The 115,343-nt window shown below is 44.3% G+C and carries 97 protein-coding genes, 4 tRNA genes and 1 pseudogene (2 of these 102 cut by a window edge); 59 read left to right on the forward strand and 43 right to left on the reverse strand.

From position 1 onward, the window contains the following. Both uvrB and V7R55_RS04625 read left to right on the forward strand, forming a co-directional pair. On the forward strand, window positions 1-897 hold the 3' end of the coding sequence (uvrB, locus tag V7R55_RS04620; protein WP_334057731.1) for an excinuclease ABC subunit UvrB. 1,119 nt of this gene lie to the left of the window's left edge; only the last 897 of its 2,016 coding nucleotides appear in the window; the start codon falls outside the window, past its left edge; it ends in the stop codon at window positions 895-897. 339 nt (window positions 898-1,236) lie between these two features. Next, on the forward strand, window positions 1,237-2,163 hold the full coding sequence (locus V7R55_RS04625) for a LysR family transcriptional regulator (protein WP_334057733.1): 927 nt from the start codon (window positions 1,237-1,239) through the stop codon (window positions 2,161-2,163). 108 nt (window positions 2,164-2,271) lie between these two features. Here the strand turns inward: V7R55_RS04625 and queC are convergent, their stop codons facing one another. Next, entirely contained in the window at window positions 2,272-2,928 is a 657-nt protein-coding gene (gene queC / locus V7R55_RS04630; RefSeq protein ID WP_334057735.1) for a 7-cyano-7-deazaguanine synthase QueC, read from the reverse strand. Window positions 2,929-3,022: 94 nt separating this feature from the next. Between queC and queE the strand changes: the two genes are divergently transcribed. Continuing rightward, a complete protein-coding gene (queE, locus tag V7R55_RS04635; RefSeq protein ID WP_334057984.1) occupies window positions 3,023-3,697 on the forward strand; it encodes a 7-carboxy-7-deazaguanine synthase QueE in 675 nt (224 codons plus the stop codon). Between the two features lie 100 nt (window positions 3,698-3,797). Continuing rightward, entirely contained in the window at window positions 3,798-4,682 is an 885-nt protein-coding gene (locus V7R55_RS04640) for an amino acid ABC transporter substrate-binding protein (RefSeq protein ID WP_334057737.1), read from the forward strand. Window positions 4,683-4,740: 58 nt separating this feature from the next. Here V7R55_RS04640 and asnB read toward each other — a convergent pair whose 3' ends face one another. Both asnB and V7R55_RS04650 read right to left on the reverse strand, forming a co-directional pair. Continuing rightward, the gene (asnB, locus tag V7R55_RS04645) at window positions 4,741-6,411 is read right to left on the reverse strand and encodes an asparagine synthase B (protein ID WP_334057739.1); all 1,671 of its coding nucleotides are present in this window, start codon (window positions 6,409-6,411) and stop codon (window positions 4,741-4,743) included. Window positions 6,412-6,798: 387 nt separating this feature from the next. Continuing rightward, window positions 6,799-8,466: a M28 family metallopeptidase gene (locus V7R55_RS04650; protein ID WP_334057740.1), complete on the reverse strand. Its 1,668-nt coding sequence runs from the start codon at window positions 8,464-8,466 to the stop codon at window positions 6,799-6,801. A gap of 70 nt (window positions 8,467-8,536) precedes the next feature. Between V7R55_RS04650 and V7R55_RS04655 the strand changes: the two genes are divergently transcribed. Beyond that, entirely contained in the window at window positions 8,537-9,490 is a 954-nt protein-coding gene (locus V7R55_RS04655; RefSeq protein WP_334057741.1) for a DUF3025 domain-containing protein, read from the forward strand. A 79-nt stretch (window positions 9,491-9,569) separates the two neighbouring features. Here the strand turns inward: V7R55_RS04655 and V7R55_RS04660 are convergent, their stop codons facing one another. The 17 genes from V7R55_RS04660 to V7R55_RS04740 form a co-directional block, all read right to left on the reverse strand. Then, window positions 9,570-10,274 carry a YIP1 family protein gene (locus V7R55_RS04660; protein ID WP_334057744.1) on the reverse strand — a complete coding sequence of 235 codons (705 nt, stop codon included), beginning with the start codon at window positions 10,272-10,274 and terminating at the stop codon, window positions 9,570-9,572. Window positions 10,275-10,563: 289 nt separating this feature from the next. Further along, on the reverse strand, window positions 10,564-12,288 hold the full coding sequence (locus V7R55_RS04665; RefSeq protein ID WP_334057746.1) for an SLC13 family permease: 1,725 nt from the start codon (window positions 12,286-12,288) through the stop codon (window positions 10,564-10,566). 16 nt (window positions 12,289-12,304) lie between these two features. Beyond that, window positions 12,305-13,720 carry a sulfate adenylyltransferase subunit CysN gene (cysN, locus tag V7R55_RS04670; protein WP_334057748.1) on the reverse strand — a complete coding sequence of 472 codons (1,416 nt, stop codon included), beginning with the start codon at window positions 13,718-13,720 and terminating at the stop codon, window positions 12,305-12,307. 1 nt (window position 13,721) lies between these two features. Next, a complete protein-coding gene (gene cysQ / locus V7R55_RS04675; protein WP_334057750.1) occupies window positions 13,722-14,513 on the reverse strand; it encodes a 3'(2'),5'-bisphosphate nucleotidase CysQ in 792 nt (263 codons plus the stop codon). After that, window positions 14,513-15,109: an adenylyl-sulfate kinase gene (gene cysC, locus V7R55_RS04680; protein WP_334057752.1), complete on the reverse strand. Its 597-nt coding sequence runs from the start codon at window positions 15,107-15,109 to the stop codon at window positions 14,513-14,515. Before cysC ends, cysQ begins: the two co-directional genes overlap by 1 nt. Next, window positions 15,109-16,023: a sulfate adenylyltransferase subunit CysD gene (gene cysD / locus V7R55_RS04685; RefSeq protein WP_179982784.1), complete on the reverse strand. Its 915-nt coding sequence runs from the start codon at window positions 16,021-16,023 to the stop codon at window positions 15,109-15,111. Before cysD ends, cysC begins: the two co-directional genes overlap by 1 nt. A gap of 253 nt (window positions 16,024-16,276) precedes the next feature. Next, on the reverse strand, window positions 16,277-17,782 hold the full coding sequence (gene putP / locus V7R55_RS04690) for a sodium/proline symporter PutP (RefSeq protein WP_269916087.1): 1,506 nt from the start codon (window positions 17,780-17,782) through the stop codon (window positions 16,277-16,279). A gap of 117 nt (window positions 17,783-17,899) precedes the next feature. Next, the gene (locus tag V7R55_RS04695; protein ID WP_334057756.1) at window positions 17,900-19,861 is read right to left on the reverse strand and encodes a GGDEF domain-containing protein; all 1,962 of its coding nucleotides are present in this window, start codon (window positions 19,859-19,861) and stop codon (window positions 17,900-17,902) included. A 195-nt stretch (window positions 19,862-20,056) separates the two neighbouring features. Then, on the reverse strand, window positions 20,057-20,761 hold the full coding sequence (locus V7R55_RS04700; protein WP_334057757.1) for a DUF3379 family protein: 705 nt from the start codon (window positions 20,759-20,761) through the stop codon (window positions 20,057-20,059). Continuing rightward, the gene (locus V7R55_RS04705; RefSeq protein WP_334057759.1) at window positions 20,754-21,311 is read right to left on the reverse strand and encodes a sigma-70 family RNA polymerase sigma factor; all 558 of its coding nucleotides are present in this window, start codon (window positions 21,309-21,311) and stop codon (window positions 20,754-20,756) included. The genes V7R55_RS04700 and V7R55_RS04705 overlap by 8 nt, the downstream gene beginning before the upstream one ends. A 116-nt stretch (window positions 21,312-21,427) precedes the next feature. Next, on the reverse strand, window positions 21,428-23,281 hold the full coding sequence (locus V7R55_RS04710) for a DUF885 domain-containing protein (protein WP_334057761.1): 1,854 nt from the start codon (window positions 23,279-23,281) through the stop codon (window positions 21,428-21,430). A 206-nt stretch (window positions 23,282-23,487) separates the two neighbouring features. Beyond that, window positions 23,488-25,281: a BatD family protein gene (locus V7R55_RS04715; RefSeq protein ID WP_334057763.1), complete on the reverse strand. Its 1,794-nt coding sequence runs from the start codon at window positions 25,279-25,281 to the stop codon at window positions 23,488-23,490. Continuing rightward, entirely contained in the window at window positions 25,282-27,324 is a 2,043-nt protein-coding gene (locus V7R55_RS04720) for a vWA domain-containing protein (RefSeq protein WP_334057765.1), read from the reverse strand. Further along, window positions 27,324-28,400, reverse strand: coding sequence for a vWA domain-containing protein (locus V7R55_RS04725; protein WP_334057767.1), 1,077 nt, complete (start codon window positions 28,398-28,400; stop codon window positions 27,324-27,326). Before V7R55_RS04725 ends, V7R55_RS04720 begins: the two co-directional genes overlap by 1 nt. Then, the gene (locus V7R55_RS04730) at window positions 28,393-29,025 is read right to left on the reverse strand and encodes a DUF4381 domain-containing protein (protein WP_334057769.1); all 633 of its coding nucleotides are present in this window, start codon (window positions 29,023-29,025) and stop codon (window positions 28,393-28,395) included. The genes V7R55_RS04725 and V7R55_RS04730 overlap by 8 nt, the downstream gene beginning before the upstream one ends. Beyond that, window positions 29,025-29,999: a DUF58 domain-containing protein gene (locus V7R55_RS04735; RefSeq protein ID WP_334057771.1), complete on the reverse strand. Its 975-nt coding sequence runs from the start codon at window positions 29,997-29,999 to the stop codon at window positions 29,025-29,027. Before V7R55_RS04735 ends, V7R55_RS04730 begins: the two co-directional genes overlap by 1 nt. Window positions 30,000-30,002: 3 nt before the next feature. Then, window positions 30,003-30,959: an AAA family ATPase gene (locus V7R55_RS04740; RefSeq protein ID WP_334057772.1), complete on the reverse strand. Its 957-nt coding sequence runs from the start codon at window positions 30,957-30,959 to the stop codon at window positions 30,003-30,005. A gap of 454 nt (window positions 30,960-31,413) precedes the next feature. On the opposite strand from V7R55_RS04740, the gene fadI reads away from it, so the two are divergent. From fadI to V7R55_RS04755, 3 genes are all read left to right on the forward strand, one after another. Continuing rightward, window positions 31,414-32,724 (forward strand): acetyl-CoA C-acyltransferase FadI, encoded by a 1,311-nt coding sequence (fadI, locus tag V7R55_RS04745; protein WP_334057774.1) that lies wholly within the window; start codon window positions 31,414-31,416, stop codon window positions 32,722-32,724. Between the two features lie 19 nt (window positions 32,725-32,743). After that, window positions 32,744-34,885 carry a fatty acid oxidation complex subunit alpha FadJ gene (gene fadJ / locus V7R55_RS04750; protein ID WP_334057985.1) on the forward strand — a complete coding sequence of 714 codons (2,142 nt, stop codon included), beginning with the start codon at window positions 32,744-32,746 and terminating at the stop codon, window positions 34,883-34,885. 207 nt (window positions 34,886-35,092) lie between these two features. Beyond that, window positions 35,093-35,290 carry a hypothetical protein gene (locus tag V7R55_RS04755; RefSeq protein ID WP_334057775.1) on the forward strand — a complete coding sequence of 66 codons (198 nt, stop codon included), beginning with the start codon at window positions 35,093-35,095 and terminating at the stop codon, window positions 35,288-35,290. 98 nt (window positions 35,291-35,388) lie between these two features. Here V7R55_RS04755 and V7R55_RS04760 read toward each other — a convergent pair whose 3' ends face one another. From V7R55_RS04760 to V7R55_RS04770, 3 genes are all read right to left on the reverse strand, one after another. After that, on the reverse strand, window positions 35,389-35,559 hold the full coding sequence (locus V7R55_RS04760; protein ID WP_334057777.1) for a hypothetical protein: 171 nt from the start codon (window positions 35,557-35,559) through the stop codon (window positions 35,389-35,391). Between the two features lie 319 nt (window positions 35,560-35,878). Beyond that, window positions 35,879-40,435, reverse strand: coding sequence for an EAL domain-containing protein (locus tag V7R55_RS04765; protein WP_334057778.1), 4,557 nt, complete (start codon window positions 40,433-40,435; stop codon window positions 35,879-35,881). A gap of 386 nt (window positions 40,436-40,821) precedes the next feature. After that, window positions 40,822-43,569 (reverse strand): insulinase family protein, encoded by a 2,748-nt coding sequence (locus V7R55_RS04770; RefSeq protein ID WP_334057780.1) that lies wholly within the window; start codon window positions 43,567-43,569, stop codon window positions 40,822-40,824. A gap of 171 nt (window positions 43,570-43,740) precedes the next feature. Between V7R55_RS04770 and sixA the strand changes: the two genes are divergently transcribed. Further along, window positions 43,741-44,256 carry a phosphohistidine phosphatase SixA gene (gene sixA / locus V7R55_RS04775; RefSeq protein ID WP_334057783.1) on the forward strand — a complete coding sequence of 172 codons (516 nt, stop codon included), beginning with the start codon at window positions 43,741-43,743 and terminating at the stop codon, window positions 44,254-44,256. Window positions 44,257-44,377: 121 nt separating this feature from the next. Further along, window positions 44,378-44,572 carry a hypothetical protein gene (locus V7R55_RS04780; RefSeq protein ID WP_014997798.1) on the forward strand — a complete coding sequence of 65 codons (195 nt, stop codon included), beginning with the start codon at window positions 44,378-44,380 and terminating at the stop codon, window positions 44,570-44,572. A 36-nt stretch (window positions 44,573-44,608) separates the two neighbouring features. Here the strand turns inward: V7R55_RS04780 and V7R55_RS04785 are convergent, their stop codons facing one another. Both V7R55_RS04785 and V7R55_RS04790 read right to left on the reverse strand, forming a co-directional pair. Continuing rightward, window positions 44,609-45,904, reverse strand: a complete 1,296-nt coding sequence (locus tag V7R55_RS04785; RefSeq protein WP_334057785.1) for an HlyC/CorC family transporter — start codon at window positions 45,902-45,904, stop codon at window positions 44,609-44,611. 163 nt (window positions 45,905-46,067) lie between these two features. Next, window positions 46,068-46,859 carry a cytochrome C assembly family protein gene (locus V7R55_RS04790; RefSeq protein ID WP_334057787.1) on the reverse strand — a complete coding sequence of 264 codons (792 nt, stop codon included), beginning with the start codon at window positions 46,857-46,859 and terminating at the stop codon, window positions 46,068-46,070. Between the two features lie 309 nt (window positions 46,860-47,168). Between V7R55_RS04790 and ffh the strand changes: the two genes are divergently transcribed. Further along, a complete protein-coding gene (gene ffh / locus V7R55_RS04795) occupies window positions 47,169-48,617 on the forward strand; it encodes a signal recognition particle protein (RefSeq protein ID WP_334057789.1) in 1,449 nt (482 codons plus the stop codon). Between the two features lie 184 nt (window positions 48,618-48,801). Continuing rightward, window positions 48,802-50,877: pseudogene (locus V7R55_RS04800) on the forward strand (hypothetical protein). A gap of 199 nt (window positions 50,878-51,076) precedes the next feature. Here V7R55_RS04800 and V7R55_RS04805 read toward each other — a convergent pair. Next, the gene (locus V7R55_RS04805; RefSeq protein ID WP_334057791.1) at window positions 51,077-52,096 is read right to left on the reverse strand and encodes a heparin lyase I family protein; all 1,020 of its coding nucleotides are present in this window, start codon (window positions 52,094-52,096) and stop codon (window positions 51,077-51,079) included. Window positions 52,097-52,445: 349 nt separating this feature from the next. Here V7R55_RS04805 and V7R55_RS04810 point away from each other — a divergent pair, with 349 nt between their 5' ends. The 5 genes from V7R55_RS04810 (at window position 52,446) to V7R55_RS04830 (ending at window position 60,158) form a co-directional block, all read left to right on the forward strand. Continuing rightward, window positions 52,446-56,168, forward strand: coding sequence for an ATP-binding protein (locus V7R55_RS04810; protein WP_334057793.1), 3,723 nt, complete (start codon window positions 52,446-52,448; stop codon window positions 56,166-56,168). Then, window positions 56,165-56,800: a condensin complex protein MksE gene (locus V7R55_RS04815; protein ID WP_334057795.1), complete on the forward strand. Its 636-nt coding sequence runs from the start codon at window positions 56,165-56,167 to the stop codon at window positions 56,798-56,800. Before V7R55_RS04810 ends, V7R55_RS04815 begins: the two co-directional genes overlap by 4 nt. Next, on the forward strand, window positions 56,797-58,014 hold the full coding sequence (locus tag V7R55_RS04820) for a phosphoenolpyruvate carboxylase (protein ID WP_334057797.1): 1,218 nt from the start codon (window positions 56,797-56,799) through the stop codon (window positions 58,012-58,014). The genes V7R55_RS04815 and V7R55_RS04820 overlap by 4 nt, the downstream gene beginning before the upstream one ends. A gap of 460 nt (window positions 58,015-58,474) precedes the next feature. Continuing rightward, a complete protein-coding gene (locus tag V7R55_RS04825) occupies window positions 58,475-58,867 on the forward strand; it encodes a TerB family tellurite resistance protein (RefSeq protein WP_118489827.1) in 393 nt (130 codons plus the stop codon). 34 nt (window positions 58,868-58,901) lie between these two features. Further along, a complete protein-coding gene (locus V7R55_RS04830) occupies window positions 58,902-60,158 on the forward strand; it encodes an alpha/beta hydrolase (protein ID WP_334057799.1) in 1,257 nt (418 codons plus the stop codon). Window positions 60,159-60,363: 205 nt separating this feature from the next. Here V7R55_RS04830 and V7R55_RS04835 read toward each other — a convergent pair whose 3' ends face one another. The 3 genes from V7R55_RS04835 to V7R55_RS04845 form a co-directional block, all read right to left on the reverse strand. Continuing rightward, on the reverse strand, window positions 60,364-63,480 hold the full coding sequence (locus V7R55_RS04835; RefSeq protein WP_334057801.1) for an efflux RND transporter permease subunit: 3,117 nt from the start codon (window positions 63,478-63,480) through the stop codon (window positions 60,364-60,366). Further along, window positions 63,473-64,531 (reverse strand): efflux RND transporter periplasmic adaptor subunit, encoded by a 1,059-nt coding sequence (locus V7R55_RS04840; RefSeq protein WP_334057802.1) that lies wholly within the window; start codon window positions 64,529-64,531, stop codon window positions 63,473-63,475. The genes V7R55_RS04835 and V7R55_RS04840 overlap by 8 nt, the downstream gene beginning before the upstream one ends. 144 nt (window positions 64,532-64,675) lie before the next feature. Beyond that, on the reverse strand, window positions 64,676-66,490 hold the full coding sequence (locus tag V7R55_RS04845; protein ID WP_334057803.1) for an ABC transporter transmembrane domain-containing protein: 1,815 nt from the start codon (window positions 66,488-66,490) through the stop codon (window positions 64,676-64,678). Window positions 66,491-67,003: 513 nt separating this feature from the next. Here V7R55_RS04845 and rpsP point away from each other — a divergent pair. The 5 genes from rpsP (at window position 67,004) to V7R55_RS04870 (ending at window position 69,696) form a co-directional block, all read left to right on the forward strand. Then, the gene (gene rpsP / locus V7R55_RS04850; RefSeq protein ID WP_014948832.1) at window positions 67,004-67,255 is read left to right on the forward strand and encodes a 30S ribosomal protein S16; all 252 of its coding nucleotides are present in this window, start codon (window positions 67,004-67,006) and stop codon (window positions 67,253-67,255) included. A 23-nt stretch (window positions 67,256-67,278) separates the two neighbouring features. Continuing rightward, window positions 67,279-67,800 (forward strand): ribosome maturation factor RimM, encoded by a 522-nt coding sequence (gene rimM, locus V7R55_RS04855; RefSeq protein ID WP_039233395.1) that lies wholly within the window; start codon window positions 67,279-67,281, stop codon window positions 67,798-67,800. Then, entirely contained in the window at window positions 67,801-68,562 is a 762-nt protein-coding gene (trmD, locus tag V7R55_RS04860) for a tRNA (guanosine(37)-N1)-methyltransferase TrmD (RefSeq protein ID WP_334057805.1), read from the forward strand. It abuts the gene before it with no gap. Between the two features lie 18 nt (window positions 68,563-68,580). Then, window positions 68,581-68,940: a 50S ribosomal protein L19 gene (rplS, locus tag V7R55_RS04865; RefSeq protein ID WP_131095569.1), complete on the forward strand. Its 360-nt coding sequence runs from the start codon at window positions 68,581-68,583 to the stop codon at window positions 68,938-68,940. A gap of 129 nt (window positions 68,941-69,069) precedes the next feature. Continuing rightward, window positions 69,070-69,696: a trimeric intracellular cation channel family protein gene (locus V7R55_RS04870; protein ID WP_334057807.1), complete on the forward strand. Its 627-nt coding sequence runs from the start codon at window positions 69,070-69,072 to the stop codon at window positions 69,694-69,696. Window positions 69,697-69,805: 109 nt separating this feature from the next. On the opposite strand, the gene V7R55_RS04875 is transcribed toward V7R55_RS04870, so the two are convergent. After that, window positions 69,806-70,522 (reverse strand): enoyl-CoA hydratase/isomerase family protein, encoded by a 717-nt coding sequence (locus V7R55_RS04875; protein WP_334057809.1) that lies wholly within the window; start codon window positions 70,520-70,522, stop codon window positions 69,806-69,808. Between the two features lie 475 nt (window positions 70,523-70,997). Between V7R55_RS04875 and V7R55_RS04880 the strand changes: the two genes are divergently transcribed. After that, a complete protein-coding gene (locus V7R55_RS04880; protein WP_334057811.1) occupies window positions 70,998-72,086 on the forward strand; it encodes a 3-deoxy-7-phosphoheptulonate synthase in 1,089 nt (362 codons plus the stop codon). Window positions 72,087-72,161: 75 nt separating this feature from the next. Further along, window positions 72,162-73,316, forward strand: coding sequence for a bifunctional chorismate mutase/prephenate dehydrogenase (gene tyrA / locus V7R55_RS04885; RefSeq protein ID WP_334057813.1), 1,155 nt, complete (start codon window positions 72,162-72,164; stop codon window positions 73,314-73,316). A gap of 49 nt (window positions 73,317-73,365) precedes the next feature. On the opposite strand, the gene pheA is transcribed toward tyrA, so the two are convergent. The 3 genes from pheA to yciH all read right to left on the reverse strand — a co-directional run bounded on the left by pheA (window position 73,366) and on the right by yciH (window position 76,049). Further along, window positions 73,366-74,547, reverse strand: a complete 1,182-nt coding sequence (pheA, locus tag V7R55_RS04890; protein WP_334057815.1) for a prephenate dehydratase — start codon at window positions 74,545-74,547, stop codon at window positions 73,366-73,368. A 307-nt stretch (window positions 74,548-74,854) separates the two neighbouring features. Further along, window positions 74,855-75,655 (reverse strand): response regulator, encoded by an 801-nt coding sequence (locus tag V7R55_RS04895; RefSeq protein WP_334057816.1) that lies wholly within the window; start codon window positions 75,653-75,655, stop codon window positions 74,855-74,857. A 61-nt stretch (window positions 75,656-75,716) separates the two neighbouring features. Then, a complete protein-coding gene (yciH, locus tag V7R55_RS04900; protein WP_334057818.1) occupies window positions 75,717-76,049 on the reverse strand; it encodes a stress response translation initiation inhibitor YciH in 333 nt (110 codons plus the stop codon). Between the two features lie 171 nt (window positions 76,050-76,220). Between yciH and V7R55_RS04905 the strand changes: the two genes are divergently transcribed. From V7R55_RS04905 to V7R55_RS04940, 8 genes are all read left to right on the forward strand, one after another. Beyond that, window positions 76,221-76,526: an STAS domain-containing protein gene (locus V7R55_RS04905; RefSeq protein ID WP_334057819.1), complete on the forward strand. Its 306-nt coding sequence runs from the start codon at window positions 76,221-76,223 to the stop codon at window positions 76,524-76,526. 17 nt (window positions 76,527-76,543) lie between these two features. Then, a complete protein-coding gene (locus V7R55_RS04910; RefSeq protein WP_334057821.1) occupies window positions 76,544-78,220 on the forward strand; it encodes a fused response regulator/phosphatase in 1,677 nt (558 codons plus the stop codon). A 156-nt stretch (window positions 78,221-78,376) separates the two neighbouring features. Beyond that, window positions 78,377-78,820, forward strand: a complete 444-nt coding sequence (locus tag V7R55_RS04915) for a tellurite resistance TerB family protein (RefSeq protein WP_334057823.1) — start codon at window positions 78,377-78,379, stop codon at window positions 78,818-78,820. Between the two features lie 163 nt (window positions 78,821-78,983). Next, a complete protein-coding gene (locus tag V7R55_RS04920) occupies window positions 78,984-81,053 on the forward strand; it encodes a putative bifunctional diguanylate cyclase/phosphodiesterase (protein ID WP_334057825.1) in 2,070 nt (689 codons plus the stop codon). 295 nt (window positions 81,054-81,348) lie between these two features. Then, on the forward strand, window positions 81,349-81,630 hold the full coding sequence (locus V7R55_RS04925) for a calcium-binding protein (RefSeq protein ID WP_334057827.1): 282 nt from the start codon (window positions 81,349-81,351) through the stop codon (window positions 81,628-81,630). A gap of 62 nt (window positions 81,631-81,692) precedes the next feature. Further along, window positions 81,693-83,090, forward strand: a complete 1,398-nt coding sequence (locus V7R55_RS04930; protein WP_334057828.1) for a sensor histidine kinase — start codon at window positions 81,693-81,695, stop codon at window positions 83,088-83,090. A gap of 1 nt (window position 83,091) precedes the next feature. Continuing rightward, complete coding sequence (locus V7R55_RS04935) at window positions 83,092-83,676, forward strand: hypothetical protein (RefSeq protein ID WP_334057829.1); 585 nt, start codon at window positions 83,092-83,094, stop codon at window positions 83,674-83,676. Then, window positions 83,673-85,013 (forward strand): sigma 54-interacting transcriptional regulator, encoded by a 1,341-nt coding sequence (locus V7R55_RS04940; protein ID WP_334057831.1) that lies wholly within the window; start codon window positions 83,673-83,675, stop codon window positions 85,011-85,013. The genes V7R55_RS04935 and V7R55_RS04940 overlap by 4 nt, the downstream gene beginning before the upstream one ends. Window positions 85,014-85,099: 86 nt before the next feature. Here the strand turns inward: V7R55_RS04940 and V7R55_RS04945 are convergent, their stop codons facing one another. Both V7R55_RS04945 and V7R55_RS04950 read right to left on the reverse strand, forming a co-directional pair. Continuing rightward, entirely contained in the window at window positions 85,100-85,585 is a 486-nt protein-coding gene (locus V7R55_RS04945; protein WP_334057832.1) for a GAF domain-containing protein, read from the reverse strand. A 99-nt stretch (window positions 85,586-85,684) separates the two neighbouring features. Continuing rightward, complete coding sequence (locus V7R55_RS04950) at window positions 85,685-86,536, reverse strand: DUF72 domain-containing protein (RefSeq protein ID WP_334057834.1); 852 nt, start codon at window positions 86,534-86,536, stop codon at window positions 85,685-85,687. A 247-nt stretch (window positions 86,537-86,783) separates the two neighbouring features. Between V7R55_RS04950 and aspS the strand changes: the two genes are divergently transcribed. The 17 genes from aspS to V7R55_RS05035 all read left to right on the forward strand — a co-directional run bounded on the left by aspS (window position 86,784) and on the right by V7R55_RS05035 (window position 99,067). Beyond that, a complete protein-coding gene (aspS, locus tag V7R55_RS04955; RefSeq protein ID WP_334057836.1) occupies window positions 86,784-88,544 on the forward strand; it encodes an aspartate--tRNA ligase in 1,761 nt (586 codons plus the stop codon). A gap of 3 nt (window positions 88,545-88,547) precedes the next feature. Continuing rightward, window positions 88,548-88,988, forward strand: a complete 441-nt coding sequence (gene nudB, locus V7R55_RS04960; RefSeq protein ID WP_334057837.1) for a dihydroneopterin triphosphate diphosphatase — start codon at window positions 88,548-88,550, stop codon at window positions 88,986-88,988. Further along, window positions 88,988-89,506 (forward strand): crossover junction endodeoxyribonuclease RuvC, encoded by a 519-nt coding sequence (ruvC, locus tag V7R55_RS04965; protein WP_061485246.1) that lies wholly within the window; start codon window positions 88,988-88,990, stop codon window positions 89,504-89,506. The genes nudB and ruvC overlap by 1 nt, the downstream gene beginning before the upstream one ends. A gap of 36 nt (window positions 89,507-89,542) precedes the next feature. Beyond that, window positions 89,543-90,163 carry a Holliday junction branch migration protein RuvA gene (ruvA, locus tag V7R55_RS04970; protein ID WP_014978754.1) on the forward strand — a complete coding sequence of 207 codons (621 nt, stop codon included), beginning with the start codon at window positions 89,543-89,545 and terminating at the stop codon, window positions 90,161-90,163. A 68-nt stretch (window positions 90,164-90,231) separates the two neighbouring features. Next, complete coding sequence (ruvB, locus tag V7R55_RS04975) at window positions 90,232-91,236, forward strand: Holliday junction branch migration DNA helicase RuvB (protein WP_334057838.1); 1,005 nt, start codon at window positions 90,232-90,234, stop codon at window positions 91,234-91,236. Between the two features lie 559 nt (window positions 91,237-91,795). After that, the gene (gene ybgC, locus V7R55_RS04980) at window positions 91,796-92,194 is read left to right on the forward strand and encodes a tol-pal system-associated acyl-CoA thioesterase (protein WP_334057840.1); all 399 of its coding nucleotides are present in this window, start codon (window positions 91,796-91,798) and stop codon (window positions 92,192-92,194) included. Further along, window positions 92,184-92,873: a protein TolQ gene (tolQ, locus tag V7R55_RS04985; RefSeq protein WP_025254600.1), complete on the forward strand. Its 690-nt coding sequence runs from the start codon at window positions 92,184-92,186 to the stop codon at window positions 92,871-92,873. The genes ybgC and tolQ overlap by 11 nt, the downstream gene beginning before the upstream one ends. A gap of 29 nt (window positions 92,874-92,902) precedes the next feature. Continuing rightward, window positions 92,903-93,322, forward strand: a complete 420-nt coding sequence (tolR, locus tag V7R55_RS04990; protein ID WP_025254601.1) for a protein TolR — start codon at window positions 92,903-92,905, stop codon at window positions 93,320-93,322. Window positions 93,323-93,431: 109 nt separating this feature from the next. Continuing rightward, entirely contained in the window at window positions 93,432-94,211 is a 780-nt protein-coding gene (tolA, locus tag V7R55_RS04995) for a cell envelope integrity protein TolA (protein ID WP_438823575.1), read from the forward strand. Window positions 94,212-94,215: 4 nt separating this feature from the next. Then, a complete protein-coding gene (gene tolB, locus V7R55_RS05000) occupies window positions 94,216-95,571 on the forward strand; it encodes a Tol-Pal system beta propeller repeat protein TolB (RefSeq protein ID WP_334057846.1) in 1,356 nt (451 codons plus the stop codon). 40 nt (window positions 95,572-95,611) lie between these two features. Beyond that, window positions 95,612-96,178 carry a peptidoglycan-associated lipoprotein Pal gene (gene pal / locus V7R55_RS05005; protein ID WP_334057848.1) on the forward strand — a complete coding sequence of 189 codons (567 nt, stop codon included), beginning with the start codon at window positions 95,612-95,614 and terminating at the stop codon, window positions 96,176-96,178. Continuing rightward, on the forward strand, window positions 96,178-96,972 hold the full coding sequence (gene ybgF / locus V7R55_RS05010) for a tol-pal system protein YbgF (RefSeq protein ID WP_334057850.1): 795 nt from the start codon (window positions 96,178-96,180) through the stop codon (window positions 96,970-96,972). The genes pal and ybgF overlap by 1 nt, the downstream gene beginning before the upstream one ends. Window positions 96,973-97,264: 292 nt before the next feature. Then, window positions 97,265-97,340: transfer RNA gene (locus tag V7R55_RS05015), tRNA-Lys, on the forward strand. A 24-nt stretch (window positions 97,341-97,364) separates the two neighbouring features. After that, window positions 97,365-97,440, forward strand: a tRNA-Lys gene (locus V7R55_RS05020). A gap of 38 nt (window positions 97,441-97,478) precedes the next feature. Further along, window positions 97,479-97,554: transfer RNA gene (locus V7R55_RS05025), tRNA-Lys, on the forward strand. A gap of 244 nt (window positions 97,555-97,798) precedes the next feature. Beyond that, window positions 97,799-98,854, forward strand: coding sequence for a quinolinate synthase NadA (nadA, locus tag V7R55_RS05030; protein ID WP_014948872.1), 1,056 nt, complete (start codon window positions 97,799-97,801; stop codon window positions 98,852-98,854). 122 nt (window positions 98,855-98,976) lie between these two features. Then, a tRNA-Ser gene (locus V7R55_RS05035) sits at window positions 98,977-99,067 on the forward strand. A gap of 186 nt (window positions 99,068-99,253) precedes the next feature. Here V7R55_RS05035 and V7R55_RS05040 read toward each other — a convergent pair. Continuing rightward, complete coding sequence (locus tag V7R55_RS05040) at window positions 99,254-99,688, reverse strand: hypothetical protein (protein ID WP_334057852.1); 435 nt, start codon at window positions 99,686-99,688, stop codon at window positions 99,254-99,256. A 192-nt stretch (window positions 99,689-99,880) separates the two neighbouring features. Between V7R55_RS05040 and V7R55_RS05045 the strand changes: the two genes are divergently transcribed. After that, the gene (locus tag V7R55_RS05045) at window positions 99,881-100,288 is read left to right on the forward strand and encodes an HAD family hydrolase (protein ID WP_334057854.1); all 408 of its coding nucleotides are present in this window, start codon (window positions 99,881-99,883) and stop codon (window positions 100,286-100,288) included. A gap of 5 nt (window positions 100,289-100,293) precedes the next feature. Beyond that, window positions 100,294-100,560 carry an HAD family hydrolase gene (locus tag V7R55_RS05050; protein ID WP_334057987.1) on the forward strand — a complete coding sequence of 89 codons (267 nt, stop codon included), beginning with the start codon at window positions 100,294-100,296 and terminating at the stop codon, window positions 100,558-100,560. Between the two features lie 65 nt (window positions 100,561-100,625). On the opposite strand, the gene V7R55_RS05055 is transcribed toward V7R55_RS05050, so the two are convergent. After that, window positions 100,626-101,792, reverse strand: coding sequence for a patatin-like phospholipase family protein (locus tag V7R55_RS05055; protein WP_334057855.1), 1,167 nt, complete (start codon window positions 101,790-101,792; stop codon window positions 100,626-100,628). A 220-nt stretch (window positions 101,793-102,012) separates the two neighbouring features. Between V7R55_RS05055 and V7R55_RS05060 the strand changes: the two genes are divergently transcribed. Both V7R55_RS05060 and V7R55_RS05065 read left to right on the forward strand, forming a co-directional pair. Beyond that, window positions 102,013-103,029 carry a 2-dehydropantoate 2-reductase gene (locus V7R55_RS05060; protein WP_334057857.1) on the forward strand — a complete coding sequence of 339 codons (1,017 nt, stop codon included), beginning with the start codon at window positions 102,013-102,015 and terminating at the stop codon, window positions 103,027-103,029. Between the two features lie 126 nt (window positions 103,030-103,155). Further along, window positions 103,156-104,382, forward strand: coding sequence for an OprO/OprP family phosphate-selective porin (locus tag V7R55_RS05065; RefSeq protein WP_334057859.1), 1,227 nt, complete (start codon window positions 103,156-103,158; stop codon window positions 104,380-104,382). A gap of 4 nt (window positions 104,383-104,386) precedes the next feature. Here V7R55_RS05065 and V7R55_RS05070 read toward each other — a convergent pair whose 3' ends face one another. Further along, the gene (locus V7R55_RS05070; protein WP_334057861.1) at window positions 104,387-106,912 is read right to left on the reverse strand and encodes an ATP-binding protein; all 2,526 of its coding nucleotides are present in this window, start codon (window positions 106,910-106,912) and stop codon (window positions 104,387-104,389) included. 124 nt (window positions 106,913-107,036) lie between these two features. Between V7R55_RS05070 and V7R55_RS05075 the strand changes: the two genes are divergently transcribed. Further along, the gene (locus V7R55_RS05075; RefSeq protein ID WP_334057863.1) at window positions 107,037-107,396 is read left to right on the forward strand and encodes a VOC family protein; all 360 of its coding nucleotides are present in this window, start codon (window positions 107,037-107,039) and stop codon (window positions 107,394-107,396) included. 118 nt (window positions 107,397-107,514) lie between these two features. Here the strand turns inward: V7R55_RS05075 and asd are convergent, their stop codons facing one another. Then, window positions 107,515-108,639, reverse strand: a complete 1,125-nt coding sequence (gene asd, locus V7R55_RS05080) for an aspartate-semialdehyde dehydrogenase (RefSeq protein WP_334057865.1) — start codon at window positions 108,637-108,639, stop codon at window positions 107,515-107,517. A 415-nt stretch (window positions 108,640-109,054) separates the two neighbouring features. Between asd and V7R55_RS05085 the strand changes: the two genes are divergently transcribed. Genes V7R55_RS05085 through V7R55_RS05100 form a run of 4 tightly spaced genes read left to right on the forward strand, consistent with a single transcriptional unit; the run spans window position 109,055 to window position 110,360 of the window. Then, the gene (locus tag V7R55_RS05085; RefSeq protein ID WP_334057867.1) at window positions 109,055-109,177 is read left to right on the forward strand and encodes an SDR family NAD(P)-dependent oxidoreductase; all 123 of its coding nucleotides are present in this window, start codon (window positions 109,055-109,057) and stop codon (window positions 109,175-109,177) included. Between the two features lie 13 nt (window positions 109,178-109,190). Further along, entirely contained in the window at window positions 109,191-109,493 is a 303-nt protein-coding gene (locus V7R55_RS05090) for a hypothetical protein (RefSeq protein WP_334057869.1), read from the forward strand. 11 nt (window positions 109,494-109,504) lie between these two features. Beyond that, window positions 109,505-109,699, forward strand: coding sequence for a hypothetical protein (locus tag V7R55_RS05095; RefSeq protein ID WP_334057871.1), 195 nt, complete (start codon window positions 109,505-109,507; stop codon window positions 109,697-109,699). Window positions 109,700-109,748: 49 nt separating this feature from the next. Beyond that, on the forward strand, window positions 109,749-110,360 hold the full coding sequence (locus V7R55_RS05100) for a cytochrome b (protein WP_334057872.1): 612 nt from the start codon (window positions 109,749-109,751) through the stop codon (window positions 110,358-110,360). 12 nt (window positions 110,361-110,372) lie between these two features. On the opposite strand, the gene V7R55_RS05105 is transcribed toward V7R55_RS05100, so the two are convergent. The 4 genes from V7R55_RS05105 to V7R55_RS05120 form a co-directional block, all read right to left on the reverse strand. Further along, on the reverse strand, window positions 110,373-111,905 hold the full coding sequence (locus tag V7R55_RS05105; RefSeq protein ID WP_334057874.1) for a sensor domain-containing diguanylate cyclase: 1,533 nt from the start codon (window positions 111,903-111,905) through the stop codon (window positions 110,373-110,375). A gap of 49 nt (window positions 111,906-111,954) precedes the next feature. Next, on the reverse strand, window positions 111,955-112,398 hold the full coding sequence (locus tag V7R55_RS05110) for a hypothetical protein (protein WP_334057875.1): 444 nt from the start codon (window positions 112,396-112,398) through the stop codon (window positions 111,955-111,957). A 10-nt stretch (window positions 112,399-112,408) separates the two neighbouring features. Beyond that, window positions 112,409-113,653, reverse strand: coding sequence for a hypothetical protein (locus V7R55_RS05115; RefSeq protein WP_334057877.1), 1,245 nt, complete (start codon window positions 113,651-113,653; stop codon window positions 112,409-112,411). A gap of 167 nt (window positions 113,654-113,820) precedes the next feature. Beyond that, complete coding sequence (locus V7R55_RS05120; protein WP_334057879.1) at window positions 113,821-114,735, reverse strand: LysR family transcriptional regulator; 915 nt, start codon at window positions 114,733-114,735, stop codon at window positions 113,821-113,823. A gap of 339 nt (window positions 114,736-115,074) precedes the next feature. Between V7R55_RS05120 and V7R55_RS05125 the strand changes: the two genes are divergently transcribed. Next, window positions 115,075-115,343, forward strand: the 5' portion of a protein-coding gene (locus V7R55_RS05125; RefSeq protein ID WP_334057881.1) for a M48 metallopeptidase family protein. 229 nt of this gene lie beyond the right edge of the window; 269 of the gene's 498 nt are visible here — the first part of the coding sequence; the start codon lies at window positions 115,075-115,077; its stop codon lies beyond the right edge, outside the window.

Raw genomic sequence — 115,343 nt, forward strand, 5'->3', positions numbered from 1 at the left:
AATCGCCCGCTAAAATTTGAAGAATTTGAGCAAATTTGCCCTCAAACTATTTATGTTTCCGCTACGCCGGGCGACTACGAACTTAAGAAAACCGACGGCGAGATTGTTGAGCAGGTTGTGCGCCCAACGGGCCTATTAGATCCAGTTATTGAGGTACGCCCTGTAGCAACTCAAGTTGATGATGTACTCTCTGAAATTCAAAAGCGTGTAGAGCTCGACGAACGTGTGCTTATTACTACGCTTACAAAGCGTATGGCCGAAGATTTAAGCGAGTATTTAAATGAGCATGGCGTAAAGGTGCGCTATTTACATTCTGATATTGATACTGTTGAGCGTATTGAAATTATTCGCGACCTACGGTTAGGTAAATTTGATGTACTAGTAGGTATAAACTTGCTGCGTGAAGGCTTAGATATGCCTGAAGTGTCACTGGTCGCTATTTTAGATGCAGATAAAGAAGGCTTCTTGCGCGCAGAGCGTTCGCTTATTCAAACTATCGGTCGTGCTGCTCGTCACGTGAACGGTAAAGCCATCCTATATGGTGACAGCATAACCAAATCTATGAAAAAAGCGATAGACGAAACGGATCGTCGTCGCGAAAAACAAATGGCGCATAACGAGGCCAACGGTATTACACCAATGCGACTCAATAAGCCTATTACCGATATCATGGACTTAGGTGATAGTGCACATCCTGCTTCTGGTAAAGTAAGACTGCGCAAAGTTGAAGAGAAGAAGAAGCAACAGAAAACAGCAAGTGCGACTGAGTTGATGGATCAAATTACTGAGTTGGAAAAACAGATGTTTGAATACGCTCGAGAACTCGAGTTCGAAAAAGCGGCTTCACTTCGTGACGATATTGAGTCACTGAGAAAACAAGTGGTAGCGCTTTCTTAGGCATTTTTCATAACCAAGGTCCCCCCAATGCTTATTGGGGGGGCTTCTAGTCGCCCAACCACGTCTTTATTCAGTTTTACCTATATTCTACATTGCGTCTGCTATACCCTCTATTTCGTATTATTTTAAATAACACATCACTCCTTTGTTTTTATTTTCACTTATGTTCTTTTTACTTATGTAAAAATATTCGCTTAGATAGCTGTTTACGTAATAGGAAAGTTGGTTTTTTATTAGCAAATGAGACGAAAAGTAGCAAAATGTCGTTGTAATAGCGCCACTAGTTACATATAGTTCTAATTAGAGTATCGATAACTATACCTATAAACAGGTGCTAACATGCTTAATCGTCTTCAGGAGTCAGATATCAAGCTACTGCGTGTGTTTTATGCTGTAGCGAGCTGCAACGGATTTACTGCGGCAGAACCCGTGTTGCGTATGCAACGACCAAATATCAGTGCCGCCATTAAAAAGCTGGAAGAGCGTTTAGATTTAGTGCTATGCCATCGTGGTCGTGGTGGTTTTCAAATGACAAAAGAAGGTGAGGTGGTTTTTCAAGAAACCAAGCGCATCTTCAATGCCTTCGATAACTTTGTTTTTAATTTAAAATCGCTACACGATGATTATTCTGGCCATATCACCCTCGTGTTAATGGCAGGTCTGCCGCTATCAATGCACTTGGCCGTTAGTAAAGCGGTTAAAAGCACGATGAAAAAGTTTGACGATATTCATGTGAATATCCAAACTCGTTTATACAACGAAGTAGAACATGTAGCGTTATCGGGGGAGTGTCACCTTGTGGTTTCGACCTATGACATGGTAAAGCCAGAATCTGTCACTTTTCACCCGGTGGGGATTGAAACTGAAGGGCGCTTGTACTGCGCGCCAACTCATCCTTTGGCGAAGTATCGCGATACTGAATTGCCTGATAATGTGAAAATTGGTGACTATCCTGCGATTGGTATCGCTGGCCTGTCGTCGGCTAACTATATTGAAGATGAAACCAGACTATCCATCCAAACCTTTTCTGATTCTTTTGATGCTGCCATGTCCGCAATTATGACGGGCGAATATATCGGTTTATTACCCGATTACATGGCGAAAGAGCAGGGGGCGGCGTTAGGACTTGTGCCTATTGCACAAGGGAGTCTTTTTAACTTTAGCCACGAGCTATTCGTCATGAATGGTAAAAACACGCGGTTAAACCCGGTATTACGCCACTGCATTAAAGAGTTGAGTTATTTTATTTCTGAAAGCCAGAAGTAGTTTCATCAATACAGCTAATATAAAAACACCTCTTGTTCTAAAGCGTTCATAAATACGCGGGGAACAAGAGGTTTTTTTATTGAGTCTGTTTATTTGTATGAGCAGTACTTATTCGTACTCTAGTGGGTCGGTAGCGTTGTTTTCCTTAAAAGCTTCTAAACGCTCTTCACATGCACCGCATTTCCCGCAGGCTTTTTCTCTGCCGTTGTAGCACGTCCATGTTTGCCCGTAATCCAAACCCATCGACAACCCGTCAGTCAAAATAGCTGTTTTGCTGTCGTCGATATAGGGCGTCATTATGGTAACAGGGGTGTAGTTCGCAATACCGCATACGTCATTCATTTTATGTACGAATTCTGGGCGACAGTCGGGGTAAATGGCATGGTCGCCTGAGTGTGCGCCATAGTAGACTTCATTGGCGTCCAAGCTCACAGCGTAACCAACCGCCAATGACAGCAATATCATGTTGCGGTTAGGGACTACCGTTTGCTTCATACTTGGCTCTTCATAGTGACCCTCAGGCACATCGATATCTGACGTTAGGGCAGAGCCACCAATAAGTGTATTAATAGCGCTAATATCGACAATTTTGTGGGGCACATTAAGCGATTTACACACGTTCGCTGCATAATCGAGCTCTTTCTTATGGCGCTGACCGTAGTTAAAGCTTAATGCGTGGACTTTTTTACCTGCCTTTAGTGCTTTGTGCAGTACAGTGAAAGAGTCCATGCCTCCTGAATAGATAACAACAACGTTTTCTGACATAGTTTTTGAAGATTTAAGAAATTATCCCCGAATTTTATGTGATCCTTGGTAAAATCCCAACATACAATCGTTAAAGGGTGTCAAATTGTCTGTAATGTCCACATTAAACATCAATGAGATGTTTGAAACTATCCAGGGTGAAGGAGCACACACAGGTATTCCTTCTATTTTTGTTCGGCTGCAGGGCTGTCCTGTAGGCTGCCCATGGTGTGATACCAAACATACGTGGGAAATTAAACCTGATTTGAGTGTCTCGCCACAGGCGGTGATAAGCAAAGGTGAAGAGTCAGAAAGCTATTTCATCTCAAGCGAAGACGCCCTACTAGCCGAATTTAGTAAACAAGGATACGTGGCAAAGCACGTGGTTATTACCGGTGGTGAGCCTTGTATGTATGATTTACGCCCGTTGACTAATTTGCTACACGACAATGGATACACTACGCAAATTGAGACCAGCGGCACGTTTGAAGTGCTTTGCGATGAGCGTACTTACGTAACCGTTTCACCTAAAATAAACATGAAAGGTGGATACGATGTTTTGGTCAGTGCTTTAGAAAGAGCTAATGAAATAAAGCATCCTATTGCTATGCAAAAGCATATTGACGAACTCGACGCGCTGTTGAGCAATGTATCATCGCTAGAAGGAAAACAGGTTTGTTTACAACCAATTAGCCAGCAGAAGAGAGCAACTGAACTGGCTGTTCGTACTTGTATTGAGCGCAACTGGCGGCTATCTTTACAAACACATAAATACATTGGCATTGAGTAAATGTTAAATATGCATTGGCTTCTCGAAAGAACAAAACGCGATAATAAGTACTCAACTCATTTTTTAACTCACTCTTTAATTCAACGTGGGCATAAAGAAAATGCACAGCTTCAACTTGCTTAAAAAAGCCGTTACTGCAGCTATTGCTTTATGTCTTTGGGCTATTGTACCAACGGCTGATGGCGCTACATGGACGATCACCTATCCCAGGCCTATCGATGAATCCGACGCACGTGCACAATATCCTATTGCATTATTGAAACTAGCACTCGATAAAACGGGGGTAAACTATGAACTTCGTCCCTCAGACCGAATATTAATGACGGGTAAGGCAATGCGCCAGCTTCGAGAAAACAGAGAAGTGAACGTCGTGTGGAGCATGACCGATAGCCAGCGTGAAAAAGAACTGACTCCCATTCGAATACCTATCGCCAAAGGACTTATAGGTTTTCGCGTCTTCGTTATAAATAAAGAGAGGAAGTCAAAATTTGATGATGTATTATCGCTGAACGATATGCGTAAACTTGTTCCTATTCAGGGAGAAGAGTGGCCAGATACCAAAATTTTGCAAGCCAACGGCTTTAATGTTTTTACCGTACCTGAGTTTCGCGAAGGGTATGACATGATTAAACAGGGAAAAGGAGACTTTTTTCCTCGTTCCGTGATGGAAGTAGGTGCTGAGCTTGAAGAGGAGGGCCGTCGCACTAGACTCTATCTAGAGCCTTCAATGGCGCTTTATTATCCCACTGCCATGTACTACTTCGTTAATGGCAATAACAAAATACTAGAAAACCTCATTCAGACGGGCTTAAATAGAGCCATAGAAGACGGCTCATTTGACGCGCTTTTTGAGTCTACTTACGCGCCTATTTTAGAATCTTTAGACGTTAATAAGCGCAAAATTTTTACTTTAGAAAATCCATTGCTCCCCATTGAAACGCCTCTTACTAATTCTGCACTTTGGTATAAAGTAGAACAGCAATAAAAAACGCAGCCTAAGCTGCGTTTTCTACATTTTCCATATTGCTGTTTCGTTGCGTCTATTAAGACTCACCAGCGTGAACATCTTTCATTGAGCGACCAGAGGGGTCGGCATTGTTCTTAAAGCTCTCATCCCATTCAAGAGCTTCTGCAGTACTACAGGCAATTGACTTGCCGCCTGGTACGCAGCGCGCAGCACTTTCTTGAGGGAAGTAGCTCTCGAAAATAGTACGGTAGTAATAGCCTTCTTTGGTGTCAGGCGTATTCACTGGGAAGCGGAACTCCGCAGTAGCCAGCTGTTGGTCGGTTACTTCGTTTTCAACAAAGTCGCGAATTGAGTCAATCCACGAATAACCTACACCGTCACCAAATTGCTCTTTTTGACGCCACAATACTTCCGCAGGCAGTGTTTCGCCATTATCAAATGCTTTACGAAGGATCCACTTTTCCATTTTTCCATCAAGACACATTTTGTCTTGTGGGTTTAGGCGCATGGCTACGTCAATAAAGTTCTTATCTAAGAAAGGAACACGTGCTTCAACACCCCATGCTGACGTCGCTTTGTTGGCACGAGCACAATCAAACATGTGAAGTCGATCTAGCTTACGTACCGTTTCTTCGTGGAATTCTTTGGCATTTGGCGCCTTGTGGAAATACAGATAGCCACCAAAAATTTCATCAGAGCCTTCACCGGAAAGTACCATCTTTATACCCATTGCTTTAATTTTGCGGGTCATAAGGTACATTGGGGTAGCAGCGCGGATAGTGGTTGTATCGTAGGTCTCTAGGTGGAAGATAACATCACGGATGGCATCTAAACCTTCTTGGATAGTGAAGTGGATTTCATGGTGCACAGTACCAATCATATCTGCAACTTTCTTTGCGGCCTTAAGGTCAGGAGCACCTTCAAGACCTACGGCGAAACTGTGTAGGCGTGGCCACCAGGCGTCGGTCTTATCTTCATCTTCAACACGTTTAGCTACGTACTGTGCAGCAACGGCAGAAACCAGTGATGAGTCTAGACCACCAGACAGCAGCACTGCGTAAGGCACGTCAGACATCATGTGTGACTTCACTGCTTTTTCAAACGCTACACGAAGCTCGTCTAAATCGCTAGCGTTGTCTTTTACGTTATCGTATTCCATCCAATCGCGTTTGTAGTACTTAGTGACTTTTCCTTCTTTGCTCCACAGGTAGTGGCCCGGGGGGAATTCACTAATTGTCTTACATACGCCGGCTAGTGCTTTCATTTCTGACGAAACATAGAAGTTACCGTGTTCGTCGTAACCCGTATATAGAGGAATAATACCAATATGGTCACGGGCAATCAGGTAGGCATCTTGCTCTTCATCGTAAAGAATAAACGCGAACATGCCTTCTAGGTCATCAATAAAATCGATACCTTTTTGCTGAAAAAGCGGGAGAATAACTTCACAATCTGAGCGGGTTTTAAATGGATACGGCTCATCTAAGTCAGCGGCTAGCTGCTTGTGGTTGTATATCTCGCCGTTAACAGCAAGAATTTGCTTATCGTTTTGGCTGATAAGAGGCTGTGCCCCTGTATCTACGTCGACAATCGCCAGTCTTTCGTGACAAAGAATGGTATTGTCATTATTCCAGATACCCGACCAGTCAGGGCCACGGTGGCGCAAAAGTTTTGATAAATCGAGGGCTTGGGTTCTGAGTTCAGACACATCGGTTTTGATATCAAGGATACCGAAAATACCACACATATAACGGATTCTCTCTGTTCACTTGTTGAAAAAAATAATAGAAGTTTTTTCTGTCGGTACTCGCGTACGAGTGGGCGAAGGATTGTTTTTATTCTTTTTTCGCGTGCCTTGAATGTGCCAGTCTGACAGGAAATTGCAAGTACATTATGATGAGAAAATGGAAATACTTATTCCTTTTATCTCAAAATAGCCGTTTATTTACATTTTTATCCTATTTCGAGTGAATAATTATGTTGTGAGTGAGTTTGCTGAGTAATCAAAAATAGCAGTTCGAAGCCGCTTGAATCAGTATTCTGGAAGTGAGAAATAAGAAAGGGCCTATAAAAAGGCCCTTTTAATTTCACTGCATAACTACGCATTTTTAACGCTTAAAAGTCAGCGCAGATATTAATTTTTACGCTGAAACTCACTTGCTTCATTCCATTTAGGCCAAGCGTCAGCATTTGCAACGCCTACGCCCACGTCAAACAGCATTTGCGTGTCCTGTACTATACCGCTTAGATCCCAGTCATCGCGATATTGGTCGCACACTTGATGGTAGCAGCCTGTTACAATAACGTTCATACGTTTTCTATACTTAGCCGTTTCTTCATCTGCTGGCTCATTGCCGCCCTCTGCATATAGTGCCGGTACACCTTGTTTAGCGAAGCTGAAGTGGTCAGAACGGTAGTAGTAACCTGCTTCAGGTCGGTCTTCTTGGGTAAGTGTTCGGCCTTGTTTAGCCGCAGCTGCTTCAAGGTAGTCTTCCATTTCTGATTTACCCATTCCAACAACAGCCACATTTTTGGTTTTGCCCAATACGTTCATTGCATCCATATTGATGTTTGCAACGGTATTCTCAATTGGAATAACAGGGTTACTGGCATAAAATTTACTGCCCAATAAGCCTTGCTCTTCAGCCGTAACCACCAAAAATGACACTGAACGTTTAGGTGCAGGCGAAAGTTCTGAATAAGCGCTAGCCATGGCAAGCATAGCAGCAGTACCTGTGGCGTTGTCGTGGGCGCCATTATAGATTTGGTCGCCTTCTTCGCTTTTGTCTTTACCTAAATGATCCCAATGGGCTGTGTAGATAATATGCTCATCAGGAAACTCGGTACCCGGTAACGTGGCGATTACGTTGTTGCTTTCTGACTTTTCGAAAGTGTTCTTCACGGTAACCGATGCTTTGATATCCATCGCTTTGCTATATGGACCCTGCATGGCGTTAGCTTTTTCGGCATCAAAATCAAGGCCGGCATCAGCAAACACTTTTTTCGCAGCATCTAACGTAAGCCAACCTTCAACAGCAACGCGGCTCGCGCCTTTATCGGCACTAACTAAACCGTACTGCGGACCACTCCAGCTGTTTGCAACAACAGACCAGCCATAAGACGCTGGCGCGGTTTCGTGAACGATAATGGCACCCGCCGCCCCTTGTCGACTCGCCTCTTCGTATTTGTAACTCCAACGGCCATAATAGGTCATGGTAGTACCTTGAAACTTACCGCTTTCTGGGTTTTCAAAACCAGGGTCGTTGATTAGCATAACCACGGTTTTGCCCTTAACATCCAACCCTTCGTAATCGTTCCAGTCGTATTCTGGTGCATTAACGCCGTAACCAACGAACACCAGTTCGGAATCTTCAAGAGATACCGAGCTTTGCTCACGCTTCGAAGAGGCAACCATTTGCTCTTTGTAGGCAAAGGTATTGTCGCCAATGGTCATGGTCATATCTGGATCAGCGGTAATTTCCATAAGCGCAACTTTTTGAAGGAAGCTATCGCCATTACCCGGCTTAAGACCTGCTTTAGTAAATTCACTGACCAGGTAATCAATGGTTTTCTTTTCACCTTCAGTCGTTGGTAAACGACCTTCAAACTCATCGGAAGACAAGACTTTTAACGGCTCGCGGATATCAGCATCAGAAATGCTGTTATAAACACTGTCGAAGTTAGAAGCCACAGGCATAGTTTTCTGCGCTGTCTCGTTTGTCGTGGTGCTGTCGTTGTTAGGTGTGCAAGCACTTACGCCTAAAAGGGTAGGTACAAGCAATGGCAAAAACATTTTTTTCATTGTTAGTCTCTGTTTGCTCTACAATACGCAACCAGTATAGAGAAAACCCCAAAGCGAACCAATAGTTGATATGCAATCAAACTCAATCCCCTTCTGTAAAGACTACTTACTAAAACACGCCAGTAAACCGGTTACGGCGCTTCTTGAAGAGGTTGGCTTGCTTAGTAACGACGAATTTCCTACACCTGAACAGCTAAATGAATTAACGACTCGATATTATGATCATTGGCAAGGGCCACAGTTTAAAGGACAAAGCCAGTTCTCACATGATGACCAGCGGTATTACGAGACCATCATTAGTGAAGACGGTGTAGTTCCTACCCGAGAGCATAGCTGGCACGACTTGTTTAATGCACTTATCTGGCTGCAGTTTCCAAAAACAAAATCTTTGTTAAACGCGCTACATATTAGTGATATCAATACGCACGGTGTAAACCCCAGAACGGCGCGCCGCAATCGCATTACTCACTTCGATGAGTGTGGTGTAGTGATTGCCATTGAAGCACCCGAGAATACTGATTCAAATAAGCCTAAGCGAACAGCAACACTTGCTAACTCATATAGCAAAGCAACAGGTAAGGCCATGCAAGGTGCGCCAAATGGCAGTGACACTCTTGAAACGTTTTTAGCGGAATTAGCGTCCCATCAGTGGGAGCGTGTTTTTGTTGAAAAACGAGCGCTGTGGCATACACAGGTCAGCCCTTTTATTTTCGGGCACGCAAATTTAGAAATGATGCTAAATCCATTTGTCGGTTTGACGGGCAAGTGGTTAGCAGTGTCTGTACCTCAAGGCTTTAGCCGACTTGATAAATGGCAGCAGCGCTTGGTGCTAGACGATGCGATGACAGCACGCATCAAAACGTTAAATTATTTTGAGAGTACACCGCTTTTAAAGCCATTGCCTTTGCTTGGTGTACCACTGTGGCACGGTCAACAAGATGAAGCGTTTTATCAGAATAAAGACTATTTTAGACCGCTACGTGAGAGAAGTAAGCCGACAATTCAGCTACCTTTGTGGTCTTAAAGAGCTTGGCGCTGCTCCAGTTTTATCGGAGCAGCGCCAATAAATAGCCAAATTAAACGCGGCTATTAATTGTATTTTTTTAGAATAGCGCTAAAGCAATCAGCCAAATGCCGTAAATAACCACATAAGGTGCGCTTGCAATGAGTGCAGCCTTCTTAAGAGGAAAAGACGTCCACTGGGAGATGCCTACTGTGGCTAAATAAATTCCCCAAAAAAGCTCTAATCTTAAAGCTTGTCCGAAAGCATACCAAGGTGAGTCCATAGGAATACTTGCAATAAAGCCTAAGGATGCTGGTGATAAGATTGATGGTGCCACCTGGTGGTCGCCTGCAAATAACAGCAGTGCCACACCCACTAAACCAGTCAGAACGTAAGGCATTGAAAGCCACCATGCAAAACCATACCAATCTGTGAAACCAAAAACATGGCTATCGTCTGAACGGGTCATCAAGTTTACGTACACGGCATAAACAGCGTTAACAATGATAGGAACAAAAAAAGCGCCGATAATAGAAGACCAAAGTAGCGCATCTCTTGTGAAGAAAGACTTCATCTGCTCTTCTTCAGCCGGGCTCATATCGCCTTGTGAAGCGATGTTCATTTCTGCAAACCACTCAATGTCGACAAAGTTCACATAAAGATATTGTGATACTAGTGTAATAGCCATAACCAAGATAAACGGCATCCAGCTCCAGTTGTTGTGCTCGCCAACCGCTTTGAATACGCCATTCGGTTTAAAAAAGATATCATTACACGCTTGAAAAGGATTCGTCACAGTGTGCATCCCTTGCTCCTCTTTCTTAGTTTTTATTTGCTACTTAGGTTTTGTGTAAAACAATGCTGTAAATTATTGTTCGTTTACACGTAGATAAGTATAAAGAGTACTGGCGGGTACAGGTTATGTACAGCACAAGATTCTGATAAAGAGACATTTTTTGTAAGGGGAAATTAATAAGGGTAGTGTTATCTATGTGGGCTGGTATAAAGTGCAGTGCGCAGATTCGGTTAGAGAGCAGTAAAAAGGGAAGCATAGCTTCCCATTTGTTCTTTATGCTGACAAGACCTTATACAGCCTATAGATAAGTTATATTCAGCAGTGTAAGCACTATTGTGCTGTACATCACAGATATAGGTAGACCTATCTTTATAAAATGCGCAAATTTGTAGTTAGCAGCGTTGTAAACCAAGAGGTTGGTTTGGTAGCCAAATGGCGATATAAAGCTTGCGCTCGCGGCAAATGCTACAGCTAAAGCGAATGGCATTAGCGGAGCTCCAATAATTTGCACTAGCCCATAAGCAAAAGGAAACATTAAAGCCGCAGCTGCATTGTTGGTAACGAACTCAGTTAAAAGTAAGGTTAGCAAGTAGATAACCACGAGCGCCACAAACCAATCAGTGCCCGCCAAAAGAGGCATGAGCGCTTCGGTTGTAGTGGTAATGACCCCAGAGTTTTCGAGCGCAGTGGCTAAACTTAGCGCACCGACTATTACAACAATCAAGTTTAGCGGGAGGTTTCGCTTCATTTCGCCGTTTGACGTAACCCTAACCCCGATAAGAACAGCAGCTAAGAACAGTAAACCAATAGCCAATGAAATGACATTAGTCGCGGCTAATAACACTGTCGTAAGGAAACCACCAAGGGTGATCCACTCTTGCTTATTGGTTAATGGGCGGGCAATTTTTTGCTCTGACAGAATGAAAAAGTTTTTATTTAAATTTTGACGAGTCGCAAAGTCTGGGCCCGTAGCTAAAAGCAAGAAGTCACCCGCCTGAAGCTTTATTTCGCCTAACTTCCCTGATAGTTGCTCTCCATCGCGGCGAATAGCGACGACAGCGGCATCGAACAGCGCTCTGAAACCAAGGTTCTTAATGGTTTGCCCAATTATTTGAGCGCGGTTGGCTACTACAACTTCCGTTAAGCTTTCACGCAAAACACCATCGGTTTCTGCGAACATGCTTAATCCTTTTATATGGCTTAAGTTATCCAGTTTTTGGACATTACCAGAGAAGATCAGCTTGTCGTTTTCCACAATAACTAAGTCAGGACCAACAGGTGAGATGAGGTTGCCGTCACGCACTACCTCTACCAAAAAAAGCTCAGGCAGGTTACGTAAGTGATTTTGCTCAACGGTTTTTCCGATTAGCTCTGAACCTGCTTCGACTTCTGCTTCAACCATATACTCATGATAGTTATTGTTCTTGTTGCCAATATTAGGTAGCAAAGGTAATAACATGAACATGAGAAGGCCACAGCTTAGCCCAGCAATAGAGCCATACAGAGTAAAGTCGAAGAAATTGAAGCCTGGGTGCCCATGCTCTTGTAGAAAGCTATCTACAATAAGGTTAGTTGAGGTACCGATTAAAGTCACCGTACCACCGAGTATTGCAGCATACGAAAGGGGGATCAGTAATCGGGATGCTGGGTGATATTGGTTTTGCTTAATTGGACCAATAAGGCTTGCCACAATTGCTGTATTGTTGAGTAGCGCTGAAGAAACAAAAGTAAGTGAGAACAGTCGCCAGTAAGAATGCGTAAAGTTAGCACTAACAAGTTTTCTACCGAGGCGTTTTATTAACGCGGTTTTATCAATAGCACTGCTCACTAAAAGCAACAAAACAAGGGTGATTAGGCCCTTGTTTGTTAAGTTTAGCAAGATGTCATCAAGAGATAACTGCTGGGTAACCAGTAAAGCTAACACTGCACCAGAAAACACAGTGGAAGGGCGCTGACTGGTAAAAATCAGCGCGCATATCGTACCGACAAAAATTGCCAGTACGACGAACTGGGTCACATCCATATTGCTCCAGTCCTGCTTATAGTTTACTGATATCCACTGAGTTCCAATGCGGGAAGTGCTTGCGAACTAATGCATTGAATTCAAGTTCAAACTCAGAGAAGTTAGGCGAAGTATGTTGTGCATCACCGGCAATTTCATCGATGATCATACCTGCACCTACTGTACCATTGGTTAAACGGTCGATAACAATGAATGAACCTGTAGGGCGGTTGCGCTTGTACGGGTCACAAGCAACAGGCTGAGTAAACTTAACGTCAACCACACCAATTTCGTTAAGATTTAGGTGCATGGCATCTGTTTCTTCTAGCGTGTTCACATCAATTTGATTATCGATGTGAGCAACTACTCCTGGCGTTGACTTAGTCGCGAACTTAAACAAGTATTGCTTGTTTGGCATTAACGGCTCTTCAGACATCCACACTAAATGTGTTTTAAACTGGGTGTTAAGTAGTGGCAAGTTGTCTGATTTAACAATCATGTCGCCACGAGAGATATCAATTTCATCTTCAAGGGTTAGCGTAACCGCTTGAGGTACATAAGCGCGTTCTTGATCGCCTTCAAATGTAACCACTTGCTTAACTTTTGACTTCTTACCTGACGGAAGCGCAGTCACTTCATCACCTGGCGCAACCTGACCTGATACTACCGTACCGGCAAAGCCTCGAAAATCTAGGTTAGGGCGATTAACATATTGTACTGGGAAGCGGAAATCTTCCTGATTGTCGTCTTCACCAATTTCAATGTTTTCTAACATTTCCATAAGTGGTGTGCCGTCAAACCAAGGTGTTTTTTCACTGACACCTACAACGTTATCACCTTCAAGCGCAGAGATAGGAACAAACTGAATATCAGGAATATCTAGCTGTTCAGCAAACTTCAGGTAATCTTCCTGAATTTGCTTGTACACTTCTTCTGAATAGTCCATTAAGTCCATCTTGTTGATAGCAACAATAACGTGCTTAATGCCTAGTAGAGACACTAGGAAAGAGTGACGTTTGGTTTGTACTTTCACGCCACCACGTGCATCAACAAGGATAATAGCAAGGTCGCACGTTGACGCGCCCGTTACCATGTTGCGAGTGTACTGCTCGTGCCCTGGAGTATCAGCGATAATAAATTTACGCTTGTCGGTAGAGAAGTAGCGGTAAGCTACATCAATGGTAATACCTTGTTCACGCTCAGACTGAAGACCGTCTACAAGAAGGGCAAGGTCAACTTTCTCTCCCGTAGTACCTACTTTTTTGCTGTCTTTTGTAATGGCAGCAAGCTGGTCTTCATAAATCATTTTTGAATCGTGAAGTAAGCGACCAATAAGAGTACTCTTACCGTCGTCTACGCTACCGCAGGTAAGGAAACGTAGCATGTCTTTCTTTTCGTGTTGCTCAAGGTAAGACAGAACGTCCTGTCTTAATAATTCGTTTTCGTTGTTCATGTTATGCGCTCACAAGGAAAAAGGGGTTTAACACAGACTCTTTTTGGTTATAGGTAAGAGCGTCGGCGTTGTCATCTAGTGGATTTTCAGGGTCTAGAACAGTTACATTTGCCCCAGCAGCCAGTGCAACTGCATGTGCAGCGCCTGTATCCCATTCAGATGTTGGGCCCAAACGAGGGTAAAGATGAGCTTCGCCCTCTGCCACTAAGCAAAGTTTTAGTGAACTGCCCATCGCCACAAGCTCGGTTTCACCTTCAAGCTGTGCCAATAAATTTTGAATTTCAGGACTTTGGTGAGAACGACTGCCCACCACTTTCCACACTTCTGCACCATCGTGCTTACGCGCAGAAATGGCAGTGAATTCACCATCTACTTCGGTCCATGCACCTTCACCCACAATACCAACATAGCTCTTGTTGAGCGCAGGCGCGTAAACCACACCCATAGTCGGTTTGCCATTTTCGATAAGTGCAATGTTTACTGTAAATTCACCGTTTTTCTTAATAAACTCTTTGGTGCCGTCTAGCGGATCAACCAGCCAGTATGACGACCATGTTTTACGTTCATCCCACGAAATATCAGCTGACTCTTCAGAGAGAATAGGCAGGTCAGATTCCGCTTCAAGGGCCTTTACAATAACGTTATGGGCCGCAAGGTCAGCTTCGGTTAGCGGGCTGGTGTCTTGCTTCTCATAAATAGCGAAATCTTTTTCGTAAATCGCCATAATTTTGTCGCCAGCTTCTTTGGCAATAGTTAGCACTTTTTGTGCAAGTGTATTTAAAGGCTGTGTCATTACACCAATCCCTTTTCTTGTAGCAAAGCATATAAACGCTCAGCGGTCTGCTCTGCCGGTTCATCCTGATAGGTTAAGTGTACTTCCGGTGACTCAGGTGCTTCATAGGCTGAATCGATACCTGTAAAGTCCTTGATTTCGCCACTGCGGGCTTTCTTATACAAGCCTTTGGGGTCGCGCTTTTCACACACTTCAAGTGGCGTATCAACAAACACTTCCACAAATTCACCGTCTGCCATTAGGCTACGGCAGTAATCGCGGTCTGCTTTAAACGGAGAGATGAAAGCGGTAAGTACAAGGGTACCAGCGTCAATAAACAGTTTAGCGACTTCGCTAATGCGACGAATGTTTTCAACGCGGTCTTTATCGCTAAAACCTAAGTCGCCGCACAGACCGTGGCGCACGTTGTCGCCGTCAAGCAGATAGGTGTGCCTGTTCTGTTCGTGAAGCTTTTTCTCAAGCAGGTTTGCTAATGTCGATTTACCAGAACCGCTTAAACCAGTAAGCCAGAATACGCGAGGCGTTTGGCCTAGCTTCTCAGAGCGGGTAGTTTTGTTGACTTCGTGTTTATGCCAAACAACGTTGTCTGTGGCCATTAGAAGTACCCTTCCATTTTCTTCTTCTCCATAGAGCCTGCGCTGTCGTGGTCAATAACGCGGCCTTGACGCTCAGACGTCTTGGTCAGCAGCATTTCCTGAATAACTTCAGGTAAGGTAGCGGCTTCTGACTCTACCGCACCAGTCAATGGGTAGCAGCCTAGGGTACGGAAGCGCACCGAGCGCATCTCTGGTACTTCACCTTCTTCAAGCGGCATGCGGTCGTCATCAACCATAATGAGTACGCCGTCACGCTCTACCACAGGGCGTGGCTTAGAAAGGTATAGTTGTGGAATATCAATGTTTTCTAGGTAGATGTATTGCCAGATATCTAGCTCGGTCCAGTTAGACATTGGGAAAACGCGGATGCTTTCGCCTTTGTTAACTTGTGAGTTATAGATATTCCAAAGTTCTGGACGCTGGTTTTTAGGATCCCAGCGGTGGTTACTGTCGCGGAAAGAGTAAACGCGCTCTTTAGCGCGAGATTTTTCTTCATCGCGTCGTGCACCGCCAAACGCAGCGTCAAACTTGTATTTGTTCAAAGCTTGCTTAAGCGCTTGGGTTTTCATGATGTCAGTGTGTTTTGATGAGCCATGGCTAAATGGACCAACGCCAGCTTCAACACCTTCTTCATTAATGTGAACAAGCAAATCAAAACCGTGTTTCTCTGCTTGCTCGTCGCGGAATTTGATCATTTCGCCAAACTTCCACGTGGTGTCTACGTGTAGAAGTGGAAAAGGAATTTTGCCTGGCGCGAACGCTTTACGGGCAAGGTGAAGCAGCACTGAAGAGTCTTTTCCTACAGAGTAAAGCATTACTGGGTTTTCAAACTCAGCAGCTACCTCACGAAAAATTTGAATACTCTCGGCTTCGAGTTGTTTCAAATGCGTTACAGACGGGATACTAGCAGTCATTTTGAAGTCCGAATTTATGTTATATATAAAAAAGTTATATGCGGGTTATTTTTCTGCATAGAACGATAACATATTTAATTTCAAAAGTAGTATGCGATTTTGCTATTTAAAATAGCAATCTTATTCCATTAAATAAAACTGTCATGCAATTGAAGCATAAGGCCCTATTTTGAGGGGCTAGAAAAAGATAAAGGCCCTGCTTAGAAAACTAAACAGGGCCTTACATTTACTTTTATCGACGATTTATTTTTTATTACTTTTCATTCAGCTTAGTCTGGAATGCATCGAATGTGTCTAGTACGCCTTCTCTTGGTGTACCTGATTTACTTAAAATCATTATGGTTAAGCTCGATAAAATGAACCCAGGTACAATCTCGTACATCCAGGCACCTAGCTTTTGGCCTCCGATTTCTATCGGAAGATAAATCCACAGTAGTACAGTCACAGCACCAACTATCATGCCTCCCAATGCTGCGCGGCGGGTCATTTCTCGTTTAAATAAGCTAAACAGTACTAGCGGTCCAAATGCTGCGCCAAAGCCAGCCCATGCATTACTTACTAAGGTCAATATAGTGCTGTCTCTATCATAAGCCAGGTAAATAGCCACTAGCGCAACAGCAACAACGCTTACGCGCCCCGCTATTACTAACTCACCATCTGACGCATCTCGGCGAAGGAAGGCTTGGTAAAAGTCGCTGGTAAGTGAACTAGACGTAACGAGTAGCTGAGACGAAATGGTACTCATGATAGCAGCTAGGATCGCAGCTAATAAGAAGCCCCCAATAAGCGGGTGGAATAAAATCTGAGAGAGGTAGATAAATACCGTTTCCGGGTCAATGTCATTGCCGTTACCGGTGATATAAGCCAACCCAAATAAACCCGTCATTAGCGCGCCGATGATAGAAACAATCATCCAGCTCATGCCGATGTTTCTAGCAGTGGGAATATCTTTTACCGAACGGATAGCCATGAAACGAACGATAATATGTGGCTGGCCAAAGTAGCCTAAACCCCATGACATTAATGAAACAATACCAATTACGCTTAGTGCTTCATTAGTTGAGGCATCCATAAATGCATCAAATAGCGCAGGGTTAATGGTATCTAGCGCGTCAATTGAAGCCCCAATGCCGCCTAGTTCGCTGATGACCACAGCAGGAACCATTATAAGTGATACGAACATTATGCAGCCTTGAACGAAATCGGTCATGCTTACTGCCATAAATCCACCAACGAGGGTGTAGGCAACGACGACACCAGCAGTAACGTATAACCCCGTTTCGTAGGTCAATCCAAAGGATGTTTCAAAGAGCTTTCCACCGGCGACAACACCAGAAGACGTATAAAGTGTAAAGAAAACAACAATAACAACTGAGGCGATAACTCTTAGTAGACGAGAATTATCGGCGAAACGGTTTTCAAAATAGTCGGGCAGGGTAATGGAGTTATTCGCCACTTCTGTATAAACGCGAAGGCGCGGAGCGACCAACATATAGTTTGCGAGTGCACCTAGAACTAACCCAACGGCAATCCAGCCTGCAGATAAACCCGACACATACATAGCACCCGGCAAACCCATGAGCATCCAGCCACTCATGTCCGATGCGCCTGCTGATAGTGCGGTTACTGCGGGGCCTAATTGACGACCGCCAAGCATATAGCCTTCTACGTTGGTGTCTGTTTGCCGATAAGCGAAAAGGCCTATTCCCAACATTACAACGAAATACAAACCCAACGAGATTATCGTGCCAGTAGCCATATAAATTCCCTATGTTTTTTATCTCATGCTAACACCTATGACGCAGAGTCTCTACGTCAGTCAGTGACCTTGCTTGTTTTCTATACGACTAAAGGTGAATAAAGTTTGGCAAAATCTCTAATACGCGAAAGATTCTACTCGCGCGCGGCCAGACCTTTTGGCTTTATAAAGGAGTTCGTCACAGGCTTTGATAATGGTATCCAAGTTAGTTTCTCCGTTAACATTTAACAGACCGGAAGAAAAGCTAACTGAAAACTTCTCATTGGTATGAGCCCAGTGTTTTTGGTGGGAAAGCGCAATATTTAACTCATCGAGTATGCGCTTGGCCGATTGTTCATCTGAGTCAGAGAAGTAGATCAAAAATTCTTCACCACCGTATCGGCAAAGCTTATCTGATTTTCTAATTCTATTTTGGATTATTCGGGTGAGCGTAGTTAACACTTCGTCGCCTACTGTGTGACCGTATCTATCGTTAATTTTTTTAAAGTTATCAACATCAAGCAGGGCTATGCACGAGGTATTATTGCCTTTGAGCGACTTCTTTAGGCTATTCAACATTGCGCGACGGGTGAGGGCTCCGGTAAGTGAGTCTCGTTCTGCGAGTAAATCACTTTGTCGCTTTGAAATCCAAAGCCACAAAGCGAGTATAAGAAGAATAGTAACAATGAGCGCAAAAATGGTGGTTTTCATTGCCTCTTTATCGGTGGATAGCCCTTCTTTCTCGTCGCGCAGAGCGTTAATTTCTTTTTGTCGATAATGAGCTAGCTCGATGTCCTTAGCGATACTGTTTGAAAAATTAGACGAAGAAAACTGAAATTGCTCTGTGTTCTTCTCGAAGAGAAGTTGGTTGTATGCTTTTGAATGCTCATAGGCTTTTTCGTAATTGCCTGCAGCGTCATAGATTCGGGCAAGTTCGAGTTCTTTTCGTAGCAGGTGCTTGGCTCTAAATTCGGTAGATGGCAGGGTATCTAACATTACATTCTTGTATTGTTTGATAGCTTGCGAAAGCTGTTTTTGGTCATCTTCAGCAATCGCTTTGTAGGACCTATATTGATAGAGAAGTTCTTCCGCTCTAATTGCAGTTTCAGTTGGGTCTATCGCGTCTATCTTTTCTATAATAGTTTGTATCTCATTTTGACGTGTTTTCTTAAAACCGATAAGGAGTAAACGCAACCTTTGATAGAGGGTTAAGTAAGTCTCATGTTTCTCATTTCTACTTTTCACAAACCCTATGGCTTTATCCGAAAGATAAAGAGCCTCTTCGTTATTTCCTAGAAGTAGCAGTGCATCGACCGCGGTATAATATGCCCATGTTACGTACTCATCATTTTGGGGTCTTTCTTCTATGACTTTCATTGAGTGAATATAGGCTCTACTTGGTACCGATAACTCAGTAAAAGCGATGCGAAGCCATTGATGTGCAGTAGAGCTATCTAATGCATTTTCTAAAGTAAGCCTAGAAGAGCGTGTGGGCAAGTGGGGGAGTGCGTACTCTAGTTCATTGATTGCCTGAATGGGGTTGGCTAGCGTTAGTTCCATTGACAGCCATATGCTAGCTATCGCAGTTGCGGTTTTGCTCCCCGTTTCCAGAACTTCGCGTTTTAAGTTTCTCAGCGAAGGTACAGTAACATTGATTCGCAGTGAGGAACTGTCAAAATCGTTAACTGCTCTGGCATAGACATAATATGCCCTAGCAGCAGCGTACAAATCTGGATTTAGTGATTTTAGTTCGTCCCAGTGGCTCTCCAATAACGGTGACTTAACGTATATTGGCACGCGAGGGCCATCCGTTTCGTTAGCTGTTCCTGTGGCCAGTAAGTGCCTAAAGATTATGCCTTCACTACTATTATCAGTTTGAATTTTTAAATTTTCGATTTTAGCTTTTATCTGGTCATTGTCGATATCAGTTTGATTGTTCCAGTTATAAATAGTGACTGCTGCTAACCGACTATACGCATCTAACTTTTTAAGCCTTAACTTCTCAGAACTGTTGTCTAACTGCGCATGAAGTGAGTGACTGAAGAAAATGATGGAAAGTAGACAAAACTTCACCCTTGTAAAACGACACCAAGCGGCCATTGAATTTGCTACCTCTATACTGCGGATAAGCTGAATTATTTGCTGATAATTAAAACGATTGTTTTAATTCTAAAGTATAAGTTTTATTGCGCATGTTTTCACCTTAAATTTAGGCAAAAAAAATCGGCCACAGTGGGCCGACGAAGGGAAGTGCGTAAATTCAGCACTTTTTTTGGAACGGGGTACAGGCTTTTTTTAAGCCGAAAATTGAATCCTTTCAGAGACGGCTTTTTTCATTTCACTCAGGTCGGCATCCTTGTCGCCAACAATCATGACGTTGGCGTGTCTCATTTTTATGCTTTCGCCGTGGTACTGGTCGTCGGAAAATTCACTAGGTACAGTGACATCACCGCGCTCAGGAACAACAAATACCGACATTTTTCCTTGTGGCGTATCAACGATAAGGTGCAGGCTTCTCACTGTACTTAAGTGACAATAGTTCACCACTTCAACGCCATCGAGCATCTCATTGAAGCTTCCGCCAAAGCTTGCTAGCTTTGCATTGACCATATTCAAATCAGCTGGAAGTAGCGAATGCGCAGTTTCCATCTCGGCATACTGCATATGCGCAAGCGCTTGACCACCAATACTAAGCGGTTGGTGGTACCACATGGTAAGTCCAATACCTATAGTAAAAGCAACGGATGCGGCCATCGCTAAATACCAACGACTTCTGCGCTTATAGCGATTGAATTCGTCCGTCGACTGTTGCCAAATGAGCTTACTCGCTAGATCTTCTGGTACATCGACCTTTAAGGCTTGCTTCAACTGCTTATCTAACTGCTTTTGTTCATTCCAGAAACTGCGTTTGCTTTCATCCGCTTTTGCCGCTTCTACAACATCACTGTCAGTCGTTTCCGGATCGGCGTAGATTCGACGCCTAAATTCTAACTCATCCATTTACACGACCTCTCTTTTCACTTTGTTTCTCTAATGCCTCTTTCAGCTGGTTTCTCGCTCTGAATAAACGCGTCATTACCGTATTTTTATTAAGACCTAGTTGATTGGCAATCTCTTCACCACTAAACCCGAAAATCAATTGAAGGATTAAGGGTTCGCGGTATTCCACACTCAACCCACCTAGCAGCCGCTGAAGCTCCCTGTCTTTAAGGTCTCCGTCGGCATGCTGGGTATCGTCTTGAATATGGCAATCGTCAATATCCACCGTGTCGAATTGCTTGCGCTCAAACCTTCGGGCATTCTCACGGCGAAGAATGGTAATCAACCATGACTTTGCCGCCTTTTCATCGTTTAAGGCGTCTAACGATCGCCAAGCACGCAAAAACGTTTCCTGTACAACATCTTCAGCAATGCTCTGGTCTTTAATAAGCCAGAATGCATAGCGGTAAATGTCGGCGTGGAATGCCTTTACCAGTGCTTCATATCTTTGGTGTTTTGCTTTCATATTCGATAAGACCTGACCACTATCAGATTTATTTCGCCCAAACATAAAAAAGTCCAAAAACTTAAAGAATTTTCACTATGGCATAAAAAACGCGCCATTTCGTTATCCGAAAGGCGCGTTTTTATCTTAATTAGAGTGATCAGAGCACCTATTAAGGAATGCTAAACACCTTTTTGAGTGGCAATCCATGCGTTAATATTTTCTTCTAATATAGAAAGCGGTACCGGACCATATTTAAGCACCTCGTCATGAAACCCTTTCCAATCAAATTTATCACCAAGTTCAGTTTGAGCATGCGCTCTTAGTTCCATAATTTTGAGTTTGCCAATCATATAGGCTGTGGCTTGCCCTGGCATGGCAATATAGCGTTCAATGGCTTTTTGCGCGTCATATTCTGGGTTTGGCGTATTTTCAATGAGATAATCTACGGCCTCTTCACGAGTCCACTTCTTCGCGTGAATACCCGTATCAACAACAAGTCTGCAAGCGCGCCAAAGTTCCATAGCTAGGCGACCGAAATCAGAATACGGATCTTCATAAAAGCCCATATCCTTTGCGAGTTCTTCGGTATAAAGGCCCCAGCCTTCCGTGTATGCGGTAAAGCTCAAGAACTTCTGAAACTGAGGCACTCCCTCTAATTCTTGTGCAATAGCGCGCTGCATGTGGTGACCTGGGATGCCTTCGTGATATGCAAGCGCCTCTAGCTGATAGGTCGGCATCGCTTTCATATCATAGAGGTTTGCATAGTAAATGCCTGGGCGGCTGCCGTCTTGCGCTGGGCTTTGATAAAACGCTTTGCCCGCAGACTGTTCTCGGAATGCTTCGACGCGTTTAACAATCATTGGCGCTTCTGGAAGAATACCAAAGTACTCAGGAATAGCTGCTCGCATGTCGTCTATGGCGGTTTTCGCCATATCGAGATATTGCTGTCTGCCCTCATCCGTTGAAGGCAGATAGAATTGCTCGTCTTCACGCATAAAAACAAAAAACTCTTGAAGTGTACCCTCAAATTTTACCTGTTTCATAATGTCACGCATGGCATTGTGTATGCGCTCTACATTATCTAGACCAATTTGATGGACTTCTTCAGCAGTTAGGTCAGTAGTAGTAAACCAGTTAAGGCGATTTTGATACCACTTGTCCCCGTTAGGTAAACGCCATACACCATCGCCTTCAGGTGTTACTTCACGCTGGTGAGCGAGTTCTTCAATAAACTTCTCGTAGGATGGCATGACTGAAGTAACTAAGGCAGCTTTTGCCTCGCCTAATAGCGTAGTTTTTTCAGCCTCCGGAATATCTAGGTTGTTTACCTTGTTTTGAAAATCTTCCCATATAGTTGAAGGTGTCTCGCTAGAATCAAACGGCGCGCCGGTAATCACGTTCTTTGACGCATCAATCATTTGATCATAAGCCCATGCAGGCGGGAATACGCCAGCTTTTTCACGAACTTTCATCTGTTCGATAACTTGGTCAAAGTAGGTACGTACATTGTCTAAACGACCAATGTATGCTTGTGCATCTTCTATACTTTTTACGCTGTGAATATTAATAAGAAAGCTTGGCACTTGGGTATGCGCAGCGCGGAACTGATGTACAATGTAACGGTGATGTCGAAATTCGTCGTTAGACAAATCGCGTTCAATGCCGAGCTTGTAAAGGCGCAAACTTAACTTTTCTTGCTCGCCTAACTTGCTAATATCGAAACTATTAAGCTTTTCCAAACGGTTTTTGGCAATAGCTACTCGGGCATCCGCCTCTTCATCACTTATGTCATCCCACTTATCGTAATCCCACTTTTTCCCTAGGTAACTTTGGAATAGGGGAGAGCGCTTAAGGTCTTCTTCAAAAGTACGTTCAAAAAAAGCAGTTAAACGCTCGGACTCAGATTGTCCAGCAGGCTTTTCTGTTTGAATCGGCTCTGGCGCTGTTTGCGCGGTTTCACTTGCTGGAGAGCAAGCAGTTAGTGTGGTTACTGCCAACGCAATTGGCGTTAGCTTTAATAGTGTTTTCTTCATTATATTCCCCGTCGCGTTTAATTGATTATTTTTATGGACTAAAAGCGGTTAGGATATATAACGCCTCTAAAAAGGCGTTATATATCCTAGATTCTAGCTAATTATTAACTGCAGACAATGCGTTCAAAACCCATGCATCTGCCATTTAGCAAGAAACAAAGACTTTGATTACGCAAATTTTCGTGTATTAGCAAATGAAATGCGTTTTATGAAGCAGGATACAAGTTAGATAGCGTGGCGCTATTCTTTGCACCTGTTTGCTTCCATTCGCTGCGAGCCTGCTTTATTTCATCGATAAGTTTCTCTAATGTTGTAGAAACTTGTTCAGATTGACGACTTGTATCCGCTTTATTGGCTGAGAAGCGCAGTGCATAAATCTCATTTAAAGCGGAGTTAATTCCTTCAAACTGTGAAAGCTGTCCTTTTCCAGCAGTTAGTACGCTGATCCACTGCTTGAGAGTAGGTGTTAAATAGCTAGTGTCTTTGGCTTTTATTACTGCCATAAGCTTTTGATATTGGGCTTTTTCATCAAGCTCAGCTTTAACCGTAAAGCGCTGTTTAGTGCTGTTAGTAAGCCCAGCCAGCTGGGCCTGTTTGAGCTTTTTATAGGTGAATAGCCATCCGATAAGCGCAATCAGAAAGAGTGCAAATAATACACTGTTCATAACCCAGTCGGGCTGTGTTTTTTCGCTAATACTAGCGTTATCGACAGTGCTATCAGACGGTTTACCATCTTGACCAGAATCGACGTCGGGCTTAACCGCTTCTGACGTTAAACCACTTTGAGTATCGCCTACGGTCGCATTGCTTGTAGGTAGCGCGTTGCTTGGATTACTGCTGCCAGTTGCCGGTTCTACCGTAATTGAGCGAGCTGGAATTGTGGCATACTCAGTCTTCTGAGTGAGCGTATTAAACCAAGGAATTGTAACTTCAGGTAGAACAAAGTCGCCAGGCTGTGTTGGAATTATTGCCAAAGACGTTTGACGCTGTGAGATTAAGCTCTGGTCTTTTTCAACAGTCGTTGTATTTGATTGGTCTGGATATAGCTTAAAGTTCGGCGGATAAAACTCAGGGATATCAGGAAGCTGCTCTTCTACTACGCCCAGCGCTGTGAGTGTAACAATACGCGTTACCGGTTCGCCTGCAACAAAGTTATCTCCTTGCGGCCATTCTTCATCAACGCGTACCATTTCAGAAGGCAACCAAGGATAGTCAATTCCCTGAGGTATAGGCTTGATGTTTACTGTAATATCAGGACCAACACGATTAATCTGCTGGGTACGATTAAAGAAGCCAAAACGCTGGTTTGTGTTAGCCGCCATAACTTCACCCGCAAAGATAGGGCCCCTTAGCGTAAACTCACCTGAAGCTTGAGGGACAACAGCAAATTGACGCTCAATAATCTGATATCGTCTGCCGTTTACTATATCGGTATACTGCTTATCTTCACCTAGCTGGGTGATTTCCGCATTTTGCATTTCTGGTGCTTGCAGGCTGCCCCGCTCAATATTGCTAGAGAGAAAAAGCTTAACGGTATACAGCAGTTGTTGATTTAAATAGGCCTCGTTCAAGTCGATATCTGTAGTAACAAAATAGTCGCGGGCCACGTTGCTTTGTTCTTGAACAGGAATAACTTTTACTTGAATAGGCTTGGTTGATTTCCCTTCGATGGTTAACGAAGGAATAGTGAACGTACCTTCTTTTCGAGGGAATAATGTAGTGGTCCAAACCGTGGTGCGCTTGGTGTCGAAATTGACGATAGACGTTTGGCTACTTACCGAAGTCCTGCCTACGACAAAGTCTTTTAATAGGGGAGAACTGTCAAATGCATCTCTGTCGGCGCTTCCATCGGCAGTAATAGTTAAACGAATAGCTTCATCAAGCATAACCGGATTTCGGTCAATGGTTGCTTCCACTGAATTTACATCGGCATAGGCAGCCGCGCTAATGAGTAGCGTTAGTAAAAAAATTATTCCTGTAGATTGTAATAAGGCTCTCATCTACCAATCACTCCGATTCGATGGCATACGTTGACGCTGACGTTTTTGTGCTTCTAATTGCATTTTTCGTTTTAATAAGAATGCCGGGTCGTCTGGCACGCGACGCATTAAACCTTCCATTCGCTGTAGTTCTTCTTTTTCAGCATCGGTAAGCTCCGATTCTTGACCTTGCATTGCTTGAGCTTCACGCTGTGCTTCTTGCTCGTCTTTTTGCGCTTGCTCACTATTTTGCTGCGTATTATCATGCTGTTCTGACTCTGCGTTTTGTTGCTGTGAGTCTGATGGTTCGTTCTCACCGTTCATTTCTGACTGGTCAGGCTGTTGAGAATTATCCCCACTATTTTGTTGTTCATCATTGGAAGGCTGCTGGTTTTGGTCAGACTGTTGGCTCTCTGCATCATCTTGTTGGCCATTTTGATCATTTGAACCATCTTGGTTGTTTTGATCCTCTGACTGCTGCTGGTTGTTATCAGCGCTATTTTGACCATTATCTTGGGCGTCATTTTGTTCGCCATCGTTACCATTTTCGCTCTGATTTTGCTCTTGCTGTTGTTGCTGCTGTTTCAGTAAATCCTCAACAATTTTTTTATTGATTTTCGCGTCTTCAAAATCAGGTGCTTCGTTTAAAGCATGCTCGTATTTCTTTATCGCTTCTTCAAGCTTTCCTAGTTTGGCCAGCGCATTTCCTTGATTGTACAGACTTTCAGTACCAGGAATATTCTTGTAAGCGTTAAGAGCGCCCTCATAGTCACCTGACTTAAATAGGGATGATGCTTTCCATGCTTCGCTGTTAAACTGGCCAACCGCGTCTTTGTATTTACCTCTTTGGTATTTATTCAAAGCTTCCTGGTTATCATTCATAAATGGCTTTTGCCACCATGCAAGCGGTTCAGTTTTATTTGCCGTTGCTGGCGTAGACTCTTCCACCATTGTCGTGCTTGGAATAGAGTGAGCGCCTTGAGGTGTACCAGCACTTTGTGCGGCATGGGCGTTTTTAACTATTGAAGGGCTTAACAGTCCAACTAATACGATGAATATTAAACCGCGTTTAAATGCGAAGGCCGCAAGTGGCAAAAGTAGCAGCAGTAAGTAAGGGCCGACTTCTTTCCACTGGTCTCCCTGCAAATTGCTCTCTTCCTCATCCTCTTCACTGTTACCTTTATCTAGCAGCGATACCGCGGCGAGAGCATCAATATCATTGTCGTCAGAAGTAAACGATTCAAAGCGACCACCACTTGATTTTACTACGCCTTTAACTGCGCCTTCATTTAGCTTTGGTATAACGATGCTACCGGTGAAGTCTTTCAGTAGTTCACCGCTTTGCTGTCGAATGGGCGCGCCTTCACTGGTTCCGACAGTAAGTGCATTTACCGTAAAAGGAATAGATGCTACATATTCTTGAAGTTCTTGCTGTTGCTCCAATTCTATACCGTCAGTAATCCAGTAGATCATGCCTGAGTTATAACCCGCATTGGTTAGCAGTTCAGCTGCACTTTCAATACCCAACAGCGGGTCGCTTCCGGGCACGGGCATTATCTCGGGTGAAAGACTGGGTATTAGCGTTGTAATATTCCCAGCATCTTCAGTGAGTGGACTGATTACAAACGCATCGCCAGCATAAGCAACCAAGCCCATTTCGCCCTCGCCGATGGCGTTGACTAAGTCTATGGCTTTGTATTTAGCCCTAGTCAGTCTATCTGGCGTCATATCGGTTGCACGCATCGAGAGCGACATATCGACTACGATAACGTGCCCCATTTTTAGCTGATAAACCGGCTGGGGCAGGCGCTCCCACGTTGGGCCAGCGAGTGCTATAACACTTAGAATCCAAACAAAAGCCAGCAACCACATAGGCGGCTTTGCACCTATTTCACTCTTTCCAATCACCATGTATTGGTAAAGGTGAGAAGGGATCACCGATTGCCAGCCAGATTGCTTAGCCGTGGTTTTTCTAATTGCAACCACAAGCAACATCAGGGGTATAAGTGCAAGAAACCATTCGTGGCGTAAAAAGTGAAAGTGATTTAAGAAGTCGAAATCCATTATTTCGTCTCCCTATTTGTTTGAGCTGCTTGTGCTGCATTAGCTGAGTTTAGCTGTTGCGTTGATATGTCATTTCGCTTTTGTGCGAACAAACGATATGAAGATACAAGAATCGTCGATAATGCCCACAGCGCCGACAATAAAAGTGCAGCTGCTAGGGGATAGTAAAACAGCGCGCTCAGCGGGCGCATTTTGCGGGTCTCGCCTTCGATAGGTTCAAGCGCATCAAGCTGTTGATAAATCGCCTGAAGTTCTTGGGCATTTCTGGCCCTAAAATATTGACCGCCGGTGGCGGTGGCAATATCCGTTAACATGCCTTCATCAAGTTCTTGCGATGGGTTTATCTGTCGGCTACCAAAAAAGCTTTGGATCAGCATTTTGTCTGCGCCCACGCCAATAGTGTATACCTTTACACCTTTGCTTATAGCCAATTCCTTGGCTTGCTCAGGCGTAATATTTCCTGCGGTGTTTTGTCCGTCGGTAAGAAGAATTAACACATTATTAGATTCATCCCGTTCGTCAAAACGCTTCACTGCTAGACCTATGGCGTCACCTATAGCCGTTTGTTCGCCAACTAATCCAATTACAGCTTCACTGAGAAGCGTTGAAACGGTGTCTCTGTCATAGGTAAGCGGCGCTTGAACGTAAGCGGTATCGGCAAATAAAATTAACCCAATCCTGTCGCCCACGCGGCGCTGAATAAAGTCATACACGACCGACTTAGTCATGGTCAAACGATTGACTTGTCTACCATTTAGCTGCATGTCATCTATCTTCATACTGCCAGATAAATCTACCGCTAACATCATTTCACGGCCTTCATTAGGTATGCTTACAGGTTCTCCTAACCATTGAGGGCGTGCGGCAGATGTTACCAGTAGCAACCATATCAAGCTACTTGCTACTAGCGGTATTTTTGTCTGTTTTAATTGGGTTTGTTCCGATACATCGCCAGGTCGCAAGCTGGGAACCCGCAGCGCGGCCATGGGCATGTCTTGTGTTTTTTTAGAAAGCAGGCGTACCAAAATAGGTAAAGGGAGCGTAAAGAAAACCCACCACCAAGCAAAGTTAAGCATGATGCGGCTCCTTTTCGTTTTCAGGGGGAAGGCCGTTCACCGCCTGCTTATTTTTCGGAAGCTTCGCTTTTAAAAGCCAATTTTTTACCGCCCCTTTGCAGGTTTCAAAGTCACTTGGGTTCGGGGAGGCTTGATAAACATTGTTTACTAGTTTTGCTAAACCGCCTTCAAGTTCTTTATCGCTGCTTTTTAAAGACGATGTTAAGAACGCTTGCCATTGTTTACCATATAGCCCTGCGACTTGCTGAGTAGAGTAATAGCTCATGGCGGTGCGTTTCAGTACAGAGTTTAATCTTACAGGCCAATTGCTTTGTTGTGCTGAAACTGATTCGAGTAATGCTAATGCTTGCTTACGAGGCTTGTTATGCCGTATGTGAGCAGAAATAGCTTTGTAGAGGCCAAATAACACCAATAAAACCACGGCGATAAGTGCCCACCACCCCCAATCTAACGGCCAAACACTAACCTCATTAGGTACGTGTATATCGCGCAGCTGGGCGAGGGGGGCTTGCTGCTGAGGCGCTGACGGCATTTGATTTGCTGGTGGCACCGATTGAGCCGTTGATTGGGCATAACTAGATAAGAAATTTGATAAAAAGTTGGTTGAAAGGTTATTGCTTTGCATTAATTAAGCTCCAACCGTTGTTCTTGTTGCATACTCTGAAGCTGTTCATCTAACGGAAGACCAGCGTTCACACTGAATCTAGCGATGTTATTTTTACGTAATGTATCGTAAATTGCGCTGTTTTGTTCATTTCGCCATTTTTGATATTGCTGCTGTTCGGTATTGTCACCTAGAACCCAGCGCTGTTGATTTTGACCGTCTGAAACGCCAACAGTTTGTAGTGAACTAGTTTGTGGCAACGCATGTTCGATGGGGTCATGAATCACAATAGCTCTCACTTCACAATGGCGGGTTAAATGACTTAAATGCTGAACAGCCTGGCTGTTTAAATGCTGAAAATCTGATACCAGGTAAACTAAGCTTCCTGGCCTAGCTAAACGCCTTGCACGGGCACAAGCATCAGCGAAAGCTTGTTCGTCTTTTGCTTTATTAGCCTTTAACTGCGTGCTTTGTTCATGTAGTGCCATAAGTTCATGGCAAACGTGGAGTACGGCTTTCTTGCGAGTAAGGGGTTTAATTTCTTTGTGCTGTTGCTGATTAAATACCAAGGCGCCAACCTTATCGCCGCGAGCGGCTGCAGACCAGCTAATCAGTGAAGATACATGTGCGGCCTGAACTGCTTTGGTAAGCAGTTGCGTACCAAAAGCCATTGAAGGCAGATAGTCACAAAAAAGAAAAACCGGGCGCTCCCGCTCTTCCCGATATACTTTGGTGTGGGTTTTACCTGTACGCGCAGTCACACGCCAATCAATAGCACGAATATCGTCACCGGGTTGGTAATGACGGGCTTCGTCAAACTCCATGCCTCGGCCTTTGTGCTTGGTTAAATAACTCCCAGCAAGTTTGGCTTGCGGCATTCGTTTTGGGGCCAAGCTAAAAAGCTTGGCCAACTGCTGGTAGCGAAGTAACTCCGCGCTTGATAGCGAGATACCGTCACATTGCAGCTTTTTCAGCTGCGCTTGCACATTCACCATAGCTTAAGGAACTGCGACAGTAGCAACAATTTTATCAAGTACATCGTTAATCGTTATACCTTCTGCCTCGGCCTGATAAGACAAAATAATACGATGTCGAAGTACGTTATGAACAACGGCTTGGATGTCGTCAGGACCAACGAAATCTCTGCCGCTAAGCCATGCGTGGGCGCGCGCACAGCGGTCTAAGCTGATGGTGGCGCGAGGGCTTGTTCCCATCGCTATCCACTGGCCTAATTCTGCATCAAAACTCGCTGGCTGACGGGTAGCCATGATTAGTTGTACCAAGTATTGCTCTAACTCTGGCGCCATGTATAAGGACAGAGCTTCTTTACGTGACGTAAAAATATCATCTTGAGTCAGCGTAGGTGGCGTAATAGGCGGCTCTGACAGGGCTTCCCCACGAGTTAAACGCAGTATCTCTAACTCGGTCTCGGCACCTGGATAATCTATGTCTACATGCATTAAGAAACGGTCTAACTGCGCTTCTGGAAGCGGGTACGTTCCTTCCTGCTCTAACGGGTTTTGCGTTGCCATAACCAAAAATAGCGGAGGAAGCGGGTAAGTTTTACTGCCCACGGTTATCTGACGTTCTGCCATTGCCTCAAGCAGGGCTGACTGTACCTTTGCCGGTGCACGGTTGATTTCGTCAGCTAAAACAAGGTTATGAAAAAGTGGCCCTTTTTGAAAAACAAATTCGCCGGTCTCAGGACGATAAATATCTGTCCCGGTCAAGTCGGCGGGTAAAAGGTCTGGGGTAAACTGCACGCGATGGAAATCACCATCAATACCGTTAGCGAGAGCATTGATTGCGCGTGTTTTTGCAAGTCCTGGAGGTCCTTCTACTAAAAGGTGGCCATCGGCCAAAAGAGCGATAAGAAGGCTTTTGGTTAACGCGCCCTGACCAATAATCTGCTGGTCTAAATAAGCGTGTAACTGTTGAAACTGCGCTGCTGCCATAATGCAAAATTTCCGTTTGAGTTCTCGTTATCAGGAAGTGTCAGTTGGACAATAGGGTCAATTCACCGATTAAAAAGTGATCGCCTTGGTAAAAAGTGAATTAATAAACCTTTAGATAGTCACACTTTACCCTAATCACAATGACACAAAACAGACTTCCATTTCCATATAAGGTTCATTCTATCTTTCTTCAAGTCGTTAAATAGCAATAAAAATGCGATATGTAGTAGGGCATTGAAAAAGTTAATTGGGACGCTGCGGTTTATTTTACAGTCGACTTAGATTTTACGGGTGACTTAAGCAACTAATGAAACCAATCGTTTCATTTATATTGTCCTTTACCCTGCATTATTTGCTATTTTGTTCATTGTTTGTAAAAATCGGGTTTATTACAGGTCAGACCACTTTGTAGCAACAAGCTAATTGCGAAGTTGGTCAACAATTTAGGTGCATTATGGCAACAAAACAATCAGTTACTACCCGAGAGGGTGATCGCATCGCCATTGTCGCGGGGTTGCGTACTCCGTTTGCGAAAATGGCTACATACTTCCACGGCGTACCGGCTGTTGATTTAGGTAAAATGGTCGTAAACGAACTTCTCGTTCGCCATGGTGTTCAGAAAGAGTGGGTTGACCAGGTTGTTTACGGTCAGGTTGTGCAAATGCCTGAGGCGCCAAACATTGCCCGCGAAATTGTCCTTGGTACAGGCATGAATGTTCACACCGACGCTTACAGTGTATCTCGCGCTTGTGCGACGAGTTTTCAGTCTACAGTTAACATTGCAGAAAGCATGATGGCCGGTACGGTCCAAGTGGGTATCGCAGGTGGTGCAGATTCAACGTCGGTATCACCTATCGGCGTGTCTAAGAACCTTGCACGCGCTTTAGTAGATTTGCAGAAAACTAAAACACTTGGCCAAAAGCTAAATATCTTTAAGCGCTTAAGCCTGAAAGATCTGGCGCCAGTTCCACCAGCAGTTGCTGAATACTCTACCGGTTTGTCGATGGGGCAAACTGCAGAGCAAATGGCAAAAACACATCAAATTTCTCGTGAAGAGCAAGATAAACTAGCGCATCGCTCACATAGCCTAGCTGCTGAAAGCTGGGAAGCAGGTAAATTGTCTAGCGAGGTCATGACAGCTTACGCAGAACCTTACAAAGGTGCGCTTGAGCGCGATAATAACGTGCGTTTCGATTCAAAGCTTGAAGGCTACGCGAAACTTCGCCCAGTGTTTGATAAAAAATATGGCTCGGTAACTGCCGCTAATGCAACACCGCTAACAGACGGTGCTTCTGCGGTAATTATGATGACAGAAAGCAGAGCCAAAGAATTGGGCTATACGCCGCTAGGCTACATTAAGAGCTATGCCTTCTCTGCAATCGATGTATGGGAAGACATGTTAATGGGGCCGTCATACGCGACACCTATCGCGCTAGACCGCGCGGGCATGACGCTAAACGACCTAACGCTAATTGAAATGCACGAAGCTTTCGCAGCACAGACCCTGGCGAACGTTAAGATGTTTGCAAGTGATAAGTTTGCAAAAGAGAAACTAGGCCGCGACAAAGCCACAGGCGAAATCGACATGGATAAGTTCAACGTAATGGGAAGCTCAATTGCTTATGGTCACCCGTTTGCGGCAACTGGTACGCGTATGATTACGCAAATGCTAAACGAGCTGAATCGCCGCGGCGGTGGCACAGGTCTATTGACGGCATGTGCTGCAGGCGGTCTAGGTGCGGCAATGATTGTGGAGACAGAATAATATGAGTCAGGAACAAGAAATGACAAATGAAGTTCAGCCAGCATCAGGCGCATTTACGCTAACTAAGCAAGACAATGGCGTTGCCATTCTTAGCATGGACGTACCTGGCGAAAGTATGAATACGCTTAAAGCTGAGTTTGGCGATGAAATATCAGCCATGCTCGACGACATTGAGCGTGACAGCAGTATTAAAGGTGTTGTGTTAACAAGTGGTAAGCCCAGCTCATTCGTCGCTGGTGCTGATATTACCATGCTTGCAGCGTGTAAAACTGCTGAGGATGCAACGACTATAGCAGCGGGTGGACAAGCTATTTTCGATAGAATCGAAAACATGAAAGCTACTTTCGTTGCAGCGATTCACGGCCCAGCGTTAGGTGGTGGTTTAGAGCTAGCGCTTGCGTGTCACTATCGCGTTTGTACCGATTCATCAAGCACTCAGGTAGGTCTACCTGAGGTGCAGCTTGGGCTATTGCCAGGCAGTGGCGGTACACAGCGTCTTCCACGTCTTATTGGTATCCAGCAAGCTATGAAAATGATGCTTACTGGCTCACCTGCGCGCGCCAAGCAAGCTAAAAAATACGGCATTGTTGATGAAGTCGTTCCGCATAGCGTGCTTTTGAAAGTAGCAGAACAGTTTGCGCTTAAACGCAAGCCAGAGCGTGAAGCGCCGCAAAAGAGCGTAATGGACAAAATGTTAGAAAAAACAGGCCAAGGCCGAAACATGATGTTCAAAAAAGCTCGTGAAGCGACGTTTGCTAAAACCAAAGGCAACTATCCTGCGCCGGGCTACATTATTGACGTTATTGAGACGGGCATGAATGAAGGAATGAAAGCTGGGCTTAGAGCTGAAGCTGAAGCCTTTGGTAAGCTTGTTATGACGCCGGAATCTTTCCAGCTTCGTCAGATTTTCTTTGCTACAACTGAAATGAAGAAAGAAAACGGCGTTGAAGGTGTTAAACCTGAAAAGATGAAGAAAGTCGGTGTGCTTGGCGGTGGTTTGATGGGCGGTGGTATCGCTTATGTTACCTCGACTAAAGCCGGTGTACCTGTGCGCATTAAAGACGTACGTGCCGATGGCATCGCAAACGCGATGAAATATAGCTACGACATTCTAAATAAAAAGGTGAAGAAGCGTTTCATGCGAAATAGCGAAATGCAGAAGCAGTTAGCGCTTCTTACCGGTACGCTGGATTACAGCGGCTACCAAGACGCGGATATTGTGGTTGAAGCGGTATTTGAAGATTTAGATCTTAAGCAAAAGATGGTGTCGGATATTGAAGAAAACTGCAAAGAAAGCACAATCTTCGCATCGAATACTTCGTCTATTCCAATTACACAGATTGCGGCGAAAGCGGCACGCCCCGAAAACGTGATTGGTCTTCATTACTTTTCGCCTGTCGACAAAATGCCGTTGGCTGAAGTTATCGCACACGACAAAACGTCGGACCAAGTCATTTCATCTACGGTAGAGTTTGCGAAGAAGCAAGGCAAAACGCCCGTTGTTGTTAAAGACGGTGCGGGTTTCTATGTGAATCGTATTTTGGCACCTTACATGAACGAAGCGGCAAACTTGATTCTGGATGGTGAACCAATTGAGCACATCGACAAGTCTTTGGTTAAGTTTGGCTTCCCTGTGGGCCCTGTGAAACTGCTTGATGAAGTGGGCATTGATGTAGGTACTAAGATCATTCCATTCCTTGTAGAGGCATTTGGCGAGCGTTTCACTGCGCCAAGCGCGTTTGATAAAGTGCTAGCAGATGGCAGAAAAGGTAAGAAGAACCAAAAAGGATTTTATTCTTACGAGGGTAAGAAGCCAGGCAAAGAAGTGGATGAATCAATCTACGAATTACTTGGGCTATCACCATCTGCTAAGTTAAGTGAAAAAGAAGTTGCCGAGCGCTGCGTGCTTATGATGTTAAATGAAGCTGCACGCTGTTTAGACGAAGGTGTTATCCGCAGTGCCCGCGATGGCGACATTGGTGCTATCTTCGGAATTGGATTCCCTCCTTTCTTAGGTGGCCCATTCCGCTACATGGACACTCTTGGTATTAAACACCTAGTTGCTCGATTAAACCATTATGCTACCGCCGTAGGTGATAAGTTTGCGCCTGCCGACGTGTTAGTGAAAATGGCAGAAAATGATCAAAAGTTTTATAGCTAAGTTTACAAAATGTTAAAAACCGGGCGTTGCCCGGTTTTTTTATGCCTATCATTTATTTTGGCTGGTTTATTGTCCTATTTTGAGTAGAATCTGCGTGATTAAAAAATAAACGTGTCAAAATGTTGGCGTCAATTATCAGTGACTTAGCGTTATTAATTGGTGAGAGCTAATAACTCTACATCGTTAGGTTAAACCGTTGGAGGCAGTGTGATTTCACTCGTAGTATTAAGCGTAATTTTTTCTCTGTATTTTTATGTAGAAGCGTTTAAATGGGGAATGAATGCGAAGAAGTGGGCGCTTGCTGGTCTTATTTTAGGCCCTGTTTTGCTGCCTATGTTTTCTATCTCTCGACACCTGCACTGGCGCAATGCTGTGGGGTTCAATAATCTTTATATTGCCGCGTAGACTTATCGATTACGTTATCCACTAACGGCAGGTCCATTTTTCAGGTATAAAAAAAGAGAGTATCCACTCTCTTTTTTTGGAAATCGTTTCAACTTCAATTAGAAGCCTACGCCACCACCGTGACCGCCACCAGTTTGAGGTCTTACATACTCTAGCTGAGTAGTAGTCTCTTTTTGCGACTCAGGAGCCTGTTTAGCGCCTTCTTGCTTATCGGCAGCAACTGGGGTAGCGGTAGAAAGTACTAGTGCAACTGCGTACTCTTTTAACATGTTAATTTCCTCTGATTTTTTGAACGAACAAACAAAGCCGATTTTTTATATTTGTTACCGGCAATCTAGTTAATGCTAGTTATGTGCCAATATGTAGAGTTTTTTATAAATTGTTATGAATCAAAGGGTTGCGGGTTTCTCAAGGGCTGCTGAGAGCAGAAGGAAAAGCTAGCGCCATAATAATGGCACTAAAGTCTAATATACGAAGGTGGTAAGGGAAGAATTTTGCCTTAGCTTGCCGCTTAAAGAATGCTAGAAGGGTGAAAAGTGCCCCTCTGGAAAGAACGTTGAAGGGCAATGAAAGCATTAGTACTGAGCGTTAGTACTGGCTACTACCTAATAGGGTATGTAGCTTTTGATTTTCGGTAAGCAGCTTTTCAAAACGCTCTGCATTTAATGGGCGGCTGTACAGAAAGCCCTGCAGCATTTCGCAGTCATAGCGGCGCAGTATGTCGAGTTGTGATTCTTCCTCCACACCTTCCGCTACCACTTTAAGACCTAAATTGTGGGCAATATTGATAATGGCTGCAGCCATGTGCCTGTCTACATTGCTTTTAGCAATATCATCAATAAAGGCTTTGTCGATTTTTAAGGTGTTAAGTGGGAAACGTTTTAAGTACGCGAGTGATGAGTAGCCTGTACCAAAATCGTCTAGCGCTAAGTGAATGCCCCGCTCGCGAAGTCGTGTCATCATTTGAAGGCCGTTTTCAGGGCTTTCCATAAGCGTGCCTTCGGTAATTTCGCATTCTAGATGCAGCGGTGATAGGCCTACATCACTTAATATTTTATTTATTCTGTCATCTAGGTCTGGCAGTTCGAACTGCTTGGCTGATATATTCACGGCTACACGACCGCTAAACAACCCTTGATTTACCCAGCGTTTGGTATCAGCGCAGGCTTTGCGAAGTACCTGCTCACCAATTTCAATAATTTGACCGGTTTGCTCTGCTAACGGTATAAATTGTCCAGGGCTTACTATGCCTTTTTGCGGGTGTTCAAAACGCACTAGCGCTTCCATGCTGACTAACTTGCCCGAAGCAATATCCACTTTAGGCTGATAGTAAACGGTGAACAGATCGTCTTTAATCCCTTGGCGAATTAAATTCTCAATTTGCAGCTGCCTAACCGCATTTTGATTCATTTCACCACTAAAAAACTGATAGCTGTTGCCGCCGTTGTTTTTAGCAAAGTACATAGCCGTATCTGCGTTTTTAAGCATTTCCTGGGGGGATTCACCGTCATCAGGGTAAAAGGCAATACCAATACTCGCGCCCAGCACAAACTCTTGTTTATTGATAATAAAGGGGCGCGATAAGGTGTCTAATAAGCTTTGTGCATAGTGGGTTACCGTATGAATATCAGCATTATCTTCCATCAATATACTGAATTCATCACCTCCCAGTCGGTAGCAAGTGGCATTTTTGCCCGTAATACGCTGTAGTCGTTTAGCAATTTGCTTAATTAAAATATCGCCAGTTTGATGGCCCAGCGAGTCGTTTATCTTTTTAAAGTTATCCATATCCAAGCACAGAAGAGAGTGGGCGCTGGATTTACGCACTAAGTTCTGATGACTGGCTTGGAAGAACGAACGGTTAGGCAATTCGGTCAACGGGTCAACATTAGCAAGCTTCAAGAGTTCTTTTTCAGTACTCTTACGCGACGTAATATCGCTGAAAACGCCTACAAAATGACTAATTTTTCCGTCTTCATCGTGCACGGCATCAATATTTAGCTCCATTTCGTAGCGCTCGCCGTTTACTCGTACGCTCTCTACTTCACCCGACCAGTTGCCTTTGGATTTAAGGGTTTTCTTTATTTCCTCGGTAAAAGCATCGGGGTATAAATGAAAGTGCATGTAGCTGGCAAGGGCTTGGTCGCGGGTTTCTCCGGTATAGCTGCAGTAGGCGTTGTTAACGCTGATAAACCTAAATTGGGTATTGGTAATAAATACCCCTTCGGAAATGTTCTCTATAGAGCGCTTAAACAGGTTAAGCTGTTCTTCTGCTTCTTTTAGGTGGTGAATATTTTTGAGTGTACCTGTCATACGCACCGGCTGCTCATTATGGTCACGCTCTACCACTTTTCCGCGATCGAGGATCCAGATCCAATGATTTTTAAACGTCTTGGCACGGTAGGCCAATTCATAAAAATCACTGTTTCCCTCTAAATGCTCTCTGAGTGCGGATTTGACTCGGATAATGTCGTTAGGGTGAATGTTGGCATCGTAAGCGCCGGTAGTGCGTATATCGTCTTGAGGGAAATCCAGCGTCCCCCAGGTGTTTGCACGATATACCTGTCCTCGATACACATCCCAGTCCCACAATTCGTCACCTGAACTCCATAGGGTGAGCTTTAATCGCTCTTCCGACTCCTTGATAGCAAGCTGATTTGCCTTTCTTATTTGGTACTGACGAATAATAAAGGCAAGTATCGCTAACGCGATTAAACAATAAAACACAAGGGCAACGGTATGAAGCCAAGGGGGGCGTTCTATGGTTATTTTTAAACTTCTACTGTCAGACCAAGCTTTACCTGGCTCTTTCGCTTGTACTGAAAACGTATAGTTACCAAAAGAAATATTATTAAACTGAGCAGTACGTTCTTTGTCGACATAGACCCAGTCACTCTCAAAACCGCTAAGCTTATACCTATAAGTCACTTGGTCTGGGTAAACCGGATTAACAAGCCCAAACGAAATACTGAAGCGGGTTTCGTCGTGCTTTAGCGCTAGCTGTTCTTCGTAAGTGATATTTTCCTTTAGCGATAAGTAATTCGAAGTTTCGTCGTTTTCAATTTGTTTTTGCCTAGCTTTTGCAAATGAGCCAAACACACTTACTTGGTAAAGTTGGGGAGGGAGAGTCTGCTCAACTTGGTCACTCGTGCTGATAGCCTGCTTCGAAATTTTAACAAAACCTTTATTGCCGCCAAAATAAATCGTTTTGTCAGTGGTAGCAATAACTGCGCCTTCGCCAAGAGAGTTAAATTCCAACTGAGCATTGGGAATGCTGTCCGCCTCTCTTAATGTAGGTAAGTGAACTTTGTGGACGCCTTTAGCATCAGAATACCAGATGCTATTGTCTACCGCTGTCGTTGAAGTAATAAAACCACTTTGATTGTATCTCTTTTGTTTATTGACTAAAGAAAAACTATTTTTATCTAATTGAATAACGCCATCGGAGCGCGTTGTTAACCAGAAGCCAGACGACGTTTCGTGTACGCCATAGACCACAGAGTTAATGCCGTTGGACGAATCTAGCACTTGAATGGCCTTGCCTTTATTAACTGAGTATATAACTAGCTTTTCACCAGCCCTAAACCAAATGTTATTATCGTTATCCTCATATATCGCTAGGATATCTTTAGTTTTTTCAGTTGGTGCTGTCTTAATAATTTCTACGTTTTTAACTTCTTCAGAAATAGGAGGGGTGCTTATGGAGTAGACATGTCCAACACCTACTTGCAACCAAATCGCGGAGTCGCCCTTGAATATATAGTCGATAAATGACCCCTTGAAATACTCGCGAACTAAAGCCAAACCATCTTCTGTTTTTTGGAATACAAGCAAGCCCGTAGACGAAGCAATCCAGATATTATCTTGTTCATCAATTTCAATGTCCCAGTAGTGTATGGCGGGGTCCATCTCTTCGAAAAACTTGAAAAAGGATACCTTGCCAGTTTCTCGAGAAATTTTACCTAGCCCTTTTTGCTGAGAAATTAGGTAGAGTGTTTCATCGCTGCTTTCTGCAAAGCCCCACAGGGTAGAGTAATTATCGTCGCTGTGGCGCTCGGAGTTATAAACAGGTTGAAAATGTACACTGGCATATTCGGGGTGATATTTAAAAGCGCCCCGATGAAAGGTGGCGGCCCATACTACACCCGTACGGTCTTCAATTACTCGCATTACGATGGCTGAGGGGATACCAGTTGTACTGTATGTGTCTGAGTTTAAATGCAAGAAATCAGGGCGATAATCGGGTGATATATTTGCTCCAGCAGCATCCGATAATAAAAACAGTCCAATATAAGTGCCCACCCAAATATCTTTACCTATCACAGAGATTGAGAAAGAATTAACCTCTTCGGTGACGCCCAAGTCATCGCTTTCAATCCGCTTTAAAATGCGGCCGTTAGAGGCTAAAACGATAAGGCCCTCATTCGTCGCTAGCCAATAATTCCCGTTAATTACTGTGATATCGTGCAGCGCACGTATATCTAAAGAAACTCCCCAGGGATTGACTTTGCTTGCGTTGTGCACCTCCAGCGTTTCAGTGTCTATCAAGGCCGCGCCGAATTTATTGGAGCCTACCCATATACGATTTGCCTCTTCAAAAATTACTTTTATGAAACTTTCTTCTTTAAAGACTTGAGTGAAAACGCTGATTTGAGACGTTTGTTTTGAATAGCGGTAAAGGAATTTGCGGTCAGCGAAAAGGATGTCGCCATTTTTCGCTTCTGAAATTGCAGTAATTAAGTCTGTCTTTATCACAGAGTTGCTTCTATCGAAGACTTTAAAACTGTCTGATTCTGGCTGATAAAGCGCTAGCCCTGAATGGGTTCCTACCCACAGCTGTCCTTCTGAGTCGACAAACAAAGTTTGAATATAACCGGACGGTAGGGAATTAGGGTCGACATCTGACGGGTGGTATTGCTTTACGTCATAACCCGAATAGCGGTTGAGGCCATTTGACGTCGCAAGCCAAATAAAACCCATATGGTCTTCCACAATGTCTAGCACTGCGGTGTCTGATAGGCCGTGTTGCTTATTTAATTCTGTGAAATGAAGATCAGAAACTTCTATCGCCTTCGCAGGATTACAGAGAAATCCTGACAAAGCCAACGAGAAAAGCAGCATTGAATAGATTAGGGTTGAGCGCACCTATACACCTTTGGCATACGCCATTTATTATTTTTTTATTTTTTACTGGCAGCATCCCTAACAACCAGAATAATAAATATGCCGAATTAACTGAGCCTCTACAAGGACTTTTTAGAGTTAGAAGGGGTGTTGGGTCACTTATTAAGCAACTTCACGTAAATCCGGTGTCTATTTATCGACATATTAGTCAAAAACTTGACGTTTAAATCGCAGGTTCGCATCTGTTTTCTGTAAAATGCTGACAGAAGAGGGAGTATTACAAACAAATTTGAAGTCTTTCATACAATAAAGGCGGCAGACTTTCCGCTTAATTAAGGCGATAAACCAGCCCTTATCAGGGCGCTAAACTAACCTTCATTAGCGCGCTATACTCAGTGGCATTGTGCTCAGTAGTACGGTATCTCTTGTTTGAAGTGGGAAATACTATTTATTGTACGCTTCTCTTGAGTTGGAATTTCCTCAAACTTTCCTTTTGAAAACAGGACAAGCTCTCCACAGCGTTCGCGCTTGGCAAGTTGCTGCGCAAAATCTTGGATCTCTTCAAAACTTAGCTCTTTCACTCGCTCTGCTAATTTAACGTTTCTGTTAAACCCTAAGTCTTGTGTACCTAAACTCACCCATAGTCGCTGAGATTTCATGGACAGCGTTAGGTCTCGTTCCTCTAGCTGTTTTATTAAGTTTTGTTGAATCGTCGGCCAGTAGAAGCGATAGAACTCAATTTCATTTAGCTGCTGAAACAGAAATTCCGTCATAGCATCTAACAAATTTTTCGGGCTACATTGCGGGCTTTGAATGTAGAAGGCCATACCAGGGTGCTGATTGTGCGGAACGTAGCCAGTTCCCACGATATAACCTAATTGCTGTTCTGTTCTCAAAGAATTGAAAAACGGAGCGGCTAGCATTTGCTCTAGTACCATACAAAGCGCTGTGTCGGTTAAGCTCGGTGAGGGGGCTTGAAGATAGAGTACTACCGCTGCGTCATCGTGCTTACAAAGCACTTCATGGTAAAGCGTGCCCCCCACGGGAAGTTTAGATACAGCTCGTGAAAGCGGGCCGCCGCGGGCATTTGTGCACTGCTCATAAAGATTCATTGAAAAAGCTTTTGCCTCTTCGCTAGCCCAGTTTCCGTGCATAAATGCTTCAATAAAGTAATGCCCGAAAGCGCGACTCCTGCAATTGAGCATTTGCTCAAAGTTGATACTGTCTATTACATCTAATAGCTCTACTGGCGCCTGAGTGTTGCGCTGGATAAGTACGCTCAATCTGGAAAATAAGCGGTTAGTGGGCTTATTTAGTAGCGAGTTGTGTAGGCTTTGAATTTGCAACGCTTTGTGATGCTCAAAGGTTTTTTCATCAGGTATGAAATCAAGCACCGCAGCGAGAAGCTGATTGGCCAATAACGTTTGTTGATTAGTGAAGCCTCGGGTGTGAAGTGTAAATCCCGCCTGATGTCCGTATATACGATAATGCAGGCCCGCTATTTCGGCTCTATAATATTTCGCCTGCAGGTAATCATTTAACGCGCCAAGCCATATACGTTTTGCAGCAACAGCGAGTAAAGAGTCAGAAAATTCCGCTACGTCAAAAGAGATATAAATATCGCCTTTGGGGCTATGGAACTGCTGGTCTTGAGCAAACCAAAAACGATAACCGCCATTATCCACCAACTTATTAGGAACATTGAAGCCAGTCTCGGGCAATATTAGGCTGTATTCGTTTGCTAAATAAGGGTTGGGTGGGGGAAGCTGTAATTCACTAATAGCCTTTGGTGAAGCAAGCTTTTGCAAAAGTGCGGGATCAATTTTCTCTACACTGTATTCCGCCTCGTAGAACGCGCACACTTGTGTGGTTTTTACGTCTTTCGAAATAACTTTCAGACGAATGTTATCTGGAGTGAAATAGGATAAAGCGTGTTCAATAACGTTTTTGTCATAGCTGTCTATGGTCGAGCGAAGTTTACCTAATTCGTCTTGGCCAAAAATAAACTGGTGCTGTGCGTATTCTGTTACCACGCTAAGTGGCTTGATATTCTCTTCGTACTCAAGAGCTAGAGTATTTAACTTTGATTTTTCATGAAAGCGCCAATCTTCGTGGGATGCCTCTCGGATTACTGAGATATAGCTAAATAGTGCTTCCAATACACCGTTTTTGTTTTCCAATCCGTTTTGAGTAAGCTGGAAACTCACATTGAAGTCTTTAAACTTGTCTCCCTCAATACCCGAGCCGGCAATAAGATTAAGCGCCCAGTCCTTTTCTTTAAGGTAGGCTAGTAAACTACCTTCGCCCTCATCGCCAATTAAATGGCTAATATAGTTTAACGGCTTTGTTTTATAGTCATTTTGTAAAGCCGGTAGGGCAAACGTCACTATCATCCGCTTTGCTGACTGTAGCGGATGTATGTTAATTCGTATCCCCAATTCATTTTCGGTGTAAAGTGCTGGCCAGTCATCTGACGCTAACTGTCCTGCCGGCATACTGGCAAAACATTGATGCACTAATGCCTCAAGCTGAGGTAAAGGCATAGTGCTAGCAATACACAGGCACATGTTTTTTGCACAATAATAAGTTTGATGAAGTGCTTTGAGTTGTTGCTTTAGCGCAGCGCATCCATGTTGAGAAAAGGTATCGCTGTTACCTACTGAGAACTTAGCGAAAGGGTGCTTTGGATTACAGGTTTCCTTGTGGATTTGGTAAAGGCGACGAAGGTCATCTTTTTTCTTAAACTCAAATTCCGCATGAATGTTTTTTATTTCGTTGTTGAGCGCTTCTTCTTCAAATAAGGGCTGTCTAAGCATATCCGCAAAGGCAGGTAAGGTCTGCGCAATCGCGTCACTACTACAATTAAAGTGGTAGTTGGCGTATTCGGTACCAGTCCAAGCGTTTATGCTGCCCCCGTGCTGTTCAATAAAGCCATTTATTGCATTAGGTTTGGGTAAGTGCCGGCTCCCCATGAAAAGCATGTGTTCTAAAAGGTGAGCTAATCCCTGACAATCGTTGGGGTCGTAGAAATGTCCTGCCCGTACCGCCATAGAAACAAAAGACTCATTTGCCTCAGGCGTATGGCACAGCATAACACGCAGGCCGTTGGGCAAAGTTATGTGGTGCGCGTTTTCTAATTTGATCGAGTTATTCACATTTTCTCATATATGGTCAAAGGCACCTTACTGCTGGAGCATCTATTAAGATAATCTTCACAAAACCTTAAATAATAGTCGAGAATTCTCATTATTCACGGTTTAGCGCTAGGCGTAGATTCAGCTCTCTGATATCTTTAGCGTACTTTCATTAATACTATGCGCAATGTTATGTCAGGTCAAAGTAGCAACGACGACATTTATCTTTTCATTATGCGTCACGGTGAAGCAGAAGCACCTCGACTCGATGACAAAAGTAGACAGCTCACGTCAGTAGGCCGAGAACAGGCCAAGTCGGCAGCTCTGTGGTTAAAAGACCAGTATTGTACAGAGGGTATTGTTGATTTAGCTCTTGTAAGCCCCTATCGCAGAGCAAAACAAACCTTCGACATGGTGTCGCTAGACGTTGAAGCGGGTAAAGTAGAAAGTAATGAAGATATTGTTCCAGAGGGCTCGCCGCGATTGGTAAGTGACTATATTGACGGTCTGCTTCACGCAGCCGTAAATTCTAAAAAGCCCATTAAAAAGCTGCTTGTCGTTAGCCACATGCCGCTTGTTAGTTATCTGGTGGATGAGCTCTGCCAGTCTTATACCACCAGCTTGTTTTCGACAGCCTCAATAGCCGTTGTAAAGTACTCGCTGCAAGAACATAAGGGCACCTTAATTAAGCATTACCAAGGTTTCTAAAATCGCCCACCTATTCCCAGTTTAATCAACAATATTTGAACAAATAATAGTTAAGTATATTTCCATCCGGTCGATAGTCTCTTTGAGAGTGTCAAAGTTTATTCTATTGAAGGGTTGGGAAATGGACAGCAAATCTATTCCTGAGCTCCTTAAGCGTTCATTGCAATCGCATATGGCGGAGGCTGATTTACGTGAAGATGAGGAGACGCAGGATATTATTGCCAAGTTATCTGAACTATCAGATAAAGTCGCTGCCGCGAAAGCGAGAGCGCTGGCAAATCGCGCGCAGCGTCTAGCTGATGAAGCAAAAGGCTAACTGATAGGGCCGAAAATACGATAAGCGCCACATCGCTTAGTGGTCGCTGTTCGACTCTTTAGGTGCAATATAATACTCCGGCATTACTCTGACGGTTTTTATCATGCTTTCTGATATATCGACTATTTCAAGTGGATAGCCCGCTAAACGAACGCTGACCTTGTTTTCAGGAATATCTTCAAGATACTCGAGCAATAGACCGTTAAGGGTTTTTGGCCCTTCAGTTGGTAATTTCCAGTCCATTTCTCGGTTTAATTCACGCACGTTTGCACTTCCGTCAACCAGTACCGAACCATCTTGCTGTACATGGGCTTCTTTACTGTGATCGGGAACCATACTGGTCGTGAAGTCACCAATAATTTCTTCTAAAATATCTTCCAAAGTGACCAGGCCCATAATATCGCCATACTCATCAACCACTAATGCAATGCGCTCTTTCTCTGCTTGAAACTTATACATAAGCGTATGCAGTGGCGTAGATTCGGGGGTGTAGTAAATCTCCCGTACTGCGCGAAGTAGACTCGACTTGGTAAACTGATCTTTCGATAAAAGTCGCAGAGCATCACGCACATGCACAAACCCCACGGCATCATCGACACTATCACGATATAACAACACTCGGGTGTGCTGTGCATGGGTCAGCGCTTTCTGAATTTTCTTCCAATCATCATTAATATCGATGGCAAAAATCTCAGCGCGAGGCACCATGATATCTTCGGCAGTGACGCTTTCTAAGTCCAGAATACTGACCAACATGTCCTGGTGACGTTTAGGGATCATGGCGCCTGCTTCAAATACAACGGTTCTCAACTCTTCTCTACTTAACGAATCGTCATTGCCATTTGCTGGGCTAATTTTGAGCAGTGCAAGAATACCATTGGTAATACCGTTGATAGCGGCTACAAAAGGGTAAAGTAGCGTGAGTAATGGAAGAAGAATAATAGAACTCGGGAAGGCTATTTTTTCTGGGTAAAGTGCCGCCAGCGTTTTCGGTGTGACTTCTGCAAAAATCAGCAGAACTAGCGTTAGGCCAAAGGTTGCAGCGAACAGCCCCCAGTAGTCACCAAATAGGCGAATACAAAGTATGGTGGCAAGCGAAGAAGCCGCAATGTTAACAAGGTTGTTACCGATGAGGATGAGGCCGATAAGGCGGTCTGGTCGCTCCAAAAGCTTAGCAACACGCATAGCCGAGCGGTTGCCTTCTCCTTGCAAGTGCTTGAGTCGATAGCGGTTTATCGACATCATGCCTGTTTCTGAACTAGAGAAATACGCAGATAGTAATATGAGTACGCCGAGCGCGATAAACAGCGTACTCGTTGATATGTCGTCCAATTAGGGGGTTCCTATACAAACTAAGGCTTCAAATGTATTGATTTGAGGGATGAGTTTCAAGGGGAAATTGTTGATATCACCCTAAATACTCAGAAGGTTAAGCGTAATCTGAGAGCCACCTAGCAATGCGGTTGATAGTCTAGGCGGCTACAGATTACGTTATTTAGAGAAGAAACTCTCGTACCAACTTGCTACCAAAATAGGCAAGAGATAACAGCGTAACACCTAATACCGTCATCACAATGACTTGGCGTCCTCGCCATCCTCTTAGCTTCTGGCCTATCAGAAGAATAAGGAAAACCACAAGCGCAGCAGCGGAAAGCACTGTTTTATGTGCGTAGGTTTTGTTGAACATGTCTTCTAAGAAAACAAACCCGCTAATCAACGATACTGTTAATAGGCAGGTGCCCGCAAGCAACAGTTTAAACAATATATTCTCCACTAACATTAGAGGAGGTAGTGACGAATGGAGCAGCGCCGCACCTTTTTGTTTAAGCCTGTAGGTGATGTAAGACATTTGAAGTGCATATAAAAATGCAATGACTAAGGTGCAGTAGGCAAATAGCGATAAACTAATGTGAATAACCAAGCCGGGTTGCAGTTCAATATGCATGATGTACGACACGGGAATAAATTTTGAGGCGAGTACTGTCAGACTAGCAAAACCGAACACAACGGGAAGTAAAATTAAATTCGGAATAGCGCGGGCAAAAATAAGCATGGAAATAGTGATTATCCACGACACCAGAGAAAGAACATTAGTTACACTCATATCCTGTCCTGGCGCAACCATGATGGCGCTGGTGAGAAATGCGATATGTGCGATTGCCCCTACACTAGCTATAGATAGGCCTAATCGTTTATTCGGGCCGTCTTGATGTACGAATTTGCCAATAAGCACTGCCGCAGCCAACGCGTAGAGTAGAGCAGCAGAAATGGCGAAAAGGGTGTTCATGATGCGTCCTGTAATAGGTAGGTGATGTCTTCACCGATTGAGTCGGTATTGATACTGCAACTTGCAAGTAAATTCAACCATCTCCTTGATTTTGTTTGTTTCACACCCACTTTTAGTGTGGGTATTGAGAGAGCATGAATTTTTTGCTTCTTAACATTTGCTGTGCACCAGAGTCTGAGAATGGCAGTAAAAAAACAATAGATACCAGCGCATAAGTTTAAAAATTTAACCGTAATTGTGGGTACGTTACGCTTCGCTTTTACGTTACAATGCGGGCATTACGTCTGAAATAAAAAGAAGTTTCATACTATGTTTGAGAATTTATCAGAACGCTTAGGCCAGACATTACGAAATGTCAGCGGTAAAGGGCGTCTTACTGAAGACAATATTAAAGAAACGCTACGCGAAGTGCGAATGGCGCTACTTGAAGCCGACGTCGCGCTTCCAGTAGTAAAGTCGTTTGTTGCACAAGTAAAAGAGCGTGCTGTTGGTACCGAAGTAACTAAGAGCTTAAAGCCTGGCCAAGTATTCATTAAAATCGTTCAGTCTGAGCTTGAGTCTGTGATGGGGGAGGCGAACGAAAAGCTGAACCTGGCGACCCAACCTCCAGCTGTTGTGCTGATGGCGGGCTTACAAGGTGCGGGTAAAACCACCTCTGTAGGTAAACTTGCCAAATACTTAACCGAGCGCGAGAAAAAGAAAGTAATGGTAGTGAGTGCCGACGTATACCGTCCCGCCGCTATCAAGCAGCTTGAAACCCTTGCTGGTGAAGTGAATGTTGCTTTCCATCCATCTACGATTTTACAAAAGCCCATTGATATCGTTAACGATGCCATCGTAGAAGCGAAGAAGAATTTCTTTGATGTACTGCTAGTGGATACCGCAGGTCGTTTGCACGTAGACAACGACATGATGGATGAAATTAAAGAGCTTCACGCTGCCGTTAAGCCCATAGAGACCCTGTTTGTAGTGGATGCCATGACGGGGCAAGACGCTGCGAATACGGCAAAAGCGTTTAACGACGCGCTTCCCCTTACTGGTGTGATCCTTACCAAGGCGGACGGTGATGCTCGAGGCGGTGCTGCGCTATCGGTTCGTCACATTACCGGTAAGCCTATCAAATTTATTGGTATGGGCGAAAAAGTTGATGCACTCGAGCCTTTCCATCCTGAGCGAGTTGCGTCTCGTATCTTGGGCATGGGTGACGTACTTAGCCTTATCGAAGAGGTTGAACGTAAAGTTGACAAGTCAAAAGCCGAAAAGCTGGCCAAAAAGGTACAGAAAGGAAAAGGCTTCGACCTGCAGGACTTTAAAGATCAGCTTGAGCAAATGAAAAACATGGGCGGCATGATGGGTATGCTTGATAAGCTGCCTGGCATGGGCGGTATGTCTGACAAAATTAAAGATCAGGCGAACGACAAGCAGTTCAATCAAATGGAAGCCATCATCAATTCAATGACGCCGGCTGAACGTGCGCGCCCTGATATGATCAAAGGTTCACGAAAACGTCGTATTGCAGCAGGTTCAGGTACGCAGATTCAAGACGTAAACCGTTTGCTTAAGCAGTTTACTCAAATGCAGAAAATGATGAAGAAGATGTCTGGTGGCGGCATGAAGAAAATGATGCGCCAGATGAAAGGCATGATGCCACCGGGCGGTGGCGGTTTTGGCGGACCGGGCGGACCGGGCGGACCGGGCGGCCCAGGTGGATTTGGCGGGGGCGGCTTCGGCGGAGGCGGCGGCTTCCCACCACGCTAATTCGCTATCGTTCTAAAACTACCAAAAACCTCAACAGCAGCAATGCGTTGAGGTTTTTTTGTTTTTGTTGCATCCAATATCAAATGTGGCTCGTTTGGCTTGTTGAACAGGACGTGAGCAGTACTTATCGCACAGATTTGCGGTTGACAGCGTCTCTTCAAAAACAACAAGTATGGAGATCAAGATGGAATTCAGCAAAATTTCGCAGAAAAAAATGAAATTGTCATTAGTAGCAACGGCTATGGTTTTCACTCTAAGCGCCTGTGATGGTGATGACGGTAGCGACGGTTTAAATGGCACAAATGGTGTTGATGGCGCACCAGGCCAAGATGGAGCTCCAGGGCAAGACGGCGCGCCTGGCTTTGCTGCTGCCACTTTCCTTGTTGCCAATAATGGTGATGATAATCGCAATACCGTAACAGCTGTCGACCAAAACGCTAGCGCGCTAAGTACGGTAACCACTGGCGCAAATGAAGGCATCGTTTTCACTAATAAAGGTTCTATTATTTAAGCGGGTGACAGTGACTTACCGCTTTTAAGAACGCAGTGTAATTTTGATGCACAAACAGATTACATGATGAATAGAGGGCACGAGATAACGGGTGCAGCTACCGGATTAGTCAATCCTAAAGGTATAGCGTTTGCTGAAAATGCTGGCCTAGTAATGGTGGCAGACTTTAACGGTCAAAAAATAAGTGTGTTTGGTAGTCAAGCGGCAGGGGACGTTGCGCCTATTGCTGAGATAATGGTATCTGCAAAACCATGGGATTTGGCCTACGACGAGCAAAGCGATAGGTTATTCGTTGCGCTTACCGATGGCACGCTAGCGGTGTACGACAATGTTGCAAGTTCTAATTTTGCGCCTACTGTGATGCGCTCAGTTGTTCCTTCAGACACCGATGGAAACCAAATTTCAATTAATTTACACGGGATTGTGTACGAGCCTAAATCTAACCGTATGGTGCTGTCAGATGTGGGCGATGCTTCTGTCGCCGACGACGGTCAAATATTTGTGATTGAAAATGTTTCTTCAGCAGATGGGGCGGTTGTACCAACCAGAGTAATAGGCGGAGCATCGACCCAGCTTGGCAATCCAGTAGACATTATTCTCACTGGATCTGACCTTCGAGTAGCTGAAAAGTCAAACGATGCCATTCTGGTTTTCTCAAATATCTTCAACGGAGAGAGCGGCGATATTGCACCGACGTTATCAACGCCATCGGTGAAGCCTGAGTCTTTGGCTGAGCTAAAAGAACTCGATGAGATGATAGACGCTTCAGATGACGGCATAACAACTATGCCTATCAAAGGAATTTCAGTATCAAGTAACCCTTCAAGTGAAAGCGAAACAACAGGACAGGTGGCTCAATATAGCGCTGTATTATCCAGCGAGTTAAGTTCTTTTGACGCAGGTATGAGCATTGAGAGTGCTGCTTTCACGGCTAGTGGTGATGGTGTAATCACCTTCGATGATGTTGAAACTTCAACTGGGGGGGTACTAGTAATTAATCGTCTCAAGTCCACGCGAGACGGAATGATGTATAGCGATAGTTACGACCACATGATTGCGGGTAGCGACACCGGCCTGATTGCGCCTAAGGGCCTTGACATTGCCTCTGAAGCCGGTGTGGTATTTGTGGCTGATGTTAATGAAAGCACGCCTGCTGTAAGAGTATTTTCGCCATGTGCATCGGGTAATGTCGCGCCTATATTGACCTTGGAAGCCGCTGATGGTGGGCGCCCCTGGGATGTGGATTACGATCCTTCAACTGACAGCGCGTATTTAGCATTAACCAACGGTACTGTCGCAGTTTTTGAAGAAGTAATGCGCAGGCTGCAAAGTGGCGAGACCGTAATTACAGGTGAAGATAGGCTAATCGTACCAGCGAGCGACGGCGCAGCATTTGCGGCGCCAACGAATATCCATGGTATAGACTACGACAGCCAAAGCGATAGCCTTGTTATTTCTGACGTTGGTAGCGCTGCAGATGCAACAGACGGCAAACTTTATGTCATTGCTGGTGCTGGCAATGCAGATGGCTTAACCGATGTATCGGTTAATATTGCAGGTCCTAGTTCGATGTTGGGTAATCCAGTAGATCTAATGCTCAGCAACGGTCATGTTTACGTAGCGGAAAAATCAAACGGTATGATCCTTCGCTTCGATAACATTTTAAATTCAGCCTCGGGTGACATTGCGCCGACTTTCAGCATGATGTATCCCGCGCCAGAGTCGGTGAATGTACTAGCTGTTAAATAGGTTAAGCAGTGTTTGGAAGGCGCATAATAGCGCCTTCCAACGTGATAGTTTTAAAAACACACTGTCAAAGTTAATTGAGTGCGGTAAGTAAATCCAAGTATTGCTTACCGCTTTTTTTAAATAGGTCGTAAAGACGCCTGTTGACTACCTTAAATGTCCCTTAAAATGAAAATATCGTTTGAGTAGCTTTAATTGCAAATCAAAGCGTACCTTTTCTAATAACGAAATCGGCAAACTTCACTCGCTCTTCTTGTTGGCGTAGTTTATTTACTTCAGCAGTAGAACGGTAAATTCCCCACTTGGGGCGGATAAAATCCTCGTCAGACACACCTCGCCACATATCTATATTTGTCTCATTAATATCTATAATAGTTGCGCCGTCACCAACGCGGGTTATCTGCATGATAAAGTGGCCTTCTTCGGCGAAGGTTGCCTGCACAAATACCTTAACCCACTCATCGGCGATATCGCTCCAGTTTGCTCGGACCAAATAGACATCGCTGGTGCGAGAACCATCAGAGTTAAACCCTACGCTGTGCCTTACTTGGAGTTCTTTACCGGAGCTGTCTTTTTCGACAGCAGAAAGGGTTATGACGGGCTGATCGTCGTTACCATTACTATTGTCTTCACTGTCGTTTCGCGCCTTCAGCTGGAAGAAGTGGCTAAACTTGCTGGTCAAAGACATATCGCTGGCGACATAGAAATACCATTCAAACTGCATGGTTTCCCCTTCAAACCCGAGAACTTCGTCATCGCTTTTATCATAAGTTTTTATTTCGTTGCGTTGGCGGTCAGACTGATCACCTTTGTTGAAGTCGTCATCTCGGTGGGCTAAAAACACAAAGTGGGGGCCTACAACGCTATCGGTTTCCTCTAAAATATGGGGCGTAGAAGTATGATCGCCAGCGAACAAGTCGGGTGCTTCTATGCTGCCTTCTCCAAACACGCTTTCTATTGATGCGTAGGTTTCGCTCGCGCTTGTGGCGCCCGTGGCACTGAGTATAACTTCAGACACAAGGGTAAAGTCTTCTTGTTCTTCCGGCAGGGGGGCACCACCACCTTGTGAATCAGGTACAGCGACAGGTTGAGAAGGAGAATTACTCTGACTGCTACTTCCACAGGCCGATACCGCTGTTACCACCAGTGCAATTAAAAAGAAGTAAAAAAGTACTATTAGAGTTTCTTGTAAGACGTTTTCGTTTTTATTGTTCGTAGACACGATTTTTACCAAATGTTTGTCATTGGTTAATAAGATGTTTTAAAATTGGTCAACCAGCAAGCTTAGCAATCAAACTATCTAGAAAAAGTTTTGAAGTTCGAGTTTTCAAAAAGACAAAGATAAATATCGAAAGATAGAAACAGAAGAAAAACTTGATGCCATAGTGCGCTTTGTAACCAACAAATCACCTCGCATCTGTGCAAATTCGTGAATTCATAATACACTGACGTGCTACATCGTGCGCATGTGCTCGCTTTCATTCAGGTACGCAACGTTTACCCTATCAAAGCAGGTACAGTTTTGGGCTGTGTGAGCGTTCACGCGGCAGAGTTATTGATACAGGAACACTATGGCAGGCTTAAAACGTATTATTCTCATCGACACGCATTTACCAGGCGTGGTCGAGCTAAAGCTTGATGGACACACCAATATTTGTGGTACCAATGCGTCGGGTAAAACCACACTTCAGCGACTTATTCCCGTGTTTTATGGCGAATATCCCAGTCGTGTGGTGCCAGCAACTCGTGACAGCTTTGAACGCTGGTACTTACCTCGTTTATCCAGCTTTATTATCTATGAATATACACGCGCTGAAGGCGACCTATGCCAAGCTGTATTAAGCTCAAACGGAACCGGTGTAAATTACCGTTTAATTGGCAAGCCGTTTGAAATTAGTGATTATTTAATAGAACAAAAGAACGGCAAGCACGCCAGTGTAAGTAGCGCCGAGCTTGCACGTGCCATGAAGCGCAATAATATACTGGTAACAAGCTTACTCAATACCAAAGACTTCCGTGCAATCATTCAAAACGATCACGGGGTGCTCAACCAAAGTAACAATGCACGCGAATTATTAGGCTACGCCAAAATCTTTAGTTTGTGCGAACCTTCAAAGCATATGCGCCATATCGAAAAGTTGGCAAAGGCGGTGCATTCCAAAGAAGGCAAAATGGAAACCATCAAAGCCATGATTGCCGCTATTTTGGAAGAAGATGGTGTTACGCCACCTACTTCAGGTCTTAGCCGACACCGTGTTGATGACTGGATTAAAGAGTGTCATTTAATAAAGCAGTTCGACAAAATTCGCCCCGAGTTTTCTAAACTCGAACAAGCCGACATGGCTTTAACAAGCACAGAGCAAGTGCTCGCTAACCTAAAGCATAGCTTTGAACTTGATAAGACCTATTTAGCCGCGCGTGTTGAAACCACTAAAAACGAGCTCGATGAAAATAGCTTCCAGCGCAAGCAAACTGATAGCGAGTGGGGTGACACTCGCGATCATCTAAACCAGGTTATTTCATCTGCTCGTGCCGATGTTGAGAAGTTTACTAGCGAACTGGATACGGTAGAGCGTGAATTTGATAAGTGGCAAGACGAAAATATCGAGCAGCTTAAAGAAGATGTTGCAAATTTGTCGCAGTGGCAAAATGAAAAAGCCATGGCCGATAGTCGCTATGTACTGCTTACTGAAAAACACCAAGATATTGAGTCAGCCTACAACAAGCGCTTGGCTGAACTAGGTGAAAAGCTGTCAATTACTCTAGAAGAAATGTCAGCCGCACGCCAAGAAGCCGCAGAAAACAAAGCAGAGCAACAGCAGAGTGAACGTGAAGCGTTAAGTCGAATACAAAGCGATTACAACAGCCAGCTAAGCACGCTGCAGCAGAATTACCAGAATAGTTTAAATGATCTGAAAGTAGCGGAGGCTGAGCTTAAAGCCTCACTCAGCAACGCAGGCTATAACGAGTTTGAGCAGTCTCAGCTAGACATTTTAGACGCAGCAATAAAAGAGGCGTCCATTAATGAAGATTCAGCCCGTGGCGAATTGCGACAAGCTCAACAGGCACACGCTAAATCAGTAGAGTTTCGCAAAGGATGTTCAAATGCGTTAGACAAAGCACGCAACGCGTTTCAACAAGAAGAAAAAGCGGTTAATAAAATTAACGCACTGCTGTACCCAGGGGAAGGCTCGCTACTTGAGTTCTTGCGCGCCAATGTGGACGACTGGGAATTATCCTTAGGTAAAGTTATTCGCCCTGAGCTATTAGAACGCACAGATTTGGCGCCTGCTATGGCAAACGATGCACAAGGTGACAGCCATACCTTCATGGATGTTAAGTTAGCACTTACTGAACTTGACACTCCAGACTACGCCTTCACTGAACAAGCACTTAAGCAGCAGTTGCAAGAAGCTGAAATTCGTCAAGCTGCTGCCCTTGCCGCGCAAAACGAATGTGAACAGCGCTTGGCGAAAGCGAACGAAGACGTGCGCAACGCCGAGCTTGTGGTTACCCAAAAAGACAACGCTGTTAAAAGTGCCGAAGCCAGTCGTAAGCGAGCACAGCAAGACCGCGATACGGTGCTTAGTGAATACCAACAAGCGCTTTCTGCACGTAAGCAGAAAGCTAAGACTAAGCTTGAAGCGAATCAGCAGTCTCAAAAGCAAGCGAAAGCTCAGTTTGAGCTTAGCCGAGATGAAATTAAAGACCAGCAGCGCGAAGCGGAAACCGAGCACAAATTCCACTGGCAGCAGCTTATTGCGGATAGTGAAGCGCGTATTTCACAGCTTGATAGCGATATGCGTAAGGCGAAAGACAACGCTGCCCAAGACCGCAAAGATATGCAGAGTTGGCTGGAAAGCGAATTGAGCAATCGCGGTGTGGATGTTGATGAAATAGGTCAGCTTAAAAAGCAAATCAATAAGCTTAAAGAAGACATTACGCGCACTGAAACTCATCGTCATAAAGTAGCCGACTACGAGCGTTGGTACACCAACGTGTTTACTAAGCAAAAAGTGATATGGCAGGAAGGCTTGTCTAAGTCGCGTAAGTTATTGGGTGAGTCCGAGCGTAACTTAGCCAGTAAACAGGCGACTTATAAAGCTAATCGTGAACAGCTTCAAGAGCAGCACGGGCAGCTTGAAACTACGCTTAAAACTGCCAGCGAGCACCTAGAACAGGTTAAAACCTTAAGTAAATCTCTTGCCAAGCTTACCCTTCAAGCAGGTGATGAAACGGCTGAAATTAAGCATGACGATGTCAGCATTGGTCAGCGTATCTCAGAAGTGCAAAGCCAGCTTCAAGAGCGTGAAAACTTATTAAGCGATATTCGCGCCTATGTAGAGCGGTTCGATCAGCTCATTGCCGCGCAAGCGGGGACAGGTTTGTCGGATACGTGGGAGCGCGCCCGTGAAGAGTGTGCAACGCTTAATGCCCATGGCGTGAAGAGCTTTGATCACCGCCGTATGGTGTCTCATTTAGCACAGCTTTTAAACGTGATAGTTCCGCAGAAGCTGCAGGGCTTGCGTGAGCAAGGCCGTATCTTTGGTGCTGACCTTTCGCAATACTATTTTGTACTTGCCGATATCGATAAGCGCATTGTGTCGCAAAGCCGCCGAATTACCCAAGAGGTCGACGGCGACCTTTCCCTTGATGGTGTATCAGACTCGGCTGTAAAAATTCGCTCACGTATTAGTGAACTTGAATTTTGGCCTGAACTTGAACAATTCAGAAAGCTTTATGAACACTGGATGGAAGCGGGAGCTAACGAGCTTCCGGAAGAAGAATATGGACAAAGTATGCGCCGAGTATTGGATATTCTTGGCCGCGCAGCGCTTACAGGCGGTATTAGTAAGCTACTTGATATCGAGCTTCATCTGCGTGAGGGTAACAGCGACCTTGTTATCCGCACCGACCGACAGTTAAACGAGTCGTCGAGCCACGGTATGGCCTACCTTATCCTGTGTAAATTCTTACTTGCTTTTACACGCCTTCTTCGAGGCGATGCCGACGCCACTGTGCATTGGCCTATTGATGAATTAGGTACGCTTCACCAAAACAACGTGAAGAAAATTTTTGAGGCGTGTCAGAACAATAACATCAGTGTTGTTGGTGCGTTTCCGAACCCTGAATCGGAAGTGTTGACGCTATTTGAAAACCGCTATTTGATAGATAAAGTAACGCGTCAACTGCAGGTGGTTCAGCCGAAAGCAAGCTCAATAGGCGCCCGCATAAAACTCAAAAAAGAAGCAGAAAAGAACAGTGAAATAGCTGGCAAGGAGGCATCAGCATGATGACAGAACAAGGCCGTGTACTAAGTGCACTTTTACAAGGCTCGTTTATTTGTCAGGTGACCGATGAAGAAGCGTGGCGTTTTCTTAAATCAAGAGATAACGCAGCTCAGTTAGAGCCTCACCTAGCTTTGCTGAACCGCACACTTTCAACTACCGCTGAAGGTGATGTATTCTTTGCTAGCTTTCTTACCATTGGTGAAAACGAACGCAAAGTGCTAACCCAGCAGTTCCAAGATACGGCGTCTAACCTAGTCCCTTTAGTCGAGTGGTTATTGCTGGTTCAACAAGCCAATGAGTCTGACATGCCAATAACCATGGGCAGCGCTATTCGTTTGAACGAGCTGCAAACAACTATTGAAGACACGCCCGCTTATGCAGAGCAACTTGAGAAAATTTCGCGCTATCGTATGTTTGGCTCTACCAGCGTGAACTTAGATGGACAGCTAAAGCAGGTTTTTAAACGCTTAACAGAAATGGGTTACCTGATTAAACCTAACCCGGATAAACAAATCTATTTGGGCACAGGTAAAATAGAGCACCTTTACGAGATGCTGCGTTTTATCGACGAAACCGAAGCACTGAGTTTATCTGAGCAGGCGGAGGCCGCTATTTCGCAAGGTAGCTTAATATGAGCCAGGTTTTAATTCAGGCGGGGACCAAACTACTCAATGCACTGGGGCGTCACAGCGACCTTATTATGCAGGCGTATGTTAATGGTTCGGTGAAAGAGCGCGACCACAGCCCAAAGGTATTGGAGCAGCTCGTTCAATTGGGGGTCTTATGGCGCCCCGAGGCGCAAAGTGAATTGCGTCTAAAAAGTGCGGTAAGAACGCTTTTAGAAGGAAGCTTGCAAGACGAACGTAACCGAACAATTAATGCGAATATTGGTGCGTCGCTGGCTAGCCTTAAAACGTTAACCGAGCATTATAAAGAAGCGCTTCATTACAACAAGTACAATGAAGCAGCAGCCCACATGGGGGATTTAACAGAACACGTCTATCAGCTTTCTGAATCACTAAGTAATAGTGTACGTGTCATGTTCGGCCGTATTAACAATGAATTCGGTTATGTATCGTCGGTTGAAGCTAAAATTCGCGAAAACGAATTAGCGCAGGGTCAGGTAACAGACTTACTTGCTCAGCTTGAGTGTTTCCGTTTCGATGAGTTAAGTGAACTGGCCGGGTCTAATCGCGAACTACGCCATTTACTGGTAGTATCCCTTCAGCAGCGCTTTTCAAAAGCCGCACAAGAGTTATCTGTTGTACAAGCGCGCTTATTAGACTTGTTGGGTCGATTCAGAGAATTCCAAGGTCGCACACGGTTACTTAAAGGTTTCTTGCTACATATGGAGCAGCAGCCTGATTTTGCGCCTGGCAACTACGCCAACCTGACTAACGTACCTGTGTTGTTTAATCAATCGGACACGATTATTGCTAACGCAGCACCAGACGTGAACAACGTTGAGCATGAAGCCGATTATCAGAATATTGTGGCGTCGTTAACCCACGTACACAAACGCCAGACTAAACACGAAGACACAAAACCGGTCGACATCGATGTGACTGAGCAATCGACCTTGTCACTTGAAAAAGACCCATTGCAGAAGGCAGTAGAAGCCTATTTCTGTGAGGTGATTGATTCAGGCCAGCCTAAAACGGCACTTAGTTATTTTGAAGAGCATGCTCTAGGCTTCGATCCTGAAGTGTGGATTTATCAGGTGATCGGGGGGTATCAAGCCCTAAACGATGAAGATAAGCAGTTTTTTGCATTAGAATCCCATGGTAATAACGATAAAGTCTATACGGGTAATTTCTACATAAACGATATCACGTTAGGCTTGCGTTAACGGGTCCTTTCAATCTTATCTATCGACTACAAATTTGGTCTGGCCCACGTGTTCAAAGGTGTGCCAGACTTTCATCTTACTCTAGCGGTTTTAACTAATCATTCTGTTGCCCTAATTAATCACTGACTTTCTAATCAATTGTTTGCCATTTTTTGCGATATGTGACACTTGGAACCTGTTGAAAAAGACCTATAATGCAATAGGTGTTTACACTTATTTAACATTGTGAACTAAAAGCTTCATCGCTGCGTAATGTTACCGTCAATTCTGCGGTCTACATTGTTGGTCCTGTTAAACCTTAGAACCAAAGTAAAGGTTTGCAGGTCCTATGGCAGTTAATCAGCGGCTAACGTGTTTTCGATGTTTAATAGCGCAATGTAGACACTGAAATTTATCGCTACTGCTAGGATGCAGAGCATGTTGTGGTACTGCCGCGTACAGTACGAAGAGGAAGAGTGTTATGCAATTATCAGAACAACAAAGTTTTAACCAAGCCCTTATCAAGCTTTCAGTGTTACTCTATCAGGTTGATGGAATGGTCACATTGACTGAACAAGACTACCTAAACGCAATGGTTGAATCTTTAGATTGGCAAAGCCCAATCTGCCGTGAGGCCTTTCTAAACGACACAATTTATCAAGCTCGAAAGGCCATCGACACAGGCGACACTGTTACTTTCTTAAAAAGTCTTAAAAACGATCTATCGTTTAACGCAGAAAAAACCTTAGAAGTTGCAATGGCGATCACGGGCGTTGATGGCGAGCGAAGCGAGGAAGAAACCGAGCTTCTATCATTACTTACCCATAAACTACTCGCCAAGGCATTAGTTTCGGGTAAAGATACACTGCAATAATCGCTTTTTCTTGCCATAGGCCTAAACGTTAACAATGCCAAATTTTACTGTTAAAGCAGCACACGTATGTGCTGCTTCTCTCGCGCTGTTCTTGTTGAGCGGTTGTCATTCGTCACACAGCTCGCAGTTCAGTGCTAGTGCACAGGCTTTTCCTGTGGGAGTGCAGCCTTTCGATAATTATTTAAATGAAGTTGAAAGTTACCTGCAGGAACATAGAGCGTTTATTTCTAACAACAAAACACAAGAAATATTCATGAATATGCCGTTTGAATGCGGCACGCAACACCGCGATATTGGTGTTTTACTAGTTCATGGGCTAGGCGATTCACCTTACTTTTTTCGTGATGTGGCAAATGCCATGTGCAATGAAGGTATTCACGTAAGAACCATTTTGCTGCCGGGCCACGGCTCAAAACCCGGAGACATGCTAAATGTTAGCTATCAGCAGTGGCAGACAGAAACGAATCATCACATACGGCTATTTTCTAAGGAAGTAGACAACCTCTATATTGGTGGCTTTTCGACGGGCGCTAATTTGACCACAATAGCAAGCTTTTCAATGGCTGAAGAGCTTGATATAAAAGGGCTAATGCATTTTTCACCAGCCTTTAAGTCACGCTTCTTTGTGTCTCGTTTAGCGCCCTATATCGATTCATTATTTCCTTGGCCCAATGTCGAAGAAGAAGATAACCCTAGCCGCTATAACTCCACTGCAATGCCGGGTTTCGCTGCTTATCAAGAAAGCGTAAATGTGCTTCAAGATTTGTTTACGCGCTCTGAAAAAGAAGAACGAACATTGAATCTACCTGTGCTTATGGTGGTGGCAGAAAAAGACAGCGTGGTAGATACTGCGATAATAGCTGAACAATTCAGAGACAATTTTACTCATCCACACAAGTGTTTATTGTGGCAGGGCGAGGATGACCCCGATGTACCTGCAAATACACTCATCATGCAAACCATGATGCTCCCAGAGCAGCGTATTAGCGCAGCCTCTCATATGAGTACACCTTTTTCAGATAAGAACCCGCTATATGGCACTGCGAGTGACTTTCGCATATGTGACAACGGCCAAGGTAGTGACGCCGAAGCGCGCTGCAAAGCGGGAGAGGAAGTGTGGTACGGACCGTGGGGGTTTAAGCCTGGTAACGCTGATGAAACTTTAGCAAAGAGTGAGCAAGATCGGGTGTACGCAAGGCTAGCCTACAACCCATACTTTGATAGGATGGTCGATCAACTTCTCGCCTTTACCGGCAAGGCGAAAGTCAAAGCGTTCTGTAAAACCTACTAGGGCAGTAGATTCTTAATTCATTTGAAAGCTCTAGCATCAGCCGTTTTTTAGTAAAAAACGCCCAAGCCTTAATGCGGGTAGTAACACTTGTTGTTACAACACACGTAGCCTGGGCGCCTCTCTTATTTCTCAAAGCAAACCGAGCGCACAGTCGCCGTTTAGATACCGCTTAAATAGGCATAGCGCCTACTTAAGCAGGGCCATCTCAGGAATGCTGTGCGTTGGCCTCTTCCATCTCTTTTTCAAGCTTAGCGCTTTCGTCCGCACGAGGCTTGGTAAAGCGGGCAAGCGCTAAATAAAGCACTGGCGTAAGGTAAAGGGTAAATACCACCGCGATACCCAGTCCGCCAAACACAACCCAGCCGATAGCGTTGCGGGCTTCTGCACCTGCTCCAGTTGATAGTATCAGCGGCAGGCCACCTAGAATTGTAGATACCAAGGTCATCATAATAGGGCGTAAACGCACCTTTCCTGCTTCAACAATAGCGTCATAGATATCAAAACCTTTATCGCGTAGCTGATCGGCAAACTCAATCAATAATATGGCATTTTTGGCGAGTAGGCCGATTAACATAACTAGTCCGATTTGCGAGTAAATATTAATGCTAGTGCCGGTTAAAAACAGCGCATAAACGGCGGCAGCAATACCAAAGGGCACAGTTAGCATAACTACAACAGCACTATTTACGCTTTCAAATTGGGCGGCCAGTACAAGCAATACAATGACGAAGGCTAAAATATAGGTGAGGGCGACCTGCTTAGACGTTTCTTCAAAGGTTTGTGCTTCACCTAAAAAGACCAATCCAACGCCATCGGGCAGAGTGTCTAGCGCTAGTGTACGTATTTGATCTACCACCTCGCTAAGTGCAACATCTTCTGGCAGTTCCATTTCCACTTTTATTGCCCGTCGCTGGGCTTGACGTTCTAGTTCAGCGGCAACGCCTTCTTCGCTAATAAATGCCACACTAGAAAGGGGCACTAGGTTTCCGTCAACGCTTTTTACATACAGGCTGGTAAGCTCGGACGGGTCTAACGTACTGCGATTATTAGTTTGCAGCATTATAGGAATAGCTTGGTCACCCACGTTTAAATCAGCAATGTCATCGCCATTAACGGCAGCGCGCAGCGTACTGGCGATGTCGGTAAGCGGCACGCCCAGCTCCTCTGCACGACGACGGTCTATGTTTACGCGCATTTGTGGTTGGGTTGGGTCGTAGCTAATTCTGGGTCTACCCAGCTCGGGCAGCTTTTCTTCAAGCAGTCGTGAGAAGTCCTGTGCTGCTAAGAAGATATTTTCATAGGTATCGCCAGTAAGTGCTATTTCTAAGCCGCCACCTTGACCGCGCAAGTTAAGACTATTGCCACCAAAGGCGTTACCAGGAGCTCCGGGTATTTGCTGGAGCTTGGGGCGAATTTCGTTAACGACATCTTGCAGTGACTTATCCCGTTCATCCCAATGTTTGAGCGGTGCGGTAATAAATACAATGTTCGGATCCCAAGAGCCAACCACCGTATAAATTGAATCTATGGTGCCATTCTCAACATAAGGAAGCAGGAGTTCTTCCATTTTTTCTGCTTGTCTATCCATAAAGTTCAGCCCAGCGCCATCAGGTCCGCGGGCAAATATCCGAATTGTGCCCCTATCTTCACTTGGCAAAAGCTCATTATCGATATTTTGTGACAGTATATAAGCACCACCGCCAGCAGCTAGGCTAAGTATGCCCACTACCCAGCCGTACTTAAGGGCTTTTAACAGTGAAGCTTGATATACGCCAAGGCACGCATTACCAAAGCGTCCAAAGGTTTTGCTAAACAAGCCACCGCTTTTTGTCTCTTTTACCTTAAGGCGTGCGGTAAGTGCCGGCACCAAAGAAAGCGCAACAAAAGAAGAGATAACGACAGCGCCAGCTAATACTCCACCGAACTCTCTGAACAAACGGCCTGCGGTTGAAGGTAGAAATGCAATGGGGATAAATACAGAGGCAAGCACTGCGGTGGTTGCCACTACCGCAAAGAATACTTCACGTGTGCCGATTACAGCAGCAGCACGAGCACCCAAGCCCATGCTTCTTCGTCGCTGAATATTTTCAGAAACAACAATCGCATCGTCCACAATCATACCCGTAGCCAAAACAAGGGCGAGCAGGGTAAGGATGTTAATTGAAAATCCCATGCCCCAAATAATTGCCAAGGCACCTGCCAGTGAAACAGGAATAGAAAGCGCCGGAACAATGGTCGCGCGCCATGAACCAATAAATACCAATAACGTCACAACCACCAAAGCAACGGTAAGGCTAAGCGATATCACAACCTCTTTAACAGAGTCTCTAATAAACTCCGCGTCGTCTGCCGTTACAGTTATGTGCATGTCGGTGAAGCGTTTGTCTAGGTCTTTGACCATTGCTAGCACTTCATCAGAAATTTCTATGGTATTAGAGCTAGCCTGTCGAATCACACCTACACCGATAACAGGTGTGCCGTCCAAGCGAACCACGCTGGTTGTATCGGCGGGGCCAAAATAAACACTGGCGACATCATTAATGCGAATGTCGCCACTTACAACTATATTGCCCACATCTTCTGCCGAGACTGACGTTGCATCAGCACGCACGATAAGCGCCTGTTCAGCCGACTGTATACTGCCTGCGGGAACATCAAAAGGCGCGAGCGATAAGGCGTCGGCTATATCGCTCATGGAAAGACTAAAGCTGGTAAGGCGAAGCGGGTCAACGGATACGCGCAAAACACGCTCTCTATCGCCGTTAAGAGTAACGTCCGCAACGCCGGGAATACTGAGAAACAAAGGCGCTACATCTGTATCGACGCGTTCGGTGAGGGTCTCCATATCTAGGGTATCACTAGAGATAGCAAGGCTAACTACCGCTTGAGCGTCGCTATCTGCGCGAATGATTGCCACTTGCTCGACGTCCTCAGGAAGTTGACGCTGTACGCGACTTACTGATTCACGGACTTCATTCGCTGCATCTTCTAAGTTGACGCCAGGACGAAACTCTACACGTACACGGGCAGAGTTTTCTTCGCTTTGTGCGTATATATTTTTCACACCGCTTACGCGGGCAACGGCCCCCTCTAGGCGACCGGTCACCTCAGCATCGACGGTTTCAGGGGAAGCGCCGGGAAACTGCGCCGTTACAGTAACACGAGGGGTGTCAACATCGGGAAGCTCTCGAACTTCAAGCCCGCTCAAAGCGGCAAGACCTGCAATGGCAATAAGCAGGTTTAGAACAACGATTAAAACTGGGCGTCGTATCGAGAGTGAGGGAAGATCACTGACTGAAGACGATAGATTTGGATCACTCACTTTGAGGCCCTCCGGCCAATTCAGTAGTAATTTCTTGGCCTGTACGTAAGCGCTGAACACCTTCTGAAATTAACGCATCACCTTCTTCGATATCGCCTGAAACTAAGATAGTTCCTCTTAAACGCTGATGTACACTTACATCCACACGTTTCGCTTTCCCATCTTCGGCAAGCCAAATATAAGCACCGGTTGCTCCCCATAGTAATGCAGCTTCAGGCACGGCCGCGTAGCGATCACCTTCAATGCTCAAATTAACCCTAAAACTCATACCTGGACGGAATTTATCCGACGAGTTGTCTAATAATGCGCGAGCTCGCAGGGTGCGGTCCGCTTCGTTAATACGAGAATCGACTTGCGCAATTTCGGCTCTCACCAGTTGTTCTTTATCGCTCCATGGTTCTAGTGTGACATTCGGCGCATTGAGCAAAACCGGAAGGGCGGCTTCGGGGGCTTTAAAATTAATAAAAAGTTTACTTCTATTATCGAGCGTGGTGATAACCGTTTGTTCATTGATCCGATCGCCTACCTCAACGTCAGTAATACCAACAATGCCGTCAAAAGGCGCGACAATATGTCTGTCTTCTAAATCTGCTTTTGCTTCTTCTAATGCGACCTCCGCAAGGTCGCGTTGAGTGCGGGCTAAGTCCAGCTCGCTAACGGGGACTGCACCTTGCTTATAGCTTGAGGCTAATCGCTCTACCGTGCGCTGTGCGTCTTCTAATGTGAGCTTGGCGCGCTTTAATGCAGTTTGCTGCCGTCTATCGTCAAGGCGAACCAATACCTTGCCTTTTTCCACAGATTGACCAGGAACAAAATTTATTTCTATTACTTCATCAGAAACTGCTGGGTACAACACAATAGAGCGTACGGCTTCAGCACTACCAACCGCCTCCACCTTTCGTGTTTCGTTCATAAACTGAATGGGTTTTGTCACAACAAGCTTAGCCTGTCTGTCACCCATGAACTGCGCGTTTGCAGTTGGCACCATCACTAAAAAAAGAGCACAAAGACGTGTCCATGTCTTCAATGCACCATAGACTGAATTTTTCATTTTAAACCCGTAGCGTTAGTTAAGCTTATACTTCTCATCAACATAGAGAGAGCATTAAACTCTTTATTTTTGTATTACCAAAACGGATATTTATTAGCCGATTGGTTAACCTTGTTGTTTGTACCGTATAGCACCACAGGCGGTTCAGCTAAGCAATTGCAGTTCAGCGTATTCCCTGTACAGGGTATCGCTTTTCATCAAAGAGGCATGGTTGCCGCTTCCCACAACCTGACCTTTATCCATGACAAGAATACGATCAGCATGCTGTACTGTAGCCAGACGATGGGCAATGACAATGCTTGTTTTGCCTACCATTAATCTGTCTATGGCTTGCTGAACCATACGCTCACTCATAGCATCAAGGGCACTTGTTGCCTCATCGAGAAGTAAGATAGGTCGATCGGCCAAAATAGCGCGTGCTATAGCGATACGCTGTTTTTGCCCACCAGAAAGCTTCACGCCCCTTTCGCCTAATTGCGTGTTATAACGTTCATCAAGGCTATCAATAAATTCGTGAGCAAAAGCTTGCTTCGCCGCATTCACCACGGCTTCGTCGGTTGCTTCAGGGCTGCCGTAACGAATGTTCTCCATTACGGTATCTGCAAACACCACGGGCTCTTGAGTTACTATCGCAATATGTCGCCTCAAGACATCAACGGGCATTTTATTAATAGGCATCCCGTTAAACAGAATTTGCCCGCTACTTGGGTCGTAAAAACGCATTAGCAATTGAAAGAGGGTGGTTTTACCTGCACCACTTGCACCAACTAAAGCAAGGCGTTCTCCGGCTTGTATATCAATGTTCAAGTTATCAAACAAAGGTTTACTATCTGGATATGCAAAGCTGACCTTGTCCAACTGAATTCTAGGGGCAGCCTTTGAAATTGAAACCTTATTTTCAGCCTCTTTAAGGTCAGATTCTTCCGCGCGCTCAGACTCGGTAATTTTCTTCTCCTTATCTGGTACGGGTTTGATAGCTGACTCAGTAGTAAAGAGTTCGTATAAACGTTCGCTCGCCCCCACACCACGCTGTACTTCGCCTATGACTTCACTAATTGTGGCCACACTGCCGCCAGCCATCACGGCATAGAAAAGAAAGGCGGAAAGCTCGCCTACCGTCATGGTTCCGTCGAGTACTTGTCTAGCGCCTACCCAGGCAATAAAAATGATAGCTGTCATGCTGATACACATAATGCAGCCAATCAACAATGAACGGTAATGAATGCGCTTTTTCGCTACGTCCATGGCAAGCTCTACTTTTCTAGAAAAATGCAGACGCTCAGCATTTTCAGCTGTGTAGGCTTGTACGGTCATTATTTCATGGAGACTTTCATCAATACGAGCGCCTAAGTCTGCCACTTTATCTTGGCTTGCTTTAGCGTAACGGCGCACTTGAGGCGCGAGTACCTTGATAGGCACCAATACTGCTGGTACGGCCACAATCACACAAAATGTTAGCAGTGGGCTGGAAAAGGTCATTAACGCCAATGCACCTACGAAGGTGACAATAGAACGTAGCGTCATGGATAAACTCATACCCACAACGGTTTGGATGATTGTTGTGTCGCTGGTAAATCGAGATATTACTTCTCCTGTTCGAAGCTCTGCGAAAAACGACGGCGGAAGCGAGAGAAGATGCGCATATACTTGGTTTCTAATATCAGCGCTAACCCGTTCGCCAAGCCAAGTCATTAAGTAAAAGCGCGCATAAGTTGCCAAACAGGCGATGATGGTTATAGCAAGTACCATAACCGTTGCTTTGTTTAAGGTGTCGGCAGCATTTTCGATAAAGCCGCTATCTATCGCGTATTTAATGCCTTGTCCAAGCAAAAGCCATGCTATGGCTGCGGTAAAAAGGGCAATGACAGCGCCTACAACTCGCATTTTATATTGAAGTAAATGAGAGCCTATCCACTGTAAGACTTGCTTTGTTGATACGGTTGGTAGCGGTGTCGTCAAAATTACCTCGTTGCTTGCATTACTTATTTACAGCACTGTATTTGCAGTGCTATTTGACATTGAAGACTAAATTATACGGTAAAGCGTGTACATTGGACGTGACCAATGCGACTACAGCTGCAGTATTTACGCTGGGATGAGAATTGGGTGGAGCAATAGACGAGTAACGTACTAAATTGACCAAGCTAAACATATGTAACGTTAACTTGAGTGAAGAATTCAGGGTTTTGGTTAAGCGGTCAGCAAAAGTAAAGCTGATGAAAAAATGACGCAAGTGTAACCTTGCGCTATCTATCACCGTCGTTAAAAGAAATGGGATGTGTTCAAACGGTGTCTTCTTTGCGTTGTTCTGATCGTGAGCCACCTACTAAATATTATAAGTTAAACAAGACTTTTACTTGCATTAGGTGGCGATATCCGTATAATTCGGCGGCCTTCTAACTGGCGTCTAATTTTTAGTCGTAGTTTGAAGGCTTAAGTTAACGGTAACGCTACAACGAGTTTGAGGCATTTATGGTTACTATTCGTTTACAGCGTGGTGGCGCGAAAAAGCGTCCATTTTATCAACTAGTGGTGGCTGATAGCCGTCGTGCAAGAAACGGTCGTTTCATTGAAAACATCGGTTTCTTCAACCCAACTGCACAAGGTCAAGCGGAACGTCTTCGCGTAGATCTAGAGCGTGTTGAATACTGGGTTGGCGTAGGCGCGAGCTTATCAGATCGCGTTTCTAGCTTGGTAAAAGAAGCGAAAAAATCTGCAGCGTAAGCTGTTATTAACTGGTGGTATAGATGAGTCTAGCGTCTGACAAAGTGATTGTTGGCAAAATTGGCGCACCGTACGGTGTTAAAGGTTGGGTCAAAATCAACAGCTATACAGAAACGCCAGAAGGTATTTTTGAGTACGCGCCATGGTTTCTTGGCGATGAAAAGGAATACCAAATTGACCAGTGGCGACCGCACGGTAAAAGCCTCGTTGCAAAAATTGTGGGCGTTGATAGTCGAGATGATGCCGAGCGCATCAAAAACTTGGATATCAACATAAATGCTTCACAGCTGCCTGATTTAGGCGACGAAGGGGTTTATTGGCGTGAGCTCACCGGCATGAAAGTAGTAACAACGCAAGGTTACGACTTGGGTGTGGTGAAAGAAGTGTTTAATACAGGTGCTAACGACGTGATTCACGTTAAAGCGAATGTAGGCGATGCTTTTGGTCAAAAAGAAAGACTATTACCTTTTGTGTTCGACGAAGTCGTACAAGAGGTGGATAAGGAAGCGAAGGTCATTAAAGTTGACTGGGACCCGGGGTTTTAAGTGACACCGGAAAAGTGGTTCGGCGTTGTTAGCCTGTTTCCAGATATGTTTGCCCCTTTTACCCAACAGGGTGTTATAGGTCGAGCAGTTAAGTCTGGAACGGTATCGGTTGACACCTTCAACCCCCGTGACTTTACACATGATCGCCATCGTACAGTAGACGATCGCCCCTACGGAGGCGGACCCGGTATGCTGATGATGGTAAAACCGCTAACCGACGCAATACAAGCTGCCAAGAAAGTTGGTGGCGAAAAAAGTAAGGTGATCTACTTATCACCACAAGGGAAACCCCTTGACCAAGCAGGCGTACAGCGCCTTGCTAACATTGACCGCACAATTTTAATTTGCGGCCGATATGAAGGCATCGACGAGCGAGTAATCGAAAGCCATGTAGATGAAGAAGTCTCTATTGGTGATTACGTACTAAGCGGCGGTGAACTGCCAGCAATGGTCCTTATGGACGCGGTTGCTCGACTAGTTCCTGGCGTGTTGGGGCATAAAGCTTCAGCAGTTGAAGATTCTTTCACTGACGGTCTTTTGGATTGTCCGCACTACACGCGGCCCGAAATACTCGATGGTCAAAAGGTACCCGATGTGTTGTTAAGTGGAGACCATGAAAAAATTAGGCAGTGGCGATTGATGCAATCATTAGGTAGAACCTGGCAGCGTCGCCCTGAATTGTTAAATCACCTAGCTCTGACTGAGGAGCAGCAGCGTTTGCTTGAATTATTCCAAGCGCAACTGCAGCAAGATGACAGTTAACTAGGACGAGAGGATATGATGAGCAAAGTCAGTCAAGATATCATCAAAAAAATCGAAGAAGCACAGCTAAAGTCTGATGTTCCTGCGTTTGGTCCAGGTGACACAGTAGTTGTTAAAGTTCGCGTTACCGAAGGTGACAAAGAGCGTCTTCAGGCATATGAAGGTGTTGTTATCGCTAAGCGTAACCGTGGTCTGCACTCGTCTTTTACCGTGCGTAAAATTTCTAGCGGCGAAGGCGTTGAGCGTGTGTTCCAAACACACAGCCCGGCAGTTTCTTCAATTGAAGTTAAACGTCGCGGTGCGGTTCGTCGTGCTAAGCTTTACTATCTACGTGAGCGTTCAGGTAAATCTGCACGTATCAAAGAGAAGCTTAACTAAGATTACTAATCCTTGCGTTATTGTTAACTTCGAAAAAGCCCGCTTCAAGCGGGTTTTTTTGTGCCTGAAATTCGATCCTTTTTCTACTTTATTGGATAAAAAGATTAATGTTTTTTAATAGAGTGAAGAATGAGCTCAGATTATTTTATTGTGCTAGGTATTATTGGTGTTGCCTTCTTCGCTATTTCCGGTGCGCTGCTGGGACACGAAAAGAATATTAATGGTTTCGGAATAGTCGTTGTAGGCGTGATGACGGCGCTTGGCGGAGGCACGCTAAGAGATTTACTTTTGGGAAAACCGATATTCTGGGTAGAAACCTCTGAATATCTCTTAGCTACTTACAGTGCGATCTTCGTTACTGTAATATTAATACGCTACTTTCCATCCCCTTCAAACTTTTATTTCATTCTGATTGATACAATAGGGCTTGCCATATTTAACGTCATAGGCATCGAGAAAGCCTTGATTAGCGGCACGGGGATGATTGTTGCCTTAACTATGGGAATGACTACGGGAATCGTCGGTGGTTTGATGAGGGACGTGGTGTGCCGAGAAATGCCTTATGTTATGCGTGGTGATGTCTATGCGAGTGCGTGCTTTGCTGGAGGACTCACGTATGCTGCGCTATTTGCAGTGGATATTCCTTACATTTGGTGCATTTTGGGCTCTATTGGCGTAACAGTATTGTTGCGGGTAGCGTCACTTCATTGGGGAGTGAATGTGGATTTGTTCAGAAAACGGACGCCAAAGCATTAAGATAAAATAGTAATATATAGTTTTGCGGACAACTATTAGTTCGCTAGGCTGCATTGGCCTCTCGGTTTACACAGCCTTGTAAGATTTAATACCAGTCCCGAATAGGGAATTAAGCCATAAGGGAGAGGGCTTCTATAAGTGGCTTATTTTCGCTGTCTATAGTGTGGATGATATGTTTATGCAGTCGTTTTTTGTGTTCACCAAATATGCCTCGCTTTTTATCAAAGGTCTTAGCGTAATTAAGTGCGCCTTCAAGTAAGCTTTCTTGGCTATCGTATGCTTTCTCTATCACATGATCTTGCTCTAATTCTTTACCGGAAACCCGTCTTCCTGAAAGCTTCATTTCGTTAAACCGATAATAAGGCATCGCCTTTTTAACAAACTCAATCATTCCCGGCAAAAAGGGAATCGATAAGTCGACTTCAGGGAAACAGAAGAAGCCTTTGTCTGAGCGCATAAACCTGAAGTCGCAAGCACACGCTAAAATTGCTCCATTGCCAAAGGCGTGGCCATTGATAGCGGCGATAACAGGTAGCGGGTAGAGAAGCAGTGTTTTAAATACATCATCCATGTCATGCATGAATTGCTTTATTTCTTCTTTTTGACCCGCTTTCATGGCCGGCATTAACCAATCGGTATCAATACCTAAGCTAAAGCATTTCTCATCGTTAGATGTGATCACCAGCGCTTTACAGCTTTTATTACTCTTAATAGCATCTAAGGCTGAGAGCATCTCTTTTGCAAATACAGGATTATGGCGGTTTTCACCATTTTTCATGGTTAACGTGGCTACGTCGCCAGTATAAGTGATGGTTAAAAGTTGCATTCTATTCTCATTATTATTCCTTTGTGACAATCATACAAAACCTAGACAGTTATTGAAAAATTTAGCTTATTTATGCCCGTTAATAACTTGAGATAAATAAGTCTAAGGTGCATACAGATATGCCATTTGTTAACGCTGTACTAATGAGCGCTATAGCTTGGCGATATGCTTATGGAAGACGCTTACAGTGTCGGGAGAGTACGTTGAAAGGATTAAACCTCACTGCCGATTAAAAATTGAGCTTTGAATCTGGGGAGTTGCCATTTAGTCATGCTCACTTGCTTCGAATCGACACTAGATTAAAGTATTATTCGTTATTGCTTGCGCTATTATGCTTAAATTGTTAAAAAGTCAACGACGTTAAAGAAATATAGAAAAAGCTGGTTGTACAATAAAGTTTACATGCAGATTGCACACTCTTTTGGCGTTTAATTTCCCGTTTTTTATTTGTAGTTAAGAGAGTAAGAGAACTCCCATGATCAAGGACACCGTAAATAATGTTCACGTAAGTACAGAAGACGTACTTATTACCCCAGAAGCGCTTAGTGCTGAACTGCCTGTGTCAGACAAAGCGCTAGAGGCTATTTCTGAGTCTAGAAAAATTGTATCTGATATCATTCATCGTCGCGACCATAGATTACTTGTAGTGTGTGGACCTTGTTCTATACACGATGTTGAAGCCGCGAAAGAATATGCGCTTAAGCTTAAAGAACTTCATGAGTCATGCAAAGACACGTTATTTATCGTAATGCGCGTATATTTCGAAAAGCCGCGTACCACAACAGGTTGGAAAGGTTTAATAAACGATCCCCATATTGACGGTACGTTTGATATTGAAACCGGTCTTCGCAAAGCAAGAGAGCTTCTAATTTGGTTAGCTGAATTAGAGTTACCTGTTGCGACAGAAGCGTTAGACCCAATTAGCCCGCAATACCTTGCTGAGCTATTTAGTTGGGCAGCGATTGGTGCGCGTACTTCTGAGTCACAAACTCACCGAGAAATGGCCAGTGGCCTGTCAATGCCAGTGGGCTTTAAAAACGGTACAGATGGTAGCCTAGATATTGCAATCAACGCACTTAAGTCAGCAGCCTCAGGCCATCGCTTTATGGGTATTAACAAGCAGGGGCAGGTAAGTATTATCGGTACCAGTGGTAATCCAGATGGCCATATCATTTTGCGCGGCGGTAAGCAGCCTAATTACGATTCAGTATGTGTATCAGAATGTGAAATTGAGCTGCAGGATGCTGGATTGACTGCGGGGCTAGTGGTTGACTGCAGCCATGCAAACTCTTCTAAAGATTACCGCCGTCAACCCTTGGTTGCACAAAATGTGGTAAATCAAATTTTAGAAGGTAATCAGTCAATCATTGGCGTTATGCTTGAAAGTCATTTGAAGCCTGGTAATCAGAAAGCGGAAGGTAAAAAACCTGAAGAATTAGAGTATGGTGTTTCAATTACAGACGGTTGTATCGACTGGGAAACAACGGAAAACTTAATCTCTCAAACCAGAGATAAGTTAATAACTGTGTTACCCTTACGCCAAGATAAGCGCACGGTGGCCTAATAAAAAGTTAAGATTAATGTGGCATTACAACGATGCCCATAAGCCCCGTGCCATTTGATTCAAGGATAAGACAGAATGGCCGATTTATCGCAGCACTTAAAACAGTTAGATACGCTGCGTGAAGGTATCGACGAGCTGGATTCTCAGCTCGTCGAATTACTTGCAAAACGCAATCAAATCACAACCCAAGTGGGTCAGATCAAAGCAGAAGCAGGCATGCCCGTTTACGTGCCAGAGCGTGAGAAAGCATTGATCGCATCACGCCGTGCACAGGCCGAAGAACTTGGTGTCTCCCCCGATTTAACAGAAGACTTGTTACGACGTGTAATGCGAGAGTCTTATCATACGCAAAATAACAAGTATCGATGCGTAAAACCTGATACTGACAACGTCGTTGTAATTGGTGGGGCAGGTGCACTTGGCCGCGTGTTTGTAGGCTTATTCGAACGAAGTAACTACAAAGTTTCGGTAGTTGAAAAAGACGACTGGGAAAATGGTAGGGCAGCATCACTATTAAGCTGCGCTTCGTTAGTGGTTGTTGCAGTACCTATAAATTTAACAGAAGCCGTGATTAGCAAATTAACTATGCTGCCAAAAGATTGCGTGCTCGCAGATATAACCAGTATTAAAGCTAAGCCTTTAGAAGCCATGCTTGCCGTGCATAGCGGTCCTGTTGTTGGGTTGCACCCTATGTTTGGCCCTGATGCACCAGGCATGATCAAACAAGTGGTGGTAGTGTGTGACGGACGCAATAGGGAAAAATACAGCTGGCTGGTCGAACAAATGCGAATTTGGGGGGCTACAATTCATGACTCAAGCGCACAAGAGCACGATCAAGCCATGGCGTATATACAGGTCATGCGCCACTTCAACACATTTGTGTATGGGCAACACTTAAAAGGTGAAGACCCTAACCTAGAATCACTCACTATGTTTAGTTCGCCTATTTATCGGCTAGAGCTGGCAATGGTTGGAAGGCTGTTTGCCCAATCGCCACAACTGTATGCCGATATTATCTTCAACAACCCTGACAACTTTGCGCTACTACGCCGTTTTTACGAACGTTTTGGTATCGCTTTATCGTTGCTGGAAAACGGAGACAAAAAAGGTTTTGTCGAGCAGTTCATGAAGGTGGGGGCATGGTTTGGGGACTATGCGAAAAAGTGCTTAGTTGATAGCAAACAAATGCTGTTAAAGGCAGATGATGGTCAGCTTCTAAGAGATAAGTAAAATAATCGAGTGAATAAGAAGGCGAGCAATTGAGCTCGCCTTTTTTGTGTTATTCAGTCAGTGCACTTGCCGCGGCTACTTTAGTTGGACTAATTTCTTCGCTTGGGTAACATCCCAGAACTTTGATGTAGCGCGTAATACCACGCAATGCATCAAGGGCATTTTGTACAGGGCCGTCTTCTACGTTGCCTTCCACATCAATGTAGAACATTTCTTCCCAAGGATTACCCGGAATAGGGCGCGACTCTAACTTCGTCATATTAATGCTGTTTTCTCTTAGCACAAGTAGCGCTTCAACAAGCGCACCTGGCTTTTGAATGGTAGACATAACAAGGGTCGTTTTTGCCGGCACTTGTAAAGGCACTACTACTGGATTACGCGCCACAACGATAAAGCGGCTGTGGTTTTCTTTTTGGTTGGCTAAATTACTCTTAATAGCCATTAAACCGTAAAGGTTGCCGCCAGCTTCGCTTCCAATAGCTGCTACGTCGTCGCGCTGAAGCTCGCTAACCGTCAACATGGCAGAGCTGGTGCTGTCCATGGTTTTCACTTCGACGTTACCGAGTTCTGCTAAGAAATGGCTGCATTGAGTAAATACCTGAGGGTGTGCATACAGTGTTTTAATCTTATCGATACTGGTATTCGTTCCTACCAATAAAGTATGGCGAATAGGGTGGGTAAGCTCGCCAATAATGCTTAGCTGAGTATGCTGAAGTTGGTCGTACACTTCATTGATACTGCCCGAGGTTGTATTTTCTATAGGCAGAACTGCATAGTCAGCTTCTGTGCTTTCAACTTTATGAACGATTTCAGCGAAGCTTTGGCAGCCAATTTCCAGCAACTCGCCTGGTCTACGCGAAAAGTACTTTTGTGTAGCCAAGTATGAATAAGAGCCCTTGTCACCTAAAAATGCAACGCGGTTTAACGGCAGTGTGCTACCCGGGTTAGCACGCTCTGCAAGCATGGCCTGCTGGTTCAAAACAGAATCTTCAATAATGACGTGAAAAATTTGTGTTACGTAATGGGGATCTAACCCTATATTTTGCCCCTCTTTGATAAGGCGAACGAGTAACTGTTCTTCGCGCTTTTGATCTCTCACTGGGATGTGATGCTTTATTTTCGTCTCAGCAACTTCGTTGGTTAATTTTCTGCGTTCTGAAAGTAGCTTAAGTAATTCACTGTCTAAAGCGGTAATACGCTTTCTAACAGTATCTAGTGCATTGTCTGACATATCGTTCCCGTGCGAGTCGTATAAAAATATTGCTAAAAAAAAACCTCCCTAGTGGGAGGTTTTCATGCATGTAGCAGCGCCTCCCTAATTAAAGGATGTAAACGCAAAAAAGAAAAATGCTACGTGCTTTATATTCTGTTTCATAACGTTGAATGTATGTTGAAGCCCCATGTGTGTCAACCCATTTTTACAAAATCTATAGTTGTTTTTGATATGAGGGACTTGAAAAAGCACTAAAAATAAGATTGCCGCAAACCGTAGCCTTGTACGAAAAGCGGCGATAAGTTGAAAAAGGACTTGTTGAATGTTAGTTGCCCAGAAGTGCGGAAAGCATTTGGCGCACTTCGTTTGGCTCGAACGGCTTATCGCACAAAGCGTTTACCCCAGTTTGCTGAATGTTTGCCATGTGGGCGCTATCAGCCGATTCAGATGTCACCATAATAATAGGGATGTGGGTAGTTTCTGGGTTAAATCGAATAAATTCAGACAACTCACGACCGTCCATTTCCGGCATATTGTAGTCTGTCACAACCAAGTCGAAAGCTTGGTCTTTTATCAAAGTAAGCGCTGCGGCTCCATTTTCTGCCTCTTGAATTCGCTGTAGCCCCATTCCTTCAAGTACCCGTCTTATGTGATTTCGAGCAAGCTTACTGTCATCTACCAGCAGCACCCGAACATCGTGAACGTCGAATAAATCGAGCTCTAATTCGTCGTGGTTTATGAGGTCAAGGCTGGCATTTAGCGCTCGAGACAAATGAAGAGGTTCAAAGGGTTTCGGAAGAATAGCGGCAACACCCGCTTGTTTAAACTCCTCTAACTTGCTCAAACGATTTTCACTAGACACAAGCATAAAAGGAATGCTCTTAAATTCATCATCTTCTTTAATGAATTTAAGTAGTTCTAATGCGGTTCCGTCTTCGTAGTACATCGCGCTAACAATTAAGTCAGCGCCATGGGCTTTAACTGCTGAGCGCGCTTCGGCAAGGGTACTGACGGGGTCAATTTCCTTAACGTTTTCTTTCAACAGCAACGTAGTGATAATTTTTCGTTGTGTATCTGAAGGCTCAACCAAAATAATATGTAAATCAGAAATTGACAGCTTTTCCATTTCAGACTCTTTTTGTTATATGTTTATGAAAAAGTGAGAGCGAACCAGTGATCTAGAAACGCTAACCACCAGCAAGCTTTACTTTGTACCCTTTATCTACAAGTAGCGTGCGCAACTTTTCTCTGTCATCGGTTTGAACTTCAATGACACCATCTTTTACAGCACCGCCGCAGCCACACTTCTTTTTTAACTCCGAGCCCAATTTCTTTAACTCATCGGAAGGAAGATCCAGCCCTTTAATCAAAGATACGCCTTTTCCTTTGCGACCTTTTGTTTCTCGATGAATACGGACTACGCCGTCAGTAGAAACTGAACGTTGCTCAGTTTTTTGCTCAGGCTTTATTTTGCCGCTCTCTGTACTGTAAACTAAAAGAGCGTCTTGCCAATCTTGCATAATTACCTCAAAAAATTCGTTAAAACCATCTTTAATGCATTAGCAATTGCGTAATAATACGAAAGTTTAACTAGGCTTCGATGGCGTTGTGGAAAAGTTCAACTAAGATAAGGATAGCAAAGATAAAAGCATCTATTGAAGCATTTATGGTGACAAATTTAAGGAAAGCAGATGGAAATAATGTCAAGCTATCAGAATCAAGGAAAAGTATTAGTTATCGATGTAGGTCCCAAATTCGACTTCAGCAAAGTAGAAGACTTTAGAAACGCCTACAGTGGGCTCAATAATGATGTGAGTCATATCACTGTTGACTTGTCTCGTACGGAGTACATGGATAGTTCAGCCTTAGGCATGTTACTAAACATGCAGAAAACGCTCTCTGAACGAACGCTCACCTACAGCATCGAAAATGCCCGACCGCAAGTAGCTAAGATCCTTCAAATATCTCGGTTCGATAAAAAGTTCGACATCAAATAGTCTTTTGGGATCCTCTCTTGAAAATCCTTATTGTTGACGACGAGGCTATCAACCGTACTTTGTTGACTAACATGCTTTATAACGCGGGCTATAAACAATGCGTGGAAGCGGTCAATGGTATAGAGGCGCTTGATAAGTTTACTAAAGAGCAACCCGATCTCGTTCTGCTTGATGTGGTTATGCCGGGGTTGTCAGGCTTTGATGTGGCGCCCAAAATTCGACAACTTGCAACAGGCCCTTATCTTCCCATTCTTTTTATCACTGCGTTAGAAGATAAAGATAGTTTGGTGCGCTGCTTGGAGGTAGGAGGCAACGACTACGCAACTAAACCCTTCGACCGCCATATCTTGATTGCAAAAATCCGAGCACATTTAAAAATACGCGCGCTTAGCGAATATGTTGAAGAACAAAACAAAACATTACGACTCTTCAACCAACGGGTTGCCCGTGAGCATGCCATTGTTGAACATATATTCAGTCATGCCATTGTTAATCATCCAGACGTACAAGGTCACTTCGACTATTTTCTAAAGCCCGCAGAAACCTTCAATGGCGACTTGTTTCTCTGTGAAGCAAGCCCAAGTGGAGGAATTTATTTCATAGTGGGTGACTTTACCGGACACGGCCTTGCTTCGGCCATTGGTGCGTTACCCGTTACACGTGCGTTTCAAGAGTTAAGTCAACAGGGCGTATCTGTATCTGAGATTGTTGGCGAGCTAAATCAAATCCTCATCAAGTTTTTGCCTAGTGACATGTTTATGGCAGCTGTTGTTGGTGAGATTAATGCGGGAGGGAATCGCATAACTATATGGCAAGGGGGCATGCCTGCAGTCATCATTCCTGCCGCATCGGATGTGGGGTTGCGTAAATTTACCTCTCGCCATATGGCTTTGGGCATTTTGCAAGAACATGAACTAAACACGGATACTGACACAATTCATTTGGGCCATCATGAACAATTAATTGTATGCAGCGACGGGCTCATAGAAATAGCTAATGACGATGGTGATATGTTGTTGGAAGACGGGTTAGTCGACATAATAAAAGAGCACATGACAAAGAGCCGTTCTATCAATGCTAAATCTTTGTTTAACGCGGCAAAAGCACATTGCGAAACATCGAAATTCCACGATGACGTCACTGTAGTTATATTTACCTCAAAACCAATTAAAATGGCATTGCATAGCCAAGCAGCGAAGGCATTTCCATCAGTGCATGAAATTGTTCTCGATGCGCCCCACCTGAAGGAGCCCGATGTTCTTCAACGTGTCCTTCAACTAGTAGGACATTGTGAGGGTATACAAGGTGTCCGTTCTATTTTATATACCGTGTTGTCAGAGCTCTTTAATAACGCACTTGAGCACGGTCTATTGAAACTCGAATCTAGGCTAAAACAAGACAGTGCGGGCTTTCAGCAATATTATGAGAAGCGAGAAGCCTCATTAGAACAGTTAAACCATGGCCGAATCATCATAAGAGTAGAATCTTTGCCTGAACGAAATGAAGTGTTGCTCTCGGTTGAAGATAGTGGGCAAGGATTTATGTGGGAAAATAAAACCTATTTAGCTGGAACTCGCTCATCTAATGATGAGTGTTACGGTCGTGGCATCCCCCTTATTAACACATTATGTGAGCGAGTATGGTTTGAAAAAAACGGAAGCAAAGTAACATGCCTATTAAGTACCCAAAGTTAGCAACTTGCCAGTCAGTAGTTTTTTAGCTTTATTACCGACAGTTATCCAATTATCAAGCCTGCTAATCGAAATCTTCTTCCTCTCAGTAAGAATAATCTAAATACTTAGTTTCCTTAGCTGAAGACTGTATCACTGTAACGTTAAAACCGAGGACTTATGCTGAAATCTTTTCTAAAACTCTTTGAAGAGTCCCACAAAAAAGCGGAACCTGCCTATTCAATAGAGCTTGCTACTGCAGCACTGCTTAGCGAACTGGTTAGCGCAGATAATCAGGTGACGGAAACTGAAAAAGAAGAATATGAAAAGCAGCTTAGACATTTGGTAAATGTCGATGATGAGGCAATGGCGCTCTTGTTAAAACGAGGCCACCAAACGGCCGATGATGCAGTCGACCTTGTTCACTTTACTCAAGTTCTTAATAACCATTATTCCGCAGAGGAAAAAGCGAGCGTCATTAAAAGTCTTTGGATCATTGCGTACGCCGATAAGTCGCTAGCGCCATTGGAAGAAAGTACAATTAGACAAATCGCAGATTTGTTATATGTTCCTCACAGCCAGTTCATTAAAACAAAACTTGAAGTCGTTGATGGTGCTAAATAAACAACATTAAATCGACTGAAATGAATACCTTTAAAAATCCATTTTTAATTTTGTTGTCCGTGACATACTATTGCGGTCAAAACAATAAAAAAGTGGCTGTGTTAAGGGAAATGTCAACCTTGCATGTACCGCTTTAATCAAGGTAGTAAGCAAGGACACACTAGTGTTGAAAACATTGAAAGTTCCCATTGGATTTGCCGTTGCCTTATCCTCGGCTGTCTTAATCATATCAATCGCTATCGTCAATAAATTAGATAATAGCGAGTCTGTCATAGAGGTAGTGAAAAACAACACCGCCGCTTTGAGTAATTCTCTTGCGCTACAGCTATCTGTGATGATGGAAAGAAATCCTGGTAACATCACTCTACTCTCTACTCTTTTTCAGCCGATAAAAGAACACGAGTATCTTTTATCGGCAACGCTTTACGATAATAATTATAACGTTATTTCTGCCGTTCAACCCGAGAGAGTACTCGAAACAAGCGACGCTTTAGTCCCTAAGTCGCCACACAATATTCCCTTCGGCATAACACAGTACGAGGATGTTATCGTCGCCCATCAAATTGTTGGTAGCAACCTTTACCCTATGGGGCACGTTGTTATTTATATCGACGCTAGCCGCGTTCAAGCAATGAATAGCGCTCGACAGCTCCTAGAGCAATTACCGGTGTTTCTAGCATTGTGGCTATTGTGCACTGGAATATGTATTTTTATTTTGTATCGATTGATTTCACCTTTAGCCTCGCTAGGCCGGTTCACACAAGATGTATTTGAAACCAAAGATTACGCGCTGAGAAGCTCGCTAGATTCATCCAATGAAATTGGAAGAATTGCCAATAATATAAATAGCTTACTAGATGCTATTGAAGTTGAGTTACTGGTAAATTTTGAACAAAGACAAACGTTGGTCGATCAGCAAGAGACAATGTCTCGGCTTGCAAATTTTGATAGTTTGACAGGGTTACCTAACAGGCAGTTTGTTCTTGATAATCTAAGACTGGAATTAGCCAGAGCAAAGAGAAACGACGAAGATTTGTTACTGCTGTTTTTTGATCTTGATGGCTTTAAAGGGATAAATGATTCGCTAGGGCACGAGACCGGCGATCTTATCTTGATAGAAGTCGCAGATAGGGTGCAATGTTTACTTAGAGACGGTGACTTGTTTGCTCGCTTAGGGGGCGATGAGTTTTTAGTACTCCCAGATAGAGATGCGACAGCAGATCAAGCGAAGAGTTTAGCAACGCGATTAATCACAGCCTTCGATGAGCCATTTGAGCTTAGAGGACTTTCACTTACTGTAGGACTGAGCGTTGGCGTAGCAACAGCTTCAGATGCCGGTTATGATTTAAGTGAACTGATGAGCAACGCTGATCTTGCCATGTATCGTTCAAAAGCTAGGGGAAGGGGAAGCTACACACTATTTACCCCAGATATGGTGGAATCTCACAAGCGTAAACTGCACTTGGCTAATGGCATAGAACAAGGCATAACGAACGATGAGTTTGTCGTTTATTACCAAGTTAAAGTAAACAATGACGGCAACGTAATTGGCGCTGAAGCATTGATTCGTTGGCAGCATCCTGAGTTTGGCCTTGTTATGCCAAATGAGTTTATTCCAATTGCGGAGCAAGGCGGGAAGATCACTGCTATAACACGATGGGTCATTAATCGTGTGTGTATGGATATGCCCGACCTCAAACGCTGGGCTACAGGCGCGTTCAGGGCCTCTATTAATTTATCCGGCCATGATTTGAGAAGTAATCAACTGTTTGATCATATCTACAACACCTTTATGCTTTATGACGTAAACCCAGAAAATATTGAATTTGAAGTTACCGAAAGCGCCTACCTTGAAAACTTCTCGCTCTCCAATAAGTTTTTCAGGCGCATAAGCAATATGGGGTGTGCGATTGCGCTTGATGACTTTGGTACGGGTTATTCGTCTTTAAGCTATCTCACTCAAATTAATATAGACACCCTTAAAGTCGACAGACAGTTTGTAACGGAAATCCAATCTTCTGTACGCAGCCGACTAGTGACAGGTGCTATTATTGACTTGGCAAAACGCCTATCACTTTCTGTTTGCGCGGAAGGGATAGAAAACCTTGAACAATGGCACTATCTGATAGAACACGGTTGTGACAATGTTCAGGGGTTCATGTTCAGCAAACCTATTCCTATCAATGATCTCATTACTTCCCCTTGCCAATATAAGGCGGAACAATTCGCTTGATGCTAACAATCATATGTCGGCATTGATGCCGACATATGTTCACGCTTAGTGTTTCTTTATTGCAACACCTATCCTTTAGCTAGAGGCTATAAGCTCTTAGGAGTATTCTTAAGTCATTGTTTTAGAATATAATGTTTGTCTTGGTCTGAAAATAGCATTATAGGTTTGAATGCATTAAATATAGTGGTTAATTGAAGACTAATGGTAACATCCATATGACCGATTGCTGTTAACCGACGAAGGTTAGCAATTGTCGAATTAAGAAGGAATTTAAAAAGCGTTTAGTGGAGGATTCATGATGAAACGTCTCGAAAAAGTTTTCTTAGCAATTTGTGCCGTTGCGGCAGTACAGGCCATTTCAGTCGCCGATGCGCATGCTACACCAGCGCGTTCGCTGATGCAGAAATTAGACGTAGATAAAGATGGTCTTATTTCACTTAAAGAAGCAGTTAGACATACAGGGCTACTGCGTAACTTCGGACTTATTGACGACAACGAAGACGGCAAACTTTCTGAAGCAGAAATGGCAAAGAGCAAGCTGACGCCTGGAAATGAAAATCTCACCGCAAGTGAGTAGATAAGAATATCAACAGTAATGAGGGTAAGGTTCTGATAAACAAGATATCGTTTGGTGAACGCTTGGTACAACTTGGTTCACTAAGGCAGTTAACGTTAGGAAGTTTTGTACTTGCCCTTATTCCTCTTATCGCGCTTCTTTGGCAAAGTCAAAGTGACTTAGCCAAGGTGGGTCAAATGACCACCCTCGAAACGCGCTTTGTGGTTGATGTTGTAAGTGACATGCAGCGACTTGATAATGCTGTAGTTGATGTGGAGCGCAGCATTAGGCAGTTTGCCGTTTTGCGTAACGATAGGGTTGCGCAACTTTCTGACAATGCAATAGATCAGTTTGCTGTTGCAGCAGATAACTTATGTCAGGCGCTTTCGGTGCCTGCAACTTGTTCTCGATTATCTGAGCAACTCAATCAACTCGCTGAATATCGTGCTATTGAAGATCAACTTCTACTTAATGCGTATTTAGCGTCGGTGGGAGATAGTGTAGAGCAATTACGGGACGATGTAGAATCGGCTATTACAGAGCGGGTCAAAGTCCAACAAGACGACCTAAACGCCATGCAGGCAAAACAAGCATGGTCAACTGCAATGCTGGTTAGCGTCTCATTACTTCTTATCTTGCTGGGAAGCCAGCTGATCGTAAATCCTGTCAATAACCTCAAAAAAATTATTCGGATCATGGCGCGCAGTGATGGTGAGCTTCCTCCGTTGTCTAAGCAGGCACCGAGAGAGCTGATTGATGTGGAGAAGGATTTGCACTGGCTTTACGATCGTCTACAGCAGCTAGAGCACATTAGAACAGCACTGCTAAGGCATGCCGCACACGAACTAAAAACCCCCTTAGCCAGCATTAAAGAAGGCTGTAGTTTGTTGTCTGAAAACGTTGTTGGCGAATTAAATAATAGTCAGCGTGAAGTTCTTTCACTACTCACCGCGAGTACTCAGCGTCTCAATATTTTGGTTGAAAAGCTACTCGACTACAATCTGCTATTACAACAAGCACAGCCTAAAATAATTGAAAGCAATGCTAATGAGTTAGTCACCGCCTGTTTAGAAGATTATGCCCTTGCTATCCAAGATAGAGAGGTAGATGTCAATATTTCCTCACCTTTAGTACATGTAGACGAGGAGCTGTTCAGAAGAATACTTGATAATTTAGTGTCCAATGCCGTTGCGCATGGTGCGGTTGGAAGACCGATAAATATTAATCTTTACAACGAGAATAATAACCTTGTACTGGACGTTGCAAACAGGGGCAAGCGTATAGCCCCAGAATCTGTGCAGACACTATTTGAACCATTCATCCGCGGGACCGAGCCAAGAAATGACAACGTTATTGGAACGGGGTTAGGATTATCAATTGTTGCCGATTGTGCTCGACTCATGCATGGTGATGTAAAAGTGGTAGATGTAGACTATGCCGATGTTTGCTTTAGAGTGACCATTCCGCAACAGGAAAATTAAAATGAGAATAAGTGGTTTAATTGTTGCCTTGCTGGTACTGACAGGATGTCAGAGTTTATCCAGAAACAGCGACAATACAGGTGAGCCGGAAAATGCGACATCTGTAGCAAAAATAGAACGTGGTATCTGTTTGTTTGACGAGCCGCCTCAAGATTTCAAATACAACTGTGATACGGCTTATTGGCTTAATACGTGGATTAAAGCAGCCAACCAACCTTGGTCGAAGCGCAAGCAAGCTATAAAAGCTCTGGGAAAATCTGCTTCCGATACTATCCACGTATACATCTTAACGCTACCTATTGATACCCCTTATCAAGACAGATTGCGCGCGCAGCTGGCATTAAACGATATTGCGGGTGAATTTACAGCGACTGCTCAAGAAGTGGTTAACGTTATTGCGGCATCGCAGAATAACCAGATTATGCAGCTAGAGTCGGCAATGGTTGTACTAGAGCAAGAAAACACCTCGCGTGGAGAGAAAGTAAAAGCGCTAGAAAAAGAAGCCGTTAACTTGCGCAAAAAATTAGAAGAACTGTTGCAAATTGAAGCAACACTAATGGACAAAAACAGGAGTACACAACAGTGAGCGAGCAGGCGAGTAGTAACCCTAACTTATTGTTGGTTGATGATGATAAAAGCTTATTACGTTTGTTAACCATTCGCCTTGAAGGCGAGGGATATACCGTAACCGCAGTGGAAGACGGTCAATCGGCGTTAAAAAAACTTCAGAACGATAACTATGATGTTGTATTAAGCGATCTGCGCATGCCGGGCCTAGACGGTTTGAGCCTGTTTGAAGAAATAATGGGAATTAGAAAAGACATTCCTGTAATTTTAATGACAGCCCACGGGACTATTGCCGATGCTGTAGCTGCCACGCAGCGCGGTGTATTTGGTTTCTTACCGAAACCGGTTGATCACGATGAATTGCGTACACTTCTGCAAAAAGCATTGAGTCAGTCTCAAGCTGCGCAGCCTGGAGATTGGGCAAAAGACATCATTACCCGTTCACCGGAAATGCTTAATGTCCTTGACCAAGCGTTTCGTATAGCCCAGCGCGAGGTGTCTGTGCTTATTAGCGGTGCGAGCGGTACAGGTAAAGAGCTGCTTGCTAACGCCATCCATAAAGCCAGTAACCGCAGCGACAAGCCATTTGTAGCGATTAACTGTGGAGCTTTACCTGAAAACTTACTTGAGTCGGAGCTGTTTGGTCATGCTAAAGGGGCGTTTACCGGTGCTGTAGCCGCTCACCCAGGTCTGTTTAGAGAAGCCGACGGTGGTACCTTGTTCTTGGACGAGATTGGCGATATGCCGATGACGCTGCAGGTAAAACTACTGCGTGCATTACAAGAGCGTCAAATTCGTCCAGTAGGTAGCAGCAAGCACGTCGACATCGATGTGCGTATTATTTCTGCAACGCATAAAGACTTGCATAAAGAAATGGAAGAAGGCACCTTTCGCGAAGATTTATATTACCGTCTAAACGTGGTGAATCTAAAACTTCCGTCGCTTAAATCGCGAAGTGAAGATATTCCTCTTTTGGCTCGCTCGCTGCTTCAGCAAAGTGCGCAGCGCCATGGTGTGAATGTAAGCCAATTTTCTGATGACGCTATGCAACAGCTGGTAACCTCATCTTGGCCAGGTAACGTACGCCAGCTTGTGAATGTGGTCGAGCAGTGTGTTGCATTAACACAAACGCCTGTGATTCCGCTTCACTTAGTAGAGCAAGCCTTGTCAGCCACTAAGCAAAGCTGGCCAACGCTTACAGAAGCGCGCGATGCCTTTGAACAGCAATACTTGCACAAGCTTCTTAAAATGACCGACGGCAACGTAACGCGCGCGGCAGAGCTTGCTGGTAGAAACCGTACAGACATGCATAAACTTATGAAAAAGCATGAGTTAGATGCAGCCGATTTCAGATAGACATAGTCGAACTTAGAGACTTATTAAACGCATCACTTTTTAGTGATGCGTTTTTGTTTTGCGATACGAAAAGCGTAGGGCTGGAGTTATGCTGGAAGGTGCTCTGAAAAAATAATGGCTTCAACTTTGCGGGCGTGGTTTTTTAAGCTTTCTATCTCAACATCCAAAAAGTCACGTGGTTCATCAAACAGAAGGCATAACGTACCCAATTCATAGCCATCTTTGTTGCGCAAGATAGCACCTGCGTAAGCTCTTATGAAAGGACTGCCAGTCACCAGCGGGTTATTAGCAAATAGCTTATCGGCTTTTGCGTCGGGAACAATTAAGTACTCTTCTTCGGCTATCGCGTAGGTGCAAAACGAGATATTACGCGGTGTTTCGGTTGCATCCATACACTGGCGAGACTTAAACCATTGGCGATCTTCTGCAACAAGGCTTACCAAGCAGGTTTTAGCATTAAATTCTTCTTGTACGGTTTTGGTAAGTTCGTCAAGTTGTTCGCTTGGGGAAGTATCTAAAATATCTAACGATTCTAAAGCAGCAAGACGTGCTTTTTCGTATTCATTATTCATTGAATGATTTCACGATAAAAAATGGGTCTCTACAAAAACTAATAACCGTAGTAGTTTACCTGTAACTTGTAGGAATACTATCTATTAAATAGTTATTATTTAGAATAAGGCGTTTTGGGCTGGCTGACTTTTAATTGAGAGGTTGTCTAAACGGTGGGCTGTTTCTTCAGCGTTGTATAAATCAATAAACTGCTGAGCCAACCTGGGAGCATCTTTGTTGTCTGGGCGGTGACAAAAAAAGTACACGTCTTTTCCTTCACTTTGCCAAAGCTTCACTTTCTTCACCCAAGGTAATAAACAGCGTTGGTTGTCATCATCTATATCGTTGCCGACAAAGCGGACAATGGGAGTATGGCCTGTAGCGATAACATTAACCGGTACACGAGGCTTTTTCTCTCGCACTTCCTTTAGCATCGCGCGTCTATTTGTTCCCCCTGCGTCTAAAGACCCAGTAAACAGGGCTCGGGTGTCCATAATGATTCTATTCGCACCGTGTCGAATCAATAGTTGGTTGAGCGCCTTTTCCTCATCCCCCTTTGCAAAAAATGCCAGGTGGCGCACTTCAACTGCTACGTTTAATTCTTTAGGTAACGCCGCTAGAAAGGTATCCAAAATGGATAGCTTTTCTGGTCCGAAAGAAGCGGGCAGTTGCAGCATCATGACTCCTAGCTTTTCTTTAAGCGGACTTAATAAAGCAAGCTGTTGGGCAACCTCTTCATCACAATGCTGTAATTGATGTACATGTGTAATGTTCTGGTGAAACTTGAAAGTAAATCTGAAGTGGTCGGGTGTTGAATTGCACCACCTTGCTACAGCGTCTTGGTGGGGAAGAGAGTAAAATGTGGTATTCCCTTCAACCGTATTACACTCCTTGGCATACAGCGACAATCCATTATCAGACTTGGGATAATTAGCAAACCACGTGCTTGGCCAATGGCTGTGTTGCCACATTGGCAATCCAATATAGAGATTTCCTTGTGATATGGCTGATTTGTGCATATTTGTCATTGGGCTTTATCAAGCATTTGTTTATACTATGCGGCCTTTAAATCATTACATTATGCATGTTGTGGGCGGGCCAGCTAATTGGCCAGCAAGTTTACGCGATTTTTGGCAAAGTCTTAAGCCCAAAAGTAAGCGGTTTTGAACGCCAATTCACTGCATGCGAAGCAAGAAAAAACATCAGGGGTCAAGGACCATGCGCACAGATTACTGTGGGAATATCGATTCATCATACATTGGACAAGAAGTTACCCTTTGCGGGTGGGTTAATAAGCGTCGCGATCTAGGCGGTGTAATTTTCATCGACTTACGCGACCGCGAAGGTATCGTACAAGTGGTGTTCGACCCAGATTTACCAGACGTACTATCGGTAGCTAACACGTTGCGTAGCGAATTCTGCGTAAAGCTAACGGGTAAAGTGCGTGCGCGCCCTGAAGGTCAAATTAATAAAGACATGCGCACAGGTGAGATTGAGATCCTAGGCACAGGCCTTGAAGTGATCAACAAATCTGACGTGCTTCCACTGGATTGGAACCAAGAAAACTCAGAAGAACAGCGCCTTCGCTATCGTTATCTAGACCTTCGCCGTCCTGTAATGAGCCAGCGCTTACAATTTCGTGCAAAAGTAACCGGTGCTGTACGTCGTTTCCTAGAAGAAGAAGGTTTCCTTGATATTGAAACGCCTATTCTTACTAAGGCAACGCCAGAAGGTGCACGTGACTACCTAGTGCCAAGCCGCACACACAAAGGTGAGTTCTTTGCACTTCCGCAATCGCCACAGCTTTTCAAACAGCTTCTGATGATGTCGGGCATGGACCGTTACTATCAAATTGTTAAGTGCTTCCGCGACGAAGACTTACGTGCCGACCGTCAGCCAGAATTTACCCAAATCGATATTGAGACCACGTTCTTAGATGCCGATGGCGTAATGTCTATTACCGAGCGCATGATCCGCGACTTGTTCAACAAAATGCTAAACGTTGACCTTGGTGACTTCCCGCGCATGACGTACAAAGAAGCCATGACGCGCTTTGGTAGCGACAAGCCAGACCTACGTAACCCGCTAGAGTTAACAGACGTTGCAGACTTGCTTGCTAACGTTGACTTTAAAGTATTCAGCGGCCCGGCAAACGACCCTAAAGGTCGCGTTGCGGCTATTCGCGTACCGGGCGGTGCTTCACTTTCTCGTAAGCAAATTGACGAATACACTAAGTTCGTAGGTATTTACGGCGCGAAAGGCCTAGCATGGATTAAAGTTAACGATGCTGGTGCTGGTCTTGAAGGTCTACAGTCGCCAATCCTTAAATTCCTAACTGAAGACATCACTAACGCAATTATTGAGCGCTCTGGCGCACAAAGTGGCGATATTCTATTGTTTGGTGCAGACAACTACACAGTAGTGACTGAAGCGATGGGCGCACTTCGTCTTAAGCTTGGTGAAGACTTTGAGCTTCTTGAAGGCGAGTGGAAACCACTTTGGGTTGTTGACTTCCCAATGTTCGAAGAGTTTGACGGTCAGCTTCACGCTATTCACCACCCGTTTACTGCACCACGTGGTCTAACGCCAGAAGAACTTAAAGCTAACCCAGCAGAAGCCTTATCTGACGCTTACGATATGGTATTGAACGGTGTTGAATTAGGCGGTGGTTCTGTACGTATTCACAATGAAGACATGCAGTCTACGGTATTCAATATTCTTGGCATTGACGATGAAGAAGCGAAGAACAAGTTTGGCTTCTTGCTTGACGCGCTGCGCTTTGGTGCGCCGCCGCATGCAGGTCTTGCGTTTGGTTTAGACCGTCTGGTAATGCTTATGACTGGCGCGACGTCTATTCGTGACGTGATGGCATTCCCTAAAACGACCACAGCGGCGTGTCCGTTAACATCTGCTCCTAGCCCAGCAAACCCACAGCAGCTTGAAGAGCTAGCTATTGCAACGGTGAAAAAGCAATCGTAATTTATGGCGTATAAGAAGCCTGAATCTGCACTGGTAGTGTTGTATGACCAACACTACCGAGTGCTGCTTTTGCAACGACAAGACGACCCCACCTTTTGGCAGTCGGTAACCGGCGCGTTAGAGGAGGGGGAGTTACCCTTAGAAACAGCATATCGTGAAGTGTGTGAAGAAATTGGCATCGATGCCAAAGCGCACGGCTTTGTGGTTAACGACCACGATAAGCAAAACCAATATGAAATTCGTAGCCGCTGGCTACATCGTTATCCTCCTGGTACTGTGCATAACACAGAACACGTATTTTCCCTTCAAATAAATAGCGATTTACCTATTGTCTTAACAGAGCACTTGCAGTACGAATGGGTGTCGAAAGAGGAAGCGCTCGCGCGTTTATGGTCTCCTTCTAATAAAGAAGCGGTATCTTTGTTTGTACCGAGTGTGCCTTAATGGTTATACTGGGTATAGATCCAGGTTCTCGGATCACAGGCTACGGTTTAATTGCACGCAAGCAAGGTAAACTGGTGTATGTAGCAAGCGGATGCATTCGCGTTGGAACGGCAGATTTGCCTTCTCGTCTTGCTAATATCTTTACCGGGGTTGGCGATATTATTCGTCAATACAAACCCGACCAGTTTGCTATTGAGCAAGTATTTATGGCGAAAAACCCTGATTCAGCGTTAAAGCTTGGTCAGGCCAGAGGTGCCGCCATTGTGGCAGCCACCCAAGCGCAACTTCCTGTTGCTGAATACAGCGCAAGGCAAATTAAGCAGTCGGTAGTTGGAAAAGGTGGCGCCGATAAAACGCAAGTTCAGCACATGGTAAAACACCTGCTTAGCTTAAGCGGCACGCCACAGGCCGATGCTGCCGATGCATTAGCCGTTGCCTTGTGTCATGCACACACTGAACAGAGCCTGATAAACATGGCAGGGCAAGCCCGAAAAACCGTTCGTGGTCGTTTGCGCTAATACTGCTCGAAGCTCACGCTTTTACAGAGATAATTCATGATTGGACGAATTCGCGGTACGTTGGCTGAGAAACAGCCTCCAGAAATTCTTGTAGATGTAGCCGGTGTTGGCTACGAAATTCACATGCCTATGACCAGTTTCTACCAGCTTCCCGCGGTAGGTGAAGAAGTGGTGGTGTACACACACTTTGTGGTTCGTGAAGACGCCCAATTGCTGTTTGGTTTTGCTGATAAAATGGAAAGAGGGCTTTTCCGAGAATTGATCAAAGCCAATGGTGTAGGTCCAAAGTTAGGCCTTGCTATTTTATCTGGTATGTCGGCAAGCCAGTTCTTGGCAAGCGTACAAAACGAAGATGTTTCTGCACTTGTCAGCTTACCGGGTATAGGTAAGAAAACCGCAGAGCGTTTAGTGGTAGAGCTTAAAGACCGCTTAGCAAAATTTGGCAAGGCGCAGAGTATTGCTGTACCACCCCCAAGTGGCGACTTGTTATCCACCAATACTATTGTTGAAGTGAACGACGCTCGGGAAGAAGCGCAAAGTGCGCTTATTGCACTGGGCTATAAACCTGCTCAAGCGAGTAAGTTAGTCGACAGCGTGTATAAAGAAGGCATGGAAAGTGAAGCCCTTATTCGCGAATCATTAAAAGCGGCCATATAATGGCGCCCAACGAAGACAGCGGCTGTTAGTCTGTCTGTCTTCACGTTACCGTTTAAAGTAGAACTATCATGATTGAAGCCGACAGACTGATTACGCCTGAAGCAAGCACCGAAGACGAGGTCATCGACCGCGCCATTCGCCCTAAAATGCTCGAAGACTATACGGGGCAGCCTCACGTATGTGAGCAAATGGAAATTTTTATTCAAGCTGCGCGTAATCGTGATGATGCGCTAGACCATCTACTTATTTTCGGTCCGCCAGGACTGGGTAAAACCACGCTTGCAAATATTGTGGCAAATGAGATGGGCGTGAACATTAAAACCACGTCGGGGCCTGTGCTAGAGAAAGCTGGGGATCTTGCCGCGCTGCTTACCAACCTAGAGCGCAACGATGTATTGTTCATCGATGAAATACATCGCCTAAGCCCAGTAGTGGAGGAAATCCTTTATCCTGCCATGGAAGACTATCAGCTTGATATTATGATAGGCGAAGGGCCAGCGGCGCGCTCTATTAAGCTAGACCTTCCTCCTTTTACGCTGGTCGGCGCTACCACCCGCGCAGGCTCGCTAACGTCGCCGTTACGCGACCGTTTCGGCATTGTGCAGCGCCTTGAGTTTTACAACGTAAAAGACCTCACCAGTATTGTGGCAAGAAGCGCCAGCTACCTTAATTTAGACATGAACGAGGAAGGCGCGAAAGAAGTAGCTCGTCGCTCTAGAGGTACACCTCGTATCGCTAATCGCTTACTTCGCAGAGTTCGAGATTATGCCGAAATTAAATCTGATGGTACCGTTGGCGCTGATGTTGCGGCCAAAGCCCTAGATATGCTTGATGTAGACAAAGAGGGTTTTGATTACATGGACCGCAAATTGCTTACTGCTATTATAGAAAAGTTTGATGGTGGGCCCGTAGGCTTAGATAACTTGGCAGCGGCTATTGGTGAAGAAAAAGAAACCATAGAAGATGTAATTGAACCCTTCCTTATTCAACAGGGCTTCTTACAACGTACGCCTCGAGGCCGTATAGTGTCTCAGCGAGCCTATCTTCACTTTGGCTTCGCTCCGTCTGAATAATCTACCGTCCCTTTGTAAGAAGCTACAGATTCGTTTTAAAGGCCTAGCTGGATTGCTGGGCTTTTTTAGGCTTAGTAAATTGCGCAAGTCATACAAATTTATGCTGGAGTAGAAACAAAGTCGGATCGAGGGAGAGCGGGAGTATAGAGCTATTGGCTTCTATAGGTATTGATTCTTTCGTTAGAAACAGTCACAAACTATGGGCAAAAAAAAGCCCGCTCAGAGAGCGGGCTAAAACAACAAGTGTTGAAGGAAATAAATCCAGGGAACTCATGTCTAACAGGAGAATAACTCTTGCATGACCGTGCTAAGCACCATCACGCTCTGTACGACTGATGCTGTGCATTATAGGGAGCACAGAAAAAAGCACAATTGAGTAAAATTGTTATTTTGGATTAGAAAATCTAATGTGTTAATTGTGTGTTTAATATTAGTATAAATTTGATTAATGGTTAGTCTAAATGCGGTTTGTAGGGATTTTTTGTTCTGCACTTTGTCGCTTAAAACAGTGGTTCTAACTATATTTTGGATTAATTAATTTAAAGGTGAAGGAATAGTTATGCATTTACATCAGGTAAGAGTGTATTACGAAGATACCGACGCTGGCGGTATTGTGTATTATGCGAATTACCTTAAGTTTATGGAAAGAGCCCGTACTGAGTGGCTTCGCGGGCTGGGTTACGAACAAGATACGCTAATGGAACAATCCATCGCTTTTGTCGTCAAACACGTTGAAATGCATAACTATGCGCCCGCGCGGTTTAATCAGCTGTTGAGTATTGAAACTCGCGTTGTAGAATTGAAAGGCGCTAGTATGACGTTTCAACAAAATATTAAAAATGAACAAGGCGTTACCTTAGTAACTGGAAATATTAAGGTTGCCTGCGTCGATTTGGCAGTAATGAAGCCAAAAAGATTACCACGTACTTTGTTAGGGGAAATTTCGCGTGTCATCTGATCTCACTTTTATTGGCTTGTTCTTACAAGCAAGCTTTATCGTTCAACTTGTTATGCTTTTACTATTGAGCGTTTCAGTCGCGTCTTGGACTTTCATATTTCAACGAAGTAAAGCTTTGTCAGCTGCACGAAATGAAATGCGTCAGTTTGAAGATAAGTTCTGGTCAGGCGCTGACCTGAACCGTCTTTATCAAGAACTGTCAGCAAGAACTAACCTTACGGGTATGGGCAGCATCTTCTGTTCAGGTTTTAAAGAGTTTGTTCGTCTGCGCAAATCAAATACGGCAACTAATGGCATTGTCGACGGTACCTACCGTGCTATGCGTGTTTCTATGTCTCGTCAAGTTGAAGAATTAGAAAGTCGCCTACCATTCCTAGCTACTGCAGGCTCGATCAGTCCTTACATCGGTCTATTTGGTACGGTATGGGGAATAATGAATGCCTTCATCGCACTCGGTGAAGTGCAGCAAGCTACCCTCGCAATGGTAGCGCCTGGTATTGCAGAAGCGCTTATTGCAACTGCTATCGGCCTATTCGCCGCTATTCCAGCTGTAATCGCATACAACCGTTTTAGTCACCAAGTTGAGAAGCTAGAAAATAGCTATGGCAACTTCATGGAAGAGTTCTCTGCAATTCTTCATCGCCAAGCGGTTGCTGCGCAAGCACAACAACAAGCCTAAGCGTTTACATTCCAAACGGAGGACTTGTTATGTACGTAAGAAAACGCCGTAGACCGGTATCAGAGATAAACGTTGTACCTTACATCGACGTGATGTTAGTGCTGCTCATTATTTTTATGGTAACGGCGCCGCTTATTTCTCAAGGGGTAAAGGTAGATTTACCTAAAGCAAGCGCTAACCCAATCGAGCAGGAAGATAACCCACCTATTATTGCTTCGGTAGATGTTAAAGGCCGCTACTTTTTGAACGTTGGCGAGGATCAGGAATCGCCAATTAGCGAAGATGAACTTGGCGCGATTGTAAAAGCACAGTTGACCAAAGAGCCCAATACGCCCGTAGTGGTAAAAGGCGATGGACAAGTAGCGTATAACGAAGTGATACAGCTAATGGTGTTGTTACAGCAGGCGGGTGTGCCTTCAGTAGGGTTAATGACGGATCCGGTTGAGTAATATAGATATGTCGAAACCTGAAGTGTCGAAAAGCACTGAGCACAAAAATGCTTCTTCGAAAGAAGGAAAGCGCGCGGGGGCGAAGCAAAAAGGTAATAAGAAAAGCAAAATGACGCCTGAACAACTTGGTTTGTGCAAGTCGTTAGGTTTGCACGCCATTATTGCTGCACTGTTACTTATTAGCGTCAGTTTCTCGCCCGAACCGCTTCCAAACGCTCCCTCAAATGCGCCGGTAATCGAAGCAACCTTTATTGATGCGCAAGCGATAGCCGACCAAAAAAAGGCCCAGGCACAAGCTGAAGCACAAGCAAGAGCCGAAGAGCAAGAGAGGCAAAAAAAAGCAGAAGCGGCAGCAGAGAAAAAGCGCCAACAACAGCTTGCAGCTAAGCGCGCGAGGGAAAAGCGAGAAGCTGAGGCTGCTGAGGCGAAGAGGCAAAAAGAGTTAGAACGCCTTGCTGCTCAGAAAGAGAAAGAACGCAAAGAGCGTGAAGCTAAAGCGAAAGCCGAAGCCGAGCGTAAGAAGAAAGAAGCGGCTGAACGTGCAGAGATGGAAAGGATCATGCAAGAGCAGTTAGCGCAAGAGCAAGCGGCTCAGCGAGAACGTAGACGAAAGCAAGTGTTAACTGAAGTTGAGCGCTATACTGCGCTAATTCAGCAAACCATTAAGCGTAACTTGTATTCTGACGACAGCTATAGCGGTAAAACCTGTCGCTTGAATATACGGCTGGCGACCACAGGATTTGTAACCAGCATTCGTGTGTTAGGCGGCAACGACGCGCTATGCCGAGCCGCTGAAAGTGCAGTGCGCCGCGCTGAAAAGCTACCTGTGTCAGATGCACCCGATGTTTACGAGCAGCTAAAAGACATAACTTTAAAAGTGGAATTATAGTGGTATGAAAAAACTAGGTTTATGGATAGCGCTTATTACGATGGCCTTTAGTGTCAAAGTATTTGCATCCTTAGAAATTGTAATAACCGAGGGTGTAGATAGCGCCCGTCCAATCGGTGTTGTGCCATTTAAGTGGAAAGGGCAGGGCAGTATGCCTGGCGACATTTCTAAAGTGGTGATGGCTGATTTGATGCGAAGCGGTAAGTTTAACCCGGTCTCTGTAGATAAAATGCCACAGTACCCAGAAACCGCTGAGCAAGTGTCATACACAGCATGGGCGACACTTGGAGTCGATACTGTATTAGTGGGAAGTATCGAGCCTCAAGGAGGCGACCGCTTTCTTGTATCTTATGAACTTATTGATGTGCTTAAAGGCCAAGTTGATAATGGTCAAGCCAAGGTACTCAAAAACGGAAACTTAGTATCAAGTAATAATCACGTTCTTGCTGCCCGTCAGGCTGTGATCAATGGCCGAGATTTTCGCCAATATGCGCATCGAATTAGCGACATTGTCTATGAAAAATTAACCGGTGTTCGCGGTGCATTTTTAACGAAAATTGCTTATGTCATTGTTCGCGATCGCGACACCGTGGATAAGCCTTACCAATTAGTAATTGCAGATTATGATGGCGAGAACGAAACCCGTCTGCTGTCGTCACCTGAGCCACTTATGTCGCCAGTATGGTCTCCTGACGGTGAGAAGCTAGCCTATGTGAGCTTTGAAAACCGTAGACCGCAAATATTCATTCAGGATATTTACACCAGTGAACGTACACGCATTACTGATTTTCCTGGAATAAACAGTAGCCCTACATTTTCGCCAGATGGCAAGCAACTTGCTATGGTTTTATCGAAAGATGGAAACCCTGAACTCTATGTAATGGACTTAGCGACAAAAAATCTTCGCCGAGTTACACGCAATAGAGCGATTGATACGGAGCCCGCGTGGCTACCTGATGGCAGCGGTTTAATATTTAGCTCGGAACGGGGTGGTAAACCCCAGATATATAGCGTAAATTTAAATTCTGGGAAAGTAAGGCGAGTTACCTTTGTAGGTGAACAGAACCTTGGCGGTACGCTAACACCTGACGGCAAGCAAATGATTATGGTTAACCAAACTAATGGGAACTATCACATTGCTAAGCAGTCTTTGGATGGTGGATCACCTCAAGTACTGACACGGACGTACTTAGATGAATCACCAAGTGTAGCGCCGAATGGAAGCATGATTATATACAGCACCCTTCACGAGGGGACCCAAGTGTTGTCACTGGTTTCTTTAGATGGGCGTTTTAAAGCTAGGTTACCAGCAGCCAATGGGCAAGTTAAATCGCCAAGTTGGTCACCATTTTTGTTCTAACAATTTAACGACTAAACAATAAAATTTAAGGATTAGTAGGATGCAAATGAATAAAGTGATGAAGAGCTTCATTATCGCATTGCCAGTAGTGACAATGATGGCATGTTCTTCAGGCCCTAGCGAAGAAGAATTGGCAGCAGAGCGTAACCGCCTTGCACAAGAACAAGCGGCTGCGGAAGCGGAAGCACGTGAAGCAGAAGCACAGCGCGTTAAAGCAGAAGCTGCTCAGCGTATGAAGCGTCAAGAAGAAATGGTTCAGCAAGAAATGGAAGCGCTGAAAAACGAACAAACCGTTTACTTTGACTTTGACCGCTCAAGCATCAAGCCAGAGTTCCAGCGTATTCTAGACAAGCACGCGGTGTTCTTGGTGAAAAACCCAAGCACTAAAGTGACTATTGAAGGTCACACTGACAGCCGTGGTACGCCAGAGTACAACATCGCGCTAGGCGAACGTCGTGCACAGTCTGTTGAAACTTACCTACTTAATGCTGGCGTAAGCAGCAGCCAAGTAACAGTAGTTTCATACGGCGAAGAAAAACCAGCAGTGATGGGTTCTACTGAGTATGCATTTGCTCAAAACCGTCGCGGAGTGGTTGTTTACCGCTAATGACTATTCTAACGAATAAGACATTAAAAATGGGCGTCACTTTATGTGCCGCCCTTGCTGTTTCTACCGCATTTGCGCAAGCGCCTGTGGTAGACGCCAATGGCGGCAGTAAATTAGAGCAGCGTATTGTTGTACTAGAGCGTATTGTAAAAAGCCGAACTGAAATGCAGCACAGGCTTCAAACGCAGCTAGACAATATGCAAATGGAAGTCGACCAGCTGCGTGGTGCGGTTGAAGTTAATACCAACGAACTTCAAAAAGTACTTGAGCGTCAGCGAGAGCTTTACCTTGAAATAGATAAACGCGTGGAAGCACTTAAGCAAAGCGGCGCGCTACAAGGTAGTGCCATGCCTAGTGCAGGTGTTGATTCGGGCTCTGTGAGCTCTCCAGCAGCATCTACGCCTACGCAAGCACCGCAAGCAGGTGAAGATGAAGCCTATGAAAATGCGGTGAATTTGATCCTTAAGTCTCGTGAATACGATAAAGCCATTCCTGCGTTTCAATCGTTCATTTCACGCTTTCCCAACAGTGGTTACGCACCAAATGCGCACTATTGGTTAGGGCAACTGTTGTTTAATAAACAGCAGTGGAGCGAAGCAAGTGAGCAATTTAATATTGTAGCTAATCGCTTTACCGATTCTGCCAAGCGCCCTGATGCCTTACTAAAACTAGGCGTCATTGCTGAGCGAACGGGAGACAGTGCAACGGCTCGACAGCTGTTCCAACAAGTTGTAAATGATTACCCTGATTCTTCGGCGAAACGCCTCGCTGAATCTCGGTTAAATAACTTGTAATGAACAAAGCCTCTTTTAAAGAGGCTTTTTTATGAGTTAGAGAAAAGTTTTTTTCAAAAAATTCCATTTAGAGTGCATAAAACTTCTGCACCAAAATTCACTGTATTTCGTAGAAACCTGACTAAACTCAATTAGTACTGGTATAAATACTCAGCGATTTGTTTTCATTTTGACCGTTTAGTCGTAATTTGACAGAAAAATGAAAATAAAAGGACGTTATGGGTTGCGTCGAATAAAAATCTGAGTATTATATGCCGCCGTTGCCAAGACACAGGCAACAACAGGAAAGAAAGGGTCGTTAGCTCAGTTGGTAGAGCAGTTGACTTTTAATCAATTGGTCGCTGGTTCGAATCCAGCACGACCCACCACTTTCTCTCCTAGCATCAAATGATGGGTCGTTAGCTCAGTTGGTAGAGCAGTTGACTTTTAATCAATTGGTCGCTGGTTCGAATCCAGCACGACCCACCATCATTTGAATTGCTAAAAATATCTGTGTGTCACTTGATGGGTCGTTAGCTCAGTTGGTAGAGCAGTTGACTTTTAATCAATTGGTCGCTGGTTCGAATCCAGCACGACCCACCATCAAGTCTCAAACTCAAATATTCCTTTTTTAAATAATCTCCTCAGTACAAAACGCCAATGCTTATTGCGTTTTAAAACGCTACTCGTCTCTTTTGCACTTTGATCTGGTTTACCTAACCCCATGTAGTAGAAAAGGTAAGTACAAATACGACTATTTAATTACCCTTATGTTGATTAGGTAGTGTGTAATTTTTATGACAGTTGGGTATAATCCGCACCCTTGTCGCAACAGAGATGTAGGTTAATGTCAGTAGCATTTCGAGTGGATCAGGTAGAGTACCCGTTCCCAGCAAAACCACAGCCATTATCAGAAGCACGTAAAGCTGAGTTAAAGGCTGAGATCAAAGCTTTACTTAAGGCCCGTAACGCTGTGCTTGTCGCACACTATTACACCGATCATGAAATTCAGGCACTCGCTGAAGAGACTGGTGGCTGCGTGGCAGACTCATTGGAAATGGCGCGTTTCGGTAGAGATGCACAAGAACAAACCTTAATTGTTGCTGGCGTACGCTTCATGGGCGAAACGGCAAAAATTCTTAGCCCTGAAAAAACCGTACTAATGCCAACACTTGAAGCAACGTGCTCGCTTGATATTGGTTGCCCGGTTAAAGAGTTTAGCGAATTCTGTGATCAGCACCCTGACCACACCGTCGTGGTTTACGCGAATACATCAGCGGCAGTAAAAGCGCGCGCTGACTGGGTAGTAACGTCAAGCATCGCCCTTGAAATCGTTGAGCACCTAGACAGCCAGGGCAAGAAAATCATTTGGGGCCCTGACCGACACCTAGGCTCTTACATTGCTAAGCAAACGGGTGCCGACATGCTAATGTGGCAGGGCGAGTGTATCGTTCACGACGAGTTCTCTGCACAGAAGCTAGCAGACATGAAAGCACTGTATCCAAATGCCGCGATACTGGTTCACCCTGAATCACCCGCAAGCGTGGTAGAAATGGCAGATGCGGTTGGCTCAACCAGTCAATTGATAAAAGCCTCGCAAACCATGGATAACGACACCTTTATTGTTGCTACCGATAAAGGCATCTTTTACAAGATGCAACAACTTACTCCAGAGAAGACGTTTATAGAGGCTCCAACGGGCGGTAACGGCGCTACGTGCAAAAGCTGTGCTCACTGTCCTTGGATGGCAATGAACGGCTTAGAAGCGATTAAGGCGTCTTTGACGGGTGAAACTGATGGGCACGAAATCTTTGTTGATGATGAATTGCGTAAAGGTGCACTTATTCCACTTGATCGCATGCTTAACTTCTCAGCCGAGTTAAAAGCGAAAGGCGGGTTATAAGCGCACGTTTTATAAGCACTTGCTGAATATTTTCCAGCAAGTTCTTGATTAAGCGCGCGGCTTTACCTACTATACGCGCGCTCAAGGATTTTCGGTGTTAAAATCTTCTTGATACAAAATTTGGAGAGATGGCTGAGTGGCTGAAGGCGCACGCCTGGAAAGTGTGTATACGTTTATAGCGTATCGAGGGTTCGAATCCCTCTCTCTCCGCCAAATACAAAGAACCGGCTTTACGCCGGTTTTTTTGTGCCCATCAATTTGCACTGATTCATATATTGATACTTTTATGAAACTAAAAAGAAACCCGCTATGCAGCGGGTTTCCGTTCAAACGCGTCAGTTGCAGCACTCTTTATGCTAAAGGCAATGGACTCTTACCTCAAATGCTGGCAGCAGATAATTACTTAGCAACCTGCTGGTGTACTTTAATTAGATCAGGCAGCTTTTTCGCGTAAATCGCTTTCTTTGTACCCGGGTGAAGTAGTTGGCTTACAAAAGTGCGTAGGAAGCCAAGTACAAAGGTTTGAACACGGTCAGCGTCTGCTTCGCTTGGGTTAGCGATAAGCGTTTCTGTTTCCGCTTGTACTTTATGTACAATTGGGTCCATTGTGTCTTTGCCCGCTACAAGGTCATTACCTGTCACTACACCTTTGCCAAGTAAGTCGCGTACGGCATTGTAAAGGTCGGCAGAAACAGCATTAGTTTGGCCCCAATTTGCGATGTTGTACTCTTCAGAAATTTTATCTAGCTCGGCAGTTGGATCGCTTGATTTCAATAGGCCTTCGATAAGTTTGTGTGCTTCAGTTTGTTTTACAGGTGTTGATAATTCTGACATGATTTACTTGATGAAATAGTGAAAAAGCGTTTTATAAATACTTTTCTATTTGCTGTCAAGGTGGCTAGTTTTTATTCGTATTTATTTTCTATATCTTTCAATTGCTTACACTTTGTCGTGCAGTGAAAACCGTTTACACATATCCACTAGGTTATTTTCCATGTCATTTAAGTTAGTTTTACGGTGTTTACCGTGAAAGCCATTTTCTTCGACCACGACGGTACGCTAATCGACTCAGAAGTGACGCATTTCGAGTTATGGAAAACCATGCTTGCGGATATGGGCAAAGAACTAACATTCGATTATTACCACACGCGTATGGCTGGTATCTCAGTAATGAACAATGCTAGCGATATCATTCGAGACTTTTCGCTTGCTTTAACGCCCGAGAAGCTTTTCAAGAAGAGAAGGGCGCTGACACTAAAGTTTTTACAGCGCCAAGCATTTCCGTTAATACGTGGTTCAAAAGAAGCCCTTATGCTTTGTAAATCACATAACTTGCGTGTAGCTATAGTAACGGGAGGCACCCGTTTAGCGGTTGAGAAGACAGTGTCTTTCTATGGTTTAGAAGATATATGGTTTAGAAGATATATGGTTTAGAAGATATTGTTGAGTGTGTCGTTTCTTCTGATGACGTAGTTAAAGGTAAACCGTCACCTGATTGCTATTTAGCAGCCCTATCCCAAATGCAATTGGCACCACATGAAGTTATGGCAGTTGAAGATACCGAGTTTGGTCTACAAGCTGCCGTTAGTGCAGGAATTAAAACAGTGGCTATACCCACACCCTTGTCGGCTAATCACGATTTTTCTAAAGCAGCTGGCGTGTATGAAAATCTTGAGGACTGGGCAGCATCGCTGCCCCAGAGGTAAGGACAGCATCGCTGTCAGATATATAAATGGAAGCCTCGCTGCCCTAAAAGTAAATAGAGCAGCGATTATGCCGTCATTCGCTTATCTTCTTTCTGCGCATTCATATTCTGTTTCAAACGAGCAGGGAAGGGCAATGTAAGTAAAGGTCGTTTTGCTTTCGCCTCTTTATCTTTAACCTCTTCAATATTCTTCGCAACACGAATATTATCACTGCCTAACGTTTCGGCTTCGTTCTCTTTGGTAAGTACCGCAACAGTTTCGTTTTCAAATTGAGACTTTGATGCGCTTTCTGCCTCTAGAAAAGCGATACCAGCCTTTTTGCCAAGATTGTAGTCGTGGCGAAGCTGCGCACCAGTGCTGCCTAACAGCTTACTTTGCAGTTTGTTAGGTGCAAAAATTTGAATAACCTCTACGCCTTCTGGCGGGTTTTCAATAAACGCCAGTTCTTTTTGATACGCTTGTTCGTGCTGCAGCAGATAGTCGATGGTCTTTGGGCACGTGCCCGTTGCGCACATTACCGCGCTTAACTTTTGTAGCCAAGGCGACTGTACTTGAAAGCCTTCGTCCACTGTTCTAATCACTACGATTTTTGTAGCACCACGGTTATAGGCCTCCGTCACGGGTAAAGGCGCGGCTAAACCACCATCTAAGTAAAAGTCTGTATTGGCAGCTTGCTTGGCTTCAATTTCAGTGTGAAGCGGAACGCCTTGTTTGTAAAGCAAGGGCAGTGCGCTCGACGCTTTAATCAACTCAACCCAGTTGTTTTGGCTCTTCATCGGGTTTAGGAAGTAAGCCTTTCTATCTCGTGAGTTCGTAGCCGTAAACAGTATTTCTCTATCTGCCACATTGCTTTTAGCAGTATCTAAATCTAGCAAACGGTTCGCCTCTTGGGTTTTGTCAAAATACCAATCTAAATCGACAATATGTTTGCCCATTAAACCTCGTCCCATTTGGAAAAAGCGTTTGTGTCGGGTTAAGCCGCGAATAAGACGCTTTGCATAGCCTTTTTGACGCGCCACAAAGCTAGTTAAGTTCTGTGAACCAGCTGATGTGCCAATAAGAATATCGAAAGGGTCGTGTCCGGCGTCTAACCATGTATCGAGTACGCCTGCCGTGAAAATTCCTCGTTGTCCACCACCTTCCGCAACCAAGGCAACTTTGCCATTGTCCGACATGTCAGCATTGTGTGCTTTTGAATAAGCGAGAGAAGGAGCAGATTGTTGACCCGACATGATAACCCTCTATTTGACCATGACTATAAATTGACTACTTGGTCTAATTGTAGGGAGATCACGACGCCGGAGAAAATTGAAAGAATAAATCGGACTGATAGGAAATAACTGATACTGAAACACTTTTTGTTATTTTATTGTGATTTTTGTGTTTACATTTTGATCGTTTAATCGCAGTCTAACAAAGTGTTGAAAGCTAAACTTTCATTGGGAGTCAATAATGAAAATTGCCGTGTTAGGTGCGGGAAGTATTGGATGTTATGTAGCGGGCTGCCTGTTAGCCTCTGACCCCACATTGAGTGCCGCTAATGCGCTTACGCTCATTGGCCGTCAGCGTTTATATGATGATATTACTGCTAATGGTCTTAAAGTAACGGATTGGCAAGGGCGTGAGCAGCTAACAAAGCCTGAGCATATCGCTTTTTCAATTGAGAACGATAGTTTAGTTGATGCTGACGTCATTTTGCTTTGCGTTAAAAGCCAAGATACCGAGCAGGCTGCTGCGATAATCAATCAGCATGCAAAGCAATCAGCAGTCGTAGTCAGTCTTCAAAACGGAGTGGGTAATGCACACCTGCTTCGCCAGCACATAAAACAATGCGTAATTGCAGGTATGGTGCCTTTCAATGTTTTTTATAAAGGTAACGGCCATTTTCACTGTGGTACTGAAGGTAATATTGCCCTTGAAGACCCCAATAACCAATGTAGTGACATCATAAAAGCGCTTAACAACGCGTCGTTGCCCGTTACGGTTTATAACGATATGAAAGCTGTACAGTATGGCAAACTTATTATGAACTTAAATAACGCGGTCAATGCACTGTCGGGTATACCGCTGAAATCACAGCTAGGGGATAGGCAATACAGGTTGGTTATGGCAAAGGTGTTGTCCGAGGCGTTAGCAGTATTAAAAGCAGAAGGAATTACACCAGCAAGAACCGGTAAGGTCATTCCCAAACTGATGCCAAAAATTATGAAGCTACCTAACTTTTTATTCAATGTGGTGGCTTCATCTACGCTTAAAATAGATCCCGAAGCACGCTCTTCAATGTATGAAGATTTGGCGCTGGGGCGACGAACGGAGATTGATTATTTGAACGGCGAGATAGTCAGGCTCGGTGAAAAAAATCACATAGCTACGCCAGTGAATAAGCATATTGTTAACCTGATCAAACAACACGAAGTCGCTAAAAAAGGAAGTCCTCACTTACCGGCGAATGCTCTGTTGTTAAAGTGAAAGGTCGAACTATCGGCGTATTTAACGCTAAATATTACAGTTTTGTGTCATTTTTATGTCAGGGCACTTGAATCTTATACTAAAGTATATATCCTGCGCGCAAACTTCCGTTATATTTAGTGTGCTTTGCTTTTTCAAAATCGTTTTTCTTCTTTTCTTCTGTTGTGTACTTTATGGGCGTCGCTTTTCCATGCGACAGTTGTAGCGTCTGAGGTTGATGCCGAGCGTGAATCTAGCGCAACTTTCTTTCAATACAATGGCAACGGGCTTTCGTTTCAAAGCGACAACAATACCTTCTCACTACGCGTGCGCGGTAGACTTCAGTCTCGCTATGCCAATCCCGGTATAAGCCAGCCTACCGAGCGTGCTGACTTTGAGCATAACGCCGGTAATCAATTTGGCGTTAACAGGGCGCGGGTCAAATTAGACGGTCACATTGGTTTGCCCTGGATTAAATATGGTGTGGAATACGATGCTGTCGATCAGCGCACGCTCACCGCTACATTATCTTTTGAAAAGTATGACGCGCTTCGGTTTAAGGTTGGTCAGTGGAAGGTCGAGTATTCCAGAGAGCGCAGTGTAAGCAGTGGCGGCCAGCAAATGATGGATCGTTCAATCATCAACAGAATATTTACGCTAGATAGGCAAATGGGGGCATCCCTGTACGGTAATTTTGATGGCCCAGGCGCGGCCAATTTCAATTACTGGGTAGGAGTATTCAATGGCTCGGGCCGTGGTGATTATAGCAATCACGATGGCGAGAATATGTATACAGGGCGACTACAGTGGAATTTCTTAGGTGAATCTGTCGAGTTTAAAAACAGTGACATTAAACGAACAGCTACCCCCAAAGCAGCTCTAGCAATAGCAGGGGCGAAGTTCAAAAGCCAGTTTACGCGTTTTTCATCGTCTGGCGCTGGTAATTTAGCCTACTTTGGTAAGGGCGAGCTCGAAGATCAGTACGACATTCAGCAGTTTGTGATTGATGGTGCCTATTTTTATAAAGGGTTTAATGCTCAAGCGGAATATCATGAAAAAGATATTGTGAATTTAGCGGACAACAATAGAGAAACTACGCTGCGCGGCTATTATGTGCAGGCGGGTTATTTTTTGAGTGAATCAATCAGCTGGTGGCCAGAGCCCCTTGAAATAGCTGCACGCTTCGGGACCTATTCGTCCCAAGACAGTGAACAAGACGAACGCTTTTTTGAAAAGACAGTAGCATTCAACTATTTTTTTAATGGCCACGAAAACAAACTAACCGCAGAGGTAAGCAGGGTTTCACTGGATCAGTTCGATACTGAAGTAGGGGGCGAGACCATCTACTCTCTGCAGTGGGACGTCAGTTTTTAACTACTCACGCCGGGCGAGCAAGAAACTCACCTAGTGTGTTAACAAGGCGAGCCTTGTCTACGGGCTTGCCCACATGGGCATCCATTCCTGCCGCGTGACAGTTGTCTATATCTTGCTGCATGGCGTTAGCCGTCAGGGCAATGATGGGGGTTTTTAACTTAAGCACATTTCTTATATGCCGTGTGGCACTAAGCCCATCAACTTCAGGCATTTGAATATCCATTAGTACCAAATCATAAGTGCACGTTTTCAATGCATCAATGGCCTTTTGTCCGTTTGATACATGTGTTAAATCTAAACGGAATTCTTCAAGAAGCGCTTTGATTACCTCAACATTAATGTCGTTGTCTTCTGCAAGGAGGACACGAGCGCCTTCTAGCGTAACGTGTTGCTGAGGTGTTTCAGACAGCGGAACATCAATATCTGCTGCAACAGCAAATGTGACATCAAAAGAAAAAGTAGAGCCTCGTTCTAATTCGCTTTCAAGCGTTAGTGAAGAGCCCATTAGCTTAAGCAGATTATTACTGATGTTAAGCCCTAGACCTGTGCCACCATACTTTCTCGCTATGGTGCTTTCAGCTTGCGTAAAAGGTGTAAACAGCTTTACTTGGTTTTCTTTCGAAATACCAATCCCGTTGTCTTTTACCCAGCAGTGCAGGGTGCAGTGACTTTCGTTGGCTTCTACTGCGGATAATCCAATTTCTATAATCCCTTTATCAGAAAACTTGATGGCATTGCTTATTAGGTTTGCCAATATTTGCTTAAATCTGAGTTCGTCAAACATCAAATCGTTATTAAGGTTTTTGTCGATATCAAGCTGGAGCACTAATCCCTTGCGTTCCGCTTGGTCTGAAAATATGTCGACTAATGTGCACAGGCTTTCAGTGATGTCGTGAGGCCTGATAGCCAACGTGAGCTTGCCCGCTTCAATCTTCGAAAAGTCGAGTAGGTCGTTGATAAGTTGAAGCAGCATTTCAGACGCATTGACGATTTTCTTGGTGAGATCCTTTGCTTGCATATCTACCGCATGGTTCGATAATGTTTGTCCAAAACCAATAATGGCATTTAAAGGCGTGCGGATCTCGTGACTAATATTAGAAATAAACTCAGACTTTAACCGATTGTTTAATTCTGCTTTTTCTTTCGCCGTTAAGTAAAGCGCATTAGCCTGTCTTGATTTACTCAATAAAATCAGAATGATAACAATTGTTACTAGTGTGAGTGTGATAAGTATGACGAGCAACGTGGAAAAAAGTGATTGGGTGCGCTGAGCCTCTGTTTTCAACAAAAGCGCTTCCTCGAATGCTTTATTCTCATTCTCAAGTTGATTTGCTCTGTCTTTCTGTTGAGTTATCTGATCAATTAAGTTGGCGCTTTTTATTAGCTCTAAGTCTTCATATTTCTTTGCATTCAAATAGGCTTCATGGAAAACCTCAAACTGTTTGAATGCTAGCGCGTAATCGCCTTTCGCAGCAGTAATGTAGGCTTCTGTTTTATCAAGTTGAGCACGCCAGGTCGTTAGCTCGGCTTTGCGGTTTTCATCGTAGAGTTCACGTGCTTTATCAAGCGCGTTTGTCGCCTTATTAAGTTCTCCTAAACTAAGGTGGGCTTCCGCTTTTAAACGGTAAATTTCGCTATTGTAAAAAGAAGATGAGAGAGGGTGTGAAAGAACAACATCAGAGAGCGTCAGCGCCTTTCTCAGGTTACCTGAACGGAAATAAGTTGTGGCGATACCGTAAGTAGCAAGGAACTCAGAATAGCTGATATCAATTTGCGAATCGAATTCAATGGCACGTTCAAAATAATCGATGGCCTTGCTATAGTTTCCTAGATTTCTATACAGAATACCAATGGCGTAAAGGTTGTCGCTGACCAAAATTCGTTGGTTTTCAACTTTGGCGCCATCAAGCGATTTCTCATAGTAAGAAAGCGCAAGATCATAAGCGCTGACTGATTGATAGTAGTCCGCCACAATAGCGTAGTACAAGGGTTTAAGCTCAGTAAGCTCATGCTCGGTAAGTATATCGTTTACCGTGTTGATAAGCTCAGCGTTTGGTGAAAAAACCTGACCTTCGCTATAGGTCAATACTTGGTATATCAGCGCGTAGGCTTTTACCTTTGGTGGAATATCAGGCGTTGCAACAACGCGGTTAAAGTGCTCGTAGGCTTTGTCGTAGTCTGCTGAAATACCATACATTCTTGCTACGCCAGTAGCTATTGTAAGACCTTCACTCGAGTTGTCTTGTAACGCAACCAGCGAATTTAAGATTTTTTCGGAAGGGCGTTGATGTATTGAAAGTTGGTACTGGACATAAAGCGCGCCCACTTTTCTTTTTTCGTCTTGCGTTAATGTGTCAGATAACAACCAAGCTTCAAGCCTTTCTATTGCTGCTCCTATAGGCATAGGCACTAAGGTTTCAACGTCCACTTTAATTTCACTGACCTTGTCTGAGATAGATGCATGAGCATTAATCGTTCCCATGCTCCAAGTTAAGGCAAGCAATAAAGCCAAACTAATAAATTGCTGCAAACTAAGTGACCTGAATAAATGCTGGTTATCTAATTTTAAACGAATAAGCACGTTTAGAATTTAATCAATAAGTCTAAAGTTGGTGATAGTATGAGCTCATCATTTTTAAAAAGAGAAGAGTGACATGCAAGAAAACACCAAACTCAACTATGTCGAATTTGCATCTCTAGATATTAGCCGCTCAAAAGCGTTTTTTGAAAGTGCGTTTGGCTGGAGTTTTACCGATTATGGCAGTGAATACAGTGCGTTTAGCAATGCTGGCATGGACGGAGGGATTTTTTCTGCACAACGTGTGATGAAGGCAGAAAGTGGGGCGCCTTTATTGGTGCTGTATTCTTATAACATTTCTGAATCGCAAGGATGTGTAGAAAAAGCAGGTGGAGTAATTACCAAACCGCTGTTTGACTTCCCGGGGGGCTGTCGCTTTCATTTTGTCGAGCCAGGTGGTAATGAGCTGGCTGTCTGGTCTGAGTCAGTAAAATAGCGCTATCATGTCTACGATGTCGAGTGATTATGGCTTTTATAGTCTGATAAAAAACGCCTTGCGTGTAACGACACAGCAAGGCGCTCTAAATTCAGATTAGTTAGCTAAAAGCTAGCAGTTAGTTTTGCTCAAGCACAATGCGTAGCATTCTGCGAAGCGGCTCTGCAGCACCCCATAAAAGCTGATCGCCAACAGTGAACGCTGAGATATACTCAGGGCCCATGTTGAGCTTACGAATTCGACCTACTGGGATAGACAGGGTGCCAGTCACTTTAGCTGGCGTGAGCTCCTGCATAGTTACTTCACGATCATCAGGCACGACTTTTACCCAATCATTGTGTTTCGCCAGGATTTCCTCAATCTCGCTAACTGGTAAGTCTTTTTTAAGCTTAAGCGTAATTGCTTGGCTGTGACAGCGCATAGCACCAACGCGAACACAGATACCGTCGATAGGTACTTCACCGCCTTTAATGCCTAAAATCTTGTTAGCTTCGGCTTGGGCTTTCCACTCTTCACGGCTTTGTCCCGATGGAAGCTGTGAGTCGATATACGGAATTAAGCTTCCTGCAAGAGGAACCCCGAACTGCTCACTTGGGTATTCTGAACTACGAATAAATTCAGATACTTGCTGATCGATATCCAGTATAGCGGTAGCCGGATCTTCCACTTTATCTTTTACATTATTGTGAATAGCGCCCATCTGGCTAATAAGTTCACGCATATGCTTAGCGCCTGAACCTGAAGCGGCTTGGTAGGTCATCGGTGATGCCCATTCAACAAGGTCTTGTTCAAATAAACCGCCTAGAGCCAGCAGCATAAGTGACACTGTGCAGTTTCCGCCAACGTATGTGCGAATACCTTTTTCAATGCCACTATCAATTTCTTTGCGGTTCACTGGGTCTAGTACAATAACCGCATCGTCTTTCATACGAAGGGCCGAAGCTGCGTCAATCCAATAGCCATTCCAGCCAGACGCGCGAAGATCATCATACACGGCTTTTGTATAGTCACCGCCCTGACAAGTAATAATAATATCTTGTTTTGATAACGCCTCGATGTCGTGCGCATCTTCTAAAACACCTGCATCTTTGCCAGCAAAGTTTGGCGCTGCAATACCCTTTTGAGAGGTGGTAAAAAAGGTGGGCTCAATGTGCGCGAAATCTTGCTCTTCTTGCATGCGCTGCATTAATACTGAGCCAACCATACCGCGCCAGCCCACTAAACCTACTTTTTGTTGTGACATTAAATTGAGAACCCTTGTTACTAAAATGAAAAGTACCTCATCATGTGCGCGTTATTACACGCGTGGCACACCACTATTTAAAAGTGGGTAAGGGCACCAGCGTATCTTGCATATGATGGCGAACGCCGCCGATATAATGCGGGCGTAATACCTGTCGTTTTTTATTTTTGTCCCCGCAGTCTAAGTGTTATTGAAGTCGCTGGCTAGATGGTTTTTATAAATTATCTATTGCTGATATAAGCATTTTAAACAGTATTAAAACGAAAGCTGTTGATTATATAGATTACATTGAAACAGCTTTAAGCAATCACACCATTATCAGCTTTTTACTTCACTGGTAATGTAATCTAAAGCAGGTTGATTGGTATAAGTCGCTTGCACTGAGTTTTGGGCTTTATTTACGGCAGAGTATGAGATGAAGACGATATTGATAACTGGGGCGACTGACGGCATCGGTCTAGAAACAGCTAAAATATTAGCCAAAGAAGGACATAACCTTTTTTTACATTTCAGATGGCGCAGCTTATGCACAAAGTAAACTAGGCATTACTATGTGGACGACCCATCTTGGAGAACAATATCAATTAAATGGACCTAAGATGGTTTCGGTTAACCCCAAGTCTTTACTAGGTAGTAAAATGGTTAAAAATGCCTATGGTATTGCAGGTGGTGATTTAAAAGAGGGAGCTAAGATATTTATTGAGGCAGCACTATCTGAACGCTTTGCTCATGTCGCTGGCGATTACTTTGACAATGACCATAATACTTTTGTATCTCCACACCCTTCTGCCAGTTATTCAACTAATAGACAAGCATTGATATCAGAACTTAAAGCAATTATCTCTGCTAACTAGCTATACATTTTTTGGCGACGCTCGATGCACGCCACCGAAAAATGAACCGCGGTATGGGGCAGTTCCTGCCCCCATATGCTCACATCCATCTCAATGAATCTTCACATGCTTTTAAAATCGGCCTCGGATTTGCTGGCTTTGAAATTGGCGGCTTCGAAATTGCTGGCCCCGAAATTGCTGGCCCCGAAATTGCTTTAGTCCTTTAGATATTTCCTTACAATGTGTGAGGAGTTATAAAATGCCGAGATACGCTTTATGGAAAACGTAGTTCTTGGTATAGACAATTGGAGTGAGAAAAGCATGCAGTACGATAGTCATAATAAATTTGCTACCACTACGGTAATTCTACATTGGCTGGTGGGGTTAACCATTATAGGGTTACTTGCCACAGGTATTTATATGACAGAGAACAATGTCTACGAGCTATTTAGTTGGCATAAGGCATTTGGTTTTCTTGTGCTAATAGTCGCGATAGCCCGCGTTATCTGGCGAATGAAAAATGGTTGGCCGAGCCCTGCATCGAACTACAAGCCAATTGAGCACAAACTTGCATCTATCGTTCATTGGGTTTTGATCATCGCTACCTTATTAATGCCTATTTCAGGGTTGATGACATCAGTATTGGGTGGCCACGGCCTATCGGTTTTCGGATTAGAAGTATTTGCTCAAAATTTTAGCGTAGATGACCCAGAAAAAACCTTACCGATTAATTATGAGTTATCGAAGTTAGGAGGCACTATTCACTTCTATCTCGGCTACACCGTTATTGTTGCTTTATTGCTACACATTGCTGGCGCACTTAAGCACCACATTATTGATAAAGACGGTACGTTAAAGCGTATGCTGGGCAAAACAATTAGTGAATAAAGCGTAACGTACTTAAATACGTGTCTCGGGCGCTGCGAAAATAAGGTAGTCGTTAGGTGAGGCTATCTTATTTTGTTTCGCTTTATACATGGCAATATCGGCCAACTTAATCAGGTCATGTAAATTGCGACTCGTTTGAGGGTAAAAAGCCACGCCGACACTCATTGAAACTACAGTCGGCTTGCTGTCGTTATCAAAATAAAAAGGCTGTTTAACGCCAGCGTTCACTTTTTCTATAACCCTTTTAACAGACGCTTCATCATCAGCTTGCAGTAACAACAGAAACTCATCGCCACCCCAACGTATAGCGACATCATTTTTGCGTATTTTTTCTTTTAATTGCTCAGCAACAAAAATGAGAACTTCGTCCCCTGCATCATGGCCATAAATATCGTTTACCGCTTTGAATCCATTAAGGTCGATAAGTGCCAAAGCAAACTGATGCTCTTTTCTCATGAGTTTAGCAATGAGCTTTTCGCCACCATTTCGGTTGTAGATCCCCGTTAACGCGTCAAAATCCGCTTGTAGTGCAAGTTGTTGTAGCTCGTGTTTACGACTAGAAATATCATTTAACGTAAGCTGGTAATAACGTTCACCTTCTTCTGTTAGCAAGGGGCTAGCAATAAGTTGAACCCAAATAGCACTGTCGGTTGCTCTGCTTTTTAGCTTGTACTCGCCTGTAGCAAACTCGTTTCGCGCAAAGGCTTCATTAAGCGCGGATTTCATTGCCACTGGCGTTTCGAATAATTCGTCTAGCAGTTCGCCGTAGCCTTGCTGTATTCCGAGCCCAGTCTTCTCTACTAAATCATTAAACGCATCGTTTCGAAGCTCTATAGTGCCATTTTCAGCCATCAACACGGTTGCAGTTTTGGCGTTCTCAAACAGCATTCTAAATCGCTTTTCAAGAAACTCTATTTCTTCTCTTAATTGACGCTCTTGGGTAAATTGCTCTTCAACTTTGTTTAACAGCTCGTTGGTATCTTGTACCAAAGCACCAATTTCACTATTAGCATGATAATCTGGCATATCAATGCGTTCATTTGTTCCTGGCGTAATCTTGTGGAGAGAACGGCCTACTCTTAACATAGGTGAGATGATTATGTAGTAAGTGATTATTAACGCTACAATACCCACTACTAGGGCCTCAGCGTAAAGTGAGTAGCTGTTGTCAGTACTGATTTTTTCTGCTTGGTCAATAATATGTTCGAAATTAGGATACACGTTAACTTCAGCCAGAGCCTCTTCCGGCATAAAGGGGTGCCTAACCAAAAATACCCGAGGTTCGGTGTTTTTGTTAATAGCATCAGTTACATTTGCTTGATAATAGAGAGACTCGCTTTTAATAGAGGCTGCAAGTATTTTGTTAGTCTTAACTAAGCCGTTAATGGCTTCTTTGGCTAAGTCTTCATCCTCTAAAAAAGCTGCAATAGATGCAGTAGCGCTAACGGTTTGAAAAAGCTCTTCTATATCGTTATTAGCTTCGTCTATTTCGTTTTCATAAGTAGCACGATAAAAAAATTCCGCGGTGGTAAGCACTACGATCATTGCAGCTGCTATTAGAAACAGCGAAAAACGAAAACCTAGACCCTGCACGTTAATCAAAACGATATACTACCTTCATACTGTCGGTCACACTCGACTCATACACATAAGCTAACGCCGATTCGTCTTCTTCAAGCCTTAGCTTGATATCATCAAGGGTTTGCTCCACCGCAGGAGGTTTAACGCGGCCAGAGAATTTAAGTCGCGACCAATAGGCATTAACCCTTGCAAGAGGAAGCCCAACCAAAGACTTATAAAACTGACTTTTCAATTCGGGAACTAATTCCACATCAATAGGCGTGGCTTCTTTACCATTTGGGAACGCCGAGTATTTACCCATAAATAAATCAATTAAGCCTTTTTTATCCAAAACCTGCACATCGCTATTAAAGTTAGTGACAACGACAATTTTTTCTTGCGCTTGCGACATAAAAGCAGTGCATTGCATTAGCAGAACTAAAGCAAATGTAAGGGGGAGGCGTTTGAACAATTTCATACTCCTTCCCTTAAAAACTAAAGCTTAAAGCTAGAAACAGGGTATGCGCGACACCCTCTTCATCATCAACGACTAAGCCATCACGTGCACGAAGCCCTGTACCTCTTGCTTTAATGTCAGTTCGCTCAACTTGGACTTTAAAGGCTAGATTTTCTCTTAAGTCCCATCGCCAACCCACAGAGAATGACTGTTGGCGATGTGCTAGCGTGCTTGCTACTTCTTCTACAAAAATAGCTAACTCGGCAGTATTTGCGTTTATTGGGAAGCCTGGCTGCTCTTCACTAAGGTAGAACGGATCAGCTTCTGCAAATGAATACAGTGCATAGAAAGTGTGGGCACCGTAAAGATAGCTAAGATTGAGAAAGCCGTTAAAAGAAGGTCTTAGTGCGATAGAGTCTGAATCTATATAGGATAGTTCTCCAGAGAGGTCCCAATCACCCAAGAAACGATTAAAGTACACAGACGTATATTGAATGGTAGCACCGCGTAATCTTAATGAATCAGCAAAGGCATTGGCGCCGCTCCAAAAAGGCTGAAGCTGTGCAACGGAATTGGAAACGAATGCTGAGTCAGCATTGTCGTTCTCTGCTTCAGTCTGCGTGTGCTTCAGCGCTACGCTCCAATCAAACGCTAAAAACTCAACGCCGATAGAGCGCAAATCGTTAAATTTAATTGGGAAGTAATCGCCACTGGTAAAATCGGCTTTTCCACTACCCCAAAAGCCTTTTATCGACAGGTTAAAGTCGCTAAAGGGGGTGGTATAACTTATGTCGCCACCATCGAAGCTTCTCGCGGGTACGATGCCGTAAACTTCGGTTGGTACCTTTACCCAAGGATAAGCGATAGAAACATCCCGGGTATCACTAAAGTGGAAAATATCCGCGGCTAATCTACCTGCTCTTACTTGCCACGCTGGCGAAATGTCGCACCGCAAAAAGGCCATTTGGGTGATGGAGCCAATATTTTGTTCGTCTTGCTCTCGATAAACAAACTGCCCTACGAAATCAAGGTTGTCTGATAATGTGTAATCTAGTTGCAGGCCAATCAAACTTATAGGCTTAAATGCAAAGCCATCTTTTTTTGCAAACTCTGCTTGGGAGCGATCGTTACGAAATTGATAAATACGTGTGTCGGCTGTTGCAGTGGCAAGCGTACCAAAACCGCTGATATTCAATTTATTTTGTTCTGCTGACGAGTTGTTGGCCAGCAACAAACTGAAGATGGCCGTGAGGAACAAGTACGGCTTTTTCATCATTGATATACCTAATTCGAAGACTGTGTTAAATGTTGCCTAAAACAATGAGTCGTGGCAATTTTACTTTAGTACAAGCATAGTAAAGAAACTAAGAAGTAATTGAACAATTGTGTTTTTGTTTAAAAATTAAGAAACCTGAAGATGAGGTTTATTGAATTAATTCTGGTTTACACTACAACACCGTTTAGTTTTTCATCCCAATAAGGCGTGCCGTCGAAGCGCTCGGCTAAGAAATCGATAAATGCACGAACCTTGGGAGCCAATAACCGATTACTGGGATACACTGCCCATAGCGCACAGTCAGTAGCGAGTGGGTAGTTTTGGAGTATTTGAACTAGCTCGCCTTTTTCTAAATAGGGAGAGCTGCACCAAGTAGCCGTAAGGGTAATACCGCAGCCTTGAATACAAGCATCGCGCACCGCTTCACCATTATCCATACGCAAATAATTAGGCGTTTTTACTGATGTGACACCATGAGCTCCCCTAAAGTCCCATACTTCTAGCCCTGTAAGGTTTACTATTTTGTGGTTTTTTAAGTCTGATGGTGTTTCCGGTGCGCCATATTTATCTATGTAGCTTTTGGCGGCGACAATAATACGTTTGTCATCAGCAAGCTTTTTCGCGTGTAAATTACTGTCTTTTAATTCGGCATCGCGAATGGCAACATCAAAGCCGCCTTCTACCACATCCAAAATACTGTCGCTGAATCGGAAGTCGATATTTAGCTTTGGATATTGTTCTAAAAACTCAGGGATCGCAGGAACTATATGCATTCGACCAAATGATGCAGGGGCGGTAACGCGTAATGTACCTTGCGGTGTTTGAGCGCCGCTGCCAACAGCGGCTTGTGCCGTTTCGATGCTGTCCAACACTTCTTGTGCATGGGGGAGAAAAAGCTCTCCATCGTCGGTAAGCGATACTTTCCGCGTGGTTCTGTGGATTAAGCGAACACCTAGCGTTTCTTCAAGTTTACCAATATGCGCGCTCGCCACGGCAGGTGAAATGTTAAGTTCACGCCCCGCTAAGCTGATATTTGCTGTGCTCGCAATACGCACAAAAAGCTTTAGGTGTTCTATGTTCATTTGGATTATCAATAAAATCTAAAAACTGTTTTCCTTTATACACTAATTATCATTGGAGGCTCTAGTGTTTATGCTACTTCCTATGTTTCAAACTGTGGGCCTAGAAGCATATGGTGAAACGCTGTGGGTAAAGTCGTAGTTACCGTAGAATAGCTTTAACTTCTCGAGTTTAGATAAACTAACTTCCCGTTGTGCTTCCCTTAGCACACCCTTCGCCGCAGTAATCGTAACTGCGGCTTTTTTCATTTGGGGTTTATATAAAAGTGATGCCTTAGGAATACGAGACCTGTCCACTACGTTCAAATGCTTTATAATTCTTCCGGTAAAGGAGAAATAGACGTGAATGAATATGCTCGGTATTTTAATGGTTACCCCCCAACTATCGTGGAGCAAGCGCTTCAGCTAATTTCAAACAATCGGCTAAAGACTTATCTGCTTAAAAAGTACCCAGAGACCCATGACGTAACCACCGACAAATTGCTTTATCAGTATGCGACTGAATTAAAGAAGCAGTTTTTAAAAAATGCTCCGCCATTTGGGCGCGCCGCGTTTAAAAAGCAAGGTGATATGATAACCAACGCTCTAGGTACGCATACCTACCGTATGCA

It is taken from the genome of Alteromonas sp. S005 (assembly GCF_036864475.1).
GTDB lineage: Bacteria > Pseudomonadota > Gammaproteobacteria > Enterobacterales > Alteromonadaceae > Alteromonas.

Excerpts from the sequence above, each read along its gene's own strand:
- V7R55_RS05100 (WP_334057872.1), top strand. The coding sequence starts at position 109,749 with ATGGAAAACGTAGTTCTTGGTATAGACAATTGGAGTGAGAAAAGCATG.
- fadI (WP_334057774.1), top strand. The coding sequence starts at position 31,414 with ATGGCAACAAAACAATCAGTTACTACCCGAGAGGGTGATCGCATCGCC.
- V7R55_RS04840 (WP_334057802.1), bottom strand. The coding sequence starts at position 64,531 with ATGAAAAATTCAGTCTATGGTGCATTGAAGACATGGACACGTCTTTGT.
- V7R55_RS04830 (WP_334057799.1), top strand. The coding sequence starts at position 58,902 with ATGCCAAATTTTACTGTTAAAGCAGCACACGTATGTGCTGCTTCTCTC.
- V7R55_RS04655 (WP_334057741.1), top strand. The coding sequence starts at position 8,537 with ATGCAATCAAACTCAATCCCCTTCTGTAAAGACTACTTACTAAAACAC.
- V7R55_RS04730 (WP_334057769.1), bottom strand. The coding sequence starts at position 29,025 with ATGCAAAGCAATAACCTTTCAACCAACTTTTTATCAAATTTCTTATCT.
- V7R55_RS04625 (WP_334057733.1), top strand. The coding sequence starts at position 1,237 with ATGCTTAATCGTCTTCAGGAGTCAGATATCAAGCTACTGCGTGTGTTT.
- cysQ (WP_334057750.1), bottom strand. The coding sequence starts at position 14,513 with ATGACACAGCCTTTAAATACACTTGCACAAAAAGTGCTAACTATTGCC.
- V7R55_RS04660 (WP_334057744.1), bottom strand. The coding sequence starts at position 10,274 with ATGCACACTGTGACGAATCCTTTTCAAGCGTGTAATGATATCTTTTTT.
- V7R55_RS04915 (WP_334057823.1), top strand. The coding sequence starts at position 78,377 with ATGCTGAAATCTTTTCTAAAACTCTTTGAAGAGTCCCACAAAAAAGCG.
- pheA (WP_334057815.1), bottom strand. The coding sequence starts at position 74,547 with ATGTCAGACAATGCACTAGATACTGTTAGAAAGCGTATTACCGCTTTA.
- asnB (WP_334057739.1), bottom strand. The coding sequence starts at position 6,411 with ATGTGTGGTATTTTCGGTATCCTTGATATCAAAACCGATGTGTCTGAA.
- V7R55_RS05090 (WP_334057869.1), top strand. The coding sequence starts at position 109,191 with ATGTGGACGACCCATCTTGGAGAACAATATCAATTAAATGGACCTAAG.
- queE (WP_334057984.1), top strand. The coding sequence starts at position 3,023 with ATGTCCACATTAAACATCAATGAGATGTTTGAAACTATCCAGGGTGAA.
- V7R55_RS04880 (WP_334057811.1), top strand. The coding sequence starts at position 70,998 with ATGATCAAGGACACCGTAAATAATGTTCACGTAAGTACAGAAGACGTA.
- V7R55_RS04725 (WP_334057767.1), bottom strand. The coding sequence starts at position 28,400 with ATGCTTAACTTTGCTTGGTGGTGGGTTTTCTTTACGCTCCCTTTACCT.
- tolR (WP_025254601.1), top strand. The coding sequence starts at position 92,903 with ATGTACGTAAGAAAACGCCGTAGACCGGTATCAGAGATAAACGTTGTA.
- queC (WP_334057735.1), bottom strand. The coding sequence starts at position 2,928 with ATGTCAGAAAACGTTGTTGTTATCTATTCAGGAGGCATGGACTCTTTC.
- cysD (WP_179982784.1), bottom strand. The coding sequence starts at position 16,023 with ATGACTGCTAGTATCCCGTCTGTAACGCATTTGAAACAACTCGAAGCC.
- rimM (WP_039233395.1), top strand. The coding sequence starts at position 67,279 with ATGAGTCTAGCGTCTGACAAAGTGATTGTTGGCAAAATTGGCGCACCG.
- V7R55_RS04665 (WP_334057746.1), bottom strand. The coding sequence starts at position 12,288 with ATGGATGTGACCCAGTTCGTCGTACTGGCAATTTTTGTCGGTACGATA.
- tyrA (WP_334057813.1), top strand. The coding sequence starts at position 72,162 with ATGGCCGATTTATCGCAGCACTTAAAACAGTTAGATACGCTGCGTGAA.
- V7R55_RS05055 (WP_334057855.1), bottom strand. The coding sequence starts at position 101,792 with ATGTCGGGTCAACAATCTGCTCCTTCTCTCGCTTATTCAAAAGCACAC.
- V7R55_RS04905 (WP_334057819.1), top strand. The coding sequence starts at position 76,221 with ATGGAAATAATGTCAAGCTATCAGAATCAAGGAAAAGTATTAGTTATC.
- V7R55_RS04875 (WP_334057809.1), bottom strand. The coding sequence starts at position 70,522 with ATGCAACTTTTAACCATCACTTATACTGGCGACGTAGCCACGTTAACC.
- V7R55_RS04760 (WP_334057777.1), bottom strand. The coding sequence starts at position 35,559 with ATGTTAAAAGAGTACGCAGTTGCACTAGTACTTTCTACCGCTACCCCA.
- V7R55_RS04640 (WP_334057737.1), top strand. The coding sequence starts at position 3,798 with ATGCACAGCTTCAACTTGCTTAAAAAAGCCGTTACTGCAGCTATTGCT.
- V7R55_RS05120 (WP_334057879.1), bottom strand. The coding sequence starts at position 114,735 with ATGAACATAGAACACCTAAAGCTTTTTGTGCGTATTGCGAGCACAGCA.
- V7R55_RS05060 (WP_334057857.1), top strand. The coding sequence starts at position 102,013 with ATGAAAATTGCCGTGTTAGGTGCGGGAAGTATTGGATGTTATGTAGCG.
- V7R55_RS04820 (WP_334057797.1), top strand. The coding sequence starts at position 56,797 with ATGAGCCAGGTTTTAATTCAGGCGGGGACCAAACTACTCAATGCACTG.
- V7R55_RS04740 (WP_334057772.1), bottom strand. The coding sequence starts at position 30,959 with ATGGCAGCAGCGCAGTTTCAACAGTTACACGCTTATTTAGACCAGCAG.
- V7R55_RS05105 (WP_334057874.1), bottom strand. The coding sequence starts at position 111,905 with ATGATCGTAGTGCTTACCACCGCGGAATTTTTTTATCGTGCTACTTAT.
- aspS (WP_334057836.1), top strand. The coding sequence starts at position 86,784 with ATGCGCACAGATTACTGTGGGAATATCGATTCATCATACATTGGACAA.
- ruvA (WP_014978754.1), top strand. The coding sequence starts at position 89,543 with ATGATTGGACGAATTCGCGGTACGTTGGCTGAGAAACAGCCTCCAGAA.
- V7R55_RS04815 (WP_334057795.1), top strand. The coding sequence starts at position 56,165 with ATGATGACAGAACAAGGCCGTGTACTAAGTGCACTTTTACAAGGCTCG.
- V7R55_RS05085 (WP_334057867.1), top strand. The coding sequence starts at position 109,055 with ATGAAGACGATATTGATAACTGGGGCGACTGACGGCATCGGTCTAGAA.
- V7R55_RS04650 (WP_334057740.1), bottom strand. The coding sequence starts at position 8,466 with ATGAAAAAAATGTTTTTGCCATTGCTTGTACCTACCCTTTTAGGCGTA.
- V7R55_RS04790 (WP_334057787.1), bottom strand. The coding sequence starts at position 46,859 with ATGAACACCCTTTTCGCCATTTCTGCTGCTCTACTCTACGCGTTGGCT.
- V7R55_RS05040 (WP_334057852.1), bottom strand. The coding sequence starts at position 99,688 with ATGTCAGAATTATCAACACCTGTAAAACAAACTGAAGCACACAAACTT.
- nadA (WP_014948872.1), top strand. The coding sequence starts at position 97,799 with ATGTCAGTAGCATTTCGAGTGGATCAGGTAGAGTACCCGTTCCCAGCA.
- V7R55_RS04950 (WP_334057834.1), bottom strand. The coding sequence starts at position 86,536 with ATGTGGCAACACAGCCATTGGCCAAGCACGTGGTTTGCTAATTATCCC.
- cysN (WP_334057748.1), bottom strand. The coding sequence starts at position 13,720 with ATGAACAACGAAAACGAATTATTAAGACAGGACGTTCTGTCTTACCTT.
- yciH (WP_334057818.1), bottom strand. The coding sequence starts at position 76,049 with ATGCAAGATTGGCAAGACGCTCTTTTAGTTTACAGTACAGAGAGCGGC.
- V7R55_RS04705 (WP_334057759.1), bottom strand. The coding sequence starts at position 21,311 with ATGTTTGGGCGAAATAAATCTGATAGTGGTCAGGTCTTATCGAATATG.
- V7R55_RS05075 (WP_334057863.1), top strand. The coding sequence starts at position 107,037 with ATGCAAGAAAACACCAAACTCAACTATGTCGAATTTGCATCTCTAGAT.
- V7R55_RS04945 (WP_334057832.1), bottom strand. The coding sequence starts at position 85,585 with ATGAATAATGAATACGAAAAAGCACGTCTTGCTGCTTTAGAATCGTTA.
- nudB (WP_334057837.1), top strand. The coding sequence starts at position 88,548 with ATGGCGTATAAGAAGCCTGAATCTGCACTGGTAGTGTTGTATGACCAA.
- V7R55_RS04810 (WP_334057793.1), top strand. The coding sequence starts at position 52,446 with ATGGCAGGCTTAAAACGTATTATTCTCATCGACACGCATTTACCAGGC.
- rpsP (WP_014948832.1), top strand. The coding sequence starts at position 67,004 with ATGGTTACTATTCGTTTACAGCGTGGTGGCGCGAAAAAGCGTCCATTT.
- tolA (WP_438823575.1), top strand. The coding sequence starts at position 93,432 with ATGACGCCTGAACAACTTGGTTTGTGCAAGTCGTTAGGTTTGCACGCC.
- ybgC (WP_334057840.1), top strand. The coding sequence starts at position 91,796 with ATGCATTTACATCAGGTAAGAGTGTATTACGAAGATACCGACGCTGGC.
- V7R55_RS04870 (WP_334057807.1), top strand. The coding sequence starts at position 69,070 with ATGAGCTCAGATTATTTTATTGTGCTAGGTATTATTGGTGTTGCCTTC.
- V7R55_RS04710 (WP_334057761.1), bottom strand. The coding sequence starts at position 23,281 with ATGAAGAAAACACTATTAAAGCTAACGCCAATTGCGTTGGCAGTAACC.
- V7R55_RS04935 (WP_334057829.1), top strand. The coding sequence starts at position 83,092 with ATGAGAATAAGTGGTTTAATTGTTGCCTTGCTGGTACTGACAGGATGT.
- ffh (WP_334057789.1), top strand. The coding sequence starts at position 47,169 with ATGTTTGAGAATTTATCAGAACGCTTAGGCCAGACATTACGAAATGTC.
- ybgF (WP_334057850.1), top strand. The coding sequence starts at position 96,178 with ATGACTATTCTAACGAATAAGACATTAAAAATGGGCGTCACTTTATGT.
- asd (WP_334057865.1), bottom strand. The coding sequence starts at position 108,639 with ATGTCACAACAAAAAGTAGGTTTAGTGGGCTGGCGCGGTATGGTTGGC.
- tolB (WP_334057846.1), top strand. The coding sequence starts at position 94,216 with ATGAAAAAACTAGGTTTATGGATAGCGCTTATTACGATGGCCTTTAGT.
- V7R55_RS04925 (WP_334057827.1), top strand. The coding sequence starts at position 81,349 with ATGATGAAACGTCTCGAAAAAGTTTTCTTAGCAATTTGTGCCGTTGCG.
- V7R55_RS05115 (WP_334057877.1), bottom strand. The coding sequence starts at position 113,653 with ATGATGAAAAAGCCGTACTTGTTCCTCACGGCCATCTTCAGTTTGTTG.
- fadJ (WP_334057985.1), top strand. The coding sequence starts at position 32,744 with ATGACAAATGAAGTTCAGCCAGCATCAGGCGCATTTACGCTAACTAAG.
- V7R55_RS04825 (WP_118489827.1), top strand. The coding sequence starts at position 58,475 with ATGCAATTATCAGAACAACAAAGTTTTAACCAAGCCCTTATCAAGCTT.
- V7R55_RS05110 (WP_334057875.1), bottom strand. The coding sequence starts at position 112,398 with ATGAAATTGTTCAAACGCCTCCCCCTTACATTTGCTTTAGTTCTGCTA.
- V7R55_RS04735 (WP_334057771.1), bottom strand. The coding sequence starts at position 29,999 with ATGGTGAATGTGCAAGCGCAGCTGAAAAAGCTGCAATGTGACGGTATC.
- V7R55_RS04720 (WP_334057765.1), bottom strand. The coding sequence starts at position 27,324 with ATGGATTTCGACTTCTTAAATCACTTTCACTTTTTACGCCACGAATGG.
- V7R55_RS04895 (WP_334057816.1), bottom strand. The coding sequence starts at position 75,655 with ATGGAAAAGCTGTCAATTTCTGATTTACATATTATTTTGGTTGAGCCT.
- putP (WP_269916087.1), bottom strand. The coding sequence starts at position 17,782 with ATGGCTACTGGCACGATAATCTCGTTGGGTTTGTATTTCGTTGTAATG.
- V7R55_RS04700 (WP_334057757.1), bottom strand. The coding sequence starts at position 20,761 with ATGGATGAGTTAGAATTTAGGCGTCGAATCTACGCCGATCCGGAAACG.
- ruvC (WP_061485246.1), top strand. The coding sequence starts at position 88,988 with ATGGTTATACTGGGTATAGATCCAGGTTCTCGGATCACAGGCTACGGT.
- pal (WP_334057848.1), top strand. The coding sequence starts at position 95,612 with ATGCAAATGAATAAAGTGATGAAGAGCTTCATTATCGCATTGCCAGTA.
- cysC (WP_334057752.1), bottom strand. The coding sequence starts at position 15,109 with ATGGCCACAGACAACGTTGTTTGGCATAAACACGAAGTCAACAAAACT.
- rplS (WP_131095569.1), top strand. The coding sequence starts at position 68,581 with ATGAGCAAAGTCAGTCAAGATATCATCAAAAAAATCGAAGAAGCACAG.
- V7R55_RS04695 (WP_334057756.1), bottom strand. The coding sequence starts at position 19,861 with ATGGCCGCTTGGTGTCGTTTTACAAGGGTGAAGTTTTGTCTACTTTCC.
- ruvB (WP_334057838.1), top strand. The coding sequence starts at position 90,232 with ATGATTGAAGCCGACAGACTGATTACGCCTGAAGCAAGCACCGAAGAC.
- V7R55_RS04715 (WP_334057763.1), bottom strand. The coding sequence starts at position 25,281 with ATGAGAGCCTTATTACAATCTACAGGAATAATTTTTTTACTAACGCTA.
- V7R55_RS04780 (WP_014997798.1), top strand. The coding sequence starts at position 44,378 with ATGGACAGCAAATCTATTCCTGAGCTCCTTAAGCGTTCATTGCAATCG.
- sixA (WP_334057783.1), top strand. The coding sequence starts at position 43,741 with ATGTCAGGTCAAAGTAGCAACGACGACATTTATCTTTTCATTATGCGT.